At 70.1% G+C, this 99,333-nt stretch carries 97 protein-coding genes; 53 read left to right on the forward strand and 44 right to left on the reverse strand.

Annotated features, from left to right (window positions below; genetic code table 11):
• The first annotated feature begins 413 nt into the window (after window positions 1-413).
• The 8 genes from glcE (at window position 414) to BLR99_RS13150 (ending at window position 7,486) form a co-directional block, all read left to right on the forward strand.
• Window positions 414-1,541, forward strand: coding sequence for a glycolate oxidase subunit GlcE (glcE, locus tag BLR99_RS13115; RefSeq protein WP_041827187.1), 1,128 nt, complete (start codon window positions 414-416; stop codon window positions 1,539-1,541).
• 8 nt (window positions 1,542-1,549) lie between these two features.
• Window positions 1,550-2,320, forward strand: a complete 771-nt coding sequence (locus tag BLR99_RS13120; RefSeq protein WP_011793428.1) for a YoaK family protein — start codon at window positions 1,550-1,552, stop codon at window positions 2,318-2,320.
• 45 nt (window positions 2,321-2,365) lie between these two features.
• Window positions 2,366-3,625 (forward strand): glycolate oxidase subunit GlcF, encoded by a 1,260-nt coding sequence (gene glcF, locus BLR99_RS13125; RefSeq protein ID WP_011793429.1) that lies wholly within the window; start codon window positions 2,366-2,368, stop codon window positions 3,623-3,625.
• 162 nt (window positions 3,626-3,787) lie between these two features.
• Window positions 3,788-4,747, forward strand: coding sequence for a ProQ/FINO family protein (locus BLR99_RS13130; RefSeq protein WP_046059900.1), 960 nt, complete (start codon window positions 3,788-3,790; stop codon window positions 4,745-4,747).
• A gap of 272 nt (window positions 4,748-5,019) precedes the next feature.
• Complete coding sequence (locus BLR99_RS13135; protein WP_133246145.1) at window positions 5,020-5,322, forward strand: hypothetical protein; 303 nt, start codon at window positions 5,020-5,022, stop codon at window positions 5,320-5,322.
• 25 nt (window positions 5,323-5,347) lie between these two features.
• Window positions 5,348-6,031: a helix-turn-helix transcriptional regulator gene (locus BLR99_RS13140; RefSeq protein ID WP_011793432.1), complete on the forward strand. Its 684-nt coding sequence runs from the start codon at window positions 5,348-5,350 to the stop codon at window positions 6,029-6,031.
• A gap of 255 nt (window positions 6,032-6,286) precedes the next feature.
• Window positions 6,287-7,000 carry a hypothetical protein gene (locus BLR99_RS13145; RefSeq protein ID WP_074687270.1) on the forward strand — a complete coding sequence of 238 codons (714 nt, stop codon included), beginning with the start codon at window positions 6,287-6,289 and terminating at the stop codon, window positions 6,998-7,000.
• 12 nt (window positions 7,001-7,012) lie between these two features.
• Window positions 7,013-7,486, forward strand: coding sequence for a hypothetical protein (locus tag BLR99_RS13150; protein ID WP_011793434.1), 474 nt, complete (start codon window positions 7,013-7,015; stop codon window positions 7,484-7,486).
• An 18-nt stretch (window positions 7,487-7,504) separates the two neighbouring features.
• Here the strand turns inward: BLR99_RS13150 and BLR99_RS13155 are convergent, their stop codons facing one another.
• The 3 genes from BLR99_RS13155 to lplT all read right to left on the reverse strand — a co-directional run bounded on the left by BLR99_RS13155 (window position 7,505) and on the right by lplT (window position 10,337).
• Window positions 7,505-7,999, reverse strand: coding sequence for a glutathione peroxidase (locus tag BLR99_RS13155; RefSeq protein WP_074687280.1), 495 nt, complete (start codon window positions 7,997-7,999; stop codon window positions 7,505-7,507).
• 88 nt (window positions 8,000-8,087) lie between these two features.
• Window positions 8,088-8,963, reverse strand: coding sequence for a DMT family transporter (locus BLR99_RS13160; RefSeq protein WP_074687272.1), 876 nt, complete (start codon window positions 8,961-8,963; stop codon window positions 8,088-8,090).
• A gap of 93 nt (window positions 8,964-9,056) precedes the next feature.
• Entirely contained in the window at window positions 9,057-10,337 is a 1,281-nt protein-coding gene (lplT, locus tag BLR99_RS13165; protein ID WP_011793437.1) for a lysophospholipid transporter LplT, read from the reverse strand.
• A gap of 139 nt (window positions 10,338-10,476) precedes the next feature.
• Here lplT and alr point away from each other — a divergent pair, with 139 nt between their 5' ends.
• From alr to BLR99_RS13180, 3 genes are all read left to right on the forward strand, one after another.
• Window positions 10,477-11,586, forward strand: a complete 1,110-nt coding sequence (alr, locus tag BLR99_RS13170) for an alanine racemase (protein ID WP_011793438.1) — start codon at window positions 10,477-10,479, stop codon at window positions 11,584-11,586.
• A gap of 3 nt (window positions 11,587-11,589) precedes the next feature.
• Window positions 11,590-12,462, forward strand: a complete 873-nt coding sequence (locus tag BLR99_RS13175) for a hypothetical protein (RefSeq protein ID WP_074687274.1) — start codon at window positions 11,590-11,592, stop codon at window positions 12,460-12,462.
• Window positions 12,463-12,619: 157 nt separating this feature from the next.
• The gene (locus BLR99_RS13180; RefSeq protein ID WP_017439312.1) at window positions 12,620-14,215 is read left to right on the forward strand and encodes an ABC transporter substrate-binding protein; all 1,596 of its coding nucleotides are present in this window, start codon (window positions 12,620-12,622) and stop codon (window positions 14,213-14,215) included.
• Window positions 14,216-14,257: 42 nt separating this feature from the next.
• On the opposite strand, the gene fahA is transcribed toward BLR99_RS13180, so the two are convergent.
• Both fahA and BLR99_RS13190 read right to left on the reverse strand, forming a co-directional pair.
• Entirely contained in the window at window positions 14,258-15,523 is a 1,266-nt protein-coding gene (gene fahA, locus BLR99_RS13185) for a fumarylacetoacetase (RefSeq protein WP_074687276.1), read from the reverse strand.
• 27 nt (window positions 15,524-15,550) lie between these two features.
• Window positions 15,551-16,555: a Bug family tripartite tricarboxylate transporter substrate binding protein gene (locus BLR99_RS13190; protein WP_017439930.1), complete on the reverse strand. Its 1,005-nt coding sequence runs from the start codon at window positions 16,553-16,555 to the stop codon at window positions 15,551-15,553.
• A 119-nt stretch (window positions 16,556-16,674) separates the two neighbouring features.
• Between BLR99_RS13190 and BLR99_RS13195 the strand changes: the two genes are divergently transcribed.
• Window positions 16,675-17,454, forward strand: a complete 780-nt coding sequence (locus tag BLR99_RS13195) for an IclR family transcriptional regulator (protein WP_011793443.1) — start codon at window positions 16,675-16,677, stop codon at window positions 17,452-17,454.
• Window positions 17,455-17,674: 220 nt separating this feature from the next.
• Here BLR99_RS13195 and BLR99_RS13200 read toward each other — a convergent pair whose 3' ends face one another.
• From BLR99_RS13200 to BLR99_RS13210, 3 genes are all read right to left on the reverse strand, one after another.
• Complete coding sequence (locus tag BLR99_RS13200; protein ID WP_011793444.1) at window positions 17,675-18,292, reverse strand: glutathione S-transferase family protein; 618 nt, start codon at window positions 18,290-18,292, stop codon at window positions 17,675-17,677.
• Window positions 18,289-19,284, reverse strand: a complete 996-nt coding sequence (locus BLR99_RS13205; RefSeq protein ID WP_017439593.1) for a 2-dehydropantoate 2-reductase — start codon at window positions 19,282-19,284, stop codon at window positions 18,289-18,291. The genes BLR99_RS13200 and BLR99_RS13205 overlap by 4 nt, the downstream gene beginning before the upstream one ends.
• A gap of 129 nt (window positions 19,285-19,413) precedes the next feature.
• Window positions 19,414-19,788, reverse strand: coding sequence for a hypothetical protein (locus BLR99_RS13210; protein WP_046059903.1), 375 nt, complete (start codon window positions 19,786-19,788; stop codon window positions 19,414-19,416).
• A gap of 288 nt (window positions 19,789-20,076) precedes the next feature.
• On the opposite strand from BLR99_RS13210, the gene radA reads away from it, so the two are divergent.
• From radA to BLR99_RS13230, 4 genes are all read left to right on the forward strand, one after another.
• Entirely contained in the window at window positions 20,077-21,456 is a 1,380-nt protein-coding gene (radA, locus tag BLR99_RS13215) for a DNA repair protein RadA (protein WP_011793447.1), read from the forward strand.
• Window positions 21,457-21,688: 232 nt separating this feature from the next.
• Window positions 21,689-22,162, forward strand: coding sequence for a hypothetical protein (locus BLR99_RS13220; protein ID WP_011793448.1), 474 nt, complete (start codon window positions 21,689-21,691; stop codon window positions 22,160-22,162).
• Between the two features lie 44 nt (window positions 22,163-22,206).
• Window positions 22,207-23,145: a branched-chain amino acid transaminase gene (locus BLR99_RS13225; protein ID WP_011793449.1), complete on the forward strand. Its 939-nt coding sequence runs from the start codon at window positions 22,207-22,209 to the stop codon at window positions 23,143-23,145.
• Window positions 23,146-23,185: 40 nt separating this feature from the next.
• Window positions 23,186-23,392: a zinc-finger domain-containing protein gene (locus BLR99_RS13230; protein WP_011793450.1), complete on the forward strand. Its 207-nt coding sequence runs from the start codon at window positions 23,186-23,188 to the stop codon at window positions 23,390-23,392.
• Between the two features lie 51 nt (window positions 23,393-23,443).
• On the opposite strand, the gene BLR99_RS13235 is transcribed toward BLR99_RS13230, so the two are convergent.
• Window positions 23,444-24,391: a glycosyltransferase family 32 protein gene (locus tag BLR99_RS13235; protein ID WP_011793451.1), complete on the reverse strand. Its 948-nt coding sequence runs from the start codon at window positions 24,389-24,391 to the stop codon at window positions 23,444-23,446.
• A 173-nt stretch (window positions 24,392-24,564) separates the two neighbouring features.
• Between BLR99_RS13235 and BLR99_RS13240 the strand changes: the two genes are divergently transcribed.
• The 4 genes from BLR99_RS13240 to BLR99_RS13255 are packed head-to-tail and all read left to right on the forward strand — an operon-like array spanning window position 24,565 to window position 29,117.
• On the forward strand, window positions 24,565-25,857 hold the full coding sequence (locus BLR99_RS13240; RefSeq protein WP_011793452.1) for an O-antigen ligase family protein: 1,293 nt from the start codon (window positions 24,565-24,567) through the stop codon (window positions 25,855-25,857).
• Between the two features lie 10 nt (window positions 25,858-25,867).
• A complete protein-coding gene (locus BLR99_RS13245; protein WP_011793453.1) occupies window positions 25,868-27,031 on the forward strand; it encodes a glycosyltransferase in 1,164 nt (387 codons plus the stop codon).
• Complete coding sequence (locus tag BLR99_RS13250) at window positions 27,028-28,089, forward strand: glycosyltransferase family 2 protein (protein WP_228193911.1); 1,062 nt, start codon at window positions 27,028-27,030, stop codon at window positions 28,087-28,089. The genes BLR99_RS13245 and BLR99_RS13250 overlap by 4 nt, the downstream gene beginning before the upstream one ends.
• Window positions 28,086-29,117 carry a capsular polysaccharide synthesis protein gene (locus BLR99_RS13255; protein ID WP_011793455.1) on the forward strand — a complete coding sequence of 344 codons (1,032 nt, stop codon included), beginning with the start codon at window positions 28,086-28,088 and terminating at the stop codon, window positions 29,115-29,117. The genes BLR99_RS13250 and BLR99_RS13255 overlap by 4 nt, the downstream gene beginning before the upstream one ends.
• Here BLR99_RS13255 and BLR99_RS13260 read toward each other — a convergent pair.
• Complete coding sequence (locus BLR99_RS13260) at window positions 29,095-30,192, reverse strand: NAD(P)H-dependent flavin oxidoreductase (RefSeq protein ID WP_011793456.1); 1,098 nt, start codon at window positions 30,190-30,192, stop codon at window positions 29,095-29,097. The genes BLR99_RS13255 and BLR99_RS13260 overlap by 23 nt on opposite strands.
• 41 nt (window positions 30,193-30,233) lie before the next feature.
• Window positions 30,234-31,118 carry a LysR family transcriptional regulator gene (locus BLR99_RS13265; RefSeq protein WP_011793457.1) on the reverse strand — a complete coding sequence of 295 codons (885 nt, stop codon included), beginning with the start codon at window positions 31,116-31,118 and terminating at the stop codon, window positions 30,234-30,236.
• A gap of 70 nt (window positions 31,119-31,188) precedes the next feature.
• On the opposite strand from BLR99_RS13265, the gene BLR99_RS13270 reads away from it, so the two are divergent.
• Complete coding sequence (locus BLR99_RS13270) at window positions 31,189-32,472, forward strand: YbfB/YjiJ family MFS transporter (protein ID WP_048857543.1); 1,284 nt, start codon at window positions 31,189-31,191, stop codon at window positions 32,470-32,472.
• Window positions 32,473-32,500: 28 nt separating this feature from the next.
• Here BLR99_RS13270 and BLR99_RS13275 read toward each other — a convergent pair whose 3' ends face one another.
• The 3 genes from BLR99_RS13275 to BLR99_RS13285 all read right to left on the reverse strand — a co-directional run bounded on the left by BLR99_RS13275 (window position 32,501) and on the right by BLR99_RS13285 (window position 36,155).
• Window positions 32,501-33,742, reverse strand: coding sequence for a HAMP domain-containing sensor histidine kinase (locus tag BLR99_RS13275; RefSeq protein WP_011793459.1), 1,242 nt, complete (start codon window positions 33,740-33,742; stop codon window positions 32,501-32,503).
• A 243-nt stretch (window positions 33,743-33,985) separates the two neighbouring features.
• Window positions 33,986-34,705 carry a response regulator gene (locus BLR99_RS13280; protein WP_011793460.1) on the reverse strand — a complete coding sequence of 240 codons (720 nt, stop codon included), beginning with the start codon at window positions 34,703-34,705 and terminating at the stop codon, window positions 33,986-33,988.
• A 100-nt stretch (window positions 34,706-34,805) separates the two neighbouring features.
• Entirely contained in the window at window positions 34,806-36,155 is a 1,350-nt protein-coding gene (locus BLR99_RS13285; RefSeq protein ID WP_011793461.1) for an AmpG family muropeptide MFS transporter, read from the reverse strand.
• Window positions 36,156-36,371: 216 nt separating this feature from the next.
• On the opposite strand from BLR99_RS13285, the gene xopAG reads away from it, so the two are divergent.
• The 4 genes from xopAG (at window position 36,372) to BLR99_RS13305 (ending at window position 40,747) form a co-directional block, all read left to right on the forward strand.
• Window positions 36,372-37,901, forward strand: coding sequence for a XopAG/AvrGf1 family type III secretion system effector (xopAG, locus tag BLR99_RS13290; RefSeq protein WP_233427231.1), 1,530 nt, complete (start codon window positions 36,372-36,374; stop codon window positions 37,899-37,901).
• Between the two features lie 62 nt (window positions 37,902-37,963).
• Window positions 37,964-38,725, forward strand: a complete 762-nt coding sequence (locus tag BLR99_RS13295) for a helix-turn-helix domain-containing protein (protein WP_046059907.1) — start codon at window positions 37,964-37,966, stop codon at window positions 38,723-38,725.
• A 62-nt stretch (window positions 38,726-38,787) separates the two neighbouring features.
• Entirely contained in the window at window positions 38,788-39,753 is a 966-nt protein-coding gene (locus BLR99_RS13300; RefSeq protein ID WP_011793464.1) for a DMT family transporter, read from the forward strand.
• 139 nt (window positions 39,754-39,892) lie between these two features.
• On the forward strand, window positions 39,893-40,747 hold the full coding sequence (locus tag BLR99_RS13305) for a M48 family metallopeptidase (protein WP_011793465.1): 855 nt from the start codon (window positions 39,893-39,895) through the stop codon (window positions 40,745-40,747).
• Between the two features lie 27 nt (window positions 40,748-40,774).
• Here the strand turns inward: BLR99_RS13305 and BLR99_RS13310 are convergent, their stop codons facing one another.
• Window positions 40,775-42,292, reverse strand: coding sequence for an SLC13 family permease (locus tag BLR99_RS13310; protein WP_011793466.1), 1,518 nt, complete (start codon window positions 42,290-42,292; stop codon window positions 40,775-40,777).
• A 159-nt stretch (window positions 42,293-42,451) separates the two neighbouring features.
• Complete coding sequence (locus tag BLR99_RS13315) at window positions 42,452-43,090, reverse strand: MBL fold metallo-hydrolase (protein ID WP_019699867.1); 639 nt, start codon at window positions 43,088-43,090, stop codon at window positions 42,452-42,454.
• Between the two features lie 184 nt (window positions 43,091-43,274).
• On the opposite strand from BLR99_RS13315, the gene BLR99_RS13320 reads away from it, so the two are divergent.
• Window positions 43,275-44,186: a bifunctional GNAT family N-acetyltransferase/nucleoside diphosphate kinase regulator gene (locus BLR99_RS13320; protein WP_011793468.1), complete on the forward strand. Its 912-nt coding sequence runs from the start codon at window positions 43,275-43,277 to the stop codon at window positions 44,184-44,186.
• A 36-nt stretch (window positions 44,187-44,222) separates the two neighbouring features.
• Here BLR99_RS13320 and BLR99_RS13325 read toward each other — a convergent pair whose 3' ends face one another.
• From BLR99_RS13325 to BLR99_RS13335, 3 genes are all read right to left on the reverse strand, one after another.
• The gene (locus tag BLR99_RS13325) at window positions 44,223-44,747 is read right to left on the reverse strand and encodes a GAF domain-containing protein (RefSeq protein WP_017438699.1); all 525 of its coding nucleotides are present in this window, start codon (window positions 44,745-44,747) and stop codon (window positions 44,223-44,225) included.
• 73 nt (window positions 44,748-44,820) lie between these two features.
• The gene (locus BLR99_RS13330; RefSeq protein ID WP_017438700.1) at window positions 44,821-45,081 is read right to left on the reverse strand and encodes a hypothetical protein; all 261 of its coding nucleotides are present in this window, start codon (window positions 45,079-45,081) and stop codon (window positions 44,821-44,823) included.
• An 86-nt stretch (window positions 45,082-45,167) separates the two neighbouring features.
• Window positions 45,168-46,064 carry a LysR substrate-binding domain-containing protein gene (locus tag BLR99_RS13335; RefSeq protein ID WP_046059908.1) on the reverse strand — a complete coding sequence of 299 codons (897 nt, stop codon included), beginning with the start codon at window positions 46,062-46,064 and terminating at the stop codon, window positions 45,168-45,170.
• Window positions 46,065-46,177: 113 nt separating this feature from the next.
• Here BLR99_RS13335 and BLR99_RS13340 point away from each other — a divergent pair, with 113 nt between their 5' ends.
• Together BLR99_RS13340 and dkgB are read left to right on the forward strand one after the other, a co-directional pair.
• Entirely contained in the window at window positions 46,178-47,380 is a 1,203-nt protein-coding gene (locus BLR99_RS13340; RefSeq protein ID WP_046059909.1) for an MFS transporter, read from the forward strand.
• Between the two features lie 86 nt (window positions 47,381-47,466).
• Window positions 47,467-48,300 carry a 2,5-didehydrogluconate reductase DkgB gene (gene dkgB, locus BLR99_RS13345; RefSeq protein ID WP_046059910.1) on the forward strand — a complete coding sequence of 278 codons (834 nt, stop codon included), beginning with the start codon at window positions 47,467-47,469 and terminating at the stop codon, window positions 48,298-48,300.
• A 25-nt stretch (window positions 48,301-48,325) separates the two neighbouring features.
• Here dkgB and BLR99_RS13350 read toward each other — a convergent pair whose 3' ends face one another.
• Window positions 48,326-49,141 (reverse strand): exodeoxyribonuclease III, encoded by an 816-nt coding sequence (locus BLR99_RS13350; protein ID WP_041827189.1) that lies wholly within the window; start codon window positions 49,139-49,141, stop codon window positions 48,326-48,328.
• On the opposite strand from BLR99_RS13350, the gene pyrE reads away from it, so the two are divergent.
• Both pyrE and BLR99_RS13360 read left to right on the forward strand, forming a co-directional pair.
• Window positions 49,140-49,859 (forward strand): orotate phosphoribosyltransferase, encoded by a 720-nt coding sequence (gene pyrE, locus BLR99_RS13355; protein WP_017438791.1) that lies wholly within the window; start codon window positions 49,140-49,142, stop codon window positions 49,857-49,859. The genes BLR99_RS13350 and pyrE overlap by 2 nt on opposite strands.
• A 79-nt stretch (window positions 49,860-49,938) precedes the next feature.
• Entirely contained in the window at window positions 49,939-50,628 is a 690-nt protein-coding gene (locus BLR99_RS13360; protein ID WP_011793475.1) for a hypothetical protein, read from the forward strand.
• Between the two features lie 34 nt (window positions 50,629-50,662).
• Here BLR99_RS13360 and gatB read toward each other — a convergent pair whose 3' ends face one another.
• The 3 genes from gatB to gatC are packed head-to-tail and all read right to left on the reverse strand — an operon-like array spanning window position 50,663 to window position 53,940.
• Window positions 50,663-52,117 carry an Asp-tRNA(Asn)/Glu-tRNA(Gln) amidotransferase subunit GatB gene (gene gatB / locus BLR99_RS13365; protein WP_017439263.1) on the reverse strand — a complete coding sequence of 485 codons (1,455 nt, stop codon included), beginning with the start codon at window positions 52,115-52,117 and terminating at the stop codon, window positions 50,663-50,665.
• Window position 52,118: 1 nt separating this feature from the next.
• Complete coding sequence (gene gatA / locus BLR99_RS13370) at window positions 52,119-53,618, reverse strand: Asp-tRNA(Asn)/Glu-tRNA(Gln) amidotransferase subunit GatA (RefSeq protein WP_046059911.1); 1,500 nt, start codon at window positions 53,616-53,618, stop codon at window positions 52,119-52,121.
• Between the two features lie 22 nt (window positions 53,619-53,640).
• Window positions 53,641-53,940, reverse strand: a complete 300-nt coding sequence (gatC, locus tag BLR99_RS13375; protein ID WP_011793478.1) for an Asp-tRNA(Asn)/Glu-tRNA(Gln) amidotransferase subunit GatC — start codon at window positions 53,938-53,940, stop codon at window positions 53,641-53,643.
• A 206-nt stretch (window positions 53,941-54,146) separates the two neighbouring features.
• Here gatC and BLR99_RS13380 point away from each other — a divergent pair, with 206 nt between their 5' ends.
• From BLR99_RS13380 to mrdA, 4 genes are all read left to right on the forward strand, one after another.
• Window positions 54,147-55,190, forward strand: a complete 1,044-nt coding sequence (locus BLR99_RS13380) for a rod shape-determining protein (protein WP_011793479.1) — start codon at window positions 54,147-54,149, stop codon at window positions 55,188-55,190.
• Window positions 55,191-55,323: 133 nt separating this feature from the next.
• Window positions 55,324-56,244: a rod shape-determining protein MreC gene (gene mreC / locus BLR99_RS13385; RefSeq protein WP_011793480.1), complete on the forward strand. Its 921-nt coding sequence runs from the start codon at window positions 55,324-55,326 to the stop codon at window positions 56,242-56,244.
• Window positions 56,241-56,759, forward strand: a complete 519-nt coding sequence (gene mreD / locus BLR99_RS13390; RefSeq protein ID WP_011793481.1) for a rod shape-determining protein MreD — start codon at window positions 56,241-56,243, stop codon at window positions 56,757-56,759. The genes mreC and mreD overlap by 4 nt, the downstream gene beginning before the upstream one ends.
• A gap of 31 nt (window positions 56,760-56,790) precedes the next feature.
• Complete coding sequence (gene mrdA / locus BLR99_RS13395; RefSeq protein WP_011793482.1) at window positions 56,791-58,737, forward strand: penicillin-binding protein 2; 1,947 nt, start codon at window positions 56,791-56,793, stop codon at window positions 58,735-58,737.
• A 25-nt stretch (window positions 58,738-58,762) separates the two neighbouring features.
• Here the strand turns inward: mrdA and BLR99_RS13400 are convergent, their stop codons facing one another.
• The 5 genes from BLR99_RS13400 to BLR99_RS13420 form a co-directional block, all read right to left on the reverse strand.
• On the reverse strand, window positions 58,763-59,656 hold the full coding sequence (locus BLR99_RS13400; protein ID WP_046059912.1) for a DMT family transporter: 894 nt from the start codon (window positions 59,654-59,656) through the stop codon (window positions 58,763-58,765).
• Between the two features lie 102 nt (window positions 59,657-59,758).
• Window positions 59,759-60,517, reverse strand: a complete 759-nt coding sequence (locus BLR99_RS13405) for an amino acid ABC transporter ATP-binding protein (protein ID WP_011793484.1) — start codon at window positions 60,515-60,517, stop codon at window positions 59,759-59,761.
• Window positions 60,514-61,296 carry an amino acid ABC transporter permease gene (locus BLR99_RS13410; RefSeq protein WP_011793485.1) on the reverse strand — a complete coding sequence of 261 codons (783 nt, stop codon included), beginning with the start codon at window positions 61,294-61,296 and terminating at the stop codon, window positions 60,514-60,516. The genes BLR99_RS13405 and BLR99_RS13410 overlap by 4 nt, the downstream gene beginning before the upstream one ends.
• A 38-nt stretch (window positions 61,297-61,334) precedes the next feature.
• A complete protein-coding gene (locus tag BLR99_RS13415; protein ID WP_017439158.1) occupies window positions 61,335-62,102 on the reverse strand; it encodes an ABC transporter substrate-binding protein in 768 nt (255 codons plus the stop codon).
• A gap of 190 nt (window positions 62,103-62,292) precedes the next feature.
• Window positions 62,293-63,681, reverse strand: coding sequence for an L-serine ammonia-lyase (locus BLR99_RS13420; protein ID WP_046059913.1), 1,389 nt, complete (start codon window positions 63,679-63,681; stop codon window positions 62,293-62,295).
• Between the two features lie 122 nt (window positions 63,682-63,803).
• Here BLR99_RS13420 and BLR99_RS13425 point away from each other — a divergent pair, with 122 nt between their 5' ends.
• Window positions 63,804-64,727, forward strand: a complete 924-nt coding sequence (locus tag BLR99_RS13425) for a LysR family transcriptional regulator (protein ID WP_046059914.1) — start codon at window positions 63,804-63,806, stop codon at window positions 64,725-64,727.
• Here BLR99_RS13425 and BLR99_RS13430 read toward each other — a convergent pair.
• Together BLR99_RS13430 and BLR99_RS13435 are read right to left on the reverse strand one after the other, a co-directional pair.
• Window positions 64,717-65,475 carry a sulfite exporter TauE/SafE family protein gene (locus BLR99_RS13430; RefSeq protein ID WP_017440071.1) on the reverse strand — a complete coding sequence of 253 codons (759 nt, stop codon included), beginning with the start codon at window positions 65,473-65,475 and terminating at the stop codon, window positions 64,717-64,719. The genes BLR99_RS13425 and BLR99_RS13430 overlap by 11 nt on opposite strands.
• 302 nt (window positions 65,476-65,777) lie before the next feature.
• Complete coding sequence (locus BLR99_RS13435) at window positions 65,778-67,472, reverse strand: GMC family oxidoreductase (protein ID WP_011793490.1); 1,695 nt, start codon at window positions 67,470-67,472, stop codon at window positions 65,778-65,780.
• A gap of 316 nt (window positions 67,473-67,788) precedes the next feature.
• On the opposite strand from BLR99_RS13435, the gene BLR99_RS13440 reads away from it, so the two are divergent.
• The 4 genes from BLR99_RS13440 to BLR99_RS13455 all read left to right on the forward strand — a co-directional run bounded on the left by BLR99_RS13440 (window position 67,789) and on the right by BLR99_RS13455 (window position 71,510).
• Window positions 67,789-68,916 (forward strand): MlaE family ABC transporter permease, encoded by a 1,128-nt coding sequence (locus tag BLR99_RS13440; protein ID WP_046059916.1) that lies wholly within the window; start codon window positions 67,789-67,791, stop codon window positions 68,914-68,916.
• A gap of 2 nt (window positions 68,917-68,918) precedes the next feature.
• Complete coding sequence (locus tag BLR99_RS13445) at window positions 68,919-69,788, forward strand: ABC transporter ATP-binding protein (RefSeq protein WP_046059917.1); 870 nt, start codon at window positions 68,919-68,921, stop codon at window positions 69,786-69,788.
• Window positions 69,788-70,768 (forward strand): MlaD family protein, encoded by a 981-nt coding sequence (locus BLR99_RS13450; RefSeq protein WP_048857544.1) that lies wholly within the window; start codon window positions 69,788-69,790, stop codon window positions 70,766-70,768. Before BLR99_RS13445 ends, BLR99_RS13450 begins: the two co-directional genes overlap by 1 nt.
• 79 nt (window positions 70,769-70,847) lie before the next feature.
• Window positions 70,848-71,510 (forward strand): ABC-type transport auxiliary lipoprotein family protein, encoded by a 663-nt coding sequence (locus BLR99_RS13455; RefSeq protein WP_011793494.1) that lies wholly within the window; start codon window positions 70,848-70,850, stop codon window positions 71,508-71,510.
• 39 nt (window positions 71,511-71,549) lie between these two features.
• Here the strand turns inward: BLR99_RS13455 and BLR99_RS13460 are convergent, their stop codons facing one another.
• On the reverse strand, window positions 71,550-72,935 hold the full coding sequence (locus tag BLR99_RS13460) for a hypothetical protein (protein ID WP_046059919.1): 1,386 nt from the start codon (window positions 72,933-72,935) through the stop codon (window positions 71,550-71,552).
• A 445-nt stretch (window positions 72,936-73,380) separates the two neighbouring features.
• On the opposite strand from BLR99_RS13460, the gene BLR99_RS13465 reads away from it, so the two are divergent.
• From BLR99_RS13465 to BLR99_RS13480, 4 genes are all read left to right on the forward strand, one after another.
• On the forward strand, window positions 73,381-74,004 hold the full coding sequence (locus tag BLR99_RS13465; RefSeq protein WP_017438573.1) for a phosphoadenosine phosphosulfate reductase domain-containing protein: 624 nt from the start codon (window positions 73,381-73,383) through the stop codon (window positions 74,002-74,004).
• A 231-nt stretch (window positions 74,005-74,235) separates the two neighbouring features.
• The gene (locus BLR99_RS13470; RefSeq protein ID WP_011793497.1) at window positions 74,236-74,454 is read left to right on the forward strand and encodes a CsbD family protein; all 219 of its coding nucleotides are present in this window, start codon (window positions 74,236-74,238) and stop codon (window positions 74,452-74,454) included.
• Window positions 74,455-74,525: 71 nt separating this feature from the next.
• Window positions 74,526-75,104, forward strand: a complete 579-nt coding sequence (locus tag BLR99_RS13475) for a hypothetical protein (protein WP_017438574.1) — start codon at window positions 74,526-74,528, stop codon at window positions 75,102-75,104.
• Window positions 75,105-75,310: 206 nt separating this feature from the next.
• The gene (locus BLR99_RS13480) at window positions 75,311-75,826 is read left to right on the forward strand and encodes a hemerythrin domain-containing protein (protein ID WP_011793499.1); all 516 of its coding nucleotides are present in this window, start codon (window positions 75,311-75,313) and stop codon (window positions 75,824-75,826) included.
• A 99-nt stretch (window positions 75,827-75,925) separates the two neighbouring features.
• Here the strand turns inward: BLR99_RS13480 and BLR99_RS13485 are convergent, their stop codons facing one another.
• From BLR99_RS13485 to BLR99_RS13510, 6 genes are all read right to left on the reverse strand, one after another.
• Window positions 75,926-76,249 (reverse strand): hypothetical protein, encoded by a 324-nt coding sequence (locus BLR99_RS13485; RefSeq protein WP_011793500.1) that lies wholly within the window; start codon window positions 76,247-76,249, stop codon window positions 75,926-75,928.
• Window positions 76,246-77,655, reverse strand: a complete 1,410-nt coding sequence (gene creD / locus BLR99_RS13490) for a cell envelope integrity protein CreD (RefSeq protein ID WP_011793501.1) — start codon at window positions 77,653-77,655, stop codon at window positions 76,246-76,248. The genes BLR99_RS13485 and creD overlap by 4 nt, the downstream gene beginning before the upstream one ends.
• A 147-nt stretch (window positions 77,656-77,802) precedes the next feature.
• Window positions 77,803-79,254, reverse strand: coding sequence for a two-component system sensor histidine kinase CreC (gene creC, locus BLR99_RS13495; protein ID WP_011793502.1), 1,452 nt, complete (start codon window positions 79,252-79,254; stop codon window positions 77,803-77,805).
• 56 nt (window positions 79,255-79,310) lie between these two features.
• Window positions 79,311-79,994 carry a response regulator gene (locus BLR99_RS13500; RefSeq protein ID WP_011793503.1) on the reverse strand — a complete coding sequence of 228 codons (684 nt, stop codon included), beginning with the start codon at window positions 79,992-79,994 and terminating at the stop codon, window positions 79,311-79,313.
• 2 nt (window positions 79,995-79,996) lie between these two features.
• Entirely contained in the window at window positions 79,997-80,632 is a 636-nt protein-coding gene (locus tag BLR99_RS13505; RefSeq protein ID WP_011793504.1) for a MarC family protein, read from the reverse strand.
• A gap of 12 nt (window positions 80,633-80,644) precedes the next feature.
• Window positions 80,645-81,394: an SDR family oxidoreductase gene (locus tag BLR99_RS13510; protein WP_011793505.1), complete on the reverse strand. Its 750-nt coding sequence runs from the start codon at window positions 81,392-81,394 to the stop codon at window positions 80,645-80,647.
• A gap of 136 nt (window positions 81,395-81,530) precedes the next feature.
• Here BLR99_RS13510 and BLR99_RS13515 point away from each other — a divergent pair, with 136 nt between their 5' ends.
• A complete protein-coding gene (locus tag BLR99_RS13515) occupies window positions 81,531-82,220 on the forward strand; it encodes a dienelactone hydrolase family protein (protein ID WP_011793506.1) in 690 nt (229 codons plus the stop codon).
• 79 nt (window positions 82,221-82,299) lie between these two features.
• Here the strand turns inward: BLR99_RS13515 and BLR99_RS13520 are convergent, their stop codons facing one another.
• The 7 genes from BLR99_RS13520 to hemB all read right to left on the reverse strand — a co-directional run bounded on the left by BLR99_RS13520 (window position 82,300) and on the right by hemB (window position 90,547).
• On the reverse strand, window positions 82,300-83,868 hold the full coding sequence (locus BLR99_RS13520; protein ID WP_011793507.1) for a DHA2 family efflux MFS transporter permease subunit: 1,569 nt from the start codon (window positions 83,866-83,868) through the stop codon (window positions 82,300-82,302).
• A 32-nt stretch (window positions 83,869-83,900) separates the two neighbouring features.
• Window positions 83,901-85,163 (reverse strand): HlyD family secretion protein, encoded by a 1,263-nt coding sequence (locus BLR99_RS13525; protein WP_048857545.1) that lies wholly within the window; start codon window positions 85,161-85,163, stop codon window positions 83,901-83,903.
• Window positions 85,164-85,244: 81 nt separating this feature from the next.
• Window positions 85,245-86,816 carry an efflux transporter outer membrane subunit gene (locus BLR99_RS13530; protein WP_061855847.1) on the reverse strand — a complete coding sequence of 524 codons (1,572 nt, stop codon included), beginning with the start codon at window positions 86,814-86,816 and terminating at the stop codon, window positions 85,245-85,247.
• 37 nt (window positions 86,817-86,853) lie between these two features.
• Complete coding sequence (locus BLR99_RS13535; RefSeq protein ID WP_011793509.1) at window positions 86,854-87,348, reverse strand: MarR family winged helix-turn-helix transcriptional regulator; 495 nt, start codon at window positions 87,346-87,348, stop codon at window positions 86,854-86,856.
• A 132-nt stretch (window positions 87,349-87,480) separates the two neighbouring features.
• Window positions 87,481-88,137 carry a glutamine amidotransferase gene (locus tag BLR99_RS13540; protein ID WP_233249090.1) on the reverse strand — a complete coding sequence of 219 codons (657 nt, stop codon included), beginning with the start codon at window positions 88,135-88,137 and terminating at the stop codon, window positions 87,481-87,483.
• A gap of 109 nt (window positions 88,138-88,246) precedes the next feature.
• Window positions 88,247-89,476 (reverse strand): magnesium transporter CorA family protein, encoded by a 1,230-nt coding sequence (locus BLR99_RS13545; RefSeq protein ID WP_011793511.1) that lies wholly within the window; start codon window positions 89,474-89,476, stop codon window positions 88,247-88,249.
• Window positions 89,477-89,539: 63 nt separating this feature from the next.
• Window positions 89,540-90,547 (reverse strand): porphobilinogen synthase, encoded by a 1,008-nt coding sequence (gene hemB / locus BLR99_RS13550; protein ID WP_011793512.1) that lies wholly within the window; start codon window positions 90,545-90,547, stop codon window positions 89,540-89,542.
• A 72-nt stretch (window positions 90,548-90,619) separates the two neighbouring features.
• Here hemB and BLR99_RS13555 point away from each other — a divergent pair, with 72 nt between their 5' ends.
• From BLR99_RS13555 to tuf, 9 genes are all read left to right on the forward strand, one after another.
• On the forward strand, window positions 90,620-91,048 hold the full coding sequence (locus BLR99_RS13555; protein ID WP_011793513.1) for a CopD family protein: 429 nt from the start codon (window positions 90,620-90,622) through the stop codon (window positions 91,046-91,048).
• A gap of 17 nt (window positions 91,049-91,065) precedes the next feature.
• Entirely contained in the window at window positions 91,066-92,184 is a 1,119-nt protein-coding gene (locus BLR99_RS13560; RefSeq protein ID WP_011793514.1) for a VanZ family protein, read from the forward strand.
• Between the two features lie 9 nt (window positions 92,185-92,193).
• Window positions 92,194-92,544, forward strand: a complete 351-nt coding sequence (locus BLR99_RS13565) for a (2Fe-2S) ferredoxin domain-containing protein (protein ID WP_011793515.1) — start codon at window positions 92,194-92,196, stop codon at window positions 92,542-92,544.
• An 89-nt stretch (window positions 92,545-92,633) separates the two neighbouring features.
• Complete coding sequence (locus BLR99_RS13570) at window positions 92,634-93,275, forward strand: alpha/beta hydrolase (RefSeq protein WP_011793516.1); 642 nt, start codon at window positions 92,634-92,636, stop codon at window positions 93,273-93,275.
• Between the two features lie 80 nt (window positions 93,276-93,355).
• The gene (locus BLR99_RS13575; protein WP_011793517.1) at window positions 93,356-94,537 is read left to right on the forward strand and encodes a D-alanyl-D-alanine carboxypeptidase family protein; all 1,182 of its coding nucleotides are present in this window, start codon (window positions 93,356-93,358) and stop codon (window positions 94,535-94,537) included.
• Window positions 94,538-94,692: 155 nt separating this feature from the next.
• Window positions 94,693-95,070: a 30S ribosomal protein S12 gene (rpsL, locus tag BLR99_RS13580; protein WP_011793518.1), complete on the forward strand. Its 378-nt coding sequence runs from the start codon at window positions 94,693-94,695 to the stop codon at window positions 95,068-95,070.
• A 164-nt stretch (window positions 95,071-95,234) separates the two neighbouring features.
• Window positions 95,235-95,708, forward strand: coding sequence for a 30S ribosomal protein S7 (rpsG, locus tag BLR99_RS13585; RefSeq protein ID WP_011793519.1), 474 nt, complete (start codon window positions 95,235-95,237; stop codon window positions 95,706-95,708).
• Window positions 95,709-95,790: 82 nt separating this feature from the next.
• The gene (fusA, locus tag BLR99_RS13590) at window positions 95,791-97,893 is read left to right on the forward strand and encodes an elongation factor G (protein ID WP_011793520.1); all 2,103 of its coding nucleotides are present in this window, start codon (window positions 95,791-95,793) and stop codon (window positions 97,891-97,893) included.
• Window positions 97,894-98,146: 253 nt separating this feature from the next.
• The coding region (gene tuf / locus BLR99_RS13595; protein WP_011793521.1) for an elongation factor Tu at window positions 98,147-99,333 on the forward strand (1,187 nt) is incomplete at its 3' end.

A 99,333-nucleotide genomic window follows, 5' to 3' on the forward strand; every position in this document is an offset into this window, starting at 1 on the left:
GTCTTGCCGAGCAAGGCCTTGGGATCGATGTCGCGGCCTTCCGAGAGCAGGTCGATGTCGAAGGAGAAAAGCTGGCTCAGCTCCTCGCTGCCCCGCAGCTGCCGGAAATGCAGCTGCTCTCCCAGGGGCGTCCGGATGGTGACGCGGCGTGTCATTGTGATCGGGTTCAGACCTTGTGGCCGAACGGTAGAGTTCAAAACGGGCGCGATGATAGGAAGCGCTCCCAAAGCAGGGAAGGGCTTCCCCAAATTTGTTTTGTGTCTGAATGTCGGGTGTTATGACGGTGCAAAGAAACCGTTATGCGAGATGCAAGCAGGGCCGTTTTCATGTCCTTCCAGGCTTCACGCCCCGCGTTCAAAAAATTCACTCGGGCACCGGGCGTCCCGCCCCGGGGCTGCCGCTACGATGCAGCCATGGATTCCGCCCTCCGCCAGATCATCGAACGCGTGCGCGACAGTGCGCGCGAAGGCCGTCCCCTGCGCATCCGCGGGGGCGGTACCAAGGATTTCCATGGCGGCATGCCGCTGGCCGGCGAAGTGCTCGACACGCGTGCCTGCGCGGGCGTGGTGGACTATGAACCGAGCGAACTGGTGGTGACGGCGCGCGCCGGCACGCCGCTCGCCGAACTGGAGGCACTGCTGGCCGGCCGGGGGCAGTGCCTGCCGTTCGAGCCGCCGCATTTCGGCGAGGGCGCCACCGTGGGCGGCATGGTGGCGGCGGGGCTGTCGGGCCCGGCCCGCGCGAGCGCCGGGGCCGTGCGCGATTTCGTGCTCGGGGCGGAGATCGTCAACGGCCGCGCCGAATGCCTGCGCTTCGGCGGGCAGGTCATGAAGAACGTGGCGGGCTACGACGTCTCGCGGCTGATGGCCGGGGCCTGGGGCACGCTGGGTGTCGTGACCGAAGTGAGCCTCAAGGTGCTGCCCGTGCCGCCCGCGGAGGCCACCCTGTGCTTCGAGCTGTCGCAGGCCGAGGCGCTGCGGCGGCTGCAGGAGTGGGGCGGTCAGCCGCTGCCGCTGAATGCCAGCCGCTGGGAGGCCGGCCCATCCGGCGCCGCGGACGGCGTGCTGCACTTGCGGTTGCGGGGTGCCGTGGCGGCCGTGGAGTCCGCCTGCCGCGCCCTGGGCGGACAGCTGCAATCGCCGCAGGAGGCGGCCGCGCAGTGGGATGCCTGCCGCGAGCAGGCGCTGCCGTGGTTCGCCGGCAGGCCCGCGGGCGCCGCGCTCTGGCGCCTGTCGGTGCCGCAATCGGCCCCGGCCCTGGCATTGCCTGCCGGGGCCTCCGGCCCGCTGGTCGAATGGCATGGCGGGCTGCGCTGGGTGCAGGCGGCGCCAGCCCTGGGGCCTGCGCTGCGGGAGGCCGCGCGTGCCGTCGGCGGCGCGGCCACGCTGTTCCGCGCTCCGGCGGAATCTTCCCTCGTGCCGGCGGCAGGCGCCGCGCCGGCGCAGCCCGCGGACGCGGCCCTGCAGCGCATCCATGAACGGTTGCGCGCGGCCTTCGATCCCTCGGGCATCTTCAATCCCGGACGGCGGGTGGCGGGGTAGGGCAGGGCATGCGCCTTCTGAGGCACCTCATGGGGCGGCACCGCACGCCGGCCACCAACCGGCTGCTGGGCCTGCTGCTGGCGTTCAACGCGGGCGCGGTGAACGCGGGCGGCTTTCTCGTCGTGCACAGCTACACCTCGCACATGACGGGTTTCCTGTCCACCGTGGCCGACAACCTCGTGCTGGGCAACATGGCCCTGGTGCTGGCCGCCGTGGGCACGCTCTGGGCGTTCATGTCGGGCGCGGGCACCACCGCGATCATGGTGAACTGGGCGCGCCACCACCGGCTGCGCAGCGGGTTCGCGCTGCCGCTGCTGCTGGAAGCCGTGCTGATGCTGCTGTTCGGGCTCATGGGCGCGATCACGCTGGGCTGGCCCACGCCGTTCTCGGTGCCGCTCACGGTGCTGCTGCTGGCCTTCCTCATGGGGCTGCAGAACGCGGTGGTGACCAAGATGTCTTCCGCCCAGATCCGCACCACGCACATGACGGGCGTGGCCACCGACCTGGGCATCGAGATGGGCAAGATGCTCTACTGGAACCGGCGCGGCACCCCGCCCGAGGCGCACGTGCACTCCAACCGCGCCCGGCTGGTGCTGTTCGCGAGCCTGCTGGGCATGTTCACGGCCGGCGGCATCGTGGGCGCGGCCGGCTTCAAGCATGTGGGCTTCGTCTGGGTGGTGCCGCTCGCGGCGGTGCTGCTGGGGCTCGCGCTGCCGCCGCTCGCATCGGATTTCGGGCACCTGGCCGCGCTGTGGCGCACGCGCCGCCACCGCCATTGAGCGCCCTGCGGGCCGACACCACGACATTCCCACGACACGACCACCATGCAAACCCGACTCGCCCCCGAATTCCAGGACACGCCCGAAGGCCGCGAGGCCGAGGGCATCCTGCGCAAGTGCGTGCATTGCGGCTTCTGTACCGCCACGTGCCCGACCTACCAGTTGCTCGGCGACGAGCTGGACGGGCCGCGCGGGCGCATCTACCTCATCAAGCAGGTGCTGGAAGGGGAGACGCCCACGCGCAAGACGCAGCTGCACCTGGACCGCTGCCTGACCTGCCGCAACTGCGAGACGACCTGCCCCAGCGGCGTGCAGTACGGGCGCCTGGTGGATATCGGCCGGCGCATCGTCGAGGACAAGGTGCCGCGGCCGCTGCCCGAGCGCGCGCGCCGCTGGGCGTTGAAGGAGGGGCTGCCCTCGCCGCTGTTCAAGCCGGCGCTGAAGGCCGGCCAGGCCGTGCGCGGGCTGCTGCCCGCCACGCTGCGCGCCAAGGTGCCGCGCCCCCAGGAGGCGGGCGCCTGGCCGGTGCGCGAGCACGCGCGCAAGGTGCTCATGCTCGCGGGCTGCGTGCAGCCGGCGATGCTGCCCAACGTGAACCGCGCCACCGCGCGCGTGCTGGATGCCGCGGGCATCCAGACCGTGATCGCCGCCGGCGAGGGCTGTTGCGGCGCGGTGAAGTTCCACCTCAACGACCAGGACGGCGGCCTCGCGCAGATGCGCACCAATATCGATGCCTGGTGGCCCCACGTGGAGGCGGGGGGCGTGGAAGCGATCGTGCTCAATGCCTCGGGCTGCGGCGCCACGGTGAAGGAGTACGGCCACCTGCTGCGGCATGATCCGGCCTATGCCGCGCGGGCGGAGCGCGTCAGCGCGCTGGCCAGGGATCTTTCCGAACTGCTGCCGGACATGCTGCCCGCGCTCGCCGAGCGCCTGGAAGGGCGCATCGATGCTCCGAAGGCGCTGCTGGCCTACCACCCGCCCTGCACGCTGCAGCACGGGCAGAAGCTGCGCGGCGGCGTGGAGACCTATTTGGCTCGCCTGGGCTTTCGCCTGCGCGTGGCGCGCACCGAATCGCATCTGTGCTGCGGATCGGCCGGCACCTATTCGCTGCTGCAACCGGAGATCGCCGGCCAGTTGCGCGACCGCAAGCTCGGCGCGCTGGACGAGGCCTGCGCGGAGGAGCCGCCCGCGGCCATCCTCTCGGCCAATATCGGCTGCATCACGCACCTGCAGAGCGGCACGGCCACGCCGGTGCGGCACTGGATCGAGGTGCTGGACGAGGCGCTGCGGCCCGGTGCGGTGTGACGTGCTTGGAGTTTTTTCCGCCGCAGGGGCCGGGCCGGCCGTGCGCCGGAACCTCGGTAAAACCGGTGCCATGGCCGAGGCTGGCATGATGGCGGGTTTTCCTGATGGTGCCGGGCCCTGCGGGTCGCCGGCGCAACCGTGACACCGGGCTTTCTTCCTGCCATGAACGATACCGTGAACGCACCCGATTCCGAGGCTTCCGGGGCCAGCGCCCCCGATGCGGCGTCCGCCGCTCCTGCCGTGGCCGCCAACGCTGCGGCTGCTTCGCCCGAAGGGGCCCGGGCCGATGCGCCCGCGGGCCGGCGCCCGGGACGCCGTGGCGGCCGCAACCGCCGCCGTGGCGCACCGGAAGGCGCGGGCGGAGACGCCGCTGCCGCTCCTGAGGCCGCATCCACCCCTGCGCCCGCGCAGGGCGGCCGACGCACGCCCCATCCCGCGCTGGAGCAGCTCGCGCAGCTCTATCCCCATCTGTTCGGCGCCCAGTTCCTGCCGCTCAAGCGCGGCATCTTCCAGGATCTGCAGGACGCCCATCCCGGCGTGTTCGAGCGCGATGCGCTGAAGGTGGCGCTGGGGCTGCACACGCGCTCCACGCGCTATCTGCAGGTGGTGGCCGAGGGCCGCCCCCGCCACGACCTGGGCGGCCAGGCCGTCGAGGCGATGGCTCCCGAGCACGTCTACCACGCGCTGACGGAGGTGTACCGCCGCCGCAAGCCGCGGGACGGCGAAGACCTGCGGGCCAAGCTGCGCCGCCGCATCGCCCAGGCCTTCGAGGCCTCGGGCCTGGACCGCGCCGGCTACGACGCGCTCGTGCGCGGCCGCGACGAGAAGGCGAATGCCGTGCTGGACGAGGCCCTGGCCGAAGTCGCGGAGCGCGATGCCAGGGCCGAAGCCCTGCTGCGGGCTTTCGAGGCCAGCGGCAGCGCCGACGTGGCGCAATTCGCCGACATGTACGGCATGGACGTGCGCGCGGCGGAGCGTTCGCTGCAGCGCGGGCGCCAGCTGCGCAGCGCGGCCCGGGCACGCGCCGCCGCGGCCGAAACGGCAGCCGCGGACGCGACGGAGTCCGGCGACGGCGAGCGCGGTGGCGAAGACGCAGGCACGCCCACGGACGACGCGAAGTGACGTGACCAGGCGTGAGGGGTGGCCGGGCGCCGCCGTCTGCCGTCCGCTGCTGACACCACGCTGTCAGTAACGGGGCCGCACCATGGAGTCCTTCGCAATATTCCGGAGCACTCCATGAACGACAACGTACGTCACCTTCTACCCTCGCCGCTCGCGCCATCCACTGCCTTGGGAACCCTCGCGTCGAGTTGCCGCGCGGTGCCGGCAAACGCGCCGGCCTGTCTGGCGCTGCACGCCGGGGCGGGATGCGCATGATGGCGGTGCAGTTACCCATGGCCGCCTTCGGCGGCTGCGAGTTCGCCACGTTCCGGCTCCTGCCCTCGGTGGATGCCGCGCGCATCACCGAGGCGGCTGCCCGCATGCGCGACGGTTTTCTGCGCCGGCAGCATGGGTTCCTGGCCCACGCGTTGTTGCAAGGTGACGGCGGGCTGTGGGCCGACATGGTGTTCGCCGCTACACGCGCCGACGCCGAACGCATCTGCGCCGCGTTCATGGACCATGCGGTGTGCCGTGATTACCTGGCCCTGATGGAGCCGGGCAGCGCCCACCTGGGCTTCTGGTCACGCGCCGCATAGGCAGGCAGCCTTCCACGCTTCCTTAATGCGCCGTGCAGACCGCCTGTTCCAGATCGTCCAGCTCGTCCGGGGCCGGCGGCTCTCCACCGCCGAATTCCTCGCCGCCCGGCTGGAGGTGTCGGTCCGCACCATCTACCGCGACGTGGCCGATCTGCAGCGCCAGGGCGTGCCGATCGAGGGCGAGGCGGGGGTAGGCTACCGGCTGGGCGCGGGGTTCGAGTTGCCGCCGCTCATGTTCAGCCAGGGCGAGGCCGATGCGCTCGTGGCTGCCGCGCGGCTCGCGCAGGCCTGGCTCGATCCGGCGATGGCCCTGCAGATGGAAGGCGCGCTCGGCAAGATCCTGTCGGTGCTGCCGCCCGCCGCGCGCGCGGCTGCAGAATCCCAGGCGCTCTATGCACCGGGCCCAGGCATGGACGACCGCACCCAGGCTCTGCTCATGCCATTGCGTGAAGCCGTGCAGGCCCGGCGCATCGCATGTATCGACTATGCCGACGAACAGGGCCGCGCGAGCGCGCGGCGCATCCGGCCGCTGGGCTGCTTTTTCTGGGGCAAGGTCTGGACCGTGGCCGCCTGGTGCGAACTGCGGCAGGACTTCCGGGGTTTCCGCATCGACCGCATCGCGGCGCTGCGCGTGCTGGACGAGCGTTTCCCCCTGCAGCCGGGCCGGACGCTGGCAGACCTGCTGCGGCAGGTCCGGGGCCAGGGCTGAGAGAGTCCGGCACGCCCGGAGGGACGGCAGACTCCAGCGGGGCCCTGTCCCTGACGGCGTGAAAACGATGCAGTGACCAGGCGTAAAACGCGTCCTTTGCCTGTCCTTGCGTGGGTATCTGGTATGGATGGATACCAAAAATGACCTTTGTGACGGGTCGTTGCGCAACCGTGCCGACCGGCGCTGGTACGGTTGGCACCAGTGCCATGGCCCCATTTTTCCGGAACCGGGCGCGCCAGACGGGCAGGAGGAGACATGACCACCGACAACGACAATTCCGCGAAGGACCGCTCAGCGTTCGAGACATCCATCTGGATGCTCAAGGTGGAGATGGCCAATGCCGGCGCGCACATGACCATCGACGCCAATGCCCGGCTCACCTATACCCGCCAGATCGACGCCATGGCCAACGAGCTGCGCGCGCAGGCCCTGTCGGGGAACATCACCTGGGCTCAGGCCGCGCAGCAGGCGCAGGACACGCGCAACGTGATCATGGAAGTGATCCGTGGCCGCAGCACCCCGTTCGGGCGGGCCATGGCGCAGCAGCTCAAGGCCGAGGGCAAGACGCTCAATGAACTCATCGCGCGCAAGGTGCAGCAGCTGCACGGCCCGGGGGCGCAGTTCGACCGGCTCACGGCGGCGCAGCAGAACGGCGTCTATGCGGAGATCGTGAAATCCGCCGGCAAATCCAATCCGCGCGTCACCCAGACGATGCGGGGGCTGTCGCGCGCGGGGCGGGGGCTGATCGTGCTGTCGCTGGCGCTGTCGGTGTACAACGTGGCGACGGCGCAGGACAAGGTGGCGGCGGCCGGCAGGGAGGTGGCCGTCACGGGCGCGGGGATCGGCGGCGGCATCGCGGGTGGCGCGCTCGCGGGCCTGGCCTGCGGCCCCGGTGCGCCGGTCTGCGTGGCGGTCGGGGCCTTCGTGGGCGGTGCGCTGTCTGCCTTCGGCGTGGACATGCTCTGGTGAGGCGCCCGGTCCATGGACGTCCTCGCCCCCGAAGAACTCTCCCTCCACCTTCTGCGGGAGGCCGACGAGCGGCACAAGCCGCTGAGCGACATCGTGCTGGCCGGGCAGCGCATCGGCCGCACCGTGGAGGCCGCCGTGCTGGAGGCAGCGTTCCGCTGCGACAGCGGATACCTTCTGTTCACCACCGACGACGTCCCGGGCGAGGAGTTCCTCGGCATCCACCTGTTCAGCCCTGCCTTCGAGCGGCTGGATACCGCCACGCTCGGCGGGATGTATTCCACCGGCAGCTTCCTGCTGCTCGGCGTGGAAGGAACGGACACGGTGCGGTTCCGGTTCATCGGCGGCACCGATTGGCGGCTGAGGGTGCTGCCGAGGCCGCGCCTGCGCATGCCCCTGATGCCGGAGGCGCGCGGGGTTTCGAGGCCGCTGGGGTTCTCCCGGCGTTTCGAGATCACGGGGCGGCCCCAGCGCGAGCTGTCCGACTGAGCGCCTGGCCGGCGTGCTTCAGGGCGCGGGCCGGGCGAGTTCCGCCTCGATGTCGTCGGCGAGCGACGCGGGCTTGTCGGTGGGCGCGTAGCGGCGGACCACCTGGCCGTCCCGGCCGATCAGGAACTTGGTGAAGTTCCACTTGATGGCCTTGGTGCCCAGCAGGCCCGGGGCCTCCGCGGTCAGCCAGCGGTAGAGCGGCGGCGCCCCGGATCCGTTCACGTCGATCTTGGCCATCATCGGGAAATCGACACCGTAGTTGCGCTGGCAGAACGCGGCGATTTCCCCGTTCGATCCGGGGTCCTGCCGGCCGAACTGGTTGCAAGGAAAGCCCAGCACGACGAGCCCCCGGCCCGCATAGCGCTGGTGCAACTCCTGCAGTCCCGCGAACTGCGGCGTGAAGCCGCAGGCGCTGGCGGTGTTCACGATGAGCAGCACGCGGCCCGCGTACTGGCGCAGCGGCACCGCCTGGCCGTCCATCTGCAGGGCGTCGAAGTCGTAGGCGGAGGTCATCTCGGCATCTCCCGGCGAAGAAGGGCCCGCGACGGCGGGTTTCGCGCCCATTGTCGCAAGGACCGCCGCAGCCTGTCAGCCTGATGCTTCAGCGCCGCTGCAGGGAGGCCAGGAGTGCGGCCAGCACGATCATTCCGCCGCCCAGCAGCGTGCGCGGCTGCAGCGCGGCCGCCGACAGCAGCACCGACGACACGCTGGCGAACACCACTTCCGAGAGCATTACGATCGCCGTCGTGCCCGCCGCCAGCCGGGAAGCGCCGAATTGCAGCGCCCAGTTGCCCAGCAGCAGCAGGCCCGCGAGCAGCGCCGCCGTGGCCATCCAGGTGATGTTTGGAGCGGGAAAGGGCTCCACCACGCCCGCGCGCAGGCCGATCGCGCCCACCACCAGCGCCATCAGCATGCAGCCGCCGAACATCGAGAACATGCGGGCCTGCCCCGGCACCCCGTGCAGGCGCCGCAGCGTGACATTGGTGAGCGCGAACATGAAGCCGCCCAGCAGGGCGAGTCCGTCGGCCATCGACAGTCCGCGCAGCAGCTCCCGCGCGGAGGCGTCCCCGGGCCAGATCACCAGCACCACGCCTGCGAAAGCCAGCACCAGCCGCGCGAGCGCCCCGGCCGTGGGCCGTTCGCCGAGCACCTTCCAGGCCAGCAGCACCGCCCAGGCGGGCATGAGATAGAACAGCAGGATCACGCGCACGACGTCGCCCACGGTGACCGCCCAGTTGAAGGCCACGTTGTTCAGGCCCGAACTGAAGGCGAGCAGCCAGAGCTGCGGATGCGCGCGTACCTGCGCCCAGATGCCCGGGCGCAGCGCCAGCAGCGCGATCAGCACGCCGCAGTACATCACCGCCGTGGCCCAGAGAGGGTGCAGGCCGGACGCGTGCATCAGCCGGAAGGGCCACCATGCCAGCCCCCAGACGAAGGCGTTGAGCAGCAGGGCGAGGACGGGCAGCGGAGAAGTCATGGAAAGGATCCGGACGGCCGCCGATTCCGCCGGATGCCTCCGGCATCGCATGCCGCGGCCCCGCTCCGGAGACGGCCCGGGCAAAGCCGGCCGTCAATGGTGGTGGTCGTGCCGGGCGATGTGCAGCAGGTGCTCCACCTCGTCGTGATGGCGGGTGCAATTGTGGATGTGCCAGCGCCGGATCACCCACATCACGCCCGCCACCACCAGCCCGAAGGCGGTGATCGCGCCGAACACCGACAGTCCCATCTTGAGCGACAGGCTGTAGAACGCGCCCAGCCCGAGGATGGCGGCCTGTTCATTGAAATTCTGCACGGCGATGGACCGGCCGGCGCCCATGAGGTTGTGGCCGCGGTGCTGCAGCAGCGCGTTCATGGGCACGACGAGGTAGCCGCCCAGGCCGCCCAGGAGGATCAGGAAGGGGATGGCGATCCAGATGCTCTTGATGAACACCATCAGGATCAGCAGCACACCCATCGCGATGCCCAGCGGGATGACCTTGGTGGCCATGTCCAGGCGCATGCGCATGGAGGCCACGATCGCGCCCGCGGCGGTACCGATGGCCACCACGCCGGTGAGCGCCGAGGCCTGGGTGGTGTTGTAGGCCAGCGCGGCGGCCGCCCAGGCCAGCACGATGAACTTCAGGTTGCCGCCGGCACCCCAGAAAAGGGTGGTGGTGGCCAGCGAGATCTGCCCGAGCTTGTCGCGCCAGAGGCGATTGTTGCAGGCCCAGAAATCGGGCAGCAGCGCCAGTGGGTTGCCCGGCATGGGGCGCATCTCGACGCCGGTGTGCGGAATGCGGGTGTTGAACCAGGCGGCGGCGAGATAGACGGCGATGAGCGTGGCGATGGCCGCCTCGGCCGCGGTGTCCACGCCGGTGTCCACGAAAGGGAGGTCCACCGACAGCAGCCAGCCGGAGATGTTGGGCCCCACCAGCTGGCCGCCCAGCAGCACGCCCAGGATGATGGAGGCGATCGTGAGGCCCTCGATCCAGCCGTTGGCCTTGACCAGCTGCGAGGCCGGCAGCAGCTCGGTGAGGATGCCGTACTTGGCGGGGGAGTAGGCGGCGGCCCCCAGCCCCACCACCGCATAGGCGATGAGCGGGTGGGAGCCGAACAGCATCATGAGGCACCCGACGACCTTGATCGCGTTGCTCACGAACATGACCTTGCCCTTGGGCATCGCGTCCGCGAAGGCGCCCACGAAGGGCGCCAGCACCACGTAGAACAGGGCGAACATCGGCACCAGCGCGGCCCGCTGCCATTCCGGGGAGCCATTGGTGCGCAGCAGTTCGACGGCCGCCACGAAGAGTGCGTTGTCGGCCAGCGAGCTGCAGAACTGCGCCGACATGATGGTGTAGAAACCGCGCTTCATCGAATGGCTGGGGAGTGCATCAGTGGAACTGATGCCCTGTTAAATCTCGGAACCGGCTGCAAGTGACTGGCGGTTATATCACGCGCCCCGTGCGCTCCAATGCCAGAATTCCCTCCTTTTCGCCCGCCGTTCCGTCCCCATGCCGCGCCCCATACAAGCCACCATCCACACTGCTGCACTGCAGCAAAACCTGGCGCGTGCCCGTGCCGCCGCGCCCGACGCCCGCGTATGGGCCGTGGTCAAGGCCAACGCCTACGGCCACGGCATCGAGCGCGCCTTCGAGGGGCTGCGCGGCGCGGACGGCTTCGCGCTGCTGGATTTGGGCGAGGCAGAGCGGGTGCGCCAGCTGGGATGGCGGGGGCCCATCCTGCTGCTGGAAGGGGTGTTCGAGCCGCGAGACCTCGAGCTGTGCTCGCGCCTGTCGCTCTGGCACGCGGTGCACTGCGACGAGCAGATCGACTGGCTTTCCGCGCACAAGACGCATGCGCCGCACCGGGTTTTCCTCAAGATGAATTCGGGAATGAACCGCCTGGGCTTCCCTCCCGCGCGCTACCGGGCGGCCTGGGCGCGCCTGAATGCACTGCCGCAGGTGGACGAGATCTCCTTCATGACCCACTTCAGCGACGCCGACGGGCCGCGGGGCATCGCCCACCAGATCGATGCCTTCTGCACTGCCACGCAGGACTTGCCGGGCGAGCGCACGGTCAGCAACAGCGCGGCCACCCTGCGGCATGCCGGCGGCGATGCGCGGGTGCGCGGCGACTGGGTGCGCGCTGGCATCGTGCTCTACGGCAGTGCCGCCGACCACCCCGAGCACACGGCTGCGCACTGGGGCCTCGCACCCACCATGACGCTGTCGGCGCGCATCATCGGCACCCAGCAGCTGCAGGCCGGGGATACGGTGGGCTACGGCTCGTCCTTCACCGCGGACCGGCCGATGACCATCGGCGTGGTGGCCTGCGGCTATGCCGACGGCTACCCGCGCCATGCCCCCACGGGCACGCCGGTGCTGGTGAACGGCGTGCGCACCCGCACCGTGGGCCGGGTGAGCATGGACATGATCACGGTGGACCTCACGCCGCTGCACGAGGCCGGCGTGGAGGCGGGCGTGGGCAGCGAGGCCACCCTGTGGGGCCGCGCGTCGTGCGGGGCCGTGCTGTGCATCGACGAGGTGGCGCAGGCGGCGGGCACGGTGGGCTACGAGCTGATGTGCGCCCTGGCCCCGCGCGTGCCGGTGGTGGTGGACTGACCGGTGCGCGGCAAGGCCCGGCCCGGACAGCGCTCCGGCGGCTCGAACTGGCGCCGCGTGCGCACGCCCGGGCGCACGCTGGAGGCCTCGCTGCTGAACCGCTACCGGCTGCGCATGCACGGCTGGTGCATCGGTGCCTTCATGATGGCCTTCATGTGGGCGGTTTCGCACACGCAGATGGTGCTGGGCGTGGAGTCGCTCGCCGTGCGCTACCTCGCCACGCTCGGAGCCGGCTACGTCGCCTACCTGCTGGTGCTGCGGCTCTGGGCGGCGCGGCTGGTGGGGCCGCCTGCCGGCGACCGGCCGCGGAACCAGGACGGGGAGGGCGTGGATCCTTCCAGCGGCGTTGATGTCGCCGATGTGGCCGAAGCCCTCCATGACGCAGGCGACCTTGCCGCCCGCATGGCGCGCGGCGCCAGCGGACGCTCGCCCGCGCTGCCGCGGTCCGGCGGGGGTGATTTCGCCGGTGCCGGGGCCGATGGAAACTTCGGCGATGCCTTGGGCGACATGGCGGGCAACGCGCTGGGCGCTGCGGCGGATGCCGACGAGGGCGCGGTGGTGGTCGTGCCCGTAGTGGCGATCTTCCTCATCGGCGCGGCCGTGCTGTTCGGGGCGGGGGCGCTCGCGCTGCTGTACTTCGGCTTCGATGTGCTGCTGGCCGTGGCGGTGGAACTGGCGTTTTCCTACGCCACGGCACGTGCCGCCATGGGCGTGGAGCGCGCTGGCTGGCTCGCGGCCGCCGTGCGCCTCACCTGGAAGCCCCTGCTGGGCGCGCTGCTGTGCGCCGTGGTGCTCGGGGCCGCGCTCGACCGCTTCCTGCCCGAGGCGCGGTCGCTGCCGCAGGCGGTGCGCATGCTCCAGGGTGGCCACCGCTGAAGCTGCGACGTGGACGCGGGTGGGTTGCGCCTGTGTCCGCCGCCCGCGTATCCGCCTGCATATCGATACAACCACAAAGTCGTTCTGCGCGCAGGGCCGGCTTGGCATAGTGGCTGCCTCGCTGCGGAGCAGCCCATCCCGAGACCAGGACACCACCATGCGATTTTCCCGCACCCTTCTGGCGGCCTCCCTCGCGGCCGCGCTCACGGCGGCCCTGCCGCTGGCCACGCAGGCCGCCACCTTCCGCTTCGCCCGTTCGGCCGACGTGACCACCTGGGACGTGCATGCCCACAACGTGGGCCCGAACAACGTGCTGCATTCGGCCGTGTACGAGACGCTGGTCGAATACAACAGCAAGACCTTCAAGCCCGAGCCGCAGCTGGCCACCGCCTGGAAGCAGGTGAGCCCGACACAGCTGCGCCTCACCCTGCGCCAGGGCGTGAAGTTCAGCGACGGCTCGCCGCTCACGGCCGAGGACGTGAAGTTCTCGCTGGAGCGCGCGAAGGCCAAGACCTCCAACTACGCGGTGTACGCGCAGGGCATCGACCGCGTGCAGGTGGTGGATGCGCAGACGATCGACATCTTCTCGGACGTGCCCAACCCCGTGCTGGTGAACCAGCTCACCGAGCTGCGCATCCTGAGCAAGCCCTGGGCCGAGAAGAACAACGCCCTCACGCCCAAGGACATCAAGACCAGCGACGAGCCCTACACCCACCGCAACGCGCTCGGCACGGGGCCGTTCGTGCTCAAGTCGTGGTCGCCCGACCAGCGCACCGTGCTCGCGGCCAACCCCTACTGGTGGGGCAAGGGCAAATTCGCAGGCAACGTGACCGATGTGGTCTATACCCCGATCAAGTCCGATGCGACCCGAACCGCGGCGCTGCTGTCGGGCGAGGTGGACTTCGTGCTCGATCCCAGCCCGCAGGATATCGCCCGCGTGCGCCAGACGCCGGGCTTCAAGGTGCTGGAAGGCCCGGAAAACCGCACGCTGTTCCTGGGCCTGGACCAGTTCCGCGAGGAGCTGCCCGGATCGAACGTGAAGGGAAAGAACCCGCTCAAGGACGTGCGCGTGCGCCGCGCCCTCTACCAGGCGATCGACATCCAGACCATCCAGCGCGTGACGCTGCGCGGCCTCGCGCAGCCCACGGGCGCGCTGATCGCGCGGCAGGTCAACGGCTGGACGCAGAAGGCCGATGCGCGCTGGCCCTACGACCCCGCCGCCGCGCAGAAGCTGCTGGCCGACGCGGGCTATCCGCAGGGCTTCGAGGTCGATTTCGCGTGCAGCGCGGGCCGCTACACGAACGACGAGCAGCTCTGCCAGGCGATCACGGCGCAATGGGCCAAGGTGGGCGTGCGCGCCAAGCTGCGCACCCAGCCGTTCGCCACGTATTTCCCGATGATCCAGCGCAACGAGGCCAGCATCTACCTGCTGGGCTGGGGCGTGCCGACCTTCGACGCGTTCTATTCGCTGCAGTCGCTGGTCCGCTCGCCCGGCGCGGGCGGCGACGGCAATTTCAACCTGGGCCGCTTCTCCGATCCGCAGCAGGACGCTTTGATCGAGCGCATCAAGAAGGAAACCGATGCCGCCACGCGCAACGGCCTCATCGAGCAGGCCCTGCTGAAGGACCACGAGCTGGTCTCGCACATCCCGCTCTACAACCAGATCATTCCCTGGGCCGCCACCCAGAAGGTGGAACTGCCGCACCGCGCCGACAACCGCATCGACTGGCGCGTGCTGAAGGTGGCGAAGTAAGCGGCCGGCGTACGGGGCGCTCGACGCCGGTGGTGGCCGCCGTCAGCCGGTGACCGTGCCGCTGGCCTCGCCCAGCCCGATGCGCGCCGCGCCTTCGCGCTCGCACCAGCCGCGCAGCGTGACGGTGTCGCCGTCCTCCAGGAAGCTGCGCTCCTCGCCGGACGGCAGGCGCACGGGCTGGCGGCCGGCCGCGGCCAGCTCCAGCAGGGAGCCTGCCTCCTGCGGGCCGGGGCCCGACAGCGTGCCCGAGCCGAGCAGGTCGCCACTGTGCAGGTTGCAGCCGTTCACCGTGTGGTGCGCCACCAGTTGCGCGGGTGTCCAGTAGGCGGCGCGCGTGGTGTCGGTGCGCGAGAGCACCGCGGGCGGCAGGCCCTCGGCGCGCATGCGCTCCGTCTGCAGCAGCACTTCGAGCGTGATCGCGAAAGCGCCCGCGGCGCGGTGGTCGGGAGAATCCAGGTAGGACAGCGGCTGCGGATCTTCTTCGGGCCTTGTGAAGGGCGCGCGGAAGGGCGCGAGCGCCTCCAGCGTCACCACCCAGGGCGAGAGGGTGCTCGCGAAGTTCTTCGAGAGAAAAGGGCCCAGCGGCTGGTATTCCCAGTCCTGGATGTCGCGCGCGCTCCAGTCGTTGAAGAGCGCGACGCCGAACAGGTGGTCCTCCGCCTCGCCGATGCCGATGGGCTCGCCCTGCGCATTGCCCGTGCCGACGAACCAGCCCAGCTCCAGTTCGTAGTCCAGCCGCCGGCTGGGCGCGAGCACGGGGGCCGCGGCCTCGGGGGCCTTGAGCTGGCCGCGGGGACGCCGCACCGCCGCGCCGCTCACGCCGATGGAGGACGCGCGGCCGTGGTAGCCGATCGGCACCCACTGGTAGTTGGGCAGCAGCGGGTTGTCGGGGCGGAACTGCCGGCCCACGTTGGTGGCGTGGTGCACGCTGGTGTAGAAGTCGGTGTAGTCGCCGATGCGGCAGGGCATGAGCATCCCGGTGCCCGCCTGCGGCAGCAGCGCGTCCTGCCATGCGGCCTGCTGCGCGCTGCCGGCGGCGAGGCCCTGCGAAAGGCGCGTCCGCAAGGCCCGGCGCGCCTGCGGCCCTGCGGCCATCAGCGCGTTCATGTCGTCGCCGGCCACGAGGCCGGCGGCCTGGAGATCCAGGATCCGGTCGCCGATGGCCACGCCGATGCGGGCGCTGCCGTCGTGCGCGCGGAAGCGACCGAAGGGCAGGTTCTGGATGGGAAAATCGCAGCCCGCGGCGTTGGCGGATTCGACCCAGCTGCGCAGGGACGGGTCATGGGTGGCGTCGGTGTGCTGTGGCATGGCGGGTCCTTGCTGGACAGGGTCCGGTCAGTCGGCGGTCATCCCGGCCGCGCGGGCCACCTGACCCAGGCGGTCGTACTCGCGCAGCGTCAGTGCTCCCAGTTCGGCCGCGGAGGAGCCGCGCGGCGTGAAGCCGGCGGCCTGCAGGCGGTCTTTCACCGCGGGGTCGGCCAGCGCTTCCTGCAGGGCCTTCTCCAGCCGCTGTACCACGGCGGCCGGCATGCCCGCGGGGCCATAGACCCCGAACCACGGTTCCACCGCATAGCCGGCCAGTCCCGCTTCGGCCAGGGTGGGCACGTCGGGCAGCGCGGGCGAGCGCTGCGATCCGGCCACGGCCAGCGCACGCAGCTTGCCGGCCTGGATGTGCGGCAGCGAGGCCGGCAGGTTGTCGAAGGCCACGGGCACCTGGCCCGCGATCAGGTCGGTGATGAGCGGCGCGCTGCCCTTGTAGGGCACGTGCGTCCATTCGGTCTTGCTCAACTGGCCGAACAGCACGCCGGCCAGGTGCATGGAGGTGCCCGCGCCCGCGGTGGAGAACGGCAGGCCCGGATGCTTGCGCGCGTAGTCGATCAGCTCGGCCACGTTCTTCACGGGCAGCGCGGGGCCGGCCTCCAGCACGATGGTCGATTGGCCCAGCAGGCCCACGGGCGTGAAGTCCTTGCGCGGGTCGAAGGGCATCTTCTTGTAGATGTGCGGATTCAGCGCGTTGGTGGAGATCGCGCCCATGCCCACGGTGTAGCCGTCGGGCGCGGCCTTGGCGACCGCATCCATGCCGATGTTGCCGCCCGCGCCGCCGCGGTTGTCGATCACCACGGGCTGGCCCAGCGTCTGCGCCATGCGCGCGCCCACCGTGCGCACCACGAGGTCCGTGGTGCCGCCGGCCGCGTAGGGCACGATGAAGCGGACGGGGCGGGAGGGGAACGCTTCCTGCGCGGCCAGGGAACCGGCGGCGGCGCCCAGCAGCAGGGCCGCGGCGGCGCGCATCGCCACGCGGCGCGGCATGCAGGGGGAAGCGGAAGGGATGGAACGCATGCGGTCTCCTGGTGGTGGTTGCCGCGATTGTTGCCAGCCTTCCCGGCCGCGCCAGCGGTTTGTCCACGGTGTGGACAAGAAGCGGCGGGATTCCATTCCCCTCCGGGTATGCTGGCGCCATGACCACCGTGGTGCTCGACCGCGTCCTGCGCATCCTCGACCAGCTCTCGCGCTACGACGCGGGAGGACTCTCGCTGTCGGACATCGCCCGCCAGTCGGGCATACCGCATCCGACCGTGCACCGCCTGCTGCGCGACCTCGCGCAGGCGCGCCTCGTGACGCTGCTGCCCGACGGGCGCGGCTACGTGCTGGGCCGGCTTGCTTTCGAGGTGGGGCTGGCCGCCCGCGCGCGGCACGACGTGGCGCCGCTCTTCGCGGCCCACCTGCGCCGCCTGGCCGAGGCCACGGGCTACGCCGCCTACTTGTTCGTGCGCAGCGGCCTCGAAGCCGTCTGCCATGACCACACCCATGCGCAACGGCTCGATCCGCCGCTGTCCGTCACCGTGGGCGGCCGCCGGCCGCTGGGCGTGGGCGCCGCGGGCCTGGCCCTGCTGGCCGCGCAGGACGATGCCCGGGTGGAGGCGTCGCTCGCGGCCCATGCGGGAGTGCTCGGGCGCTACGGAGGGCTCGACGTGCCGTCGCTGCGCACGCTCATCGCGCAAACGCGGGCCCTGGGCTATGCCCGCAGCGGTGGCTGCCTGAACACCAACACCGCCGCCGTGGGCCACGCCGTGCGCGATCCGGGCGGCTGCGCATTCGCTGCCGTGAGCCTGTCCACCACCGTCGCGCGCCTCACGCAGCGCGAGGCCGCCCGCCTGGCGTCGCTGCTGCGCGCGGAGATCGCGCAGATCGAGCCGCGCGTGCACTTCGCGTGGAGCGACGAAGCCGCGCTGCGGTGATGCCCATGACGCGGCGCATCCCCCCGTATGCACCTCGTGCCACCACGTTCCATGGAAGCCCGCACGGCGCCACCCCTCCGATGGCCGCGGGGCAGGCCATGCCAGCAGACGCCGTGGAACCGGCTTTGCCGGGCCACTGGCGTCGTCTCCCTGCCCGCCGTACGCAGTACGGCGAGAGCGGGGGGAAGCGGCGCAGCCGCTCAGGGGGGTGTCCTTTCTTTCAGGTCAGTGCTCGCTGTACCGCCGGGCGCGCCGCCACGCGCTGAGAGTGAGCGTGGACCTTGGGAAAGCGCGCGATGTCCACCCCGTCGCTGGCCAGCCAGCCGGCCACGGTGAACAGGTAGCCGTCGGCGACCGTGTACTGGTCGCCCATCACCCAGGGGCCGTCGCCGAGGCTGTGCTGCTCGATCAGCTCGAAGCACTCGGTCATGTTCTGCGGCACCTTGCGCTGCATCGCGGCGATGGCCTCGGGTTCGTCCGCCCAGCGGACCGCGCGGGGGCGGTGCGCATGGGCGACATGCACGGTGGAGGCCAGGTAGCTGTGGAACTCCTGCATGCGCGCGAAGCCGTGGGCGTCGGTGGGCGCGAGGCGCGCCTGCGGAAAGCGCTGCGCCACGTAGGCGAGCAGGGCGGGCGTCTCGGTCAGCGTGCCCTCTTCGGTGACCAGGGCGGGCACGCGGCCCTTGGGGTTGACCGCGAGGTATTCCGGGCTGCGCTGCTCGCCGGCCGGGAAGTCGAGGCGCACCAGGCGGTGCTCCGCGCCGGCTTCGCACAGGGCGATGCGCACCGCCTGCGCGCAGGTGCCGGGAGCGTAGTAGAGGGTAAGGGCTGGGGTCATGGTCGGGTCTCGTTGCGAAGGGAAAGGCGGTTGGATGCGAACAGGCGCACCAGGCCCAGCAGCGCATCGGTATGGGGCGTGGGCACGCCGGTGGCGCGGCCGAGCTCGTGCACCGCGCCCACCAGGGCGTCGATCTCCAGCGGCCTGCCGGCCTCCACGTCCTGCAGCATGGAAGTCTTGAAGGCGCCGAGCTTGCGCGTCACCGCGTGCCGGTCCTCGGGCTGCTGGTCGATGCGCAGGCCCAGGCACTCGCCGATGGCCTTGGCTTCGAGCATCACGGCGGAGACGAAGCCGCGCACGAGGTCGTCGTCGAGGATGCGGTCGGTGGTGGCGCCGGTCAGGGCGCTGATGGGGTTGATCGTCATGTTGCCCCACAGCTTGAACCAGATGTCCTGCTGGATGCGCGGGGATTGTTCCACCTCGATGCCGCCACGCGCGATGAGCGCCGAGAGCGCCTCCAGGCGCGGGGTGATGCCGCCGACGGCCTCGCCCAGGATGAGCCGGTTGCCGAAATGCTGCCGCACGACACCGGGCCCATCGACCGAGCAGCTGGCATGCACCACGCCGCCGACGACCCGTTCGGCGGGAATGGCGCGTGCCAGCGAGCCGCCCGGGTCCACGGAAGCCAGTTCCCTTCCATGCGCCGGGCCGGAGCAACCCTCCAGGAACCACCACGGCACGCCGTTCATGGCCGTGAGCACGGTGGTTTTGGGGCCCAGCAGCGGGGCGATGCGCGCGGCCACGTCGGGCAGGGCGGGGGCTTTGACGGCCAGGACGACCACGTCCTGCGCACCGAGCGCGGCCGGGTCGTCGTGGGCCGCTACGGGCGCGGCCTCGCAGGTGCCATCCGGCCGGATGCAGCGCAGGCCCTGGGTGCGCAAGGCGTCCAGCGTGGGGCCCCGCGCCACGAAAGACACGTCGGCACCGCCGCGCGACAGCCCCATGCCGAGCCAGCCGCCGATGGCGCCGGTACCATAGATCGCAACCTGCATCGTTTCCTGCCTTCTCGGGATCGCGCCGCCGCGGGCGCGGGACCGCCCGGCGCACAGAAATGGATGCGCCGGGCCCGAGGGGCTATTGTGCTGCGGGCGCGGTACGCGCCCGTGGAATGGAGAAATGCGTCAGCGCGCGGCGCTGGCGGCGTCGGATGCCGCGGAGGCGGGGGGCGTGGGCGCCGTGCCGCCGAAGACCGCACCGCCGGAGGACGGTGTGGAGGGGGTGGTGGTGCCGGTCGAGCCGTCCGTGGTGGTGCCCGTGCCGCCGGAGCTGGTGCCGGTGCCGCCCATGCTGCCGGTGCCGCCCGTGCTGCCGGAACCCATGCTGCCGGCGTCGGACGCGGCGGGTGCGGTGGTCGGAGCCGGCGTGCTGGAGGGCGTGGTGTTCACGTTGCTTTCCTTGTTGCGGTCGCAGGCGGACAGGGCCAGCACCGAAGCCAGAGCGATCGGGGCGGCCACCAGCCAGCGGCGCGATGCGGAAAGTGCGGTGTTCTTGGTCATAGATTCGTTCTCCGTTCTGGAAACAAGGCGGCGCCATGCCACCGGGAGGTCCATCCTAGGGAGTGCTTCGCCCGCGCAGAGTAGGATAGGGTTGACGACGCAATTGCTTACGGTTTCGCAGCCGTGCAGCCTCCGGGGACCGGCGAACCGGCCGTGAAAATCGCCTCCTGCAGGGCTTCTTCGCGCTCCCGGCGCCGGGCGGTCGGTCCCTCGTGCATCGCGGTACGGTGCGTCCCTCTTTCTCTTTCTCCGCCTTCCCCTTCCCCTTCCCCCGGATACGCTTTCCCCATGGCCAAAGACAAGACCGTTTTCACCTGTACCGAATGCGGCGGCACCAGCCCGCGCTGGCTTGGCAAGTGCCCTGCCTGCGGGGCCTGGAACACGCTGGTGGAATCGGTGGCGGAAGCCGGGCCGGGCAAGAATCGCTACAGCACGCCGCAGCATGCGGGCCTGGCGCAGTCGCAGGCCGTGACGCCGCTGTCGGCCATCGAGGCCGCCGACGTGGCGCGCACCGCCAGCGGCATCGAGGAACTCGACCGGGTGCTGGGCGGCGGGGTGGTCGAGGGCGGCGTGGTCCTCATCGGTGGCGATCCGGGCATCGGCAAGTCCACCCTGCTGCTGCAGGCGCTGGATGCGCTGCAGCGCCTGGGCCTGCCCACGCTCTACGTGACGGGCGAGGAGAGCGGGGCGCAGGTGGCGCTGCGCTCGCGCCGGCTGGGGCTGGACCACAGCCAGGTCAACGTCCTGGCGGAAATCCAGCTCGAGAAGATCCTCGCCACCGTCGAGGCGACGCAGCCCGCCGTGGCCGTGATCGATTCCATCCAGACCGTGTATTCGGACCAGCTCACCAGCGCGCCGGGTTCGGTGGCCCAGGTGCGCGAATGCGCGGCGCACCTCACGCGGGCGGCCAAGGCCACCGGCGTGTCCATCATCCTCGTGGGCCACGTGACCAAGGAAGGGGCGCTGGCCGGCCCGCGCGTGCTGGAACACATGGTGGACACGGTGCTGTACTTCGAGGGCGATACGCACAGCCAGTTCCGGCTGGTGCGCGCCATCAAGAACCGCTTCGGCGCCGTGAACGAGATCGGCGTGTTCGCCATGACCGAGAAGGGCCTCAAGGGCGTGACCAATCCCAGCGCCATCTTCCTGAGCCAGCACAGCGAGCCGGTGCCCGGCAGCTGCGTGCTGGTCACGCTGGAAGGCACGCGCCCCATGCTGGTGGAGATCCAGGCCCTGGTGGACGAGGGCGGGCCCAGCCCCCGGCGCCTGTCCGTGGGCCTGGAGCGCGACCGCCTCGCCATGCTGCTGGCCGTGCTGCACCGCCACGCGGGCGTCGCCTGCATGGACCAGGACGTGTTCGTGAACGCCGTGGGCGGCGTGCGCATCAGCGAACCCGCGGCCGACCTGGCGGTGATGCTGGCCATCACCAGCAGCCTGCGCGGCAAGCCCCTGCCCAAGGGCTTCATCGCTTTCGGCGAAGTCGGGCTGGCGGGCGAGGTGCGCCCTGCGCCGCGCGGCCAGGAGCGCCTGAAGGAGGCCGCCAAGCTCGGTTTCACGATGGCCGTGGTGCCCAAGGCCAACGCGCCCAGGAAGCCCATCGAGGGCCTGACGATCCATGCGGTGGAACGGGTGGAAGAGGCCATGGAAGTGGTCCGCGGCATGGGGTGAATTTCTCCCCCCCTGAGTCGCCTTCGGCGCCTTCCCCCCCCCCAGGGGGACGCCGCCAGTGGCCGGGCGAAGCCCGTTCCACGGCGTCCGCTGGCATGGCCTGCTCCGCGGCCTTCCGAGCGGTGGAGCCGTGCTGGTGCGTGAGGCATTGCAATGCCTGGCCGCGGTTGCGGCATCTCCTGTAAGCACCATCCACAGCGAGGGGCTTGCTCCGGCCGACGACAATCGGCGCATGAACCTGCTGCGCCGCTTCTTCATTCCCGTCCTCATCGCCCTGCTCGTCATCGCCGCCTACCGCTCGTACGGCTGGCAGGGCATCTTCGCCGTCGGCGGCGGCCTGGTCATGTGGGCGCTGCTGCATTTCACGCGGCTCATGAACGTGATGCGCAAGGCCGCCGACCGGCCCATCGGCTACGTGGGCAGCGCCGTCATGCTGAACGCCCGCCTGCGCGAGGGCGTGAACCTGATGCACGTGGTGGCCATGACGCGCTCGCTGGGCGAGCTGCTGTCGCCCCAGGGCGAGGAGCCCGAGCGCTACCGCTGGACGGACGGCACGCAGTCGCACGTGACCTGCGAGTTCCGTGGTGGCCGGCTCGCCGCGTGGGAGCTCGTGCGTCCGGCGGCGGAAGCGGACGCCGGGGCCGGCGGTGCGGCGGCCGGCGCTTCCGACGCGCCAGCGCCCTCCGTGGGGCCGTCCGCGCCGTAAAATCGCCGGTTTTGCGACAGCATGCCCCCGGAAAAAGGATTCCCATGAGCCCCGTAGTTCCCTCGATGGCCGACCGTGACGGCAAGATCTGGATGGACGGCCAGATGGTGGATTGGCGCGATGCCAAGATCCACGTGCTCACCCACACGCTGCACTACGGCTGCGGCGCGTTCGAGGGCGTGCGGGCCTACCAGACGCCGCAGGGCACGGCCATCTTCCGCCTGCAGGAACACACCGAGCGGCTCTTCAACAGCGCCAAGATCCTGCGCATGCAGATTCCCTTCACGCGGGACGAGGTGAACGAGGCCCAGCGCGCCGTGGTGCGCGAGAACCGGCTCGCTTCCTGCTACCTGCGGCCGCTCACCTGGATCGGTTCGCAGAAGCTGGGCGTGTCGCCCAAGGGCAACCAGATCCACCTGATGGTCGCGGCCTGGGCCTGGGGCGCCTACCTCGGCGAAGAGGGCATGCAGCGCGGCATCCGCGTGAAGACCAGCAGCTACACGCGCCACCACGTCAACATCACCATGACGCAGGCCAAGGCGGTGAGCAACTACACCAACTCCATCCTGGCCAACATGGAGGCCACGGAGGACGGCTACGACGAGGCCCTGCTGCTCGATTCCGCCGGCTTCGTGTCCGAGGGCGCGGGCGAGAACATCTTCGTGATCAAGGACGGTGTGGTCTATACGCCCGACCTGTCGGCCGGCGCGCTCAACGGCATCACGCGCAACACCATCCTGCACATCTGCCGCGACCTCGGCATCGAGCTCGTGCAAAAGCGCATCACGCGCGACGAGGTGTATATCGCCGACGAGGCGTTCTTCACCGGCACGGCCGCCGAGGTGACGCCGATCCGCGAGCTCGACCGCATCGCCATCGGCGCGGGCGCCCGCGGCCCCGTGACCGAGAAGATCCAGAGCGCGTTCTTCGACATCGTGAACGGCCGCAATCCGAAATACGCCCACTGGCTCACGCTGGTCTGACTTCCTCCGCCTTTCCTGCCCTCACAGCGCGAACCCCACCATGACGCAAGCCATCATCGAACTGCTCGCCAAAGACCTGAACCCGCAGGGCGGCGTCTTCTGCCCGAGCCCCAAGGCCGACATGAAGATCTGGAACACCCACCCGAAGGTGTACCTGGACGTGGCCCACACGGGCGAGGCCAAGTGCCCCTACTGCGGCACGGTGTACCGCCTGAAGGCGGGCGAAGTGGTCCGCGCAGGCCACTGACCGGTTGCCCGGGCCGGCGCGCGGGCGCTCCTTCCACGCTGCCGTGCCGGCTTACTTCCGTGGCCGGCAGGCACGGCCCCAGAGGGTGTCCGAGCCGGGTTCGCCATGCCGTGCGAAGAGTTGCGCGAAATGCCGCCGCTCGCCGCCGCGCAGCTTGACCAGCGGCGGCACCTCCGCATCGGCCGGCACCAGGCAGAGGCGCGGGTAGAGCAGGTACCACTTCCAGCCCACGGCCTTCTGGTAGAAGAAAGCCGTGTCTTCCGCCCTGGCCAGCGCCAGGCGATGGGCCGCGCCGCCCTGGCGCAGCACCCGCTGCGCGGTGACGTGCCCCAGCAGATACACCGGGTCGGGAATGCCCTGCAGCAGCGCCTCCCAGCCGGGCTCGGCCTGCCGGGCCGCCAGATAGGCAGCCGTGCCCACCTCGAAGAGCGCATGGTGGAATTCGCGCTGCCACGCGGTCACGAAGGCGCCGCCGGACGGCGCGCCGAAGGTCCAGTTCTCGACCACCGGGAACTGCGCGTCCTGCGTGTAGCCCTGCAGATAGAAGCCCGCGAAATCGGCGCCCTGCGCGCCACGCATCGCTTCCAGCCAGTCGATCGGACGGGTCAGCAGCACGGTGGCATCCAGCCAGTAGCCGCCGAAGCGGCTCACCAGGTAGAGCCGGATCCAGTCCGACTGCTTGACGGGGTCGAGCTGCTCGAAGCCTGCCGGCCAGTCGCCAGGCGGCACGCGGTCGCGCACCGTCTGTCGGTTGAGCACGTGCACCTCGAAGCCCGGGCACTGGGCGCGCCAGTTGGCGACGCAGCGCTCCACGAACGCATCGGGCTGCACGCTGTGCCAGTAGCTCCAGATGCGGCGCGGAATGGCACCGGTCCCTTCGTCCGGCGCGGCGGGCGCAGCCGGCGCCTTGCCGGCATAGGCCGCCGCCGTGCGGGGGCGCAGCCGGGCCAGCAGGGCGTACACGGCGCGGAAGGCGAAAGCGGGGAGTGAATGTGTCATGAAGTCAGAAGAGGCACCGAATGGCAGCAAAAGGCCCGGATACGCGACGGCGGCATTCTGCACGCTGGCCACCGGGTTACGATCCGCGCCAATTGTTCGATTGAAACGATAGCGGCTGCCGCACGCCGGTTCGGGGCGCGGCGCCTGGATCCCTACGAATTCCTTTTTCCCCGATGCACATTCCGTCTCTTCTGGGCACGGCGCCCTGGCAGCGCCAATGGACTACGCTGGTGGCTTTTCTCTTGCCGGCCCTGGCGCTGACGTTGCCGTCCGGCTACTCGTACGGAGCGGTGCTGCTCCTGCTCGGCGCCCTGGCCACGCTGCCGCGCTGGGCGCGCCTGCGCCCCGACCGGGGCACCCTGGCGCTCGTCGCGGTGATTCTCGCGATGGGGCTGCTGTGGTGCGTGATGTCCGACCCGCGCGAAGCCATGGGACGGTGGGACCGGCCCATCAAGTTCATGCTGGGCGCCGTCTGCGGGCTGTTCATCGCCTCCCAGCCGCCGCGGCCGCGGCCGCTGTTCTGGGGGCTGCTCGCGGGCTGCATCGGCGCGGGCCTGGTGGCGCTGTGGCAGGTGCATGTGCAGGGCGCGCTGCGGGCCTCCGGGTTCCCGACAGGCCGCACGAACGCCATCCAGTGGGGCAACCTGGCATTGCTGCTGGGCTCGATGCTGGCCCTGCAACTGATCGTGCTGTGGCGCCAGCTTCCGCGCGCGGCCGCATGGCTGGCGGTCGTGGCCGCGCTGGGGGCCCTCAATGCCTCGGTGCTGTCGCAATCCCGCGGGGGCTGGCTGGCACTGCTGCTGGCGCTGCCCATGGGCCTGTGGCTGCTGCACCGCCTGCATCCGGGGCGGATCACCGCGATCGCCGCCGTGCTGGCCGCCGCGCTGGCCGTGCTCACGGCCATGAACTGGGACGTGATGGAAAAGCGCTGGGAGCGGATGCAGGAAGAGGTGACGCAGTACGACACCCACGGCGAGGCCGACAATTCCGTCGGCCAGCGGCTGGAGCACTGGCGGTTCGCCTGGAACGTGGGCATGGAGCGGCCCTGGACCGGCTGGGGCATGGCCGGCTACATGCACGAGAAGGCCGTGCGGGTGGCGGCGAAGCAATACGAGCCCTCGATCATGGAGTACATCTACGTCCACAACGAACCGCTGGACGTCTTCGTCAAGACCGGCATCGGGGGCGTGATCCTCCTGCTGTGCTTCTACGGCGTGCCGTTCGCGCTCTTCTGGCCCAGCCGCCGCCGCATGGCCGCGCTGGCCGCCGAACCCGAACCGGTGCGCGCCCAGGTGCTGGCGCTGCGGCTTTCCGGCCTGTGCATTCCGGTGCTCTATGCCGGCTTCGGGCTCACGCAGGTGTTTTTCGCGCACAACAGCGGCATCATGTTCTACATCTTCATGAACATGATCACATGGGCGGCCTTGCTGGGCATGAGGATGCCGGCGGCGGGCGCCAGGGTATGAAGTCCGTGCCATGAGCGCGCGCACGTCCCACGCCGCCGCGGCCGCGGGCACGCCGCCCGCGCGGCGGCCGCGCGTGCTGCATTTCGTGACCGGCGGCTTCTCCGGCGCCACGCAGGTGGCCGTCGATCTGGTGCGCGCGCATGCGGGCTCCGGCCGCTTCGACGCCCTGCTGGCGCTGCGCTCCAAGCGCCGCACCACCACGCCCGAACGCGTGGCGGCGCTGCGGGCCGAGAACTTGGCGGTGGAGTTGGTGCCCGGCTGGGCGCATGCGGCCACCGTGTGGGCGCTGGCGGCCCTGTGCCGGCGCTGGCGGCCGGACATCCTGGTCGCGCACGGCTTCAGCGAGCATCTCTGGGGCCGCTATGCCGGCCTGCTGGCGGGCGTGCCCCGGCTGGTGCACGTGGAGCACAACTCCCGCGAGCGCTACACCGCCTGGCGCCTGGCCCAGGCGCGCTGGCTGGCGCGGCGCACGGCCGCCATCGTCGGCGTTTCCGAAGGCGTGCGAACCACCCTGCAGGAGCGCGGATTTCCGCCGGACCGCATCCACGCCATTCCCAACGGCGTGCGGCTGGAGCCTTTCGCCCAGGCCGCCGCCCACCCCTTCGCCGCGCGCGAGCCCGGCATCGTGATGGCCGCCCGCTTCGCGCGGCAGAAGGACCACGCCACGCTGCTGCGCGCCGTGGCGCTGTTGCGCGATCGCGGCCTCACGCCGCCCGTGCGGCTGGCCGGCGGCGGCAAGCCCGGCGCACGGCAGGCGGCCGAGCGGCTGGCGCGTGAATTGAACCTGCTGCCCCAGGTGCAGTTCATCGGCCACTGCGCCGACGTGCCGGGGCTGCTGATGGGCCAGCAGATCTGCGTGCTCTCCACGCATTACGAAGGTATGCCGCTGTCGCTCATCGAAGGCATGGCCGCCGGCTGCGCCGTGGTGGGCAGTCGCGTGGTGGGTGTGCAGGAGGTGATCGCGCCCGGGCGCACGGGCCTGCTGGCCGAGCCGGGCGACTTCGCCTCGCTCGCCGATGCACTGGAGCGGCTCCTGGCCGATGCCGATGCCGCCGCCCGCATGGCCGCCGCCGCCCGGGAGGACGCCGTGGCGCGTTACGGCCTGCCCACCATGACGGCGCGGTACGAAGCCCTGCTGGAGGGCCTGCTGCGCGAATCGCCCGCTGCGCCATGACGCCCTCTTCCCCCCCGATGGTGGCAGGCCCTGCCGCCGCGCCCTGGCTCAGCGTGCTCGTGCCCGTCTACAACGTGCGCGACTACCTCGCCGAGTGCGTCGGATCGGTGCTGGCCCAGGCGCCGGCCGACGCGGGTGTCGAAGTGCTGCTGCTGGACGACTGTTCCACCGATGGCTCGGCCGAGGCCATGGCCGCGCTGGATGCCCGCTGGCCCGGCCGCCTCCGGCTGATGCGCCACGAGCGCAACGCGGGCCTGAGCGCCGCGCGCAACACCATGATCGCCGCGGCGCGGGGCGACTACCTCTGGTTCCTCGACTCCGACGACAAGCTCCTGCCCGGCGCCATCGAGGGGTTGCGCGAGGTGGTGCGCCTGCATGCGCCCGACGCCGTGCTGTGCGACTTCGCCGTCTGGCGCGAGCGCCCGCGCCTGAAACACCGCCTGCGCGGCGAGGGCCACCGCAGCACCTTCGCCGGCCCGCACGCCGTGCTGCGCCCCGGCGGGCCGGAACTGCTGGCCGGGTTGCTGGCCACGGGGCAACTGCATGCCTGGTCCAAGATCACACGCCGCGACCTCTGGCCGGAGACGGTGCGCTTTCCGGCCGGCCGGTATTTCGAGGACATGGCCACCATGCCGCTGGCGCTGCTGCGCGCACGCAGCTACTGGCATGCCCCCCGGCCCTGGGTGGCCTACCGCCAGCGCGGCGGCAGCATCCTGGCCACCATGACGCTGCCCAAGGCCATGGACCAGTCCGCCGCGCTGCGGGCTTTCGGCGAAGCGCTGCGTGGCCGGCCCGATGCCGGGGACGCGGCGCTGCGCTTTGCGCTGGCCCACCAGAGCGCACGCAACCTGATGGGCGCCATGCGCGTGGTGGCCCGCGCCGCCGGCCAGGACGGCGCCGACCCGGCGGCGCTGGACGCCGTGGCCGACCGCATCCGCGCCGACTTCGCCGCCGTATCGCCGTTGCCGGCCGGTGCGCTGGCGCGCGCCTATCTGCGGCGCGGCTGGTGGCTGCGGTACCTGAAATTCCTGCGCGCCCACGCGCTCCGCCAACGATGAACCTGCCTGCCTTTCCCCGTCCCACGCTCAAGACGCACGGCGAACTCTGGCTGGCGCGCGCCCTGCGCTGGTTCTACGGCCTGTGGCCGCGCCAGCTCGAAGCCTGCCCCCCGCCGCCGTTCGCACTGCATGCCATCGCGCCGGCTCCCGGGGTTCCGGAGGGTGGCGAGGACGGGACGGACCGCTCGGCATTGCCCCCGATTCCGCGCGTCATCTGGGCCTACTGGAAGGGGGCCGCGCCACCGCTGCTCATCCAGCGCTGCTTCGCCAACTGGCGGCGCAACAGCCCGGGCTACGAGATCCGCCTGCTGGACGATGCTTCCGCCCGGGCGTGGCTGCCGGACATTCCGGCCGTGCTCGACGACGTGTCGCCCGCGAAACGCGCCGACTGGATCCGTCTGGAACTGCTGCGGCTGCACGGCGGCATCTGGGTGGATGCCAGCACGATCCTCACGGCACCGCTGGACTGGGTGCTGGCGCAGCAGGAGCGCACCCCGGCCGACTTCGTGGGCTTCTACCTCGGGCGCCACACCCGCGATGCGGCCTATCCGGTGGTGGAGAACTGGTTCATGGCCGCCCCGCCGGGCAGCCGGTTCATCGCCGACCTGCAGCAGGAGTTCACGACCCAGGTGATCCACCGCTCGGGGCACGAATACATCGCCCACCTGCAGGCCCTGGGCGTGTACGAGGAGGTGCGTCAGTACATCGACGCGCCGGACTACCTCAGCATGCACCTGGCGCTGCAGTTCATCCTGCGCGCGCGCGGCGGCTACCGGCTGGCGCTGGCCCGCGCGGAAGACGGGCCGTTCTACTACCACATGCTCGGGCGCTGGCGGCGCACGCAGCTCAAGCTGCGGCTGCTGTTCTCGCGGCCCACGGGCGCGTTGCCGCCCCTCATCAAACTGCGCGCGCCCGACCGCAGGCGGCTGGACGACTATCTGGCGCGGGGCCTGTACCTTCCGGACAGCATCGCCGCGCGGCAGCTCATGGCGGAAACCGGCGCGGTCACGCCGGCGAGCCCGCGCTGACCCCGCCCGCCGCTGCCCGCCATTCCCTGGCCAGCAGCGCCACCAGTTCGCCGGCCGGCATCGGCCGCACCGCCGCGACGCCCTGGCCTGCCCAGAGGGCCAGCGCATCGGCACGGCCCTGGGCGGCGGCCGCACGGCGCACCGGGCCCATCAGTGCGTTCTGCACCGGGTAGGCCGGCACGCTGCCTTCCCAGGGGGCGAACTGTTCCATGGTGGCGTTGACGATGCCGCGCGCGGGCCGGCCCGAGAACACCCGGGTGATGCGCGTATCGGTTTCGCATGCCCGGGCCAGCGCGGCCCGGTAGGCCGGGCCGATGGCCGACTCGGGGCACGCGAGGAAGGCCGTGCCCATCTGGACGCCTTCGGCACCCAGGGCCTGCGCGGCGGCGATGCCGCGCCCGTCCATGATGCCGCCGGCCGCGATGACCGGAATGCGCAGCGCGTCCACGCACGGCGGCACCAGCGCCAGCGTGCCGACCTGGCTGGATTCGAAGTCGGCCAGGAAGGTGCCCCGGTGGCCGCCGGCCTCGAGCCCGCTGGCGCAGACGGCATCGGCGCCCACGTCGGCCCAGGCACGGGCCTCCGCCACGGTGGTGGCGGTGCCGATCACGACGCAGCCCGCCGCCTGCAGCCGCTCCACCTGGCGCGCGCCGAGGATGCCGAAGGTGAAGCTCGCGACGGCCGGGCGGGCCTCGACCAGGGCCTCGAACTGCGCCTCGAAGTCTTCGCACCATTGCGCGGGCACGGCCGGCTCCAGCCCGAAGTCGGCATACAGCGGCGCCAGCCGGTCCAGCGCTTCGCGCACCGTGGCGGCGTCGGGCGCGGGCATCTCCAGCACGAAGAGGTTCATGCCGAAGGGGCGGGCCGTGCGGCGGCGCACTTCGGCGGCGGCTTCGGCCATGGCGGCGGGCGAGCGCATGCCGCAGCCCAGCATGCCCAGCCCGCCGGCTTCGGACACGGCGGCAGCCAGGGCGGGCGTGTCGGAGCCGGTCATGGGGCCCTGCACGATCGGCAGGGTGAGGCCCAGGCGGTCGAACAGCGGAGTGCGGCGGGATGGAGGGACGGGCGTCGGCATGGCGGGTCTCCGGGGGGGCTGGGAACAGCGGGTGGTCGGTTTCAGGCGCCCGGCGGCATGCCGGCAGGGACGTCGCGCAGCGCATCCAGCAGCGCATCCAGGGCCGGGGTGTGCCAGCCGCGGCGGCGCACCAGCACCGTCTCGCGCCCGGCCAGCGGCACCCAGCGCAGCGCGGGCGGTTCGCGCATCAGGTCGATGACGGACTGCGGCACCACGCCGGCGCAGCGCCCCGCGGCCACGCAGGCCAGGATGGCATGGTAGGAGGCCAGCTCCAGTATGTGCGGCGCGGCGCCGTGCCGCTGCGCGCGCATCCAGTCCTCGCCCAGGCGGCGGTAGGTGCAGCCCGGAGAGAACGCGGCCAGGGTGTCCACCTGCAGGTCTCCCGGGCGCTCCACCGGTGGATGGCCCGCCGGCAGGGCGATGAGCAGCGATTCGGTGAAGACGGGAGTGCAGTCCACCGGCGCTTCCGGATCCACGCCCGGCGGCGGCCAGGCGACCAGGGCGCAGTCGCTGGCGTGGGCCAGGACCTGGTCCACCAACTCGCGCGACGCGCCCGTGCGCAGTTCCAGTTGCAGGCCGGGCCATCGGGCGTGCAGGCGGGCGAGCGGGGCGGGCAGGCGGGCGGCGGCGGTGCTTTCCATGGCGCCCAGGCGCAGCCTGCCGCCGGGGGTGCCGGGGTGCAGGGCCTGGCGGGCTTCCTCCGCCAGCGCCAGCAGGCGGTCGGCATAGGCCACCAGCGAGGTACCGGCCGGGGTCAGCGCCATGCGCCGGCCTTCGCGCAGGAACAGCGTGGCACCCAGCTGTTCCTCCAACTGCTGCACGCGGGTGGTCACGTTCGACTGCACCCGGCCCAGCCGCTCGGCCGCGCGGGTGACGCTGCCTTCGGCTGCGACGGCGCGAAAGATTTCCAGGGCGGACAGGTCCATGAATATCTTGTTTGAAGATGAATCGATTGAATGTTAATCTTAAAAAGAGAATTAAAGAAGCGAAAACTCCATGGCCATCGATACCTCTCCGCCCGGCCCCGGTGCCGGCACGTCGCCCGCCCTGGCGGACCGCCCGCTGGCCGTCGCCCTGGCCGGCATGGCCGCGCTGGGCGCCGCCATGGGCATAGGCCGCTTCGCCTTCACCCCGCTGCTGCCCATGATGCTGCGCGATGGAGCGCTGACCCTGGCCGGAGGCAGCTGGCTCGCCACGGTCAACTACATCGGCTATCTGGCCGGCGCGCTGGTCTGCATGGCCCTGCCGTGGCTGGCGCCGGGCACGGCCCGTTCATGGCAGGGGGCCCGTCTCACGCGCTGGGGGCTGGCGGCCACGGTGCTGCTGACCTGCGCCATGGCGCTGCCCCTGCCCGGCGCATGGCCGCTGCTGCGCGCGGCGGCGGGGGTGGCCAGCGCGGTGGTGTTCCTGAACGTGTCGTCCTGGTGCATGGCGCGGCTGGTGGCGCTGGGGCAGCCGGCGCTGGGCGGGCTGATCTTCTGCGGGCCGGGGCTGGGCATCGTGCTGACGGGGCTGTCGGCCAGCGCCATGGTGTCGGCGCACTGGCGGGCCGCCGCGGGCTGGGCCGTCTTCGGGCTGCTCTGCGCGGTGTTGTGCGCGCTGGTGTGGTCGGTGGTGCGCGGGGCGGCGCAGCCGGCGGCCGGCGCGGCGGGGCCCGCCGCGCCGCGCACCGCCGCGCCCGTGGCCCGGGGCGGCCGCTCCGCCCGCGCGCTGCTCACGCTGGCCTACGGCCTGGCGGGGCTGGGCTATATCGTCACCGCCACCTTCCTGCCGGTGATCGCGCGCGGGGTGCTGCCGGCCGGATCGCCCTGGCCGGACCTGTTCTGGCCGGTGTTCGGCGCGGGCGTGGCGTTGGGTGCGGCCTTGTCCACCCGCACTCCGGCGGCCTGGGACCGGCGCTGGCTGCTGGCGGGCTGCTACGCGCTGCAGGCGGTTTCCATCGGCCTGGGCCTGGCGTGGCCGGGGGTGCCGGGCTTCGCCCTCGGCAGCCTGCTGCTGGGGCTGCCATTCACCGCCATCACGTTCTATGCGCTGCAGGAGGCGCGGCGCATCTGGCCGGCGGCCGGCGACAGCTTCGCAGGCCTGCTGACGGTGGCCTACGGCCTGGGCCAGATCGCCGGGCCGCCCCTGGTGGCATGGGCACTGCACCATGCCGCCACGCCGCAGCAGGGGTTCGCGCACGGCCTGGCGATGGCGGCCGGCGCGCTGGGGCTGGGAGCGGCGGTGCTGGGCGCGATGGCGTGGCGCTGGCCGCCGGAGCCGCTGCCGGCAGGGGACTGACGCGCAGCACCGCGCGGGCGGGCGGCGGTCAGGTGGCGCGCGGCAGCCGCAGAACGAAGCAGGCGCCCTCCGCGCCGTCGGGCCGGTCCGTGCAGTACACACTGCCGTCGTGCCGCTCCGCGATGGAGCGCACCAGGGCCAGCCCCAGGCCGACGCCGCCCGAGCGTTCACTGGCGCCGGGCAGGCGGTAGAAGGGCTCGAAGATGCGTTCGCGCTGCGCCGGCGGCACGCCGGCGCCCTGGTCGCACACGCTCACCTCCACCTGCGTCCCCGTGCTGCGCAGCGTGACGGTGATGTCGCCCTGGCTGTAGCGCCGCGCGTTCTCCAGCAGGTTGCGCAGCGCGCGGCGCAGCAGCTTGGCGATGCCGCGCACTTCCAGCGCATCGGCGGCGGTGCCATCGGCGGCCTGCAGTTCGGCGTCCACGCGCACGCATTCCTCGGCGGCCAGGCCCATCAAATCCACCGTTTCCACGGTGCCCATGTCGGCCTCGCGCGCGTCCAGGCGACTGGCGAGCAGGATCTCGTCCACCAGCTGGTCGAGCTCGGCGATATTGCGCAGGATCTCGGAGCGGAACGCCGGCGAGGGTGTGCTGCCCTGCATCAGCTCCAGCCCCATGCGGATGCGCGTGAGCGGCGAACGCAGCTCGTGCGATGCATTCGCCAGCAGCGACTTGTGCGACTTCACCAGGGTCTCGATGCGCGCGGCCGCGGCGTTGAACTGCCGTGCGAGGTCGGCCACCTCGTCCTGGCCATGCTCGGCCACGCGCACCGACAGGTCGCCCTCGCCGAAGCGCTGCACGCCGCGCTGCAGGTTCTCCAGCCGCTTGAGCAGCCGGCGGATGATGGGGAACACCCCCACGGCCACCGCGACGCCCACGATGCCGAGCATCCAGAGGAAGCCGAAGGGCGGCCGCGTCCAGAAAGCGGCCTCGGGACCGCCGCGCCGGTCCCGCTCGCCGGGGGGGCGGATGCGCGGCGAGAACTGCAGCGTATAGGGCAACTGGCCGTTCTCCGCCTCCACGCTGAACTCCAGCCCGCCCGGTGGCCCGCCGGCCGTCGGCGGCACGCGGATCGCGAGACCGCGCAGCACGGGCTGGCCCGCGGCGTCCAGCAGCACCATCTCGCGCGGCGGCGGCGCCGGCTGGGTCAGCGCGTTCTGCTCCGACGCGATGCGCCACGCCCAGCCCACGGCCAGCGTGAGCACCGCCATGCCGCCGACCACGGCGAGCCAGATGCGCAGGTAGAGGCGGCGGGAAAAGGGGTTGGACATGGGCGTTTCAGAATGTGGCGATGTCACGCCATGGCGGCTGATGCTGCGGCCTGCGGCATTGCAGGCGGCCCGTGAACCGCGCCCCGCCGCCACCCGTGCGGTGGCCGCGGAGCAGGCCAAGCCAGCGGACGCCGTGGAACGGGCTTCGCCCGGCCACTGGCGTCGTCCCCCGTCCCGCCGCGCGCAGCGCGGCGAGAGAAAGGGGAAGGCGCGTGGCGCCACAGGGGAATGATGCCTCCATCTTCAGTCCTGCTGTTTGGCGAACACGTACCCCACGCCTCGCACGGTCAGGATGCGGCGGGGGTTCTTGGGGTCGGACTCGATCGCGGCGCGGATGCGCCCCATGTGCACGTCGATGGAGCGGTCGAAGGCTTCCAGTTCGCGGCCGCGCACGGCCTCCATGATCTGGTCGCGCGTGAGCACGCGGCCGGCCCGCTCCGCGAGCGCCACGAGCAGGTCGAACTGGTAGGAGGTGAGGTCGGCCGGTTGCCCGCCCACCGTGACGGAGCGTGCGTCGCGGTCGATCTCCAGCGAGCCGAAGCGCAGGGCCTGCGAGGGCGCCGCCGGCCCGGTCTCGCGGCGCCGCAGGATGGCGCGGATGCGGGCCAGCAGCTCGCGCGGCTCGAAGGGCTTGGGCAGGTAGTCGTCGGCGCCGAGTTCCAGCCCGATGATGCGGTCCATCGGGTCGCCCTTGGCGGTGAGCATCAGCACCGGCACCTGGGCCGCGGCGCCGGGCAGCGAGCGGATGCGGCGGCACACGTCCAGGCCGTCCATGTCGGGCAGCATCAGGTCCAGGATCACGAGGTCGGGCAGCGGGCCGGCATCGCTGCCCTGCAGCCGCGCCATGCCGCTCTGGCCGTCGGCCATGTGCGCGACCTCCAGGCCCGACTGGCCGAGGTATTCGATGACCATCTGCGCGAGGCGGAAGTCGTCTTCGATCATCAACAGCTGGGCGGTACTCATGGCGTCTCTCGTCTCCTTGCGCAAAGGCAGGATGGCATGCTGGCCCCGGTGCATCTCGGGGCGTTGAAGTGGCCGTAAAGTTTCGGTAAACCGGCTGCGCTCAGCCCGGCGGGCGCTGCTGCGCGCGCGCGGCCAGCGCCACCAGCGCCAGCACGGGCAGGCCCAGCATCGCCGTGGCCGCGAAGAACTCGGGGTAGCCGAAGGCATCCACGAAACGCCCCGAGAAACCGGCGAGCCATTTGGGCAGCAACAGCATCATCGAGCTGAACAGCGCGTACTGCGTGGCCGAATATTGCACATTCGTGAGGGCCGAGAGGTAGGCGATGAACGCGGCCGAGGCGATGCCCCCGGCCAGGTTGTCGGCCGACACAACCAGCACCAGCAGCGTCACGTCGTGCTCCTGCAGGCCCAGCCAGGCGAACAGCAGGTTGCTGGCCGCACTCAGCAGGGCGCCGAGCATCAGCACGCGCATCACGCCCACGCGCATCGACAGCGCGCCCCCGAGGAACGCGCCGGCCAGTGTCATGACGACGCCGAACACCTTGGTGACGGCGGCCACCTCGTCCTTGGTGTAGCCCATGTCCACGTAGAACGGATTGGCCATGATGCCCATCACCACGTCGCTGATGCGGTACACGGCGATCAGCGCCAGGATCAGCGCGGCCTGCCAGCGGTAGCGCGCGATGAAATCGGCGAACGGATCGATCAGCGCGCCGCGCAGCCATTGGGCCGCATTGCGCGCGGGCGGCAGAGGGCGCGGAGCGGGTTCGCGCGAAAGCAGCACCGTGAGCACGCCCACCAGCATCGAGGCGGCCATCACCAGGTAGGCCGTGCGCCAGGCCCCGTGCTGGTAGCCCGCGAGGCCGGGCACCTCGGCGCGTGCGGCCACCCACAGCACGCCGGCGCCGGCCCAGATCATCGCCAAACGGTAGCCCGTCTGGTAGGTGGCGGCCAGCGCGGCCTGCCGGTCGGCGTCGGCCGATTCGATGCGGAAGGCGTCCAGCGCGATGTCCTGCGTGGCCGAGCCGAAGGCCACGGCCAGCGCGCACCACACCATGGGCGCGAGGGCCGCGCGCGGATCGTTGAAAGCCATGCCCGCCAGGCCCGCCATCACCAGCGCCTGCGAGAACAGCAGCCAGCTGCGGCGCCGGCCCAGTGCGCGCGTGAGCAGCGGCAGCGGCATGCGGTCCACCAGCGGCGCCCAGACCCATTTGAAGGCGTAGGCGAGGCCCACCCAGCTGAGGTAGCCGATGGTGGTGCGGTCCACGCCCGCCTCGCGCAGCCAGAACGACAGCGTGCCCAGCACCAGCAGCAGCGGCAGGCCGGCGGAGAAACCCAGGGCGAGCATGCGCAGGCTGGCAGGTTCGGCATAGACCTTCCAGGCGGCGCGCCAGGAGCGGGCCGGTCCGGGCGGAGCGGAGGGGGCTGGGGCAGGCGGAGAGGGTGTCATGGGGGGCGGGAGGCGGCAGTGGAAGAGCGCGGAGTGCGTCGGGGTCTTTCGCGCACCGGCATGGATTTTCGTCTGTGTTCCGTCAGGGCGATGCTGTTGACTCAGAATCGCGCCAACTGAACTGGTGCGCAACTTCATTTGTCCATTCCGGGCGCCTGCGAGGCCGCGCCGCAAACAACCAATACACACATGAGAAAAGAACTAGCCAGCTGTGCCGTGCGCACTGCGGTGCCCTCCGTGGTACTCCCGCCGAAGGTCAGCCCGCACCGGGCTCCGGTAGCTGCAAGCCCCGACACCACACAGCGCATTGCCCCGCGCGGAACGCGGTCCATGACTTCCGCTCCCAGGCGTGGCGGCATCCCAGAAACCGCCTTTCCGACGGGTGGTGGCCAGGACGGAACGCAGAACCTCCCGGCCCGGGCGATGAAATATGTTCTCGGGCTGGCCGCTGCAGGATACCTCTGCGACAAGGCCGCCAACGGCTTCTTCCTGTCCACCACATCCCTGCACGATGGCAGGGGCGGCTTCACCAGCAATGCGCGGCTCGACAAGGCCTTCACGGAGGCCGCCGCTTATCGCCAGCGCTTTCATGCAGCCGAGCCCGGAGAGCGTGCACTGCAGCCGCGGTTGCCGGCTTTCCTGAAACGGTGCGGAAACCGGCAATTCGTTTCCATGACCGACTACCGGGCCGCCACCAAGGTGCACCTCATCGAACGCACGGACACTCCCGAGGCCCGGGCTTCCCTGCTCAAGAGCCTCGAATGCCTGCAGGGCACACTGGTGAAGCAGGAGTGCGTCGATCGCTATGCGCCTTCCAGCGTTCCGGCCGATTTTGATCTGCGCAACAGCGCGCTGTATGGGCAGAAGAGCAAATATGCCCTCGCGGGAGTGTCCAATACGGAAACCGGCGCCAGGGGCTATACGTCGCGCTCGATCACCCGGCCATTCGTGAACCGCGGCCTGAGGCACTTCAAGGAAGATTCCGAGCGCCGGGGGCTGTCCCTGCGCGAAAGCTCGGAATCGCTACAGGCGCAACTCGCCAAGGAAGGGGCGCTCAGTGGGACCGCCCAGTTCGCGGCGGGGCAGACCTTGCTGAATTTCAGGCAGGTCTATGCTTCCGACGAGCACTGGGGCCACGCCGAGAACGTCATCATGAAGTTCCTGGTGGAACAGGGTCTTCTGTCGCAGCGCCAGACGGAGCGCATCGACGAAAGCCTCATGTTCGAGGACCCGTCCAAAAGCGTCTTCAAGCGGAACACGGGAGTTGCCGGTCCACTGCTGCACCGGCTCGAAACGCGATTCAAGGAATTCCTGCTGCGCGATGACCCGGAAGGCCTGGAAGACATCCGGCCCATGGCGCTCTCGAAGAACATGGAAAACCTGGCCATCGCCCACTTCAAGCTGAACGAGCGCGGAGACGGTTTCGAGGACTGTTCGGGCCTGGGGGATTCGTTCACTGCCGCCAACGCCGTCGCCTGCATCAACCATGCGAGACTCATGAGCGGGGAGCCTCGCCTGTCGATGCAGGATGTGGAGGTGCTCATCGCCTGTCTGAACGCCGTGTACGACGATGCGAGCGGCAGCCGCCACACGCTCCAGGAGATCGCCCGCGGGTGTTTTGCCGGCGCCGGGTACACGATCGAGGATGCAGACGCATTTTTCGAGGGCATTTGCCGCGAAGCAGCGCAAGAGTTCTACACTGGCAAGCAACTCGCCAAGGCCGGGCTGCCGGGCAGGCCTGCCTGATTGCGCTCCGGGCAATCGCTGCATGCGTGGCGCCCGGGTTTCGGGAGCGGTAGGATCTTTCCATGTATTCCGGCGCCACGCTGTCCTGCACCCTCCGCCACTACGGCGGGGAGCACGCCGCGCATGCGCACGACCATGCGCAGGTGCTGGTCGGGCTGCAGGGGCGCATGGAGCTGGAGGTGGACGGCCGTTCGGCGTTCGTGGACGCCTCCTGCGGCATCCTGATACCCGCCGGCGCGCGGCACGGCTACCTGGCCTCGCCCGGAGCCCGCTTCTGCGTGGTCGATGCGGCGGCGCAACCGGGCATGGACCGGCTGCGCCGCTTCGCCGTGCCGGCCCAGGCGCGCGACGGCCTGGCGCGGGCCATCGGCGGAGGGGCCGGCGGTGCGCCCTGCCTGCCCTCGCTGCCCGGCGTGTGGAGCGCGCCCGTCGCGCAGGGGGGCCAGGTGGCCGCCCATCTGGAAGCCCTGCTGGGCCGTGCGCCCCGCGTGCTGGCCCGCCGGGCACTGCCGCTGGAACGGCTGCAGCAGGCGGTGGAGGCCGCCCTGCACGAGCCCTGGCCCACGCCCCGCATGGCCGCCCTGTGCCACCTGAGCCCGCAGCGCTTCCATGCCCGCTGGCTGGAACTCACCGGCGCGACGCCCCAGGCCTGGCTGCGCGGGCTGCGCCTGGATGCCGCCGCGCAGCGCATCGCGCGCGGACAGCGGCTCGACGATGCGGCGGCGGCCTGCGGCTACGCCACGGGTACCGCCCTCGCGAGCGCGCTGCGCCGGGAGCGCGGCACGGGTGCCCGCGCGTTGCGCGGAGACGCCGGCAGGGACTGAACCGGCGCACTTCGAGCGTTGCGCGACACATGGCGGCCGCGCCGCGTGGCACGCTCGGGGCCATGTCCTCCCCATCGCAAGCAGCCTCTCCCGACACGCCGTCTTCCGCCACCATCCGGCTGGCGGCACAGCCCGCCTCCCGGGCGCCGCTGGGCATCGGCATGGTGCTGCTGGCCGCCGTGTTGTGGGGCACGACGGGCACGGCGCAGAGCCTCGCGCCTTCCGGCCTGGCGCCGGTGTGGGTGGGGGCGCTGCGGCTGCTGATCGCCGGTGCTTTCTTCGCGGCGCTGCTGCGGTGGCAGGGCGGTGCGCGCGGCCTCGGCGCGCTGCCCTGGCGCGGCGTCCTGGCCGGCGGGGTCTGCGTGGCCGCCTACAACCTGAGTTTTTTCGCCGGGGTGAAGGCCAGCGGCGTGGCGCTGGGCACGGCGATCGCGATCGGCAGCGGCCCGATCTGGGCCGGGCTGCTGCAGACCGTGGTGCAGCGCCGCTGGCCCGCGGCCGTGTGGTGGGCGGGCACGCTGCTCGGCGTGGCGGGCGGGGCCGCCATGGCGCTGGACGGCCGCACCAGCGTGCAGGCGCCGCCGGGCGGCATCGCGCTGTGCCTGGTGGCGGGCCTGTCGTACGCTGCCTATGCGCTCGTCAACCAGCGGCTGGTGGCCCGCGCAGCGCCGGGGGCCGTCAACCTGGCGGTGTTCGGCTCGGCCGCGCTGTTGTCCCTGCCGGCCGCCTTCGCCATCGCCGGGCCGCTCGCGGTGTCGGCACGCGCCTGGGGGGTCGTGCTGTACCTGGGTCTGGTGGCCACCGGAGTGGCATACCTGCTTTTCACGCATGCGCTGAGGCACATCAGCGGCGCCACGGGCGTCACCCTCGCGCTGGCCGAACCGGTCGTCGCGTTCTGCCTGGCCGTGGCGGTGGTAGGGGAATCGCCGTCCGCCATGGCCGTTTGGGGGCTGGCGGGCGTGATCGGCGGGCTGCTGATCGTGGTCTGGTCGGAGATCCGCGGCCGCAGGGGGGCAGCGGCCGGGTGACGGGTGCCGTTTCGGCTGCATGGACATTTGCGCGGGCGGCCTACAGCCGCGCTGCGCTCCGGCGCAATAGACTCGCCCCATCATGCCGAACGATCACCCGACTTCCCTCTTTCCGGCCGTCGATGGGTCTCCTGCGGCCATGCCGCACTACGACACCGGCTGCCGATTCTGCACCGCCCTGCGCGCCGGGCCCTGGAACGCGCGGCGGGGCTTCCTGCTCGCTGCCGGCGCGGCGGCTGCCGCCCCGGCGCTGGCCCAGGTGGACGTGGGTTCTGCCTCGCAGATGCGGCGCCTCGTGCCGGCCGAGCAGCTGGAGGCCGCCGCCGACCAGCAGTACGACCAGATGCTCGCCAAGGCCAAGGCCCAGCGCGCGCTGGCCGGCGACACCCATCCCCAGCTGGTGCGCCTGCGCGGTATCGGCCAGCGCCTCATCCCCTTCTCCACCCAGTGGAACGACCGCGCGCGGCAGTGGAAGTGGGAAGTGAACCTGATCGGCAGCAAGCAGATCAACGCCTTCTGCATGCCGGGCGGCAAGATCGCCTTCTACACCGGCATCCTGGACCAGCTCAAGCTCTCCGACGACGAGGCTGCCATGGTCATGGGCCACGAGATGGCGCACGCACTGCGCGAGCATGCCCGCGCCCGCCTGGCCAAGACGCAGGCCACGAGCATGGGCCTGTCGCTCGGCGCGCAACTGCTCGGCCTGGGCGACCTGGGCAATGTCGCGGCCAATCTCGGCACCCAGTTGCTCTCGCTCAAGTTCAGCCGCAGCGACGAGACGGAGGCCGACCTCGTCGGCCTGGAAATGGCCGCCCGCGGCGGCTACAACCCCGAATCCGCCGTCACGCTCTGGCGCAAGATGGGCGAAGCCACCGGCAACCAGGGCGGGCTCGCCTTCCTGTCCACGCACCCGAGCGGGCCGGACCGCATCCGCGAGCTGGAGCAGAACGTGCCGCGCGTGCAGGGCCTCTACCAGGCCGCGCGGCGCGGTTGAACCGGCGCCCGTGACGCCCGCGCGCCGTCAGAGCACGCCCATCCACGGCCACAGCGTGGCCGACAGCAGCAGGATGAGCGCCAGGCCCGCCAGCGTCACCAGCAGCCCCACCTTGGCGAACTGCAGCGTGCCGAACGCGCCCGTGCCATAGCACAGCATGTTCTGCGGCGCGTTCGTCGGCAGGATGAAGCCGAACGACACCACGAAGCTCTGCACGAGCACGATGCCGAACGCGGTTTCCTTCGAGACCGGCAGCGTCTGCGCGAAGGCGATGAAGATCGGGATCAGCGTGCTGGCCAGGCCCGTGGCGGAGGCGAAGCCCAGGTGCAGCACGATGCTGAACACGGCCAGCGCGCCGATCACCGACACCACCGGCAGGGCCGCGAGCCCCAGCTGCCCCAGCGTCTGCTGGGCCAGCCAGCCGGCCGCACCGGTGCGCTGCAGCAGCGTGCCGAGCGAGATCGAGGCAGCGAACAGCACCACCGTCCCCCAGGGCACGAGCTTTTCTGCCTGTGCCCAATGCATGACGCCGATGCGCGGCATGAGCAGCAGCGCGATGCCGAGCTGCGTGGTGGTGGTGGTGTCGAACGGGTGCAGCGTGCCTTCCGTGGACCAGAGCACGAGCAGCAGCAGCGCCACCGCGATCAGGCGCTTTTCCGGGGCGCTGACGGGGCCCAGGGCGCGCAGTTGCTCGCGCAGGTTGCCCGCGGCGTCCTCGGAGTCGGGCACCTCGGGGCGCAGCAGCCACAGCGACACGAAGAACAGCACGACCGACATGCCGATGGTGAAGGGCAGGGCGGCGAGGAACCACTGCCCCCAGGTCACGCCGTGCCCGAAGGCCCCCTGCATGAAGTTCAGGCTGATGAGGTTCTGCGCCGCGCCCGTCTTCACCGCGATGTTGAAGATCGAGCAGGCCTGCGCCGTCACGATCATCAGCGTGGCGCCCAGGCTGCTGCCCACGGGCAGGCCGAGCGCCGCGGTGATGCCGACCATGATCGGTATCACCGCGCCCACGCGCGCCGTGGCCGAGGGGATGAACAGCGCCAGCACGAAGCCCACCAGCATCGCGCCCAGCGTGAGCCGCGCGGGCGAGATGCCCACCCGGCTCATCACCAGCAGGGCCACGCGGCGGTCCAGCCCCGTGTGCTTGAGCGCCACGGCCAGGAACAGCGCGGCGGCCACCAGCAGCACGGCCGTCGATGAGAAGCCGCCCAGCATCACGGTGAGCGCATCGGCCGAACCCATGGGCCTGGCGCCCGGCGTGAGGGGCTTGCCCATCAACCCCACCACCGCCATGCCGGTGAGCAGCACCGCGCTGTTGGCGGGCGAGACGCACTCGCTGATCCACAGCGTGACCACGAACACCAGCAGCCCGAGGGCGACCTGGCCCGAGGGCGAAAGCCCTGCCGGGGTCGGCAGGGCCAGCACCAGGGCATACAGGCCCAGGGCAAGCAGCAGGTAGCCGAGCTTGCGGCGGGAGTCGGGCTCTGGATGCGAAGTGATCGGAGCGGCGGGGGAGGGCGAGGGGACGGGCGACGTCGTCATGGCGGAGCTTTTCTTTCACGGTGAGGCCGTGGCCCGCCATCGATCGGAAACGACCGATTGCGCGGTGCCGTCAGGCCTGCCTGGAAGAATGCCCGTACCCCGCTCTCGGGACGTTGACCGGCATCAAGGCCGGGCGGATACCCGGCCGTGGAGGGCCGCTCAGGTGCCGCCCACGTAGGGATTGCTGCGCCGTTCGCGCCCGAAGGTGCTCTCCGGCCCGTGGCCGGGAATGAACACCGTCTCGTCGCCCATGGGCCACAGGCGCTGCACGATGCTGTCGATCAGGTCCTGGTGGTTGCCCTGGGGAAAGTCCGTGCGGCCGATGCTGCCGGCGAACAGCACGTCCCCCACGAAGCAGCGCTGGATCTGCGGCGCATGGAACACCACGTGGCCAGGCGTGTGGCCAGGGCAGTGCCGCACGTGCAGCGTCTCGTTGCCGATCTGCACCGTGTCGCCGTCGTGCAGCCAGCGCGTGGGCGTGAAGGGCCGGGCGGGCGGGAACCCGAACATCGCGCTCTGCTGCGGCAGCCCGTCGATCCAGAACTGGTCGCCCGGGTGGGGGCCCGTGATCGGCAGCGAGAGCCGCTCGGCCAGTTCGCCCGCGCCGCCGGCATGGTCGATGTGGGCGTGCGTGAGCCAGATCTGCTCCAGCCGCAGGCCGCGGCGCTCCACCTCCGCGAGCACCTGGTCGAGGTCGCCGCCGGGGTCGATCACGGCGGCCGCCTGCGTGGCATCGCACCAGACAAGCGAGCAGTTCTGCTGGAAGGCGGTGACGGGGTGGGTGTGGTAGTGGAGCATGGAACTGAAGACGAGGGCCGGCACAAGGGGTGGGCGAGAGGCCGAGTATGCCGCCCGCCGATGGAAGGACGCCGCCTGGCCATCGCCCACACAGCGCCCTAGAATCCCCCCTTTCCCGAAAGAACCGCCATGGCCCGGGGCCATGGAAGGCTTTCATTCATTCTCGCGACCCGATGGGGTGAAGATGAACAAGCCTTTCATTTCCCTGTGCCCGGAGATCACCCGGGCCCACGCGCTCCTGCTGATGGACTGGCTGGAAGACGAGGGCGTGACCCGCTACCTGAGCGATGCGCGCGATGTCTCCCGGTCCATCGGGCAGGTGGTCGGCCGGGTCCAGCTGCCGGTGCTCACGCATCTGTTCAACCAGGGCGGCCGGTTCTTCATGGCCTGCGACCGGCACGACATGCCCGTGGGCTTCGTCCGCCTTGTCAAGGACGGCCCCGACTGCGAGATGGTCCTGGCCATCGGCGACCGCGCCAACTGGGGGCGCCGGCTCGGGGCCAGCGCGATCCGCGAAGGCATGAAGCTCGCGTTCTTCGACATGCGGGCCGAAAGGCTCATCGCCAAAATCCATCCGGACAACGCGCGGTCGCTGAAGGCTTTCCTGCGCAGCGGATTCGCGCTGCACAGCGAAGGGCCTTCGGTGACGTCCCTGGCCATGGGCGCGGACCGCTATCTCCGGCTGCTGCGCGAACGCCCCGCGGCGGGCGCCCCGGCCATCCACGTCACCGAGATCGACGAAGCCCGGCTCCGGCAGCTCGTCGCGTTCCACCAGGACCCGGAGATATTCGAGCTGGAGCACGAGATCGAGCGGGCCACGGTCGTCGATCCGCGGCAGGTGGCGGAGGACGTCGTCACGATGAATTCCCGGGCCCTGCTGGAGGTGGACAACGAAACGGTGGAAGTGGCGCTGGTCTATCCGCAGGATGCGGACGAGGCCGCGGGCAGGCATTCCGTCTGCTCGGGCCTGGGCACGGCGATCCTGGGCTACCGGGAGGGCGATGCCTTCCGCTGGCGGATCGCGGACCGTACGCGCCGCATCCGGGTGCGGAAAGTGCTCTATCAGCCGGAAGCCCGGGGCGATTTCCACCTGTAGGCCCTGTAGCGGCACCGATGGCGCCGGCCTGCTGGCTCAGCGGGCGGAAGCCGGCTTTCCGGGCCCAGGCTGGAGCCGCGATGCCAGCAGGTCGGCCGTGTACCGGAGACGACCGATGTCGGCTTCCGGGTGGATCCCCCGGCTGAAGCAGCACAGCGTGCCATACACCCCGCCGCCCGGCAGGCGCACCGGCGTGCTCAGCAGCGTGCCCACGGGGTACCCCGGATCCGGGGCCTTCCCCGCCTTGACGTAGGCGGCCGCGTTCTCCACGCGCTCCGGCAGCCGGCCTTCAATCACGTGCTGGCACCAGGTTTCCTCGACCGGATCGGACGAGCCCGCCGGAAGGGGATCGAAGCCGGGAGTGTGGTCCACGGCCTCGATCGTCCGGCGCCCGTTCGTGATCTGCGACACGAAGGCCACGTCCATGTCCAGCCGCGTGCGCAGCAGGCGCAGGACGGCAGGGACCGCGGACGGCAGTTCGGGATCGGCGGAGTCGCTGGTGGCCACCAGCAGTTCCGAAATCCGGACGTCGAGGTCGTCGGGGTTGTAGTCGAGGAACATGGCCCAGTCTAAGCAACGGCAGGTGCCCGCGTAAGAGGCAGTCTGCAACAGAGCGTACGGCCGGGCGTGCCCGTCATGCGCTGGCGGGCCTTGCGTGGTTGCCGCGGCACGGCGGGGCTTTTTTGCCCGGGGGCGGCTGGAGGCCGGGCTGGAGGTCCGGGCACAGGTCGCCGCCCGCGAACCGCTGCCAGACCAGCCGGTCGCCCTCCTCGCAGAACCAGAAGCAGATGACGGAGCCGTCGCCGTTGTCGCAGGTCACCAGCATGCGGGTGTTCCCGTTCCGGGAGCGGACGTACATGCCGGGGCGGAGGAAGGGAATGTCCTTGGTGCGCATGGCGCCATTGAAGCGCCGCCGGGCCGCGCGGCCTTGCGCTCGCGCAAGCCTGCCCGCAGGACCCGATGCGGTCCTACAGGGTTTTCTCAATGTCCGGGTTCGGCCAGCCGTGCGGCCAGGAAATCCAGGAAGCAGGCGATGCGCGAAGCGAGCTGCGTGTTGCGGTAGTACACCGCGCTGATGGGCTGCCGCACATCGGCCGTATCCCGGGCCAGCAGTTGTACGAGGTCGCCGCGCTCGCGGTCCCGCGCGGTCATGAAGTCCGCCAGGCAGGCGATGCCGGCGCCCTGCAGCGCGAGCTGGCGCAGGGTTTCGCCGCTGGAGGCCGCGATGTCCGGCGTGGCGGCCCATGCGTCGCCGTGCGGGCCGCGCAGGGGCCAGAGGTTGAGCGCCTCGGGCTGGGTGAACCCCAGCAGGGTGTGCTGCGCCAGGGCCGCTGCCGACTTCGGCCGGCCGTGCGCGGCCACGTAGGCAGGGCTGGCGAGCACGCGCAGGCGGCTGGAGCCCAGCGGGCGCGCATGCAGCGTGGAGTCGCGCAGGGCACCGATGCGGATGGCGACGTCCGTGCGCCGCTCCAGCAGGTCGATGTTGCGCTCGTCGGTGTCCAGCTCCAGGGCGATCTGCGGGTAGGCGTCGCGGAAGGCCGGCACCAGCGGTGCCACCACGTGCAGCATGAACGGCGTGGCCGCGTTCACGCGCAGGCGCCCCGCGGGCTGCCCCCGGCGCGCGGCCATGTGCTCTTCCGCTTCGTCGAGCGCCGCGAGGATCGCGCGGGTGCGCGTGAGGAAGGCCTGGCCTTCCTCCGTGAGCCCGATGCGGCGCGTGGTGCGGCGCAGCAGCGTCGTGTCGAGCTTTTTCTCCAGGCGTGCCAGCGCCCGGCTGACGCCCGATGCCGTCTGCTCCAGTTGCGCAGCGGCGGCGGTGACCGAGCCTGCGTCCACCACGGCGGCGAAGGCCTGCAGTTCTTCCAGGGTGGTTTTCATGAGGGCAGATTGTTGACTCTAAGGCAAATATATTCTGCCGATCACAGGCTTTTTCCGCAAAGGTGAAGCGCCCACACTCCTGGCATCGATCTGTGATCCCAAGGAGTGCTTCCATGCCCATTGCCCTGTTCGCGCTGACGCTCGGCGCCTTCGCCATCGGCACGACGGAATTCGTCATCGTCGGCCTGCTGCCCACCGTGGCGGCGGACCTCGGCATCGGCCTGCCCTCGGCCGGCCTGCTCGTCAGCCTGTATGCGCTGGGCGTCGCCGTCGGCGCGCCGGTGCTCACCGCGCTCACCGGCCGGCTGCCGCGCAAGGCCCTGCTGCTCGCGCTCATGGCGCTGTTCACCGCCGGCAACCTGCTGGCCTGGCAGGCCCCGGGCTACGGCACGCTGGTGGCCGCGCGCGTGCTCACCGGGCTCGCGCACGGCGTGTTCTTCTCGATCGGCTCGACCATCGCCACCGGCCTGGTGCCGCGCGAGAAGGCCGCCAGCGCCATCGCCACGCTGTTCGCGGGGCTCACGGTGGCGCTGGTCACCGGCGTGCCGCTCGGCACCTTCATCGGCCAGCACTTCGGCTGGCGCGAAACCTTCCTCGCCGTGGCGGGGCTCGGCATGCTGGCTTTCGCGGGCAGCGCGCTTTTCGTGCCGCGGCGCATCGCGCACGTTCCGCCGGCCTCGCTCCTGCAGCAGGCCCGCGTGCTGGCCGAGCCGCGGCTGCTGCTGGTGTATGCCAAGACGGCCATCGGCTACGGCGGCACCTTCATCCCGTTCACCTTCCTCGCGCCCATCCTCACCGGCGTGTCGGGTTTCAGCGAAAGCGCGGTGGGCTGGGTGATGCTGGTGTACGGTGTCTCGGTGGCCGCGGGCAACCTCTGGGGCGGCCGGCTGGCCGACCGCCTGGGTCCCGTCGCCGCGCTGCGCATCATCTTCGCGCTGCTGGCCGCCGTGCTGCTGCTCCTGCAGTTCACCGCGCCCCATCCCTGGCTGGCCGTGGGCACGGTGCTGCTCTGGGGCGCAGTGGCCTTCGGCAACGTGCCGGGCCTGCAGCTGTACGTGGTGCGCCAGGCCGAGCGCGTCGCGCCGCAGGCCGTGGACGTGGCCTCGGGCCTGAACATCGCCGCGTTCAACCTGGGCATCGCCGGCGCGGCGTGGGCCGGGGGGCTGATCGTGACGCACCTGGGCCTCATGCACACGCCCTGGATCGGCGCGGTCGTGGTGCTGGGTGCGCTGGCGCTCACCCAGGCCAGCGGCGTGCTCGATGCGCGCGGCGGGGCCGCTGCGCGCGGGGGCCGTCCGGCGGCCGCGGGCCACTGAGGCGTGGGGCTGGCTCGGGCGCGCTTCTCCCTTTCCACCCACCCATCCATCCATTCATTCATTCATTCACCGACAAGGAGTTTTCCATGCAGGCATCCGCTTCCCCATCCACCCAACCGCCCGTGCCCCCGTTCGGCCTGGGCACGTTCCGGCTCAAGGGCCAGGCCGCCATCGATTCGGTGGCGAATGCCCTCGACCTCGGCTATCGCCACGTGGACACCGCGCAGATCTACGGCAACGAAGCCGAGGTGGGCCAGGCGGTTGCCGCCAGCGGCGTGGCCCGGGGCGACCTCTACCTCACCACCAAGGTCTGGACCGACCATCTCGCCGCCAGCAGGCTCGTTCCCAGCCTGGAGGAAAGCCTCGAAAAGCTGCGCACGGATTACGTCGATCTGGCGCTGATCCACTGGCCTTCGCCCGGCGGCGCCGTGCCGCTGGCCGAGAGCCTGGAAGCGCTGGCCGATGCGCGGGCCCGGGGGCTCGTGCGGCGCATCGGCGTGTCGAACTTCACTGTGTCGCTCATGCGCGAGGCGGTGGCTGCCGTGGGCGCGGAGTCGATCGCCACGAACCAGATCGAACTGCACCCCTACCTGCAGAACCGGGCGGTGGTGGATTTCGCGCGCAGCCAGGGCATCCACATCACCTCCTACATGACGCTGGGCTACGGCCAGATGCTGCAGGATGCGGAAATCCAGGCGATCGCGCAGGCATGCGGCGCCACGCCCGCCCAGGTCGCGCTGGCCTGGGCGATGCAGTCGGGCTTCGCCGTGATTCCTTCGTCCACGCGCCGCGAACATCTGGCCTCGAACCTGCGCGCCACGCAGCTGCGGCTGGAGGATGCGCACATGCAGCGCATCGCCGCGCTGGACCGGGGCGGCCGGCTGGTGGACCCGGAAGGGCTGGCGCCGGCCTGGGACTGACCCGGCGGGCGCCTGGAATCTGGGCTCAGATCGCCAGCTCGTAGCCCACCGTGATCGGCGCGTGGTCCGAGAACTTCTGCTGCTTGTAGATGGACTCGGTGCGCGCCAGGGCCGCGATCGCCGGGGTGGCGAGGTGGTAGTCCAGCCGCCAGCCCACGTTGTTCGCATAGGCCTGCCCGCGGTTGCTCCACCAGGTGTAGGCCGTCTCGGTGGTGTCGGGCTGCAGCAGGCGGTACACGTCCACGAGGCCGCCGCCCGGGTCGGTCTTGTGCAACAACTTTGTCATCCACTCGCGCTCTTCGGGCAGGAAGCCGCTGTTCTTCTGGTTGCTGCGCCAGTTCTTCAGGTCGATCTGCTGGTGGGCGATGTTGACGTCGCCGCAGAGGATGAATTCGCGCTCTTCCTTCACGCGCATCAGGTGCACGTGGAATTCCGCCAGGAAGCGGAATTTCGCGAGCTGGCGCTCCGGCCCCGACGAGCCGCTCGGAAAATACGCGCTGATGATCGACAGCTTGCGCGAAGGCGTGTCGAAGCGGGCTTCCACGTAGCGGCCTTCGGCGTCGAACTCGGTGGAGCCGTAGCCCACGCGCACGTCGCTCGGCTCGTGGCGGGTGTAGATGCCCACGCCCGAATAGCCCTTCTTGGTCGCGTAGTGGAAATGCCCCTTGAGGCCCGCCAGGGTCTCGAAACGGCCTTCGATGTCGGCGGACTGCGCCTTGATCTCCTGCACGCAAATACAATCCGGCCGCGTCTCGGCGATCCAGGCCTCCACGCCCTTCGAGGCGGCGGAGCGGATGCCGTTGAGGTTCAGGCTGGTCAATTTGAAAAGGGAAGCATCCATGGTGGCAGACGGCGCGCGGCGGCGGACGGGAGAGGAAACGGCGGGAGACGGCGCGTCGGCGGACCGCCTCGCCCAGGAATTCGTGCATTTCGCCGTGGAGGCTGGCGTGCTCAGGTTCGGCGAATTCAAGACCAAGGCGGGCCGCATGAGCCCGTACTTCTTCAATGCCGGGCTTTTCGACGATGGCGCCAAGATGGGCCGGCTCGCGGAATTCTATGCAAAAGCCCTGTTGGCCAGCGGCATCGAATTCGACATGGTCTTCGGGCCCGCCTACAAGGGCATCCCGCTGGCCGCCACGGTGGCGGTGGAGCTGGCCCGCCATGGCCGCAATGTCCCCTTCGCCTACAACCGGAAGGAAGCCAAGGACCATGGCGAAGGCGGCACGCTGGTCGGCGCGCCGCTGCAGGGCCGCGTGCTCATCGTGGACGACGTGATGTCCGCCGGCACCGCCGCGCGCGAGTCCATCGCGCTCATCCGGGTCGCCGGAGCCATTCCCCATGCGATGGCCATCGCCCTCGACCGCCAGGAAAAGGCCACCGAGAACGGCCAGGACGTGGACCACAGCGCCGTGCAGTACGTGCGCAGCCAGTTGGGCATGCAGGTGTGCACCATCGCCAAGCTGGCCGATTTATTGCAATATCTGCAGGACCGGGGCGGCTCCGACATGGGAGCCCACCACGAGCGCGTGCTGGCCTACCGCCAGCGCTACGGCGTCTGAACCGCGCCCGACCTTTCTTCGCACGCTGCCGCCCCCGGACCTTTTCGGGGCGGCGGGAGAGCACGGACATCTGCACAGCATGGAAGCCCTTCCGGTGAAGCAACTGAGCCTCTGGCGCGCGGGCGCCGGAGCGGCGCTGGCCTTCCTGTGCGGTGTCGCGGCCCAGGCGCAGCAGCAGCCAGGGCCCGGCGGCATCTACACCTGCGTGGATGCCAAGGGCCGCCGCCTCACCGCGGACCGCCCCATCCCCGAGTGCTCCGACCGCGAACAGCGCGTGCTGGGGCCGTCCGGCACGGAGCGCTCGCGCGTGGGGCCCACCCTGTCCGACCAGGAGCGCACCGCGCTGGAGGCCCAGCGCCGCAAGGAGGCCGACGAACGCGCGCGCGCCGCCGAGGAGCGGCGTCGCGAGCGCGTGCTGGTCGCGCGCTATCCGGACCAGGTCGCGCACGATGCCGAGCGCGCGGCGGCCATCGCGCAGGTGAACGAGGTGACGGCCGTGGCCGAGGCCCGCGTGGCCGAACTGCGGCGCCAGCGCAAGGCGCTCGACGCCGAGATGGAGTTCTATCGCCGCGACCCGTCCAAGGCCCCCATGGCATTGCGCCGCCAGATCGCCGAGCAGGAGGAGTCGCTCGCCCAGCAGCAGCGGTTCATCGCCTCGCAGGAAGACGAAAAGCGCCGGGTGCACCAGCGCTTCGACGCGGAACTGGCCCATTTGCGCCAGCTCTGGGCCGCGCAGCAGGGCATGCCGGCCGTGCCGGCCTCTCGCTGACCGGGGCTCCGGCCGGCCCCGATACGCAGCAGCGTCAGGCGGCCGCGAGCCGCGCGCGCAGCATCTCGTTGACCTGCTGCGGGTTCGCCTTGCCCTTGCTGGCCTTCATGGCCTGGCCCACCAGGGCGTTGAACGCCTTGTCCTTGCCGGCCTTGAACTGCGCCACGTTGTCGGGATTGGCGGCGATCACCTCGTCGATGATCTTCTCCAGCGCGCCGGAGTCGTTCATCTGCTTGAGGCCCCTGGTCTCGATCACCGCGTCCACGTCAGTGCCTTCGCCGGTCCAGAGCGCCTCGAACACCTGCCGGGCGGCGGCGTTGGAGATGGTGCCGTCGGCGATGCGCTGGATCAGCTTCGCCAGCAGCGCGGCCGTCACCGGCGCGGCGGCGATGTCGGTCTCGCCCGCGTTCACGCGGCGCGACACCTCGCCCATGATCCAGTTGCTGGCGAGCTTGGGGCTGCCGCTGGCCCTGGCCGCCTCCTCGAAGTAGGCCGCCATGGCCTTGGACTGCGTGAGCGTGGTCGCGTCGTATTCCGGCAGGCCGTAGTCGGCCACGAAGCGCGCGGCCATGGTGCGCGGTAGTTCGGGCATGCGCGCGCGCTCTTCCTGCACCCACTGCTCCGAAATCCGCAGCGGCGGCAGGTCCGGGTCGGGGAAGTAGCGGTAGTCGGCCGCGTCTTCCTTGGTGCGCATGGCGCGCGTCTCGCCCGTGTCCGGGTCGAACAGCACGGTGGCCTGCTGGATCGCGTGGCCGTCCTCGATCTGTTCGATCTGCCAGCGGATCTCGTAGTCGATCGCCTGCTGCATGAACCTGAAGCTGTTCAGGTTCTTGATCTCGCGGCGCGTGCCCAGCGGCGCCCCCGGCCTGCGCACGGAGACGTTGGCGTCGCAGCGGAAGGAGCCTTCCTGCATGTTGCCGTCGCAGATGCCGATCCAGGTCACGATCTTGTGCAGCTCGCGGGCATAGGCCACGGCCTCCTCGCTGCTGCGGATGTCGGGCTCGGTCACGATCTCCAGCAGCGGCGTGCCGGCACGGTTCAGGTCGATGCCCGACTGGCCGATGAAATCCTCGTGCAGCGACTTGCCCGCGTCTTCCTCCAGGTGGGCGCGCACCAGGCGCACGGTCTTCTTCTCGTCGCCGAGATAGAACGAGACCTCGCCGCCCTGCACCACCGGGATCTCGAACTGGCTGATCTGGTAGCCCTTGGGCAGGTCGGGATAGAAGTAGTTCTTGCGCGCGAAGATGCTCTCGGGCGCGACCCTGGAGCCCAGGGCCAGGCCCAGGCGGATGGCGCAGGCCACGGCCTCGCGGTTCATCACGGGCAGCGTGCCGGGCAGGGCCAGGTCCACGGCGCAGGCCTGGGTGTTGGGCTCGGCGCCGAAGGCCGTGGGCGCGCGGCTGAAGATCTTCGATTGCGTGGCGAGCTGGGCGTGGGTCTCGAAGCCGATGACGACTTCGTAGCCATGGATCAGTTTGCTGGTCGTCATGTCACAGGCCTCCGGGCGTGCGGAGGTGGAAATCGGTCGCCTGCTGCAGGCGGTGCGCGGCGTTCAGCAGCCGGCTTTCCTGGAAATAGTTGCCGATGAGCTGCAGGCCCACGGGCATGCCGCCTTCGCCGAAACCGGCGGGCACGCTCATGCCGGGCAGGCCGGCGAGCGACGCGGGCAGCGTGAAGATGTCGGCCAGGTAGTCGGCCAGCGGGTCGTTGCCGTGCTCGCCGAGCTTCCAGGCCACCGTGGGCGCCACGGGGCCGGCGATCAGGTCGCAGTCCCTGAAGGCGTTCTGGAAGTCATCCGCGATCATGCGGCGGATCTTCTGCGCCTGCAGGTAGTAGGCGTCGTAGTAGCCATGCGAGAGCACGTAGGTGCCGATCATGATGCGGCGCTTGACCTCGTCGCCGAAGCCCTCGGCGCGGGTCTTCTTGTACATGTCCACCAGGTCGGTGTAGTCCCTGGCGCGGTGGCCGAACTTCACGCCGTCGAAGCGGCTCAGGTTGGACGAGGCCTCGGCCGGCGCGATGATGTAGTACACCGGGATGGACAGCTCGGTGCGCGGCAGCGTGATCGGCACGAGCTTCGCGCCGAGCTTCTCGTATTCCTTGAGCGCGCCATCCACCGCGGCGCGCACGTCGGGCGCCAGGCCCTCGCCGAAGAACTCTGCCGGGATGCCGATGCGCAGGCCGTCGATGCTGTCGCCCAGCTTCGCGCTGAAGTCCTCGGCCGGCACGTCCAGGCTGGTGGAGTCGCGGTCCGGGTCGGGGCCGCAGATCGCCGAGAGCAGCAGGGCGCAGTCCTCGGCCGAGCGGGCCATCGGACCGGCCTGGTCCAGGCTGGAGGCGAAGGCGATCATGCCGTAGCGGCTGGCACGGCCGTAGGTGGGTTTGATGCCGGTGATGCCGCAGAACGAGGCCGGCTGGCGGATGGAGCCGCCGGTGTCGGTGCCCGTCACGGCCGGGGCGAGGCGCGCGGCCACGGCCACGGCGCTGCCGCCGGAGGAGCCGCCCGGCACGCGGTCGGTGGCCCAGGGGTTGCGTACCGGGGCGGGCGCATCGGCGCCCAGGGGGGCGACGGCCGAGTTCTCGTTGGCCGAGCCCATGGCGAATTCATCGCAGTTGAGCTTGCCCAGCGTCACGGCGCCGGCGTCGGCCAGCCGCGTGACGACCGTGGCGTCGAAGGGCGACTGGTAGCCGGCCAGCATCTTCGAGCCGGCCGTGCTGGGGAAGTCGCGCGTGACGAAGATGTCCTTGTGGGCGATGGGCACGCCCGCCAGCGGGCCGGCCGTGCCGGCGGCGATGGCCGCATCCTGGGCGCGGGCCCGGGCCAGGGTGGCCTCCTCGTTGACGCTCACGAAGGCGCCGAGGTCGGTGTGCTGCTGGATGCGGGCCAGGAAATGCCGGGCGGTCTCGACGGCGGAGATGCGCTTGCCGCGCAGCGCCGCGGCCAGTTCGGCCACGCCCAGGGTGTGCAGGGAAGAGGAGGGTTCGCTCATGGATTACGTACTTTTATTCTTGTTATTCGATCACCTTGGGCACCAGGAACAGGCCCCGCTCCACGGCGGGCGCGCTGCGCTGGTTGGCCTCGCGCTGGTCGGGCTCGCTCGCGGTGTCTTCCCGCAGGCGCAGGGCGATGTCCTGGATGGCCGCGACGGGATGGGAGAGGGGTTCCAGGCCGGCGGTATCCACAGCCCGCATCTTCTCGACGATGCCGAAAAAGCCGTTGAGCTGGGTAAGCATGCGCTCACTTTCGGCGGGACTCAGCTCGAGCCGCGCCAGGTTGGCGATGCGGCCAATGTCCTGGGGTGTCAGTGCCATAGGGAAAACAGGTCCGGAAACGGGATGTAAAGCTGCGCCGGCGTGGGGCCGGGCGGGAGTTATTCACAGGGGATGCGGTATTATCCCGGCTTTGCCGCAATACCCTCCCAACCGCCGGTCATTGTGCGAAAAAAGCCCACAAACACCCTGTAAACACCCGGCGACGGCAGGCCGACGCGCATGCCGTGCCCGAGAGGAATTCCTGAATGTTCGGAGCTTTCCGTCGGTACTTCTCCACCGACCTTGCCATTGATCTTGGCACAGCCAACACGCTGATCTTCGCCCGCGACAAGGGCATCGTGCTCGACGAACCCTCCGTGGTCGCCATCCGCCACGAAGGCGGCCCCCACGGCAAGAAAGTCATCCAGGCCGTCGGCCACGAGGCCAAGGCCATGCTCGGCAAGGTGCCCGGCAACATCGAGGCCATCCGCCCGATGAAGGATGGCGTGATCGCCGACTTCGTGATCACCGAGCAGATGATCAAGCAGTTCATCAAGATGGTGCACCCGCGCACGCTGCTCACGCCGAGCCCGCGCATCATCATCTGCGTGCCCTGCGGCTCCACCCAGGTGGAGCGCCGCGCCATCAAGGACGCGGCCGAGGCCGCGGGCGCCACCGCCGTCTATCTCATCGAGGAACCCATGGCCGCCGGCATCGGCGCCGGCCTGCCGGTGTCGGAAGCTTCCGGCTCCATGGTCGTGGACATCGGCGGCGGCACGACGGAAGTCGGCGTGATCTCCCTGGGCGGCATGGTCTACAAGGGCAGCGTCCGCGTCGGCGGCGACAAGTTCGACGAGGCCATCATCAGCTACATCCGCCGCAACTACGGCATGCTGATCGGCGAGCCCACGGCCGAGGCCATCAAGAAGAGCATCGGTTCGGCCTTCCCCGGCTCCGAGGTGCGCGAGATGGAGGTCAAGGGCCGCAACCTCTCCGAGGGCGTGCCGCGCAGCTTCACCATCTCCAGCAACGAAGTGCTGGAGGCGCTCACCGATCCGCTCAACCAGATCGTCTCCTCCGTCAAGAACGCCCTGGAGCAGACCCCGCCCGAGCTGGGCGCCGACATCGCCGAGCGCGGCATGATGCTCACGGGCGGCGGCGCGCTGCTGCGCGACCTCGACCGGCTGCTCGCCGAAGAGACGGGCCTGCCGGTGCTGGTGGCCGAGGATCCGCTGACCTGCGTGGTCCGGGGCTGCGGCATCGCGCTCGAGCGCATGGACCGCCAGGGCAGCATCTTCACGAGCGAGTGACATGACCATGCCGCGGGGCGGAGGCAGCGGGTCCGCCGGCCGGGCAGGCCGGCCGCCTTGCCTGCGCCCCGATGCCGCCGTGTCCGTGCGGCACCGCTCCTGCTGACAATTCCTGCGGCTGTTCCCTACCGCCATGCCCATCGGTACCCTCGAACGGACTGCACCGTCGTTCTTCAAGCAAGGCCCGTCGCCGCGCGCCCGCTTCGCGCTGTGCGGCGCGCTGGCGCTGTTCCTCATGGTGGCGGACGCCCGGTTCCACGTCACGGAGCCCCTGCGCAAGGCCATCGCCGTGGCGCTCTACCCGGTGCAGTGGGTGATGCTGCAGCCCGTGGAGTTCGTGGGCGGCGGCATCGCCTACCTGCGCACCATGGAATCCGCCCAGGCCGAGGTCGACACCGCCCGGCGCAACATGGTCGCCATGGCCCAGCGGGCCAACCAGGCCGAACAACTCCTGCAGGAGAACGAGCGCCTGCGCAAGCTGCTGCAGTTGCGCGACCGGCTGCAGACGCCCGCGAAGGCCGCGCAGGTGATCTACGACGCCGCCGATCCCTATACCCGCCGCGTGATGATCGACCAGGGCCAGATGGCCGGCATCGTGCTCGGCTCCCCGGTCATGGACGAATCGGGCATGCTCGGGCAGGTGACCCGGGTGCATCCGCTGCTGAGCGAGGTCACCCTGCTCATCGACCGCGACCAGGCCATTCCGGTCATGAACCTGCGCACCGGTGCGCGCGGCGTGGCCTATGGCGACCCCGTCATCGCGCACGGTGGCGGCATGGAGCTGCGCTTCATGCCCAGCAATGCCGACGTGCAGGAAGGCGACCTGCTCACCACCAGCGGGGTGGACGGCCTCTATCCGCCGGGGCTGCCGGTGGCCCGCATCGTGCGCGTGGAGCGCAGGGCCGACTCCGCCTTCGCCCGCATCTACTGCGCGCCCCTGGCGCAGGCGCAGGGCGCGCGCCACGTCATGGTGCTGCAGCCGCTGGATGCCGGCCTGCCCGAGCGCCCCCCCGCCACGGAGCCGGCGCCGGCACGCAAGGGAGGACGCCGATGATCATGCCCCGCGGCGAACAGTTGCTGCTGCCGGTGCGCCCTGCCTTCATCGCGGCCAGCCTGCTGGTGGCGCTGGCGTTCAACATGCTGCCGCTGGGGCGCTTGGTGTGGACGCCCGACCTCGTCATGGTGCTGCTCGTCTTCTGGGGCGTGCACCAGCCCCAGCGCGTGGGCATGGCCGTCGCCTTCGCCATGGGCCTGTGCATGGACGTCTACCAGACCGCGCTGCTGGGGCAGCATGCGCTGGCCTACTGCGCCATGATGTTCGGCGCCATCTACCTGCACCGGCGCCTGCTGTGGTTCAGCCCGTTCTCGCAGGCGCTGCAGGTGCTGCCCCTGTTCCTGGCCGCGCATGCGATCGAACTGCTGGTGCGCATGGTCTCGGGCGGCATCCTGCCCGGGCTGCCGGGGCTGATCTCGCCCGTGATCGAGGCCCTGCTGTGGCCGCTCGCCAGTTGGGTGCTGCTCGCGCCGCAGCGCCTGCCGCCCGACCGCGACGAGAACCGGCCGCTCTGATCCGGCATCCGTTTCCTTCCGCCCCGCCGACATGACCGAGCTGCGCAATACCGAGGCCGATCTCTCGCGGTTCCGCCTGCGCGTCCTGGTCGTGGGCTTCGTGGTGCTGCTCGCCATGTGCCTGATCGTGGCGCGCCTGCTCGTGCTGCAGGTGGTTCGCCACGAAGACCTCGCCGACCAGGCCGAGAGCAACCGCACAGCGGTCGTGCCCATCGTGCCCAACCGCGGGCTCATCCTGGACCGCAACGGCGTGGTGCTGGCCACCAACTACTCGGCCTATACGCTGGAGATCACGCCCTCGAAGGTGGACGGCCTGGAAGAGACCATCGACGCGCTTTCCAACATCGTGGAGATCCACGCGCGCGACCGGCGCCGGTTCAAGAGGCTCATGGAGGAGTCGCGCAGCTTCGAATCCCTGCCGATCCGCACGCGGTTGTCGGACCAGGAGGTCGCCCGCTTCACCGCCCAGCGCTACCGCTTCCCGGGCGTGGACATCAAGGCGCGGCTTTTCCGCAACTACCCCCTGGGCGAAACCGCCAGCCATGCCATCGGCTACATCGGCCGCATCAACCAGCGCGAGAAAGAGCGCATCGAGGATTCCGAGGACGCGGCCAACTACCGCGGCACCGACCACATCGGCAAGCTCGGCATCGAGCAGAGCCAGGAGACCACGCTGCACGGCCAGACCGGCGTGGAGCGCATGGAGACCTCGGCCGGCGGCCATGCCGTGCGGCGGCTCGCGAGCCATCCGGCCACGCCGGGCAACACCGTGATGCTGTCGCTCGACATCAAGCTGCAGAAGCTCGTGGAGGACATGTTCGGCGACCGCCGCGGCGCGCTGGTGGCGATCGACCCGCGCAACGGCGAAGTGCTCGCGCTGGTGTCCAAGCCCACGTTCGATCCCAACCTGTTCGTGGAAGGCATCGACTCGGAGAACTGGCAGGCGCTCAACGAATCGATCGACAAGCCGCTGCTCAACCGCGCCCTGCGCGGCACCTACCCGCCCGGCTCCACCTACAAGCCCTTCATGGCGCTGGCCGCGCTGCAGCTGAACAAGCGCTCTCCCACGCAGGTGTACAACGATCCGGGCTTCTACACCTACGGCGGCCACACCTTCCGCAGCCACGAGGGCGGGCTGGGCGGCGTGGACATGGTGCGCGCCATCCAGTTCTCCAGCAATACCTACTTCTATTCGCTGGCCGTGGACATGGGGGTGGACACCATCCACGACTTCATGAAGCCGCTGGGCTTCGGCCAGCTCACCGGCATCGACCTCAACGGCGAGGTGCGCGGCGTGCTGCCCAGCACCGAATGGAAGCGCAACGCCTACAAGCGCCCGGAGATGAAGCGCTGGTATTCGGGCGAGACCGTGTCCCTCGGCATCGGCCAGGGCTACAACAGCTTCACCATGCTGCAACTGGCCTCGGCCGAGGCCACGCTGGCCAACGGCGGGATCCGCTACCGCCCCCACCTCGTGAAGGCCGTGCGCGACACCGTCACCGGCGTGGTCACGGAAGTGGCGCAGCCGCCCGGCGAGAACCTGGGCTATTCGCCCCGCAACCTGGAGATCGTGCGCAATGGCCTCGTCGCGGTGATCAAGGCCGGCACGGGAACGCGCGTGTTCGCGGGCGCGCCCTACACCGCGGCCGGCAAGACCGGCACCGCGCAGGCCGTGAGCCTCGGGCAGAACGTGAAGTACAACGCCAAGCTGCTCGAAGAGCACCAGCGCGACCACTCGCTGTTCGCCGCCTTCGCGCCTGCGGAGAACCCGCGCATCGCCGTGGCGGTGATCGTCGAGAACGCGGGCTTCGGCGCGGCCGCCGCGGCGCCCATCGTGCGCCGCGTGTTCGACTACTGGCTGCAGGGGGACTACCCCAACGAGCAGGATCTGGCGGCCGTCGCCAAGGGCCAGGCCGGCGCGCCCATGGGCACGCCGCGGCGCGCGGCCGACGTGCCGGTCATGGCGCCCGCGCCCTGACACCGGGCTGCCGGGCCGCCGCTCTTCAGCCGGTGGCCTGCGGCGAGCGCGGCGGCTGCAGCTGGCTGGCGATCAGCGCGCCGACGATGAGCGCCGCCCCGCACACGCCGGCCCAGCCCAGGCGCTCGCCGATCAGCACCCAGGCCGTGAGCGCCGCGAACACGGGTTCCAGGCCGAAGACGATGGCGCTGCGCATGGCGTCCACGCGCTGCTGGCCCCACGCCTGCAGCGTCACTACCAGCACGCTGGCCACCACCCCCAGATAGGCCACGGCAGTCCACGCATCGCCCGGCAGCTGCGCGATCTGCACCACCGACGTGGCATAGCCGCCATGGCGCACGCCCACCAGCACGGTGGCGGCGCCGAACATCACCAGCGCCTGCATGGCCGCCATGCGCGTGGCCCGCAGCGGCGCCGCGGCCGTGCGGCGCGCGCATTCCTCCAGCGCGAGGATGTAGATGGCATAGAACACCGTGCTGGCGAGCGTCAGCGTATCGCCCAGGTTCCAGGGCTCGTTCTCGTGGAACATCAGTGCCATGCCCGCCAGCGCCATGCCGCACGCGGCCCACAGCGTCCACCCGTAGCGCCGCCCCAGCGCGGCCATGGCCAACAGCGGCACGACCAGCACGTTCAGGCCGGTGACGAAGGCGTTGCGGTTGCTGCTGGTGCGCGCCAGCCCCTCGATCTGCAGCCAGAACGCCAGGAACAGGAGGGCGCCGAGCAGCAGCCCCCAGCCAAGCTCCGCGCGGCGCATGCCGCGCCACATCGGGCCGAGCACGGCCAGCGCGATGGCGAAACGCATCCAGATGATCTGCAGCGCGTCCAGGTGCGCGGACAGCATCTTCATCGCGGGGAAGGTCGTTCCCCAGACCATGGTGACCAGGAGGAGGGCCAGAAGGCCCTGGCGTTCGGAGCGCATATGGCGAAGCAGGTGTGGCGCCGCCGCCAGGGCGGCAGGGCCGGAAAAGGGAAAGGCCCGCGCGGGCGGGCCGGGCGCGCGGCGAGCAGGCGCGCCGCGGTCTCAGCCGCCCATGCGCCCCAGGAAGGCGCGAATGCGGTCGTTGGCCGGGTTGGCGAAGAACTCGGCCGGCGGCGCATCGTGCGCGATGCGGCCCTGGTCGAAGAACATCACGCGGTCGGCCACTTCGCGGGCGAAGCCCATTTCGTGGGTGACCACGATCATGGTCATGCCGCCGCGCGCGAGTTCGCGCATCACGTCGAGCACTTCCTGCACCATTTCCGGATCCAGGGCGGAGGTGGGCTCGTCGAACAGCATCACCTTGGGCCGCATGGCCAGCGCCCGGGCGATGGCCACGCGCTGCTGCTGCCCGCCCGAGAGCTGCCAGGGGTATTTGTGGGCATGGTCGCGCAGGCCCACGCGGCGCAGCAACTGCAGCGCCTGCTCGTTCGCCTCGGCGCGCGGCGTGCGGTGGATGCGGCGCGGCGCGAGCGTCACGTTGTCGAGCACGCTCAGGTGGCCGAACAGGTTGAACTGCTGGAACACCATGCCGACCTCGCTGCGCTGCTGCTGCAGGGCGCGCTGGTCGTCGGTCACTTCCACCCCGCCGATGGCGATGCGGCCGCTGTCGTGCGGCTCCAGCCGGTTGATGGCGCGCAGCAGCGTGGACTTGCCCGAGCCCGAGGCGCCGATGATCACGGTGACCTCGCCCGTGTTGAACACGGTGGAGACATCCTTGAGCACCTGGTGCGTGCCGAACGCCTTGCAGACGTTCTCCGCCACGATGTAGGGCGTGGGGGGCGTGGCGTGGGGATGCGTCATTGGGCGCGGCCCTCCACGTCGAAGCGGTGCTCGATGGCGTTCGACACCTGGGTCACCAGCGTGGTCAGCAGCAGGTAGGTGACGGCCACCGTGGAGAGCGTCGCGATCGGCTGGAAGGTGGCCGACTGGATGCGGTTGCCCACGTTGGTCAGCTCCACCACGCCGATCGCGTAGGCGAGCGAGGAATCCTTGAGCAGCGCCACGAAATTGCTCACCAGCGGCGGCAGCGAGATCTTGAAGGCCTGGGGAAACACCACGTCGAAGAAGACATGCGTGCGCGACAGCCCCAGGGCGCGGGCCGCCTCGGTCTGCCCGCGCGGCACGGCCAGCAGGCCCGCGCGGATGGCCTCGGAGTTGTAGGCACCCACGTTCAGGCCCAGCGCCACCACGGCGGCGGCGAAGTCGGGCAGGTTGAGCCCCGGAACCAGCACCGGCAGGGCGAAATACACGAACAGGATCTGCACCAGCAGCGGCGTGCCGCGGATCACCCAGATGTAGAAGCGGGCCGCCCAGCGCAGCGGCGTCCAGCGCGCGGTGCGGGCCAGGGCCGCGCCGGTGCCGAGCACGAGGCCGCAGAGCCCGCTCACCAGCGTGAGCCAGAGCGTGGTGCGCGCGCCGTCGGCGAAGGCCTGCGCATTGGGGCCGATGGGGTCGGGGAGGAAGGAGAGGGCCTGGCCGAGCAGGGCCAGGGCCAGCACCATCAGCACCAGGGCCGAGACCAGCGTCGCATTGCTGCGTTGCTGGCGGCTCCAGTGCCGGGGCCAAAGAGCGGTGAGCATGGGGAAAGCGTCCGGAAGGCCGGCCGGCGGTCAGGGGATCAGGGGGCGCAGCGGACGTCTTCGTTGAAGTACTTCTTGGACACGGCGGCGTAGCTGCCGTCGGCCAGGATCTCGGCGAAGGCCTTGTTCCAGGCGTCGGCCAGGCCGGTGTTGCCCTTGGCCACGGCCGGGGCGATCTTCTCGATGAAGAGCATGTCGCCGAGCTTCAGGCCGGCCTTGGGGTTCTTGGCGGCGACTTCCTTGGCGACGAACTTGTCGGTCACCCAGGCGTCCACGCGCTTGGAGGTGAGGGCGCTGCGGGCATCCACGTCGGTCGGGAAGTTCTTCACGTCCTTCACGCCGGGCACCTTTTTCACGTTCTCGAGGTAGCTCGTGCCGGTCTGCACGGCGACCACCTTGCCGGCGAGGTCCTTGCCCGTGCGGATGGCCGGGTCCATGGCGATCACCATGCCGCCGGAGCAGTAGTGGGGCGCGGCGAAGGTGACGGCCTTGGAGCGCTCTTCCGTCACGCCGTGCGAGGCAATGGCGACGTCCCAGCGGTCCTGCCCGAGGCCGGTCAGCAGGGCGTCGAAGCCCAGCGTCTTCCACTCCACCTTCAGATTCATCTTCTTGGCCACCAGGTTGGCGACCTCGACCTCGAAGCCCGTGAGCTGCGTGCCGTTGAAGTAGTTGAAGGGCGCGAACTGCCCCTCCGTGGCGATGATGATCTTGCCGTCCTTCTGGATGGCGTCGATCGGGCGGGCCTGTGCCGAGAAGGCTGCGCACAGCGCCACGGCGGCGGTGGCCATCGTCTTGAGAATCTTCATCTGCGGTTCCTGGTGGGGTGGGACAGGGTACAAAAAAATCCGGCTTGGCGTGTGGCGAAGCCGGACATGGTGGACCCGCCGCCCGGTGTCGGGCGTCACGGAGTGGACATATTATAAAGACGGGGCATGGCGCCATGCCTCCTCGAAAATGCGGATGGTCCCGCCCTCGCGGGATCTTCGCGGGCGGCTTTCAGCACTCCACGATGTTCACTGCCAGGCCGCCCCGGGCCGTTTCCTTGTACTTGGTGAGCATGTCGGCCCCGGTCTCGCGCATGGTCTTGATGACCTGGTCCAGGCTCACGAAGTGCGTGCCGTCGCCGTGCAGCGCCATGCGCGCCGCGTTGATCGCCTTGACCGAGGCGATGGCGTTGCGCTCGATGCACGGGATCTGCACCAGTCCGCCGACGGGGTCGCAGGTGAGCCCCAGGTGGTGCTCCATGCCGATCTCCGCCGCGTTCTCCGCCTGGGCCGGCGTGCCACCCAGCGCCGCGCACAGCGCGCCCGCCGCCATCGAGCAGGCCACGCCCACCTCGCCCTGGCAGCCGACTTCCGCGCCGCTGATGGACGCGTTCTGCTTGTAGAGGATGCCGATGGCCCCGGCCGTGAGCAGGAAGTCCACCACGCCGCGCTCGCTGGCGTCAGGCGCCGTGTGCACGTAGTAGTGCAGCACCGCCGGCACGATGCCCGCGGCCCCGTTGGTCGGGGCGGTGACCACGCGGCCGCCGGCGGCGTTCTCCTCGTTGACGGCCAGCGCCCAGAGGTTCACCCAGTCGAGCACCCGCAGCGGGTCGGCCGGGCGGGGTTCGAAGTCTCCCAGCCGGCGCGCGAGGGCCGCCGCCCGCCGCTTCACCTTGAACCCCCCGGGCAGCAGGCCCTCGGTGCGGCAGCCGCGCTCGACGCAGCCCTGCATGGCGCGCCAGATGGCCAGCAGGCCGGCGTCGATCTCCGCATCCGTGCGCCAGTGCCGTTCGTTGACGCGCATGACCCCCGCGATGTCCAGGCCGTGCGTGGCCGTGAGGCGCAGCAGGTCCGCCGCGTCGCCGAAGGGCAGCGGCAGCACCGACGGGTCGGGCGCCACCACCTTGTGGCGGGATCCGTCCGCCGCCACCGCTTCGCTCACCACGAAGCCGCCGCCCACCGAGTAATAGGTGGCTTCGTGCAGCAGATCTCCCGAATCGCTGCGCGCGGCGAAGCGCAGCCCGTTGGCATGGAAGGGCAGCGTCTTGAGGGCATAGAAGCGCAGGTCGCGCCGCTCGTCGAAGGCGACCGGATGGTGGCCGGCCAGCGGCAGGCGCCCACCCGTTCGGATGTCGGCCACGTAGCCGCCCGTGCGGTCCACGTCCACGGTGTCGGGTTCGTGCCCCGCGAGGCCCAGCAGCACGGCGGTATCGCTGCCGTGGCCCTTGCCCGTGGCGCCCAGCGAGCCGTAGAGCTCCGCCTCCACGCGGCGCGTGGCGGCGAGCAGGCCCTGGTGCTCCAGGGCGTGGGTGAACAGCCGGGCGGCACGCATGGGGCCCACCGTGTGGGAGCTGGACGGACCGATGCCGATCTTGAAGAGGTCGAAGACGCTGATGGCCATGGGGCGGAGTGCAATGCTGCGGATGGGCGCACAGCGTAGGCAACAAGTTTCGTCAGGTCCATTGATCTTTCATGAAGGAATACATTAGCAGTCCTGTCGAATTGCGAAAGGCCGGGGGACCCATGGACATGAACCGCCTGCGCGCCCTGCGCGAGCTGGCCCGCTGCGGCACGATGGCCGCGGCCGCCGAGGCGCTGGCCCTCACGCCCTCGGCGGTGTCGCAGCAGATCGCGCAGCTGGAGGCGGAAGCGGGCATCGCGCTCACCGAGCGCCAGGGGCGCGGCGTGCGGCTCACGCCTGGGGGTGAAGCTTTGGTGCGGCATGCGGAACGCCTGATGGCGGTGCTGGACGAGGCCAAGTCCGAGCTGGCGCTGCTGCGCCGGGAACTCGCGGGCGAGCTGCGCGTGGCGGCCTTCCCGTCGATCGCCTCGGCCCTGCTGCCCGAGACCATCCAGGCGCTGCGGGCCGCCTATCCGCGCCTGCGCCTGGCCGTGGAGGAAATGGAGCCGGCGGACGGCCTGGCGGCGCTCGGCTCCTGGCGCGCCGACATCGCGCTCATCGACCACCTCGCGCTGCGCCGTGACCGCCGGCAGGACGGATACGGCTTCGTGGCGCTGGCCCGGGATTCGCTGCACGTGCTGCTGCCCGCCACCCATCCCCTGGCGGCCCGTCCGTGGCTGGGCGTGGCCGACCTGCGGGACGAGCCCTGGGCCATGGACGCCGCCTCCAGCAGCTTCGGCGAGTTCGTGCGCAACCTGTGCCTTGCGGAAGGTTTCGAGCCGCGCATGGATGTGCGCGCCCTCGGCTTCGAGGTGGTGTCCGCCATGGTGGGCGCCGGCTGCGCCGTGACCGTGGTGCCCGGGCTGCGCCTGCTGCGCCCCCTGCCGGGCACCCGCGCCGTGCCCCTGCGCCCGGCCGTCGCCCGGGAAATATCCGTCGCCTTCCGGCGCGGCGAGCGCGACCACCCGGCCGTGAAGGTATTCATCGGCGAAATCGTGCGCGCGGCGGAGCGCCTGTCCCGCCCGGCAGGCGATGTCACCTCATGAAGCCGTCATAGCCCGTCTTGAGGATCAGCGCCCCCACGACGAGGATGAAAATGCCGCGCACGAAGCCCGTGCCGTGCTTCATCGCCATGTGCGTGCCCAGCACGCTGCCCGCCACGTTGGCCACCGCCAGCGGCAGCGCGAAGTGCCACCACACCTGGCCCTTGGCCGTGAACAGGATCAGCGCGGCGACGTTGGTCGCGAGGTTGAGCAGCTTGGCCGAGGCCGAGGCGTTCAGGAAATCGTAGCCCAGCAGCCGCACGAACAGGAACACGAAGAAACTGCCCGTTCCCGGACCGAAGAATCCGTCGTAGAACCCGATCGCCAGACCGATCAGGCAGGCCATGCGGGTTTCGGCGGCGCCCTCGAAGCGTGGCGCATGGTGCTTGCCGAGATCCTTGCGCGCCAGGGTGTAGAGCAGCACGGCCAGCAGGATGAAGGGCAGGATCCGGCGCAGGAAGTCCACCGGCACCACGGTGACCGTCCACGCCCCGGCGAACCCTCCCGCGAAGCCCGCGGCGGCGGCCGGCAGCAGCGACTGCCAGCGTATCTGCACGCGGCGGCTGTACTGCCAGGTGGCGATGGCGGTGCCCCAGATCGAGCCGCTCTTGTTGGTGCCCAGCAGGGTGGCCGGCGGCGCGTTGGGAAAGGTGGCGAACAGCGCGGGCACCAGGATGAGCCCGCCGCAGCCCACGATGGCATCCACGAAACCGGCCAGCAGCGATGCCAGCGAAACAATGATCCATTCCATCCCCGGATTGTCTCACCCGCTATGGTTTCCATAGCTTGCAGGCAAAAAAAAGCGCCGGGATCACCGGCGCTTGGGGAAACAGGGCATCTTGTAGGGGATGCTTGGAATGGTGTTTTCGAGTTCGAGTTTGTCTCCTCGGCCCCCTCGTTGCGCGACGTGCGCGCCATCGGGTAACTACAATGTAACTCCCGCACTCGCCTGGTGCATTGGGGGTTTCCCGCAGGCGGCCCGTGCGCGATGGCGGTGCGCCGGGTGGCCGGACGGGCGCCGTGGTGGTGCATCTGCCCGCGTACGGTTGCGCGTCAGCCACCGGCCCGGGCTTCGTCGCGCAGCCATTCGGCCGCCTTTTCCGCGATCATCAGGGTGGGCGAATTGGTGTTGCCGCTGGTGATGGTGGGCATGGCGCCCGCATCCACCACCCGCAGGCCCGCGATCGTGCCGCCCCGGCCGTCCCGCACGCGCAGCCGCGCGTCGAGCACCGCGGCGGGATCCCCGTCGGCGCCCATGCGCGTGGTGCCCACGGGGTGGAAGATGGTGGTGGCGATGTCTCCCGCCAGGCGCGCGAGCTCCTCGTCGGTCTGGTACTGCGGGCCCGGCTTCCATTCCTCGGGCCGGTAGGGCGCCAGTGCCGGCTGCGCCACGATGCGGCGCGTGACACGCAGCGAATCGGCGGCCACCTGCCGGTCCTCCGGCGTGCTCAGGTAGCGCGGCGCGATCGCCGGCGCGTCCTGGAAGCGGGGGCTGCGGATGCGCACCGTGCCGCGGCTCGTGGGATTGAGGTTGCACACGCTGGCGGTGAACGCCGGGAACGTGTGCAGCGGCTCCCCGAACGCATCGAGCGACAGGGGCTGCACGTGGTACTGGATATTGGGGTGCGGCTGCCCGGGCGCGCTGCGGGTGAAGGCCCCCAGTTGCGACGGCGCCATGCTCATCGGGCCGGTGCGCTTCAGGGCGTACTCGAGCCCGATGCGCGCGCGGCCCCACAGGTTGCCCGCCAGCGTGTTGAGCGTGGGCACCCCGTTCACCTTGAAGACCGCGCGGATCTGCAGGTGGTCCTGCAGGTTGCCGCCCACCCCCGGCAGGTCGTGCGCCACGGGGATGCCGTGCGACTGCAGCAACTCTCCCGGGCCGATGCCCGAGAGCTGCAGCAATTGCGGCGAATTGACGGCACCCGCGCTCAGGATCACGTCGCGGGCGGCATGCGCGGTGACCATCTCGCTGCCGTTCCACACCTCCACGCCCGTGCAGCGGCTGGTGCCGTCCGGCAGGCACTCCAGCAGAAGCCGCGCGGCCTGCGCGCCGGTCCACATCTCGAAATTGGGCCGGCCGTAGCAGGTGGGCCGCAGGAAGGCCTTGGCGGTGTTCCAGCGCCAGCCGTTCTTCTGGTTGACCTCGAAATAGCCCACGCCCTCGTTGGTGCCGCCGTTGAAGTCGTCGGTGGCCGGAATGCCGGCCTCCTGCGCGGCGCGCGCGAAAGCGTCCAGCACGTCCCAGCGCAGGCGCTGGCGCTCCACCCGCCATTCACCGCTGCCGCCGGTGGTCTTGCTGCCGTGCAGCTGCCGGAATGCCTCGCTCGCGGTGTCGGGGCGGTCCAGGCGCCAGTGGTCCTCGTGGCGGCGGAAGGCCGGCAGCACGGATTCCCAGCGCCATGTATCGTCGCCGGTGATCTCCGCCCACTGCTCGTAGTCCCGTGCCTGCCCGCGCATGTAGATCATGCCGTTGATGCTGCTGCAGCCGCCCAGGGTCTTGCCGCGCGGGTAGCGCAGGCTGCGGCCGTTCAGCCCCTCGTCCGGTTCGGTCTGGTAGAGCCAGTCGGTGCGCGGGTTGCCGATGCAGTAGAGGTAGCCCACGGGAATGTGGATCCAGTGGTAATCGTCCTTGCGGCCGGCTTCCACGAGCAGCACGCGGTGCCGCGGATCGGCGCTCAGCCGGTTGCACAGCAGGGCGCCGGCCGTACCGCCGCCGATGACGATGAAGTCGAAAGAGGTGTCGCTCATGGAAGAAGGGGCAGGCGTCGCGCGCTCCGGGGCCGCACCGGCGGCAGGCCCGGCCCATTGTGCGCGGCGCGGCACGGCTGTCGATAGGGAAACACCCATCGCTCACGAATCGATAGCAAAAAGAAATGGTGGAGCAAGGGTTTGGATCGGATTTGATGAAATTTCAAACGCCGGCTTCCGCCATACGGACGGGCTTTGCGCTGACGCGCCCGCCGTTCCGCGCTCCGCTAACATCCGGTTGCCGTTTCTTCGGTGTCCCCTTGCCGGTACTTTCCCGCCATTTTTTTCCCGCGCCTGCCTCCGTCCTGCCCTGCCCATGAGCGACAGCCCGCCCCGCATCGAACGCACCGACACGCCCGAAGGGCCAGTCGCCGCGCTGCACGGGCGCTGGGGCGCGGCGGACCTGGGTGCGCGGCGCACCTGGCGCGAGGTGTCCGCGCAACTCGCGCAGAACGCGCCGGACTCCGGCCTGGGGTGGGATCTGCGCAGCGTCGATTGGCTGGACCACGTCGGCGCGCAACTGCTCTGGAACCACTGGGGGCGCGTCTGGCCCGAACGGATCGCGCTCGACGATGCCCAGCGCGACATGCTCGATCGCGTGGCCGAATTCACCGTCATCGACCGGCCGCCCGTTCCTCCCTGGCGCCTCGTCGAGGAAGTGGACCGCCTCGGCGTGAAGGTGCTGCACGCGCTCGGCCACGGCAGGCATTTGCTGGAACTGGTGGGGCAACTGGTCATCGACCTCGGCAGTGCCTTGCGCGCACCGCGCCGCGCGCCCTGGCGCGACGTCTCGGGCCACCTCTACCGCATGGGCGCCACGGCCCTGCCCATCACGGCCATCGTGGGCTTCCTGATCGGCGTGGTGCTGGCCTACCTCATGAGCCTGCAACTGCGGCAGTTCGGCGCCGAGTCCTTCATCGTCAACATCCTGGGCATCTCGCTGATCCGGGAACTGGGCCCCATGCTCGCGGCCATCCTCGTGGCGGGGCGGTCCGGTTCGGCCATCACGGCGCAGATCGGCGTCATGCGGGTCACCGAGGAACTGGATGCCATGCGCGTCATGGGCATCCCGCACGGCTTCCGGCTGGTGATGCCGCGCGCCGTGGCACTCGCCATCGCCATGCCGCTCATCGCCGTCTGGACCACGCTGTGCGCCCTGGCCGGAGGCATGCTCGCGGCCGACATCGCCATGGACGTATCGCCCGCCTACTTCGTGCAGGCGCTGCCCAACGCGGTGGGCTTCTCCAACCTCGTGCTCGCCATGGCGAAGTCGGTGGTGTTCGGCGTCGGCATCGCGCTCATCGGCTGCCACTGGGGCCTGCGCGTGAAGCCCAACACCCAGAGCCTGGGCGAGGGCACCACGGCTTCGGTGGTGAACGCCATCACCATGGTCATCATCGTGGACGCGCTCTTCGCGATCGCGTTCAAGAACCTCGGGATCTAGGCATGACGCGCGACGCAGCAGAAGACGCCACCGGCCCCGCCGCCGCGCCCGAGCCGCCGCCGAAGGACGCGCCGCCCGTGGTCGAGATCCGCGGCCTCTCCACCGTGTTCGGCAAGGGCGACGAGGCCTTCGCCGTGCACGAGAACCTCGACCTCACCGTGCGGCGCGGCGAGATCCTCGCGCTCGTGGGCGGCTCGGGCACCGGCAAGACGGTGCTGCTGCGCCAGATGCTGGGGCTCACCCGACCCGCCAAGGGCAGCGTCACGGTGCTGGGCCGGCCCGCCTCCGAAATGGGCCGGGCGGGCGCCGCCAGCCGCGTGGGCATGCTGTTCCAGCACGGCGCGCTGTTCTCGGCGTTCAGCGTGCTGGACAACGTGGCCTTCGCGCTGCGCGAGCAGGGTACCCTGCCCAAGGACCTGATCTGCGATGCCGCCATGGTCAAGCTGCGCATGGTGGGCCTGAAGCCCGAACACGCCACGCGCATGCCATCGGATCTGTCCGGCGGCATGATCAAGCGCGTGGCGCTGGCGCGCGCGCTCGTCATGGACCCGCCGCTGTTGCTGCTCGACGAGCCCACCGCGGGCCTCGACCCGAACAGCTCCGACGAATTCTGCGAACTGCTGCGCGAGCTGCATGCCGCACTCGGCCTCACCGTGGTGATGGTCACGCACGACCTGGATACGCTGTTCGCGCTCAGCACGCGTGTCGCGGTCCTCGCGGAAAAACGCGTCATCACCAGCGGCACGCCGCAGGAGGTGACCCGCTTCGAGCATCCGTTCATTCAACACTTTTTCCTCGGGGAGCGCGGCCGCCGCGCGATGGCGCCCGCGCCGTCGGCGCCGCCTGCCGCCGCCCCGGGACAGGAGGCCTGATGGAAAACAAGTCCCACGCCCTGGCCGCGGGCATTTTCGTGGTCGTGGTGGCGGCGCTGCTGGCGGCGCTCGGCCTGTGGCTCACCCGCGACCGGGCCAGCTACCAGCTCTACGAGCTCTCCACGCGCGAGAGCGTCGGCGGTCTGCAGCCCCAGGCCGCCGTGCGCTACAAGGGCGTGGCCGTGGGCAAGGTCACGCGCATCGGCTTCGATCCCGACGTGCCGGGCAACGTGCTCATCCGCATCGCCGTCAACGACCAGGCGCCCGTCACCCCGGCCACCTTCGCCGTGCTGGGCTACCAGGGCGTCACGGGCCTGGCCCACGTGCTGCTCGATGACGGCAACGGTCCGCAGCCGGCGCTGCCCCGCGGAGCGAGCGACCTGCCGCGGCTGCCCCTCAAGAGCTCCCCCTTCAGCCAGCTGGCGGAGCAGGGGCCGGCCATCCTCGCGCAGGTGCAGCAGGCCACCGATCGCATCAACGACCTGCTGGGCGACGAGAACCAGAAACGCTTTTCCCTGGCGCTGGAGAACCTCGGCCAGGCCGCCGGCAGCGCCAACGCGCTCATGAAGCGGCTCGATGCCACCGTGGAGCAGCGGCTCGACCCCGCACTGGCCTCGGTGCCGGCGGTGGCCAGTGATGCCCGCGAGACCCTGAAAGCCCTGCGGCAGGCCGGCACCAACGCCGGTGATGCCGCCAACGAGGTCAAGGCCGCGGTGCGCAAGCTCAGCGCCGAAAACGGACCGCTCGACCAGATCGCCGACAGCTCGCAATCGCTCTCGCTCGCCGCGGACCGTTTCGGCCGCGTGACGCTGCCGCGCCTGAACCACGCCGCCGACGAAACCTCGCGCGCTGCGCGCCGGCTGGGCCGGGCGGCGAGCGGCTTCAGCGACAACCCGCAATCGCTCATCTACGGGCCCGGCCGCGCCGCGGGCGGCCCCGGCGAGCCCGGATTCGAGGCGCCTGCCGTCGCGGCCCCGTAAGGCGCAGGCCGCCCGCCCGGGCACCTGCATGCCCCCCGCAGCACCTTCCACCGCATCCATGGACATGACGAGGAACGACATGGCACACCACGCAGTCAACACCCGGGCCCGCGGACTCTGGACCGCCCTCGCGGCCGCCGCGCTCATGGCGGGCTGCTCCGCCCTGCCTGCGCCGCCGCCCCGGGCCGACGTGTACGACTTCGGTCCCGGCACGCTGGCGCAAGCGCCCGGCGAACGCGGCGCGCCGCTGCCGCCCATCGCGCTGCCGGAGGTGGCCGTCGCGGGGCCGGTCGAAGGCAGCACCGCCGTGCTGTACCGCCTGGCGTACGACGATCCGCGCCACCTGCGTCCCTATGGCCAGGCACGCTGGAGCCAGCCGCCCGCACAACTCGTGCAGCAGGCCCTGCGCGACCAGCTCGGCCTGCGCCGCGCCGTGCTCATGGGCGAGGAGGGCGCGGCGCAGCTCGTGGACACCGGCAAGCCGCCCGCGGTGCTGCGCGTGGAGATCGAGGAGTTCAGCCAGGTCTTCCAGGCGCCCAAGGCCAGCACCGGCGTGCTGCGGCTGCGCGCCTCGCTCGCCGACTCCACCCAGGCCGGCGAGAAGCTCGTCGCCCAGCGCGTCTTCGTCATCCAGCGCCCGGCTCCCACGCCGGACGCCCGCGGCGGTACCCATGCGATGGCGGAAGCAGCTGCCCAGGCGGCGCGGGACGTGGCGGCCTGGGTGGAGCAGGCGGGGCGGTAGGCGGGTATCGGTACTGCAGCAGCCTTCGGCCTGCCATCGTCACATCCTGCATTTTTGGACGATGTTGTCGATGAAGGAGGCATTGCGAACCAATACCCTGTCCACCAGGTCGGCGTCCGGCATCCAACTGCATCCTGAAAGACGCCCCAAGCCTTGACGCAACGAAAGAAGCGATGCGGTGGATCCGTCAATATCGAGTGAGGCGTACCAGCGCTTGACCGTCGCCGCTTCGGGCGTGGCGTGGGGGCGCAGCGCTTCGCGCATGCAATCGACAACTGCCTCGTGAACCGGATCGAGACCTTTCGCATAACGGCTGTTCAGCACACTCCGGTCGAGCAGCACGTTCAGCGCCAGCTCGGGGTTCTCGATGACCTTCCCCCAGCCATGCCGGACCGGATCCCGCGGACTCGCCGTGGCGTCCTCCTCCCGGTCGTAGCGGAACCCCGTGACATCGATGTTCACGACCTGGTGCCGGCCGTCTGCGCCAGGGACGACCAGCATGTTGTCCGGCCCCAGGTCGGACGATTCCCCCAGGGTCAACCGGGTCAGCAGCGAAATGAACAATCCGTCCAATCCCTTCTGTCGCAACGCTTCGCTCAGGGCCTGCTGGCCCGAGCTGAGATTGGCGGGATCGTTGATGTGGGAAACCAATGCCTGCGCCCGTGCCAACTCATCCGGTTTCACCCTGTTCCCGGCAGCAGCTGTCTTGATGAGCGATGAAGCGCGTTTTGCTTCCGCGAGCGAAACGCCATCCGGAAGAAAAGGCTGGGTCAGGAAGACATCTAGCGGCGTGGCGTCCGGAATGAGCCGCGAAGCGATCAACGCATTGTTCTCCACGGCCAGCAGGGACGAGTCCGGGATATGGTGCCTTGCAAGATAAGTGCCTTGCAAAGCATTGACCATGTCCTGCGCGGCAGCCACGTTGATGACATCAAAAATGACCGGTATGCCGAGTGGATTCCTCAACTGCGGGTCTGCGCGGACGAGGCTCGCATGAACGTCGCTGACATCGTCGATGTCCAACTCGTCCACCTTCGCTTTCTCCGCCAGTTTTCTTCCTTTCTCGCTTTGGAGAAAGCCATGGAAAGCACCTGTCAGCTCTCGTTCCAGAGCCCCTTTCGCGGTGCCACCCTCCACGAGCCTGTCCCAGGCACTGACGATGTAGCCCAGGCGCTTGTTCGCTTCGGCAACCTGCCCTTTCGCACAAAGTGCAACCGCCTGGCCCAGCAAGCTTCGCGAGATTCCTGTCTTGACAAGATGCTCCTCGCCATCGATCTTCCCGACCATTCCGACGTCGCTGCCTCCTAACGCCTTCTTCGAGCGTGAGAAAACAACGCCATTTCCGGAGACTCCCGATGCGGCCTGGACGTTGCCTGGGTCGCGGCGGGTTGAGAGGAATGACAGATGCCTGACGATCGAGAACATGTCCCCGTGGGACCGATGCCCTTGCACCGGCCTGGTGGGACGGTCCGTTGATGCCGGGTGCATGGCAGCCAGCGCTCCTCGGTTAAGAGGAGTCGCCGAGGCACCGCTCGTCGGTCTTCTGCGTGGCAATCCATCCAGCCGGGGGACGTGCCCGGCGTGGCGACCCGCTAAGACGGCAGGGGCGGCAGGGGCCGTGTTCGGCTCTACATCATTATTTCCACGGGGGGATGAACCCGTGGCGCGTGTCTGACGATTAATACGATATTCCACGATGCTTCCGCAGCAAATGGCGACATCTTGGGGGCACGGAAGGCGTGGTGCCTGGTCACCCAGCGCACCAGTCCACCAATAAACGAAATAAAACCGCAGCGCGGCACAATGCCAGCCTTGCCGCCACTTCTTCCTTCCCTTTTCTTGCAGCGCGGCAACGGAGCCACGCATTCCCATGAGCAGCATCGACCTCGACCGGATCAACGCCGAACTCGGCCACAACGCGCAGGGCCTCGTGGACTGGGCCATCGGCCTGGGCCAGCCCGCCATCGTCACCACCAACTTCCGCCCGTTCGAGGCCGTGATCCTGCACATGTGCACGCGCGCCCGGCCGGACATCCCGGTCGTGTGGATGGACAACGGCTACAATACCGAGGCCACCTACAGGTTCGCCGACGAAGTGACGCGCCAACTCGGGCTCAACCTGCGCATCTACCTGCCGCTGCGCTCGCGTGCCCACCGCGAGGCGGTGGACGGTCCCACGCCTGCGCTGGACGACCCCCGTCACGCCGCGTTCACGCAGGAGGTCAAGCTCGAGCCCTTCGCGCGGGCCCTGCGGGAGACGGCCCCCAAGGTCTGGTTCACGGCCCTGCGCGCCACCGATACGGCCGTGCGTGCGCGGATGGATCCGGTGAGCCTCAACCCCGACGGCCTCGTCAAGGTCGCGCCGCTGCTGCACTGGAGCTCCAAGGACCTGTACGAGTACTGCCAGGCGCAGGGCCTGCCCAACAATTTCGACTACGTGGATCCGACCAAAGGCGAAGACAACCGGGAGTGCGGCCTGCATCTGGCCCACTGACAGCGCGCCCGTGGCGGCGCCTCTCTCCACCCCGAAGGGCATGCTTGCATGCCCTTTTTTTATGCCTGGGTGCTCACGTGGGCAGTAGTCCTGGGCTGACGCGGCCATACCCCGCGAACCTACGCGACCATGCCAGGCCGACTTTTACAGTGCCTCCATCGCATCCCGCAAGGGTTCCACCCCGCACTGGAGTGGATGGCGGACGCGACGCACCGAAGAGAGGACACGTCCATGAACGAAGACACCATCAAGGGCAACTGGAAGCAATTCACCGGAAAGATCAAGGAGCAGTGGGGCAAGCTGACCGACGACGACCTCGATGTGGTCGCCGGCAAGCGCGACCAGTTCCTGGGCAAGCTGCAGGAGCGCCAGGGCCTCGCACGCGATGCCGCCGAGGAGGAACTCAAGGCCTGGCAGGAGCGCCACCCCGATTTCCGTTTCGACAAGTGATCCGTTCGGACTCCTGCTCTCTCGCAGCATTTTCTGAAAACCAACCCCTTCACTGACTTGAGGAGAAAACAATGAAGCACGCACGCAATCTGCTCGCCCTGGCCGTCGCCGGCCTGCTCGCCACGTCCGGCATGGCCATGACCAAGGAAGAGCACAAGGCCGCGAACGACCGCATCTCCGCCGACTACAAGGCCGCCAAGGCCAAGTGCGACGGCATGACGGGCAACGCCAAGGACGTCTGCCAGAAGGAAGCCAAGGGCAACGAGAAGATCGCCAAGGCCGAGCTGGAAGCCCAGTACAAGCCCAGCGACAAGAACACCTACAAGGTGGCCGAGGCCCGCGCGGATGCCGCCTACGACGTCGCCAAGGAAAAGTGCGACGACCTGCAGGGCGACGCCAAGAGCGTCTGCCAGAAGGATGCCAAGGCCGCCCACGTGAAGGCCAAGGAAGACGCCAAGGTGGCCCGCGCCCAGGCCAAGCCCGCCGACACCATGACAGAGAAGAATGCCAAGGTGGCGGAAACCAAGAAGGACGCTGCCGAAGAGAAGCGCGAAGCCGACTACAAGGCCGCCAAGGAACGCTGCGACACCATGAACGGCGATGCCAAGGACAAGTGCGTTGCCGACGCCAAGCGCATGTACAACCAGTAAGCGTACTGGTGGGAGCCATGGCACGCCACGCCATGGCCCTCTGTGGGCCGAGGTCTCCTGACGGGGGCTTCGGCCTTTTTTTGTGGCCATGCCGGGAGACATGGCATGCCCGCACCAGGGCCCGAAGGCTGACCTGCATCAAAGCTCCCGGCCGGGGCTGCGCCTAAGCTGCATCGCTCATCGCAAGCCAAGGATTGGAGAGATGCATGGCCGCACTGCAATGGTCGGAGGGTCTCGCACTGGACCTGCCCCTGATGGATGAAACGCACGAGGAGTTCGTCGCCCTGCTGGCCGCCGTCGAACAGGCGGGCGACGAGGCGCTGCTGCCCGCATGGCGTGCGCTCGTGGCCCACACCACGGAGCACTTCGCACGCGAAGACGCCTGGATGGCCGCCACCCGCTTCGCCTCCGGCAACTGCCACAGCCTGCAGCACAAGGTGGTGCTGCAGGTCATGGGCGAGGGCACGGCCCGCGCGGAGGCGGGCGAGTCTGCCGTGCTGCGCCACATGGCTGGCGAGCTGGCGGTGTGGTTCCCCCAGCACACCCAGACCATGGATGCTGCGCTGGCCCTGCACCTGCGCCGCGTGGGCTACGATCCCGCCAGCGGCACTGTGCATGCGCCCGGCGCGCTGCCGGCCGAGCCCATTCATGGTTGCGGCGGCGCGTGTTCCAGCGATTCGACGGGGCCGGAAACCGAAAGTCGGGCCGCCACCGCCGCCTGAGCCGGTGTCGCCGCCTTCGCCCGGTGACTCGATTCTCGGCTTCGATGCCTCCGCATCACCGGGCGCCAGCGCAGCCTCCCTTGCACGCATGGCCCATGCTCACAGGCGCGAACGCCCCAGGCGCAGTGCGGCCATGCGCCAGGCCAGCAGGCGCATGGCCTGCGTGAAAACCGGGCTCGGTGCCGGGCGCATGCGGGCCGTCTGGAGTACGGCCTGCTTCGCGCTGCGCAAGGCATCGCGGTCCCGGGCTTCCCACGCCGCCAGCAACCGGTCCCGGTAGCGTTCCAGCCGGGCGGTCTCCTCCGGGCCGAGGAGCGCGGGTGCCGTGGCCGCCCCGGGCTCCTGCCACGACGACAGGTATCCCGACCAGGCCGCGGCGCTGCGCCGGGCGGCATCCGCGATGGCGGCGGTGTCCCCGCTCATTGTCCGGCCTCCGTCCGCGCAGTGGAAGGCAGCGCCCGGCCACCGGAAGACAGCGCATACCAGTCCAGCTTGCGGGTGGCCACCATCACGAACGCCAGCACGGCGAAGAGCAAAAGCGCCCCCACCACCAGCGCCGTCTGCTCCAGTTGCAGCAGCAGATAGAGCAGGCCGTAGAGCAGGGCGATGCCCGCGCCGAACGGCAGGCCGCGCCGCACGCTGCGCAGCATGTGGCAGGCGTAGTAGGTCAGCAGCAGCACGCACGCGCCGGCCGCCGCAGCGTAGGCCGTGCCGAAAGGCAGGTGCTCGGACAGGCTCACCAGCAGCAGGAAAAAGCTGCACAGGGCGCTGCCCGCCAGCAGGTACTGCACCGGGTGCACGCGCAGCTGCTGCAGCAACTCGAACAGGCCCACGGCCACGAAGGTGAGCGCGATGAACAGCACGCCGTATTTCGTGGCGCGGTCCGAGAGCGAGTACGGATTGACGGGATCGATGAAGGACACGCCGAATGCGTCGGCGCAGCCCGCCTCGGCCGCGGCGGGCGGCTCGTAGGGCGCCGTATCGCCCCCGATTTCGCAGAGCCGCCGGCTGGCGGCCACGTCCTGCTGCGCTGTGGTGGCCAGCGCGGAGAGGTGCCAGCGCGCCGTGAACCCATCGTCGCCGATCGTGCGCTCCGACGGCAGGAAGCGGCCCCCGAACGACGGGTGCGGCCAGCTGCTCTGCAACTGCACGTCGGTGTTGCCCCCCAGGGGAACGATCGAGAGCCGCTCGGTGCCCACCAGTTCGAGATCCACGGAAACGCTCAGGGGCTCGCCGCGCCCGCGCAGCGATTCCGGCAGCGGCGTGTGCAGGCCGCGCGTGTAGGTAGGGTGGAAGGTGCCGGGCTTGAGCGCCAGCGGCTGTCCATCGACCTCCACCCGTGCGGCGCGGATGCCGCGTGCATCGCCCACGGCCAGCATGAGGATGGGCGCGCCGCACTGCATGCGCGATCCCTCCACCGTGGCGTGCGGCCGCAGGTCCGCGAGCGTGGCCCAGCGCGCGGTGACGTGGGCCTGGAGGGTATAGGCGTTGACCTGGTGCAGGCCGCGCGAAAGCTGCTGCATCGCGGCGCCAGACCGCACCTGCAGCGATTCGGGCATGGCCGTGAGCAGGAATTCGCGCCGCTGCTCGGTCGTGCGGCGCTCCTCCCCCTTGCCGGTCACGGCATCCCAGGTTTCCACGCAGGCGCTGTGCAGCACCGGTCCCAGCAGCGTCTGCGGCCCCGCCAGGCTCTGGGCCACGCTGCGGGTGGCTTCACTGCGGTAGTGCTGCCGGTCGCGCACGATGTTGTCGATCATGCCGAGCCCGAACAGCAGCAGCAGGGTGACCGCGACGAGCGCCGCGGCTTTGGCGAGAAAGGGGTGTTTCAAGGAGTGCTCCTCCGGAGAGTGGTGGTGGAGGAGCAGTCTCGGCTCCGGGTGTGAGGGGGAAATGAGGCGTGTGAGGCGAGCGTGAAGTGGCGTGCGCCGCCATCCGGCCCGGCGCGAGCCGCCGGCCTGCGCACCCCGGGGTGATCGTCAGCCGGCCAGTACCAGGGTCGCCCGCAGTCCCCGGGCGGTGCTGGCCACGTCGAGCCGGCCGCCGTGCAGCGCCATGACCCGTTTCACGATCGCCAGCCCCAGTCCCGAGCCGCTGCGCGTGCCGTCCGGCCGTGCGGTGGTGAAGAACCGCTCGCCCAGCCGGGGCAGGGCGTAGTCCGGCACCCCCGGTCCTTCGTCCTGCACCGAAGCGGCGGCACCGTCCAGCACCACGCGCACGGTGCCGCCTTCGGGCGAGAAGTCGATGGCATTGTCGATGAGGTTGCCCAGGGCCAGGGTGATGAGTTCGGCCTCCCAGGGACCGCTTCCTCCGTCCCCTTCCAGCTGCAGACGCACCCCGCGCTGGGAGGCCCGCGCCTCGCACTGGCGCAGGGCCGCCTCGGCGCAGGCGCGCAGGGCCACCGGTGCGGCGCCGGCCTCCGCGTGCTGGCGCTGCTCCAGCTTGCTCAACTCCAGCAGGCGGTCCACGAGGCGCTGCAGCCGTTCGCTCTGGTCCACCACCTGGGCCGCGAACTGCCGGCGATCGTCCCCGGGCAGGTCGTCCTGCAGCAACTCGCCTGCGCCGCGGATGGCGGCCACGGGGCTCTTGAGTTCATGGGTCAGGGCGCGCACGTAGCCCTCGATGTAGTCGCGGCCCGCGAGGCGTTCGCGCATGTGGTCCATGGCCCGCGCGAGGTCGCCGAGTTCTCCGGGCACGCGCGGCACGGCGGGCGGCGGCCCGCCCCCGTCGCCCGGTGCCTGCACGCTGAGGGCATAGTCGCGCAGGCGGCGTACGTGCCACACGGTCCATACGGTGACGGCCACGCCCACGGCCGCGGAGAGCGCGAGCAGCAGCAATCCGCCCTGCAGCACCTTGCGTTCGGCCCGGTCGATGAAGCGCTGCACCGTGCGCGTCGGCTTGGCGACGGTAAGCACGCCTCCGATCCGCCGCTCGCCGCCCGGGGGGCCGTCGATCCAGATCGGCGCGGCCACGTACATCACGCCGCTGGTGTCGTCGGTCTGCACGTCGCGCGTGGCGCGGGCGCCGTATTCACCGCGCAGCGTGCGGGCCACGTCGCGCCACTGCGAATAGTCATCGCCCACGGCGCGCCGCTCGGTATCGAAGACCACGCGCCCGCGCGCATCGGTCACGTAGATGCGGAAATCCAGCGTCTGCTTGGACAGCCCCCAGATGGAGGCATCGACCGGCCGGCTCGCGTAGCGCTGCACGTGGCGCGCGAAATCGCTGTTCTGCGCGCCGGCCGCCAGGCGCCCGCTCGCGAGGTCGTCGCTCGCCAGCTCCGCCAGCAGGTTGGCGGTGTCCACCATCATGTCCTCCATCACCTCCCGCACGCTGGGCTTGATCTCGGCCGTGAACACCCGCAGCACGAAGAATGCCGCGATGCCGTTGATGAGGAAGAACGCGAAAAGCAGCCGCAGCCCGAGGCGCATGGGTCAAGCTCCTTGCCAGCGGAAGGGGGATGGCGCGAAGCGCGTCAGGGGCGGCTTCATACCTCTAGTGAATAGCCCATGCCCCGGTGGGTATGGATGTACTCGCGCGACGGGTCGGCCTCGCGCAGCTTGGCGCGCAGGGTCTTGATGTGCGTGTCCACGGTGCGGTCGGTGCTCTCGCTGTCGCCGCCCCAGGCTCCGGCCAGCAGGGCCTCGCGCGTGTGGATGCGGCCCGCGCCCGCGAGCAGCTGGGACAGCAGGCGGTATTCCCGGCGCGTGAGCGCCAGCGGTCTTCCGTGCAGGTGCATGCGCTGGCCGGCGGCGTCGTCATGGAAGGGGCCGGTGACCGGGGAGGCGGGCGCCGCCGCAGGCGCGGCGGCACGGCGCAGCAGGGCCTTGGCCCGGGCGGCCAGTTCGCGCGGGCTGAAGGGCTTGGGCAGGTAGTCGTCGGCACCGAGTTCCAGGCCCAGCACGCGGTCGATCTCCTCTCCGTGGGCGCTGAGCATGAGCACGGGCAGGGCGCTGCCCTGCTGGCGCAGTTCGCGCAGCAGATCCAGGCCGCTGCCGTCGGGCAGGCCCACGTCCAGCACCAGCAGGTCGAAGCGGTGGGCGCGCAGCAGGCCGCGGGCATCGCCCAGCAGCAGGCTGTGGCTCACCGCCAGGCCATCGCGTTCCAGGGCGTAGGCCACGGTGCGCGCGATGGCCGGATCGTCTTCCACGAGCAGCAGGCGGGCGGCCATGGTCAGCGCGCCACCAGGACGGGAAAGAGCTTGCCCAGCCCATCGGCCATCACCTCGACGGCCAGCGCGGCCAGGATCAGGCCCATGAGCCGCGTCATCACGTTGATGCCGGTCTTGCCCAGCACGCGCGCGATCGGGTCGGCGAGCGCGAAGCACACCGCCGTGGCCAGGGCGATCACCACACCGTAGCCCACCAGAGCGAGATGCTGCCAGACGGTCTGCGCCCGGTCGGCATAGATCACCACGGTGGACATGCTCGCGGGCCCGGTGAGCAGCGGGATGGTGAGCGGCACCACGGCGATGCTGTCGCCCTGGGCGGCCTTCTCGGCGCCTTCTTCCAGTTCGTGCGTGTGCGGTTTCGCTTCCGCGGGCTGGGCGTTGAGCATGTTCATCGCGCTGATGAGCAGCAGCATGCCGCCGCCCACCTGAAAGCTCTGCAGCGAAATGTTGAAGAACTCCAGGATTTGCAGGCCCAGCAGCGCGCAGGCCGCGATGACGCAGAACGCGCTGAAGGCCGCCACCTGGATGGTGCGCCGCCGCTGCCGCGGCGAGAAACCGTCGGTGTAGTGGATGAAGAAGGGCACGATGGCCAGCGGGTTCACGATGGCCAGCAGGGTGATGAGGGGCTTGAGGTCCATGGGGTGTCCGGTTCAGCGGCCGCCGGAAACGTCCAGCAGGCTCATGGTGGTGTAGCTCGCGGCGTCCGACAGCAGCCAGACGATGGATTCGGCCACTTCTTCCGGCGTGCCGCCCCGGCCCATGGGCACCTGGTGGGCAAGGTCGCGCACACGGTCGGGCAACCCTCCGCTCGCGTGGATCTCGGTATCGATCAGGCCGGGCCGCACCGCGTTCACGCGGATGCCTTCCGCGGCCACTTCGCGCGCGAGGCCCACCGTGAGCACGTCGATGGCGCCCTTGGCTGCCGCGTAGTCCACGTACTGGTGGGCGGCACCCAGGCGGGCTGCGGCGCTGGAAACGTTGACGATGCTGCCGCCCTGGCCGCCGCGCTGCAGGCCCATGCGCCGAACTGCCTCGCGGGCGCAGTAGAAGCTGCCCAGCACGTTGATGTCGAACATGCGCCGCAGCCGCTGGCCGCTCATCTCGGACACGCGTGCCGGCACGTCCACCACGCCGGCATTGTTCACCAGGCCCGACAGCCGGCCCCACTGCGCGTCCACCGCCTCGAACAGCGCCACGACCTGCGACTCGTCCGCCACGTCCGCCTGGATGGCCACGGCGTCGCCGCCTTCCTCCCGGATGGCATCGACCACGCGCCCCGCCGCAGCGGCATCGCGCGCATAGTTCACCGCCACGGCCCAGCCGTGCCGGGCGGCCAGCCGGGCGGTGGCGGCGCCGATGCCCCGGCTGCCTCCCGTCACCAAAACCACTTTTTTGTCCATGGGTGCGTCTCCTGCAAGAATGCCGTGGCGCGATTACAGCACTGCCGCGCCCGGCGCGGTCCGGCTGCTGCGATCGGTACCCGCCGCTCCCTCCCCCCGGGGGCGCTCAACCCGTTCATATCGAAGGAGTGACAACATGGGCAGTTTCGTGGATCTGGCCTCGGCAGATGGTTTCAAGGTGCCAGCCTGGGTGGCGCGGCCCGAAGGCCGGGCGCGCGGCGCCGTGGTGGTCCTGCAGGAGATCTTCGGCGTCAACTCGCACATCCGCTCCGTGGCCGACCGCTATGCGGCCGCGGGCTACCTCGCGGTGGCGCCCGCCACCTTCGCGCGCGTGCAACCCGGCGTGGGACTGGGCTACACCGACGACGACATGAAGGAAGGTTTCGGCCTGAAGCAGCAAGTGGAAGCGCTGCCGGGCGCGGGCGTGCTGCCCGACATCCAGGCGGCCATCGACCATGCGGCGCAGCAGAGCGGCGGCAAGGTCGGCATCGTGGGCTACTGCTGGGGCGGCCTGCTGTCCTGGCGGGCGGCGTGCGAACTCCGGGGCCTGTCGGCCGCGGCCGTGTACTACGGCGGCGGCATCACGGGCGGCCAGGAAGTGGCCCGCACCCCGCGCTGCCCGGTGATCGCGCACTTCGGCAAGCGCGACCACTACATCCCGCTGGAAGGCGTGGAGGACTTCCGCAAGGCACACCCGGACGTCGAGGTGCATGTCTATGAAGCCGACCACGGCTTCAACTGCGACCAGCGCGGCTCCTACGACGCACCGTCCGCGGACCTGGCGCGCGAACGCACGCTGGCGTTCTTCGCGAAGTACCTGGGCTGAGGGCTACCGACGCCGTGGAACCGGCTCTGCCGGGCCACTGGCGTCGTCCCCCCTGCAGCCGCTCAGGGGAGAGGTCCAGTCAATGCGCACCCGCCGCCGCGTCCGCGCTGCCGGCACTGGCACGTACCGGGTGGGCCAGCCAGACCAGCGGAATCAGCAGCAGGAACAGCACGGCCGACGCATAAAAGATGTCGTTGGCCGCCAGCATGAAGGCCTGCTGGTTCACCAGCCGCTCGACCTGCGCGAGCGCCTGCTCCGCCGTCAATCCGCCCGCCTGCAGCCCTTGCAGCGTCTGCGTGACGGCCACCCCGCCCTGCTGCAGGCCCTCGGTCAACTGCGCATGGTGCAGCGTGGCACGCCGCTCCCACAGCGTGGTGGACACGGACGTGCCGATGGCCCCGGCCGTGATGCGCATGAAGTTCGACAGCCCGGACGCCGACGGAATGCGCGCCGGCGCGATCTCCGACAGCGTGAGCGTCACCAGCGGGATGAAGAAGAACGCCATGGCGATGCCCTGGATGATGGTGGGCACCATGATGGTCGCCAGGTCCGCCTGCGTATTGAACCGCGAGCGCATCCACAGCACCAGCGCGAACACGAGGAAGGCGAAGGTCGCGAAACGGCGCGGGTCCACCTTGGCGATGTTCTTGCCCACCACCGGGGAGAGCACCAGCGCCAGCAGGCCCACCGGCGCCATCACCATGCCCGCCTGCGTGGCCGTGTAGCCCATGTACTGCTGCAGCCAGAGCGGCAGCAGCACCACGTTGCCGAAGAACAGCCCGTAGCCCACCGAGGTGGCCAGCGCGCCCGCCCAGAAATTCCGGATCTTGAAGAGCGACAGGTCCACCACGGGGTGCTCCTCGCCGCGCTCCCAGACCATGAAGGTGATGAAGCCCACCACGGCCACCACACAGCAGGCCACGACCCAGGGCGAAGCGAACCAGTCATGCTCCTTGCCGATGTCCAGCATCACCTGCATCGCCGCCACCCAGATGACGAGCAGGGCCAGGCCGACGGAGTCGATCGGCAGCGCGCGCCGCTCGGATTCGCGCTTGTGGAATATGCCCCAGGTGACGAGCACCGCCACGATGCCCACCGGCACGTTGATGTAGAAGATCCACGGCCAGGTCATGTTGTCCGTGATCCAGCCGCCCAGCAACGGCCCCATGACCGGCGCGATGAGCGTGGTCATCGACCACATCGCCATGGCCAGCCCGGCCAGCGCCTTGGGGTAGCTGGAAAGCAGCAGCGACTGCGACAGCGGGATCATCGGCCCGGCCACGAAACCCTGCAGTGCGCGGAAGGCGATGAGCGTGGCCATGTTGGGCGCCAGCCCGCACAGCAGCGATGCGATGACGAAGAGCGTCACGCTGGCCACGAACAGGCGCACCTGCCCGAAGCGCTGCGACAGCCAGCCGGTGAGCGGCACCGCGATGGCGTTGGCCACCGCGAAGCTGGTGATGACCCAGGTGCCCTGCGTGGGGCTCACGCCCAGGTCGCCCGCGATGGCGGGCAGCGACACGTTGGCGATCGACGTGTCCAGCACGTTCATGAATGTGGCCGCCGAGAGGGCCAGCGTGCCCCACATGCGCGCGCTGCCTTCGAGCGGCGGCGGCGCCAGGGGCGGTGTGTGGGTGGGAGAGGACATGGAGGCTCCGAAAGGGGAGGGCGCCGCCGCGGTCAGTGGGCCTGCGTCCGGCTGCCGGCACGGGGGGCCGGCCCTGCATTGGCTGCGACGATGCGGGCCACTTCTTCGTCGGCACCCCTGTCCAGGCCGGCATACACGGCCGTCTGCGCCACCGCCTCGGCACGCGGCGCGTCCGCCAGCAGTGCGCCTGTGCGGTCCTGGGTGTTCACCGTGACGTCCATGGACAGGCCCACGCGCAGCGGATGGCCCTTGAGCTGCTCGGCATCCAGGGCGATGCGCACGGGCACGCGCTGCACCACCTTGATCCAGTTGCCGGTGGCGTTCTGCGCGGGCAGCAGCGCGAACGCCGCGCCCGTGCCCACGCCCAGCCCGACGACCTTGCCCGTGTACTCCACCTTGCTGCCGTAGAGATCGGCCGTGAGCGTGGCGGACTGGCCCAGGCGCAGGTTGCGCAACTGGTTTTCCTTGAAGTTCGCGTCCACCCACACGTGGCTGAGCGGCACGATGGTCATGAGCGGCGCGCCGGGCGCCACGCGCTGGCCGAGCTGCACCGTGCGCTTGGCGACATAGCCGTCCACCGGGGCGGGCAGGGCCGTGCGGCGTTCGGCGAGATAGGCTTCGCGCACCTTCGCCGCCGCCGCGAGCACGTTGGGGTTCTCCTGCACCGGCACGCCCTGGGTGAGCGACTGGTTGCTGGTCAGCTGTTCACGTGCGGCTTCGACGCCGGCCTGCGCGGCGGCCAGGGCCGAATGGGCCGCGTCCACCTGGTTTTGCGCGTGCTGCAGCTCCTCCTTGGAGACGGCGCCGTTGCCCGAGAGTGATTGCCGGCGCTTCAGGTCCTCCTGGGCGCGCGCCACGTCCGACCGCGCCTTGGCCACCTCGGCCTGGCGCAGCGTGATCTGCGCGTTCAGCGAACCGTTGTTCACGTACACGGTGCGCGCCTGCCGCACGGCCTGGGCCAGGCCCGCCTCGGCCTGGGCAAGCGCCACGCGGGCGTCGGCCGGGTCCAGCTGCACCAGCGGTGCGCCGGCCTTCACGAAGTCGGTATCGTCGGCCATGATGGACATCACCGTGCCGCCCGTCTGTGGCGTGATCTGGATGACATTGCCCTGCACGTAGGCGTTGTCGGTGCTCTCGTAGTGGCTCAGGACGAGCCAGTCGTACAGGCCCCACCCCGCGCCGGCCACGACGACCACGGCGGCGAGGGCCACGAGGGTCTTGCGGCGGCGGGCCTTGGCGTCCTGCGCGGTGGCCGGGGCGTTGGAGGGGGCGGAAGCGTTCTGGGGTGCGTTCATGGTGATGTCTCCCCGCGGGAACGGCCATCGTCCGCGCGGCAAGGGTACGGGGGGCAAGCGGATAAAGGGGGGGGGGGAAGGTCAGTGCGCGGTGCCGGATGCGGCGGGCATCTGCGGGCCCGCTGCCAGGACGGGAGCCTGCGAGGCATAGCCGCCGCCCAGTGCGCGCGCCAGGCGGGCCTGGTTGTCCAGGCGGCGCGCCGCGAGATCCACGGCCTGGCGGCGCTGTTGCAGCACGCTGGTTTCGGCGGTGAGCACGTTCAGGTAGTTCCCCAGGCCGGCCCGGTAGCGCTGCTGGGCGATGGCGTAGGCGCTCTCGGCGGAGGCCTGCGCTTCGCGCTGCTCGGCCGCCTGCTGGTCGATGGAGCGTGCCGAGGCGATCCGGTCGGCTGCCTCGTGCAGCGCGTCCAGCAGGGTGGCGTTGTAGCTCTCGACGGCGGCATCCACGTCGGCGGCCTTGCCGCGCAGGTTGGCGCGCAGCCGGCCCGCCTCGAAGATCGGCAGGCGGATGGCCGGGCCCACGCCCCATTCGCGGCTGCCGCCCTTGACGAAGTTGTCCAGCCCCAGCGATGCCAGGCCCACGAAGGCCGTGAGGCTCACGTTGGGATAGAACTGTGCCTTCGCCATGGCCACGTCCTGCGTGGCGGCTTCCACGCGCCAGCGCGCGGCGGCGATATCCGCGCGCCGGCCCAGCAGGTCCGCGGGCAGTGCGGCGGGCAGGGCGATGGCATGCAGGGACGACAGTGGCGGCGGCACCAGGGCCTGCGCGGCACCGGGCTGCCCCACCAGCGCGTCCAGCGCATTGCGCGCCATGGCCGCCTGCTCGCGCAGCGCCTCGATCTGCTGGCGCGCCTCGGGCAGGCTGCCTTCGCTCTGGCGCTCTTCCAGCCGCGTGTCCAGGCCGGCCGCCACGCGATCGCGCACCAGCGCCAGGGTCTGGGTGCGCTGTTCCAGCGTGCGCTGCGCCACGCCGAGCTGGGCCTCCACCCGTGCGAGTTCCACGTACTGCCGCACCACGTTGGAAGCCAGCAGCACCCGGGCGGCCTGCGCGTCGGCGATGGCCGCGTTGGCGCTGCCCACTGCGGCGTCGATGGCCGCGCGGTTCTTGCCGAAGAAGTCCAGCTCCCAGCTCCCCGTGAGGCGCCCCGTGGCGCTGTTTTTCGTGCTGCCGCCCAGGGGAGGCGGATAGATGGAATTGGAGCTGTAGCGCTGGCGGGTGGCGTCCAGGCTGCCATTGACCTGCGGGCGGTCGGCGGCGCGCGTGCCTTCCGTGAAAGCCTGTGCCCGGGCGATGCGCGCTTCGGCGAGCTTCAGGTCGGGGCTCTGGGACAAGGCCTGCTCGATGAGTGCATCCAGCTGCGCGTCGCCGAAACCACGCCACCAGTCGGATGCCACGGCCGGGTCGGCGAAGGCGCGCGCAGCATCGGCCACGCCCTCGGCATGCGCGGCGAGACCCAGGGAGGCCGCGTCGCGCATCTGCGACCGGGGCGCGATGCCGGACATGTCGGCGCAGGCCGTCAGCCCCAGCAGCGCAAAGGCCAGCGTGCCGGCGTAGAGCGCCACCGCCTGCCAGCGGGGTCCTGCGGCATCGCCAGCCGGCTGCGCATGCGGCACCGCCGCAACGGAGGAGGAAGGAGCCAGAAGGTTTTTCATGTTGTGTCGTGCTCTCGGAAAGAGGGGCCGGGGGGTCTTACTGGGCGTCCGGCGGCGGCGTGAGCCGCGTGGTCAGGTTGTCGTAGATGCGGGCCAGGTAGCGGCGCAGCGCGGCGGCTTCCGCATCGCTGAACCCGTGCAGGGCGGTGCGCTGCAGGTCCTGCAGCAATTCCGGCAACTGGGCCGCGGCGGCCTGGCCTTCTTCGGTCAGGGCGAGGTTGACCACCCGGCGGTCCTCCTGCGAGCGCTCGCGGCGGCACAGGCCCTTGGCCTCCAGCCGGTCCAGCAGCCGCGTCATGCCGCCTGCGTCCAGCTGGCAGACGCGTGCCAGGGCCGCGACCGTGCTTTCCTGGCCCGAAGCCAGGAAGATGCGCAGCAGGGGCCGCCATTGCGCATCGGTCAGCCCCAGGGGTTCCACCCGGCGGTCCACCTCGTTGCCCATCAGGCTGACGATGCGGCGCATCTGGTAGCCGATGCTCTGCTCGATCAGCTCTGGATGGACGGAGGGCGTGGCGTCGTGGGGTGAGTGCATGCCGTGACATTAATTGACTAATCAAATAATGTCAAGTCTTTGATTGCAGGGCACCCCGGTCGGCCCGTTGGCATAGCGGTGGGAGGCGTGTCCTCCGGCAGGCGGGGGGAAGGCCTGGCGGGCCTGGAGGGATCAGGCTGTCCGGCGGTGGTTGCTCAGGCAGAACCAGGCGAAACGGCGCAGCAGCGCGGCCGCCTCCGGTGTCGCGCGGACGTGCTCGCGCAGCGTATCGGGGGCGCGGCCGGCGCGGCGCAGGTCGGCGGCCAGCGTGTCGATGTAGCTGCGCATCGCGTCCGGCCCGAATTCGGGATGGAACTGCACCCCCCACGCGCAGTGGCCGACCCGGAAGGCCTGGTGCGGTTCGAACGCATTGCCCGCGAGCCGAACTGCCCCGGCGGGCAGTCGGCGCACCGATTGCCGATGGACGACCTGGGCATGGAAGGCCGCGGGCAGTTCGGCGAAGAGCGCGTCGCTGCTCGTGGCGTCCGGGGCCATTGCGACCTCCACGGTGCCGACCTCCCATCCTCCTGGATGGTCCGCCACGTCTCCTCCGAGCGCATGGGCCAGCAACTGGTGGCCGTAGCAGATACCCAGCACGGGCGTCTGCGCCGCCACGGCGCGGGCAAGCCAGCCGCCCAGCGCCTCGCTCCAGGGCGCCCGGTCCGTGACCATGGCGTGCGAACCGGTCACCACCACGCCGGCGATGGATGCGGGCTCGGGCATGCCCTCGTCCTGCGCCGCATCGATGGTGAGCACGGGCGCCGCGGTGCAGGCGAGCCCCGCCTGCACCCAGTCCTCGAAGTCGCCCAGGCGCTCCCGCAGCGCCGGGAACGTGCCGCCGGTCCTGCGATCACGATGGGTCGCGGTGCCGGCGGCGAAGGCATGGTGGGCGGGACGATCAATGCTGGCCCGTGCGTGCGAGGTAGCGCTTGCGCCAGAACAGCGCCACCAGCGCGATGGCGATCACCGTCATCGTGGCCATGGCCCACCAGAAGCCGTCCTGCTTGTGGACCAGCGGGATGAACTCGAAATTCATGCCGAAGATGCCCGCGATCAGGTTCAGCGGCAGGAACACGGCCGTGAGGGCGGTGAGCGTGCGCATGATGTCGTTCGTGCGGTTGCTCTGCACGCTGAAGTGCATCTGCACCGCGGTTTCGGTGCTCTGCTCCAGGCGGCGTACGTGGTGCACCACGCGTTCGATGTGTTCCAGTACGTCGCGGCTGCGCACCTTGAGCAGTTCCAGCTCGCGCAGCGCGGCGGGGTTGTCGGGCAGTGCCCAGGTCTCGAGCGTGTCCACCCAGTCCTGCACGGCGGCCCGCTGGTCCTCGCAGATCTCGTCGAGCTGGTGCAGCGTGAGCCGCGCATCCAGCAGCGCGCTCCAGTTGGCGAAGCGCCCGCGCGGCTTGAGCAGTTCGGCCTGCCAGTGGTCCAGCTGGCGCGAGAGTTCGCGGCGCAGGTCCAGGTAGTTGTCCACGATCAGGTTCACCACGCGCAGCATCAGGTCCGCCGGACTGGTCGGCAGGCGCGAGCCCGGCGCCGGCCCGGTGCGCTGCTCGCGCGCCAGCGTCTCCGAGGTGGGGAGCCCGGGCGTGGCGGTTTCCGCCGCCGGCTCCTGCGCCGGTGCCGGGGGCGGCGCGGGCTGGTTGGCGGTGAGCAGGCGCGCGGCGAAGGCATCGCGCACGGTGCAGTCGTCCGGATGCACGGACAGCAGCACCTGGTCGAACACCGCGAAGCCGACCGGGCTGGTATCGATGCGCCGCAGCACCGGCGGCCCGGCGCGCCTGGAACCCAGGCCGGTGAGACTCGCCAGGCCGGGCACCTCGCCGGTATCGCACTGGGTGGCGCTCAGCCGGCGGAACACCAGCACGTCGTACTGTGACGTGTAGTCGTAATGCGAAGGCAGTTGCGCGTTCAGCAGATCGGAGACGTGCAGATCGACCAGTTGCTGGCCCGCCAGCGCCTGCAGGGCCGACTGCAGCGCCCCCAGCCGCGCCGAGAAGGTTACGCGGGTGCACGCGATCCACACGAAGCCCTGCGCGGGCATGCGCTGCGGAATGGCGTCCAGCTCGCGTGCCCCCTGCGGCTGGATGTGGAAGACGCGGACCGTACCGTTGGAGTCTTCGCTCAAGGCCGCCCCCCGCGTTGGTCTTCTTCTTTCTCTGGCCCTGTCCAGATCGGCGACATGGGACCCTTACTTCGTCAGCAGCCGCGCGGCATCGCGCGCGAAATACGTGAGGATGCCGTCCGCGCCGGCGCGCTTGAAGGCGAGCAGGGATTCCATCATCACGGCATCGTGGTCGAGCCAGCCGTTGGCGGCGGCGGCCTTCAGCATGGCGTATTCGCCGCTCACCTGGTAGGCGAAGGTCGGCACGCGGAACTCGTCCTTCACGCGGCGCACGACGTCCAGGTACGGCATGCCGGGCTTGACCATGACCATGTCCGCGCCCTCTGCGATGTCCAGCGCCACCTCGCGCAGCGCCTCGTCGGTGTTGCCCGGGTCCATCTGGTAGACGTTCTTGTCGGCCTTGCCCAGCGCCCCACGCGTGCCCACGGCATCGCGGAACGGGCCGTAGAACGCGCTCGCGTACTTCGCGCTGTAGGCCATGATGCGGGTGTGGACATGGCCCTGCGCCTCCAGAGCCTCGCGGATCGCGCCGATCCGGCCGTCCATCATGTCGCTGGGTGCCACGATATCCACCCCCGCCTCGGCATGCGTGAGCACCTGTCCGACGAGGATTTCCACCGTCTCGTCGTTCAGGATGTAGCCGGTCTCGTCGAGCATGCCGTCCTGGCCGTGGCTGGTGTAGGGGTCCAGCGCCACATCGGTGAGCACGCCCAGGTCGGGGAATTCCTTCTTCAGCGCCCGCACCACGCGGGGGATCAGGCCGTCAGGGTTCAGCGCCTCCTTGCCGTCCGGCGTCTTGAGTGCCGGGTCGATCGAGGGAAACAGCGCCAGCACCGGGATGCCCAGGCGCACGCAGTCCTCCGCCACGGGCAGCAGCAGGTCCAGGCTCAGCCGGTCCACCCCCGGCATCGAGGGCACGGCCTGGCGGTGGTTCGCGCCTTCATGCACGAACACCGGATAGATGAAATCGTGCGGTGACAGCCGGTGCTCGCGCACGAGGTTGCGGGTGAACGCGTCGCGCCGCAGCCGGCGGGGACGGTGCTGGGGAAAGGGCGGGGGGCTGGAGAGATGCATCCCGAAATTGTGCTCCCGTTTCGGGACGTGCGTGCCACCGGCGGGCTCCCCGCGGCACGTACACTGCGGTCCATGCTCTGGGTCAAAGCCTTCCATATCGTCTTCGTGGCCAGCTGGTTCGCGGGCCTGTTCTACCTGCCACGCATCTTCGTGAACCTCGCCATGGTGCCTCCGGATTCCACCGCCGAGCGGGAGCGCCTGCTGCTCATGGCCCGCAAGCTGCTGCGCTTCACCACGCTGCTGGCGGTGCCCGCGCTGACCCTGGGCCTGTGGCTCTACCTGGGCTACGGCATCGGCCGCGGCCCCGGCAACGGCTGGATGCACGCCAAGCTCGCCGTGGTGGTGCTGGCCGTGGGCTACCACCATGCCTGCGGCGTCCTGCTGCGCAAGTTCGCCGCCGGGCGCAACAGCCACGGCCACCGCTGGTACCGCTGGTTCAACGAGGTGCCCGTGCTGATGCTGGTGGCCGCGGTGGTACTGGTGGTCGTCAAGCCGTTCTGAGCCGGGCGCGCTCTGCCGTGCACAAGACCTCCGCCTGGCCGCTCGCGCTGACCTACATCGCGCTCATCGTCTTCGCGAGCCTGTTTCCCTTCGAGGGCTGGCGCGAGCAGGGCATCTCCCCGCTGGTCTTTCTCACGGCCCGGGTTCCGCCGCCTTACTGGACCTGGTTCGACGTCAACATCAACATCGCCGGCTATGCACCGCTGGGCTTCCTGCTGGCCCTGGCGCTGCTGCGCACCGGCTGGCCCCGGGCCGCCGTGGCGGTGGCGGTGCTGTCCGGCGGCATGCTCTCCATGCTCATGGAGCTTCTGCAGATCTACCTGCCGCGCCGGGTGCCGTCCAACACGGACCTGCTGCTCAACACGGCCGGCACCTTGCTGGGAGCGCTCCTGGCCGCATTGCTGGAGCGGCTGGGGGCCATCGCCCGCTGGAGCCGGTTCCGCGCGCGCTGGTTCGTGCAGGACGCGAGCGGCGCCCTGGTGCTCATCGCGCTCTGGCCGGCCGCGCTGCTGTTTCCCGCGGCCGTGCCTTTCGGGCTCGGCCAGATGTGGGAGCGCCTGGAATCCGCGCTGGCCGAGATCCTCGCCGACACCCCGTTCCTCGAATGGCTGCCGGTGCGCGACGCGCCGCTGGAGCCCCTGATGCCCGGGGCGGAACTGCTCGCGGTGCTGCTCGGGTTGCTCGTCCCCTGCCTGCTGGGCTACTGCGTGATCCGGAGCGTCGGCCGCCGCGTGGCCTATGCCTGCGGCATGGTCGCCGCCGGGGTGGCGGTGACCGCGCTGTCCGCCGCGCTCAGCTATGGCCCGGCCCACGCCTGGGAGTGGCTCGGCCTGCCCGCGCGCGTGGGGATCGTCGCGGGGCTGGTGGCGGCGCTGCTGCTCGTGGCACTGCCGCGCCGCGCCGCCGGGGTGCTGCTGCTGCTCGTGCTGGTCTGGCACCTGAACCTGCTCAACCAGGCGCCGACCAGCGCCTATTTCGCGGAAACCCTCCTGGCCTGGGAGCAGGGGCGCTTCATCCGCTTCTACGGCCTGGGCCAGTGGCTCGGCTGGCTCTGGCCCTATGCGACGCTGGTGTATGTGGTGCTGCAGGTCGCCAGCCGCCCGGCGCCGGAGGCACGCACGGCCCCCGCCTCCTAGAATCCGGGCATGACCGAAGACACTTCCCCGTCCCGCGGCTACTACGCCCGCCACATCTTCTTCTGCCTCAACGACCGCATCAACGGCGAGGACAGCTGTGCCCACCACGGCGCGAAGGAGGCGTTCGACCACTGCAAGGCGCGCGTCAAGGCCGAAAAGCTCGCCGGTCCCGGCCAGGTGCGCGTGAACAAGGCCGGCTGCCTGGACCGCTGCGCGGGCGGGCCCGTCGCGGTCGTCTACCCCGAGGGCATCTGGTACACCTACGTGGACACCAGCGATATCGACGAGATCGTCGAGTCCCACCTCAAGAACGGCCAGGTGGTCGAGCGGCTGCTCACCCCGCCGGAACTCGGACGCTGATCCGGGCTCAGACCCCGGCCTTCCCGCATTTCGGTCCGCGGGCCGCCTTCTCTGGGGCGGCGCGTGTGGCCAATTCATACTGCAGACAAGTGAACGCCCAGACTGAACGCCTGACCTTCTCCGGCGCGGCCGGTGCCATCGAGGCGCTGCGCGACCCGGCCGCCGCGGCCGCGGGCGACGCCCCGCGCGGCGTGGCCGTGATCGCCCATCCCCATCCGCTCTTCGGCGGCACCATGGACAACAAGGTCGTGCAGACCCTCGCCCGGGCCTTCGTCGCCTGTGGATGGACGGCCGTGCGCTTCAATTTCCGGGGCGTCGGCGGCAGTGCCGGCGCCCACGACGAAGGGCGCGGAGAGCTGGACGACCTGCTCGCGGTCATCGACCAGGCGGCGCCCGCCGGTGCGATCGCGCTGGCCGGGTTTTCCTTCGGTGCCTTCGTCACCAGCCACGCCCTGGAGCGGCTCTGGGGCGCGCGCGACATAGAACGCGCCGTGCTCGTGGGGACGGCCGCCAGCCGCTTCACCGTCGCGCCCGTGCCGGCCGAGGCCCATGGCCGCACGCTGGTCGTCCACGGCGAGCAGGACGACACCGTGCCCCTGGCTGCCGTGATGGACTGGGCGCGCCCGCAGACACTCCCTGTGACAGTCGTGCCCGGTGGCGGGCATTTCTTTCACGGACAATTGCCGCTGCTCAAGAGCCTGGTCATGCGGCACCTGACTTCCCAGGCCTGAGGGGCAGGCCGCCGGCTGCCTGCCGCCCGCCTCCTCTTTCTTTCTATCCCCCAGTTCCCCTTCTTCCCGGACCGTTCCGAATGCATGCCTCCCTGAAGTCCTTCCTGCCCCTGCTGCGCTCCTTCGCCATGGCCGCCGCGCTCGCGCCTGCCGCACTCTGGGCGCAGGTGCAGGCGCCCCAGCCGCCCGAGATCGCCGCGCGCAACTACCTGCTGCTGGACGTGACCGCCGGGCAGGTACTGGCCGCCAAGGACATCGACGCCCCCGTGGAGCAGGCGTCCTTGACCAAGCTCATGACGGGCTACCTGGTGTTCGATGCGCTGCGCGCCAAGAAGATCACGCTGGAGCAGAGGCTCCCCGTGAGCGAGCGCGCCTGGAAGATGCCGGGCTCGCGCATGTTCATTGATCCCAAGATGCAGGTGCCGGTGGAAGACCTCATCAAGGGCATGATCGTGCAGTCGGGCAACGACGCCACCATGGCCCTCGCCGAGGGCGTGGGCGGCACGGCCGAGAACTTCGTCAAGCTCATGAACGACCAGGCCAGGGCCCTGGGCATGAAGAACACGGCCTACAAGAATCCCGAGGGCCTCACCGAGCCCGGCCACACGACCACGGCGCGCGACCTGAGCGTGCTCGCCACGCGGCTCATGAAGGATTTCCCGGAGTACATGCATTACTACTCCACCAAGCATTACGCCTACCCGGGCACGCCGCCGTCCAACGGCACCAACCGCAATGCGCTGCTGTTCCGCGACCCGACCGTCGATGGCCTCAAGACCGGCCACACCGCGGCAGCGGGCTATTGCCTGGTCGCCACGTCCAAGCGCGATTTCCCGAACATCGGCCAGCGCCGGCTGCTGTCCATCGTGCTCGGTGCAGCCAGCGAAAGCGCCCGCGCCAACGAAAGCCAGAAGCTCCTGAACTGGGGCTACACCGCCTACGATGCCGTCAAGCTGTTCGATGCAGGCCAGCCTGCCGCCACCCCGGCGCTCTGGAAAGGCGTGCAGAACACCATCAAGATCGGGCGCCCCGATCCCATCGTCGTCACCGTGCCGTCGGGTTCGGCCGGCAAGATCACGACCCAGGTCGTCCGGCAGGACCCGCTGGTCGCACCGCTGACGAAGGGCCAATCCATCGGCACGCTCAAGGTGTCGCTGGGCGAACAGCAGATCGCCGAGGTGCCCCTGGTGGCGCTCGAGACCGTCGATCAGGCGGGCATCTTCGGCCGTGCCTGGGATGCCATCCGGCTCTGGATCAAGTGATGCGCGCTGCGCGTGGCGGGAGGCCGGCGGCGCCGGTCCTTGCCTCGCCCCGGGCAAACTGATACATTAGAAGGCTTTTCGGAATTTCCGAAGGGAATCACGTCTTCGCTCGATTCGAATCCATTGGGCGAAGTTTTCACGTTTAGGGACGATTCATGCCAACCATCAACCAGCTCGTGCGTCAGGGGCGCGAGGTCGAAACGACCAAGTCCAAGAGCCCCGCGATGCAAAACTCTCCCCAGCGCCGTGGCGTGTGCACCCGTGTGTACACCACGACGCCCAAGAAGCCGAACTCCGCTCTGCGGAAGGTCGCCAAGGTGCGCCTGACCAACGGCTTCGAAGTCATCTCCTACATCGGCGGCGAAGGCCACAACCTGCAGGAACACAGCGTGGTGCTGGTCCGCGGCGGCCGTGTGAAGGATCTGCCCGGTGTGCGTTACCACATCGTGCGCGGCTCGCTTGACCTGCAAGGCGTCAAGGACCGCAAGCAGGCCCGTTCCAAGTACGGTGCCAAGAAGCCCAAGGCCAAGTAAGCCCTGCGTTTCGAAGAATTTTCGGTGCTGTTCCCGCGTGGCGCGGTGAAGCAGCGTAGTGGCCCCGAACGCAGGTGTTCTGCGTGGGTCGAGTAAGTGGGAGTCCTGAATGGCTCTCGCGGTGCCTGGAAAGGCGCCAACTGAAGCAAAGATAGAGGTCAGAAATGCCACGTCGTCGCGAAGTCCCCAAACGTGAAATCCTGCCGGACCCGAAGTTCGGCAATGTCGAGCTGTCCAAATTCATGAACGTGATCATGGAAGGCGGCAAGAAGGCAGTTGCAGAGCGCATCATCTATGGCGCCCTGGAACTCATCCAGAAGAAGCACCCCGACAAGGATCCCCTGGAAGCGTTCACCGTTGCCATCAACAACGTGAAGCCCATGGTGGAAGTGAAGTCCCGCCGCGTCGGTGGTGCCAACTACCAGGTGCCGGTCGAAGTGCGTCCCGTGCGTCGCCTGGCCCTGTCGATGCGCTGGCTCAAGGAAGCCGCGCGCAAGCGCGGCGAGAAGTCCATGGCCCAGCGCCTGGCCAACGAGCTGCTGGAAGCCACGGAAGGCCGTGGCGGCGCGATGAAGCGCCGTGACGAAGTGCACCGCATGGCGGAAGCCAACAAGGCGTTCAGCCACTTCCGCTTCTAAGCCCATCCCTTCATCTCGAAGGCCTGGAGCCCGATCCGCCCCACCGGCGGGCGGGCTCTTTGGCTGTTAACGAAAGACCATCATGGCACGCAAGACTCCCATCGAGCGCTACCGCAACATCGGTATCTCGGCCCACATCGACGCTGGCAAGACCACGACGACTGAACGTATCCTGTTCTACACGGGTGTGAACCACAAGATCGGCGAAGTGCACGACGGCGCTGCGACCATGGACTGGATGGAGCAGGAGCAGGAGCGCGGCATCACGATCACGTCCGCCGCCACGACCTGCTTCTGGAAGGGCATGGACATGTCCTACCCCGAGCACCGCTTCAACATCATCGACACCCCCGGCCACGTGGACTTCACCATCGAGGTGGAGCGTTCCATGCGCGTGCTGGACGGTGCCTGCATGGTCTATTGCGCCGTGGGTGGCGTGCAGCCCCAGTCGGAAACCGTCTGGCGCCAGGCCAACAAGTACAAGGTGCCCCGCCTCGCGTTCGTCAACAAGATGGACCGTACCGGCGCCAACTTCTTCAAGGTCTATGACCAGATGCGCCTGCGCCTGAAGGCCAACCCCGTGCCCGTCGTGATCCCGATCGGCGCCGAGGAAGGTTTCAAGGGCGTGGTCGATCTGCTCAAGATGAAGGCCATCATCTGGGACGAAGCCTCCCAGGGCATGAAGTTCAACTACGAAGAGATCCCGGCCGACCTGGCGGAGTCCGCCAAGGAATGGCGCGAGAAGATGGTCGAGGCCGCTGCCGAAGCGTCCGAAGAGCTGATGAACAAGTACCTGGAAGAGGGCGACCTCTCCGAGGAAGAGATCAAGCTCGGCCTGCGCACGCGCACGATCGCCACCGAGATCCAGCCCATGCTGTGCGGCACGGCGTTCAAGAACAAGGGCGTGCAGCGCATGCTGGACGCCGTGATCGACTACCTGCCTTCGCCCGTGGACATCCCGCCCGTGGCCGGCACGGACGAAGACGAAGCCGAAACCACCCGCAAGGCGGATGACAACGAGAAGTTCTCGGCCCTCGCATTCAAGCTGATGACCGACCCGTTCGTGGGCCAGCTGACCTTCGTGCGCGTGTATTCGGGCGTGCTCTCCAAGGGCGACAGCGTTTACAACCCCGTCAAGGGCAAGAAGGAGCGCATCGGCCGTATCGTGCAGATGCACGCCAACGAACGCCTGGAAGTGGAAGAAATCCGCGCCGGCGACATCGCCGCCTGCGTGGGCCTGAAGGACGTGACCACGGGTGAAACCCTGTGCGATCCCGAAGCCATCGTGACGCTGGAGCGCATGGTGTTCCCCGAGCCCGTGATCGCGCAGGCCGTGGAGCCCAAGACCAAGACCGACCAGGAAAAGATGGGCATCGCGCTGCAGCGCCTGGCCGCCGAAGATCCGTCCTTCCGCGTGAAGACCGACGAGGAATCCGGCCAGACCATCATCTCGGGCATGGGCGAGCTCCACCTCGAAATCATCGTGGACCGCATGAAGCGCGAGTTCGGCGTGGAAGCCAACGTGGGCAAGCCGCAGGTGGCCTACCGCGAAACCATCCGCAAGACGGTGGAAGAGGCCGAAGGCAAGTTCGTGCGCCAGTCCGGCGGCAAGGGCCAGTACGGCCACGTCGTGCTCAAGATCGAGCCGAACGAAGCCGGCAAGGGCATCGAGTTCGTGGACGCCATCAAGGGCGGTGTGGTTCCCCGTGAATTCATCCCGGCCGTGGAAAAGGGCATCAACGAAGCCGTGACCCAGGGCGTGCTGGCCGGCTATCCGGTGGTGGACGTGAAGGTCACGCTGCACTTCGGTTCGTACCACGACGTGGACTCGAACGAACTGGCGTTCAAGATGGCCGCCATCTTCGGCTTCAAGGAAGGTTGCAAGAAGGCCGGTCCGGTCATCCTGGAACCCATGATGGCCGTGGAAGTGGAGACGCCCGAAGACTACGCCGGTACCGTGATGGGCGACCTCTCGTCCCGCCGCGGCATGGTGCAGGGCATGGACGACATGGTCGGCGGCGGCAAGGCCATCAAGGCCGAAGTGCCCCTGTCGGAAATGTTCGGCTACTCGACCGCGCTGCGCTCCGCGACGCAAGGCCGTGCCACGTACACGATGGAGTTCAAGCACTACAGCGAAGCTCCGCGCAACGTGTCCGAAGCCATCATGGCCGCCCGCGCGAAGTAAGTACCACCCCTGTGTCGCCTGCGGCGCCTCCCCCTCAAGGGGGCGCACGCAGCGGTCCGGCAAAGCCGGTCCCGCGCGTGCCGCTGGCGTGGCCTGCTCCGCGGCCTTTCGAACAGGAAGGTCGGGGTGGCGCTAGGAAATCAATTTCTGTCTGCGATCGCATGCCCTTCGTTGCCCGTGGCGAAGGAATCCGCAATGCGATGCAGACGTAAAACCAACACACGGGCATTGCTCTTTATTCTGGAGTTGAGAAATGGCAAAAGGTAAGTTCGAACGTACCAAGCCCCACGTGAACGTGGGCACGATCGGCCACGTGGACCATGGCAAGACGACGCTGACGGCAGCGATCGCCACGGTGCTGTCCGCCAAGTTCGGCGGCGAAGCCAAGAAGTACGACGAAATCGACGCAGCGCCCGAAGAAAAGGCCCGCGGCATCACCATCAACACCGCACACGTGGAATACGAGACGGCCAACCGCCACTACGCCCACGTGGACTGCCCCGGCCACGCCGACTACGTCAAGAACATGATCACCGGTGCCGCCCAGATGGACGGCGCCATCCTGGTGTGCTCGGCCGCCGACGGCCCGATGCCCCAGACGCGCGAGCACATCCTGCTGGCCCGCCAGGTGGGCGTGCCCTACATCATCGTGTTCCTGAACAAGTGCGACATGGTGGATGACGAAGAGCTGCTCGAGCTCGTCGAGATGGAAGTGCGCGAACTCCTCGACAAGTACGACTTCCCCGGCGACGACACCCCCATCGTGCGCGGCTCGGCCAAGCTGGCCCTCGAAGGCGACAAGGGCCCCCTGGGCGAGCAAGCCATCGACAAGCTGGCCGAAGCCCTGGACACCTACATCCCGACGCCCGAGCGCGCCGTGGACGGTGCCTTCCTGATGCCCGTGGAAGACGTGTTCTCGATCTCCGGTCGCGGTACCGTGGTGACGGGTCGTGTCGAGCGCGGCATCATCAAGGTCGGCGAAGAAATCGAAATCGTGGGCATCCGCGACACGCAGAAGACCACCTGCACGGGCGTGGAAATGTTCCGCAAGCTGCTGGACCAGGGCCAAGCCGGCGACAACGTCGGCCTGCTGCTGCGCGGCACGAAGCGTGAAGACGTCGAGCGCGGCCAGGTGCTGTGCAAGCCCGGCTCCATCAAGCCGCACACCCACTTCACGGCCGAGGTGTACGTGCTGTCGAAGGACGAAGGCGGCCGCCACACGCCCTTCTTCAACAACTACCGTCCGCAGTTCTACTTCCGCACGACCGACGTGACCGGCGCCATCGAGCTGCCGGCCGACAAGGAAATGGTCATGCCCGGCGACAACGTGTCGATCACCGTCAAGCTGATCAACCCCATCGCCATGGAAGAAGGCCTGCGCTTCGCCATCCGCGAAGGCGGCCGTACGGTCGGCGCCGGCGTCGTGGCCAAGATCATTGC

This window comes from Paracidovorax citrulli (assembly GCF_900100305.1).
Classification (GTDB): Bacteria; Pseudomonadota; Gammaproteobacteria; order Burkholderiales; family Burkholderiaceae_C; genus Paracidovorax; species Paracidovorax citrulli.

Excerpts from the sequence above, each read along its gene's own strand:
- glcE (WP_041827187.1), top strand. The coding sequence starts at position 414 with ATGGATTCCGCCCTCCGCCAGATCATCGAACGCGTGCGCGACAGTGCG.
- BLR99_RS13120 (WP_011793428.1), top strand. The coding sequence starts at position 1,550 with ATGCGCCTTCTGAGGCACCTCATGGGGCGGCACCGCACGCCGGCCACC.
- glcF (WP_011793429.1), top strand. The coding sequence starts at position 2,366 with ATGCAAACCCGACTCGCCCCCGAATTCCAGGACACGCCCGAAGGCCGC.
- BLR99_RS13130 (WP_046059900.1), top strand. The coding sequence starts at position 3,788 with ATGAACGATACCGTGAACGCACCCGATTCCGAGGCTTCCGGGGCCAGC.
- BLR99_RS13135 (WP_133246145.1), top strand. The coding sequence starts at position 5,020 with ATGGCCGCCTTCGGCGGCTGCGAGTTCGCCACGTTCCGGCTCCTGCCC.
- BLR99_RS13140 (WP_011793432.1), top strand. The coding sequence starts at position 5,348 with ATGCGCCGTGCAGACCGCCTGTTCCAGATCGTCCAGCTCGTCCGGGGC.
- BLR99_RS13145 (WP_074687270.1), top strand. The coding sequence starts at position 6,287 with ATGACCACCGACAACGACAATTCCGCGAAGGACCGCTCAGCGTTCGAG.
- BLR99_RS13150 (WP_011793434.1), top strand. The coding sequence starts at position 7,013 with ATGGACGTCCTCGCCCCCGAAGAACTCTCCCTCCACCTTCTGCGGGAG.
- BLR99_RS13155 (WP_074687280.1), bottom strand. The coding sequence starts at position 7,999 with ATGACCTCCGCCTACGACTTCGACGCCCTGCAGATGGACGGCCAGGCG.
- BLR99_RS13160 (WP_074687272.1), bottom strand. The coding sequence starts at position 8,963 with ATGACTTCTCCGCTGCCCGTCCTCGCCCTGCTGCTCAACGCCTTCGTC.
- lplT (WP_011793437.1), bottom strand. The coding sequence starts at position 10,337 with ATGAAGCGCGGTTTCTACACCATCATGTCGGCGCAGTTCTGCAGCTCG.
- alr (WP_011793438.1), top strand. The coding sequence starts at position 10,477 with ATGCCGCGCCCCATACAAGCCACCATCCACACTGCTGCACTGCAGCAA.
- BLR99_RS13180 (WP_017439312.1), top strand. The coding sequence starts at position 12,620 with ATGCGATTTTCCCGCACCCTTCTGGCGGCCTCCCTCGCGGCCGCGCTC.
- fahA (WP_074687276.1), bottom strand. The coding sequence starts at position 15,523 with ATGCCACAGCACACCGACGCCACCCATGACCCGTCCCTGCGCAGCTGG.
- BLR99_RS13190 (WP_017439930.1), bottom strand. The coding sequence starts at position 16,555 with ATGCGTTCCATCCCTTCCGCTTCCCCCTGCATGCCGCGCCGCGTGGCG.
- BLR99_RS13195 (WP_011793443.1), top strand. The coding sequence starts at position 16,675 with ATGACCACCGTGGTGCTCGACCGCGTCCTGCGCATCCTCGACCAGCTC.
- BLR99_RS13200 (WP_011793444.1), bottom strand. The coding sequence starts at position 18,292 with ATGACCCCAGCCCTTACCCTCTACTACGCTCCCGGCACCTGCGCGCAG.
- BLR99_RS13205 (WP_017439593.1), bottom strand. The coding sequence starts at position 19,284 with ATGCAGGTTGCGATCTATGGTACCGGCGCCATCGGCGGCTGGCTCGGC.
- BLR99_RS13210 (WP_046059903.1), bottom strand. The coding sequence starts at position 19,788 with ATGACCAAGAACACCGCACTTTCCGCATCGCGCCGCTGGCTGGTGGCC.
- radA (WP_011793447.1), top strand. The coding sequence starts at position 20,077 with ATGGCCAAAGACAAGACCGTTTTCACCTGTACCGAATGCGGCGGCACC.
- BLR99_RS13220 (WP_011793448.1), top strand. The coding sequence starts at position 21,689 with ATGAACCTGCTGCGCCGCTTCTTCATTCCCGTCCTCATCGCCCTGCTC.
- BLR99_RS13225 (WP_011793449.1), top strand. The coding sequence starts at position 22,207 with ATGAGCCCCGTAGTTCCCTCGATGGCCGACCGTGACGGCAAGATCTGG.
- BLR99_RS13230 (WP_011793450.1), top strand. The coding sequence starts at position 23,186 with ATGACGCAAGCCATCATCGAACTGCTCGCCAAAGACCTGAACCCGCAG.
- BLR99_RS13235 (WP_011793451.1), bottom strand. The coding sequence starts at position 24,391 with ATGACACATTCACTCCCCGCTTTCGCCTTCCGCGCCGTGTACGCCCTG.
- BLR99_RS13240 (WP_011793452.1), top strand. The coding sequence starts at position 24,565 with ATGCACATTCCGTCTCTTCTGGGCACGGCGCCCTGGCAGCGCCAATGG.
- BLR99_RS13245 (WP_011793453.1), top strand. The coding sequence starts at position 25,868 with ATGAGCGCGCGCACGTCCCACGCCGCCGCGGCCGCGGGCACGCCGCCC.
- BLR99_RS13250 (WP_228193911.1), top strand. The coding sequence starts at position 27,028 with ATGACGCCCTCTTCCCCCCCGATGGTGGCAGGCCCTGCCGCCGCGCCC.
- BLR99_RS13255 (WP_011793455.1), top strand. The coding sequence starts at position 28,086 with ATGAACCTGCCTGCCTTTCCCCGTCCCACGCTCAAGACGCACGGCGAA.
- BLR99_RS13260 (WP_011793456.1), bottom strand. The coding sequence starts at position 30,192 with ATGCCGACGCCCGTCCCTCCATCCCGCCGCACTCCGCTGTTCGACCGC.
- BLR99_RS13265 (WP_011793457.1), bottom strand. The coding sequence starts at position 31,118 with ATGGACCTGTCCGCCCTGGAAATCTTTCGCGCCGTCGCAGCCGAAGGC.
- BLR99_RS13270 (WP_048857543.1), top strand. The coding sequence starts at position 31,189 with ATGGCCATCGATACCTCTCCGCCCGGCCCCGGTGCCGGCACGTCGCCC.
- BLR99_RS13275 (WP_011793459.1), bottom strand. The coding sequence starts at position 33,742 with ATGTCCAACCCCTTTTCCCGCCGCCTCTACCTGCGCATCTGGCTCGCC.
- BLR99_RS13280 (WP_011793460.1), bottom strand. The coding sequence starts at position 34,705 with ATGAGTACCGCCCAGCTGTTGATGATCGAAGACGACTTCCGCCTCGCG.
- BLR99_RS13285 (WP_011793461.1), bottom strand. The coding sequence starts at position 36,155 with ATGACACCCTCTCCGCCTGCCCCAGCCCCCTCCGCTCCGCCCGGACCG.
- BLR99_RS13295 (WP_046059907.1), top strand. The coding sequence starts at position 37,964 with ATGTATTCCGGCGCCACGCTGTCCTGCACCCTCCGCCACTACGGCGGG.
- BLR99_RS13300 (WP_011793464.1), top strand. The coding sequence starts at position 38,788 with ATGTCCTCCCCATCGCAAGCAGCCTCTCCCGACACGCCGTCTTCCGCC.
- BLR99_RS13305 (WP_011793465.1), top strand. The coding sequence starts at position 39,893 with ATGCCGCACTACGACACCGGCTGCCGATTCTGCACCGCCCTGCGCGCC.
- BLR99_RS13310 (WP_011793466.1), bottom strand. The coding sequence starts at position 42,292 with ATGACGACGTCGCCCGTCCCCTCGCCCTCCCCCGCCGCTCCGATCACT.
- BLR99_RS13315 (WP_019699867.1), bottom strand. The coding sequence starts at position 43,090 with ATGCTCCACTACCACACCCACCCCGTCACCGCCTTCCAGCAGAACTGC.
- BLR99_RS13320 (WP_011793468.1), top strand. The coding sequence starts at position 43,275 with ATGAACAAGCCTTTCATTTCCCTGTGCCCGGAGATCACCCGGGCCCAC.
- BLR99_RS13325 (WP_017438699.1), bottom strand. The coding sequence starts at position 44,747 with ATGTTCCTCGACTACAACCCCGACGACCTCGACGTCCGGATTTCGGAA.
- BLR99_RS13330 (WP_017438700.1), bottom strand. The coding sequence starts at position 45,081 with ATGCGCACCAAGGACATTCCCTTCCTCCGCCCCGGCATGTACGTCCGC.
- BLR99_RS13335 (WP_046059908.1), bottom strand. The coding sequence starts at position 46,064 with ATGAAAACCACCCTGGAAGAACTGCAGGCCTTCGCCGCCGTGGTGGAC.
- BLR99_RS13340 (WP_046059909.1), top strand. The coding sequence starts at position 46,178 with ATGCCCATTGCCCTGTTCGCGCTGACGCTCGGCGCCTTCGCCATCGGC.
- dkgB (WP_046059910.1), top strand. The coding sequence starts at position 47,467 with ATGCAGGCATCCGCTTCCCCATCCACCCAACCGCCCGTGCCCCCGTTC.
- pyrE (WP_017438791.1), top strand. The coding sequence starts at position 49,140 with ATGGTGGCAGACGGCGCGCGGCGGCGGACGGGAGAGGAAACGGCGGGA.
- BLR99_RS13350 (WP_041827189.1), bottom strand. The coding sequence starts at position 49,141 with ATGGATGCTTCCCTTTTCAAATTGACCAGCCTGAACCTCAACGGCATC.
- BLR99_RS13360 (WP_011793475.1), top strand. The coding sequence starts at position 49,939 with ATGGAAGCCCTTCCGGTGAAGCAACTGAGCCTCTGGCGCGCGGGCGCC.
- gatB (WP_017439263.1), bottom strand. The coding sequence starts at position 52,117 with ATGACGACCAGCAAACTGATCCATGGCTACGAAGTCGTCATCGGCTTC.
- gatA (WP_046059911.1), bottom strand. The coding sequence starts at position 53,618 with ATGAGCGAACCCTCCTCTTCCCTGCACACCCTGGGCGTGGCCGAACTG.
- gatC (WP_011793478.1), bottom strand. The coding sequence starts at position 53,940 with ATGGCACTGACACCCCAGGACATTGGCCGCATCGCCAACCTGGCGCGG.
- BLR99_RS13380 (WP_011793479.1), top strand. The coding sequence starts at position 54,147 with ATGTTCGGAGCTTTCCGTCGGTACTTCTCCACCGACCTTGCCATTGAT.
- mreC (WP_011793480.1), top strand. The coding sequence starts at position 55,324 with ATGCCCATCGGTACCCTCGAACGGACTGCACCGTCGTTCTTCAAGCAA.
- mreD (WP_011793481.1), top strand. The coding sequence starts at position 56,241 with ATGATCATGCCCCGCGGCGAACAGTTGCTGCTGCCGGTGCGCCCTGCC.
- mrdA (WP_011793482.1), top strand. The coding sequence starts at position 56,791 with ATGACCGAGCTGCGCAATACCGAGGCCGATCTCTCGCGGTTCCGCCTG.
- BLR99_RS13400 (WP_046059912.1), bottom strand. The coding sequence starts at position 59,656 with ATGCGCTCCGAACGCCAGGGCCTTCTGGCCCTCCTCCTGGTCACCATG.
- BLR99_RS13405 (WP_011793484.1), bottom strand. The coding sequence starts at position 60,517 with ATGACGCATCCCCACGCCACGCCCCCCACGCCCTACATCGTGGCGGAG.
- BLR99_RS13410 (WP_011793485.1), bottom strand. The coding sequence starts at position 61,296 with ATGCTCACCGCTCTTTGGCCCCGGCACTGGAGCCGCCAGCAACGCAGC.
- BLR99_RS13415 (WP_017439158.1), bottom strand. The coding sequence starts at position 62,102 with ATGAAGATTCTCAAGACGATGGCCACCGCCGCCGTGGCGCTGTGCGCA.
- BLR99_RS13420 (WP_046059913.1), bottom strand. The coding sequence starts at position 63,681 with ATGGCCATCAGCGTCTTCGACCTCTTCAAGATCGGCATCGGTCCGTCC.
- BLR99_RS13425 (WP_046059914.1), top strand. The coding sequence starts at position 63,804 with ATGGACATGAACCGCCTGCGCGCCCTGCGCGAGCTGGCCCGCTGCGGC.
- BLR99_RS13430 (WP_017440071.1), bottom strand. The coding sequence starts at position 65,475 with ATGGAATGGATCATTGTTTCGCTGGCATCGCTGCTGGCCGGTTTCGTG.
- BLR99_RS13435 (WP_011793490.1), bottom strand. The coding sequence starts at position 67,472 with ATGAGCGACACCTCTTTCGACTTCATCGTCATCGGCGGCGGTACGGCC.
- BLR99_RS13440 (WP_046059916.1), top strand. The coding sequence starts at position 67,789 with ATGAGCGACAGCCCGCCCCGCATCGAACGCACCGACACGCCCGAAGGG.
- BLR99_RS13445 (WP_046059917.1), top strand. The coding sequence starts at position 68,919 with ATGACGCGCGACGCAGCAGAAGACGCCACCGGCCCCGCCGCCGCGCCC.
- BLR99_RS13450 (WP_048857544.1), top strand. The coding sequence starts at position 69,788 with ATGGAAAACAAGTCCCACGCCCTGGCCGCGGGCATTTTCGTGGTCGTG.
- BLR99_RS13455 (WP_011793494.1), top strand. The coding sequence starts at position 70,848 with ATGGCACACCACGCAGTCAACACCCGGGCCCGCGGACTCTGGACCGCC.
- BLR99_RS13460 (WP_046059919.1), bottom strand. The coding sequence starts at position 72,935 with ATGTTCTCGATCGTCAGGCATCTGTCATTCCTCTCAACCCGCCGCGAC.
- BLR99_RS13465 (WP_017438573.1), top strand. The coding sequence starts at position 73,381 with ATGAGCAGCATCGACCTCGACCGGATCAACGCCGAACTCGGCCACAAC.
- BLR99_RS13470 (WP_011793497.1), top strand. The coding sequence starts at position 74,236 with ATGAACGAAGACACCATCAAGGGCAACTGGAAGCAATTCACCGGAAAG.
- BLR99_RS13475 (WP_017438574.1), top strand. The coding sequence starts at position 74,526 with ATGAAGCACGCACGCAATCTGCTCGCCCTGGCCGTCGCCGGCCTGCTC.
- BLR99_RS13480 (WP_011793499.1), top strand. The coding sequence starts at position 75,311 with ATGGCCGCACTGCAATGGTCGGAGGGTCTCGCACTGGACCTGCCCCTG.
- BLR99_RS13485 (WP_011793500.1), bottom strand. The coding sequence starts at position 76,249 with ATGAGCGGGGACACCGCCGCCATCGCGGATGCCGCCCGGCGCAGCGCC.
- creC (WP_011793502.1), bottom strand. The coding sequence starts at position 79,254 with ATGCGCCTCGGGCTGCGGCTGCTTTTCGCGTTCTTCCTCATCAACGGC.
- BLR99_RS13500 (WP_011793503.1), bottom strand. The coding sequence starts at position 79,994 with ATGGCCGCCCGCCTGCTGCTCGTGGAAGACGATCCGGCCATCGCGCGC.
- BLR99_RS13505 (WP_011793504.1), bottom strand. The coding sequence starts at position 80,632 with ATGGACCTCAAGCCCCTCATCACCCTGCTGGCCATCGTGAACCCGCTG.
- BLR99_RS13510 (WP_011793505.1), bottom strand. The coding sequence starts at position 81,394 with ATGGACAAAAAAGTGGTTTTGGTGACGGGAGGCAGCCGGGGCATCGGC.
- BLR99_RS13515 (WP_011793506.1), top strand. The coding sequence starts at position 81,531 with ATGGGCAGTTTCGTGGATCTGGCCTCGGCAGATGGTTTCAAGGTGCCA.
- BLR99_RS13520 (WP_011793507.1), bottom strand. The coding sequence starts at position 83,868 with ATGTCCTCTCCCACCCACACACCGCCCCTGGCGCCGCCGCCGCTCGAA.
- BLR99_RS13525 (WP_048857545.1), bottom strand. The coding sequence starts at position 85,163 with ATGAACGCACCCCAGAACGCTTCCGCCCCCTCCAACGCCCCGGCCACC.
- BLR99_RS13530 (WP_061855847.1), bottom strand. The coding sequence starts at position 86,816 with ATGAAAAACCTTCTGGCTCCTTCCTCCTCCGTTGCGGCGGTGCCGCAT.
- BLR99_RS13535 (WP_011793509.1), bottom strand. The coding sequence starts at position 87,348 with ATGCACTCACCCCACGACGCCACGCCCTCCGTCCATCCAGAGCTGATC.
- hemB (WP_011793512.1), bottom strand. The coding sequence starts at position 90,547 with ATGCATCTCTCCAGCCCCCCGCCCTTTCCCCAGCACCGTCCCCGCCGG.
- BLR99_RS13555 (WP_011793513.1), top strand. The coding sequence starts at position 90,620 with ATGCTCTGGGTCAAAGCCTTCCATATCGTCTTCGTGGCCAGCTGGTTC.
- BLR99_RS13565 (WP_011793515.1), top strand. The coding sequence starts at position 92,194 with ATGACCGAAGACACTTCCCCGTCCCGCGGCTACTACGCCCGCCACATC.
- BLR99_RS13575 (WP_011793517.1), top strand. The coding sequence starts at position 93,356 with ATGCATGCCTCCCTGAAGTCCTTCCTGCCCCTGCTGCGCTCCTTCGCC.
- rpsL (WP_011793518.1), top strand. The coding sequence starts at position 94,693 with ATGCCAACCATCAACCAGCTCGTGCGTCAGGGGCGCGAGGTCGAAACG.
- rpsG (WP_011793519.1), top strand. The coding sequence starts at position 95,235 with ATGCCACGTCGTCGCGAAGTCCCCAAACGTGAAATCCTGCCGGACCCG.
- fusA (WP_011793520.1), top strand. The coding sequence starts at position 95,791 with ATGGCACGCAAGACTCCCATCGAGCGCTACCGCAACATCGGTATCTCG.